The sequence below is a fragment of the Pseudomonas putida genome (assembly GCF_001636055.1).
In the GTDB taxonomy this organism is placed as follows: domain Bacteria; phylum Pseudomonadota; class Gammaproteobacteria; order Pseudomonadales; family Pseudomonadaceae; genus Aquipseudomonas; species Aquipseudomonas machongensis.
This window is the reverse complement of sequence record NZ_CP011789.1, coordinates 1,594,676-1,710,018: the sequence shown is the minus strand read 5'-3', so window position 1 is coordinate 1,710,018 and position 115,343 is coordinate 1,594,676. Positions and strand designations below refer to the sequence as shown.

107 protein-coding genes (2 of these 107 running past the window's edge) are annotated in these 115,343 nt (G+C 63.7%); 49 read left to right on the top strand and 58 right to left on the bottom strand.

What is annotated here, in order from left to right:
* A protein-coding gene (gene purL, locus AB688_RS07845; protein ID WP_054894700.1) for a phosphoribosylformylglycinamidine synthase crosses the window boundary here: on the bottom strand, positions 1-2,761 show its 5' portion. 1,139 nt of this gene lie to the left of the window's left edge; 2,761 of the gene's 3,900 nt are visible here — the first part of the coding sequence; it begins with the start codon at positions 2,759-2,761; its stop codon lies beyond the left edge, outside the window.
* A gap of 260 nt (positions 2,762-3,021) precedes the next feature.
* Here purL and mltF point away from each other — a divergent pair, with 260 nt between their 5' ends.
* Positions 3,022-4,479, top strand: coding sequence for a membrane-bound lytic murein transglycosylase MltF (gene mltF, locus AB688_RS07840; RefSeq protein WP_063543260.1), 1,458 nt, complete (start codon positions 3,022-3,024; stop codon positions 4,477-4,479).
* A 177-nt stretch (positions 4,480-4,656) separates the two neighbouring features.
* Here the strand turns inward: mltF and tadA are convergent, their stop codons facing one another.
* The 5 genes from tadA to AB688_RS07815 all read right to left on the bottom strand — a co-directional run bounded on the left by tadA (position 4,657) and on the right by AB688_RS07815 (position 9,490).
* Complete coding sequence (tadA, locus tag AB688_RS07835) at positions 4,657-5,136, bottom strand: tRNA adenosine(34) deaminase TadA (RefSeq protein ID WP_063543258.1); 480 nt, start codon at positions 5,134-5,136, stop codon at positions 4,657-4,659.
* Entirely contained in the window at positions 5,136-6,518 is a 1,383-nt protein-coding gene (locus AB688_RS07830) for a multicopper oxidase family protein (protein WP_063543256.1), read from the bottom strand. The genes tadA and AB688_RS07830 overlap by 1 nt, the downstream gene beginning before the upstream one ends.
* Positions 6,519-6,656: 138 nt before the next feature.
* Entirely contained in the window at positions 6,657-8,069 is a 1,413-nt protein-coding gene (locus AB688_RS07825) for a heavy metal sensor histidine kinase (RefSeq protein WP_063543254.1), read from the bottom strand.
* Positions 8,066-8,740: a heavy metal response regulator transcription factor gene (locus tag AB688_RS07820; RefSeq protein WP_063543252.1), complete on the bottom strand. Its 675-nt coding sequence runs from the start codon at positions 8,738-8,740 to the stop codon at positions 8,066-8,068. The genes AB688_RS07825 and AB688_RS07820 overlap by 4 nt, the downstream gene beginning before the upstream one ends.
* A gap of 66 nt (positions 8,741-8,806) precedes the next feature.
* The gene (locus AB688_RS07815) at positions 8,807-9,490 is read right to left on the bottom strand and encodes an alpha/beta fold hydrolase (protein WP_231100320.1); all 684 of its coding nucleotides are present in this window, start codon (positions 9,488-9,490) and stop codon (positions 8,807-8,809) included.
* A gap of 487 nt (positions 9,491-9,977) precedes the next feature.
* Here AB688_RS07815 and AB688_RS07810 point away from each other — a divergent pair, with 487 nt between their 5' ends.
* Positions 9,978-10,394 (top strand): hypothetical protein, encoded by a 417-nt coding sequence (locus tag AB688_RS07810; protein WP_063543248.1) that lies wholly within the window; start codon positions 9,978-9,980, stop codon positions 10,392-10,394.
* 91 nt (positions 10,395-10,485) lie between these two features.
* Here AB688_RS07810 and guaA read toward each other — a convergent pair whose 3' ends face one another.
* The 4 genes from guaA to AB688_RS07790 all read right to left on the bottom strand — a co-directional run bounded on the left by guaA (position 10,486) and on the right by AB688_RS07790 (position 15,070).
* A complete protein-coding gene (guaA, locus tag AB688_RS07805; protein WP_063543246.1) occupies positions 10,486-12,063 on the bottom strand; it encodes a glutamine-hydrolyzing GMP synthase in 1,578 nt (525 codons plus the stop codon).
* 78 nt (positions 12,064-12,141) lie between these two features.
* Positions 12,142-13,611: an IMP dehydrogenase gene (gene guaB, locus AB688_RS07800; protein WP_054895167.1), complete on the bottom strand. Its 1,470-nt coding sequence runs from the start codon at positions 13,609-13,611 to the stop codon at positions 12,142-12,144.
* A 101-nt stretch (positions 13,612-13,712) separates the two neighbouring features.
* Entirely contained in the window at positions 13,713-14,264 is a 552-nt protein-coding gene (locus AB688_RS07795; protein ID WP_054895166.1) for a hypothetical protein, read from the bottom strand.
* Between the two features lie 50 nt (positions 14,265-14,314).
* Positions 14,315-15,070 carry a sulfite exporter TauE/SafE family protein gene (locus tag AB688_RS07790; RefSeq protein WP_063543244.1) on the bottom strand — a complete coding sequence of 252 codons (756 nt, stop codon included), beginning with the start codon at positions 15,068-15,070 and terminating at the stop codon, positions 14,315-14,317.
* Between the two features lie 106 nt (positions 15,071-15,176).
* Between AB688_RS07790 and xseA the strand changes: the two genes are divergently transcribed.
* From xseA to leuA, 3 genes are all read left to right on the top strand, one after another.
* Positions 15,177-16,556 carry an exodeoxyribonuclease VII large subunit gene (gene xseA / locus AB688_RS07785; RefSeq protein ID WP_063546655.1) on the top strand — a complete coding sequence of 460 codons (1,380 nt, stop codon included), beginning with the start codon at positions 15,177-15,179 and terminating at the stop codon, positions 16,554-16,556.
* A 3-nt stretch (positions 16,557-16,559) separates the two neighbouring features.
* Positions 16,560-17,387 (top strand): M23 family metallopeptidase, encoded by an 828-nt coding sequence (locus AB688_RS07780; protein WP_063543242.1) that lies wholly within the window; start codon positions 16,560-16,562, stop codon positions 17,385-17,387.
* 386 nt (positions 17,388-17,773) lie between these two features.
* Positions 17,774-19,447: a 2-isopropylmalate synthase gene (leuA, locus tag AB688_RS07775; RefSeq protein ID WP_054895163.1), complete on the top strand. Its 1,674-nt coding sequence runs from the start codon at positions 17,774-17,776 to the stop codon at positions 19,445-19,447.
* A gap of 146 nt (positions 19,448-19,593) precedes the next feature.
* Here leuA and AB688_RS07770 read toward each other — a convergent pair whose 3' ends face one another.
* From AB688_RS07770 to zwf, 3 genes are read right to left on the bottom strand one after another with little or no spacing between them, the layout of a single operon-like run.
* Positions 19,594-20,268, bottom strand: coding sequence for a bifunctional 4-hydroxy-2-oxoglutarate aldolase/2-dehydro-3-deoxy-phosphogluconate aldolase (locus tag AB688_RS07770; RefSeq protein ID WP_054895162.1), 675 nt, complete (start codon positions 20,266-20,268; stop codon positions 19,594-19,596).
* 17 nt (positions 20,269-20,285) lie between these two features.
* Positions 20,286-20,999, bottom strand: a complete 714-nt coding sequence (gene pgl / locus AB688_RS07765) for a 6-phosphogluconolactonase (RefSeq protein WP_063543239.1) — start codon at positions 20,997-20,999, stop codon at positions 20,286-20,288.
* On the bottom strand, positions 20,986-22,455 hold the full coding sequence (gene zwf / locus AB688_RS07760) for a glucose-6-phosphate dehydrogenase (protein WP_054895160.1): 1,470 nt from the start codon (positions 22,453-22,455) through the stop codon (positions 20,986-20,988). The genes pgl and zwf overlap by 14 nt, the downstream gene beginning before the upstream one ends.
* Before the next feature lie 210 nt (positions 22,456-22,665).
* Here zwf and hexR point away from each other — a divergent pair, with 210 nt between their 5' ends.
* Positions 22,666-23,520, top strand: a complete 855-nt coding sequence (hexR, locus tag AB688_RS07755) for a DNA-binding transcriptional regulator HexR (RefSeq protein WP_200604055.1) — start codon at positions 22,666-22,668, stop codon at positions 23,518-23,520.
* 1 nt (position 23,521) lies between these two features.
* Here the strand turns inward: hexR and AB688_RS07750 are convergent, their stop codons facing one another.
* The 11 genes from AB688_RS07750 to edd form a co-directional block, all read right to left on the bottom strand.
* The gene (locus AB688_RS07750) at positions 23,522-24,376 is read right to left on the bottom strand and encodes a D-hexose-6-phosphate mutarotase (protein WP_063543237.1); all 855 of its coding nucleotides are present in this window, start codon (positions 24,374-24,376) and stop codon (positions 23,522-23,524) included.
* Positions 24,377-24,493: 117 nt separating this feature from the next.
* Complete coding sequence (locus tag AB688_RS07745; RefSeq protein WP_054895157.1) at positions 24,494-25,837, bottom strand: carbohydrate porin; 1,344 nt, start codon at positions 25,835-25,837, stop codon at positions 24,494-24,496.
* A 41-nt stretch (positions 25,838-25,878) separates the two neighbouring features.
* The gene (locus AB688_RS07740) at positions 25,879-27,033 is read right to left on the bottom strand and encodes an ABC transporter ATP-binding protein (RefSeq protein ID WP_063543235.1); all 1,155 of its coding nucleotides are present in this window, start codon (positions 27,031-27,033) and stop codon (positions 25,879-25,881) included.
* A gap of 3 nt (positions 27,034-27,036) precedes the next feature.
* Positions 27,037-27,882, bottom strand: coding sequence for a carbohydrate ABC transporter permease (locus AB688_RS07735; protein WP_063543233.1), 846 nt, complete (start codon positions 27,880-27,882; stop codon positions 27,037-27,039).
* A complete protein-coding gene (locus tag AB688_RS07730; RefSeq protein WP_054895154.1) occupies positions 27,872-28,783 on the bottom strand; it encodes a carbohydrate ABC transporter permease in 912 nt (303 codons plus the stop codon). Before AB688_RS07730 ends, AB688_RS07735 begins: the two co-directional genes overlap by 11 nt.
* Before the next feature lie 138 nt (positions 28,784-28,921).
* Positions 28,922-30,208, bottom strand: coding sequence for an ABC transporter substrate-binding protein (locus tag AB688_RS07725; protein WP_063543231.1), 1,287 nt, complete (start codon positions 30,206-30,208; stop codon positions 28,922-28,924).
* A gap of 107 nt (positions 30,209-30,315) precedes the next feature.
* The gene (locus AB688_RS07720) at positions 30,316-31,569 is read right to left on the bottom strand and encodes an AGE family epimerase/isomerase (RefSeq protein ID WP_063543229.1); all 1,254 of its coding nucleotides are present in this window, start codon (positions 31,567-31,569) and stop codon (positions 30,316-30,318) included.
* Positions 31,570-31,766: 197 nt separating this feature from the next.
* Positions 31,767-33,233, bottom strand: coding sequence for an ATP-binding protein (locus tag AB688_RS07715; RefSeq protein ID WP_063543227.1), 1,467 nt, complete (start codon positions 33,231-33,233; stop codon positions 31,767-31,769).
* Positions 33,214-33,912 carry a response regulator gene (locus tag AB688_RS07710; protein WP_232233528.1) on the bottom strand — a complete coding sequence of 233 codons (699 nt, stop codon included), beginning with the start codon at positions 33,910-33,912 and terminating at the stop codon, positions 33,214-33,216. Before AB688_RS07710 ends, AB688_RS07715 begins: the two co-directional genes overlap by 20 nt.
* Before the next feature lie 168 nt (positions 33,913-34,080).
* Positions 34,081-35,040, bottom strand: a complete 960-nt coding sequence (locus AB688_RS07705; protein WP_063543225.1) for a glucokinase — start codon at positions 35,038-35,040, stop codon at positions 34,081-34,083.
* Positions 35,037-36,863 carry a phosphogluconate dehydratase gene (gene edd / locus AB688_RS07700; protein WP_054895148.1) on the bottom strand — a complete coding sequence of 609 codons (1,827 nt, stop codon included), beginning with the start codon at positions 36,861-36,863 and terminating at the stop codon, positions 35,037-35,039. Before edd ends, AB688_RS07705 begins: the two co-directional genes overlap by 4 nt.
* Before the next feature lie 270 nt (positions 36,864-37,133).
* Here edd and gap point away from each other — a divergent pair, with 270 nt between their 5' ends.
* The 7 genes from gap to AB688_RS07665 all read left to right on the top strand — a co-directional run bounded on the left by gap (position 37,134) and on the right by AB688_RS07665 (position 45,217).
* Positions 37,134-38,135 carry a type I glyceraldehyde-3-phosphate dehydrogenase gene (gap, locus tag AB688_RS07695; protein WP_054895147.1) on the top strand — a complete coding sequence of 334 codons (1,002 nt, stop codon included), beginning with the start codon at positions 37,134-37,136 and terminating at the stop codon, positions 38,133-38,135.
* 117 nt (positions 38,136-38,252) lie between these two features.
* Positions 38,253-38,765, top strand: a complete 513-nt coding sequence (locus AB688_RS07690) for an RNA polymerase sigma factor (RefSeq protein ID WP_054895146.1) — start codon at positions 38,253-38,255, stop codon at positions 38,763-38,765.
* A gap of 148 nt (positions 38,766-38,913) precedes the next feature.
* Complete coding sequence (locus AB688_RS07685) at positions 38,914-39,816, top strand: FecR family protein (RefSeq protein WP_231100319.1); 903 nt, start codon at positions 38,914-38,916, stop codon at positions 39,814-39,816.
* A gap of 184 nt (positions 39,817-40,000) precedes the next feature.
* Positions 40,001-42,589: a TonB-dependent receptor gene (locus AB688_RS07680; RefSeq protein WP_063543223.1), complete on the top strand. Its 2,589-nt coding sequence runs from the start codon at positions 40,001-40,003 to the stop codon at positions 42,587-42,589.
* Positions 42,590-42,738: 149 nt separating this feature from the next.
* The gene (locus AB688_RS07675; RefSeq protein ID WP_063543221.1) at positions 42,739-43,344 is read left to right on the top strand and encodes a biliverdin-producing heme oxygenase; all 606 of its coding nucleotides are present in this window, start codon (positions 42,739-42,741) and stop codon (positions 43,342-43,344) included.
* A 52-nt stretch (positions 43,345-43,396) separates the two neighbouring features.
* On the top strand, positions 43,397-43,810 hold the full coding sequence (locus tag AB688_RS07670) for a YbaN family protein (RefSeq protein WP_054895168.1): 414 nt from the start codon (positions 43,397-43,399) through the stop codon (positions 43,808-43,810).
* A 57-nt stretch (positions 43,811-43,867) separates the two neighbouring features.
* On the top strand, positions 43,868-45,217 hold the full coding sequence (locus tag AB688_RS07665) for a CoA transferase (protein WP_063543219.1): 1,350 nt from the start codon (positions 43,868-43,870) through the stop codon (positions 45,215-45,217).
* Between the two features lie 132 nt (positions 45,218-45,349).
* On the opposite strand, the gene arcD (AB688_RS07660) is transcribed toward AB688_RS07665, so the two are convergent.
* Positions 45,350-46,777, bottom strand: a complete 1,428-nt coding sequence (arcD, locus tag AB688_RS07660) for an arginine-ornithine antiporter (RefSeq protein WP_063543217.1) — start codon at positions 46,775-46,777, stop codon at positions 45,350-45,352.
* A 434-nt stretch (positions 46,778-47,211) separates the two neighbouring features.
* On the opposite strand from arcD (AB688_RS07660), the gene arcD (AB688_RS07655) reads away from it, so the two are divergent.
* The 12 genes from arcD (AB688_RS07655) (at position 47,212) to AB688_RS07600 (ending at position 61,526) form a co-directional block, all read left to right on the top strand.
* A complete protein-coding gene (gene arcD, locus AB688_RS07655; RefSeq protein ID WP_054925695.1) occupies positions 47,212-48,639 on the top strand; it encodes an arginine-ornithine antiporter in 1,428 nt (475 codons plus the stop codon).
* Between the two features lie 30 nt (positions 48,640-48,669).
* The gene (arcA, locus tag AB688_RS07650) at positions 48,670-49,923 is read left to right on the top strand and encodes an arginine deiminase (RefSeq protein WP_063543215.1); all 1,254 of its coding nucleotides are present in this window, start codon (positions 48,670-48,672) and stop codon (positions 49,921-49,923) included.
* A 68-nt stretch (positions 49,924-49,991) separates the two neighbouring features.
* On the top strand, positions 49,992-51,002 hold the full coding sequence (locus AB688_RS07645; RefSeq protein ID WP_054895515.1) for an ornithine carbamoyltransferase: 1,011 nt from the start codon (positions 49,992-49,994) through the stop codon (positions 51,000-51,002).
* A 154-nt stretch (positions 51,003-51,156) separates the two neighbouring features.
* Positions 51,157-52,086 (top strand): carbamate kinase, encoded by a 930-nt coding sequence (gene arcC / locus AB688_RS07640; protein ID WP_063543213.1) that lies wholly within the window; start codon positions 51,157-51,159, stop codon positions 52,084-52,086.
* Between the two features lie 56 nt (positions 52,087-52,142).
* Positions 52,143-52,517, top strand: coding sequence for a DUF5064 family protein (locus AB688_RS07635; RefSeq protein ID WP_063543211.1), 375 nt, complete (start codon positions 52,143-52,145; stop codon positions 52,515-52,517).
* A gap of 148 nt (positions 52,518-52,665) precedes the next feature.
* A complete protein-coding gene (locus tag AB688_RS07630; RefSeq protein ID WP_063543209.1) occupies positions 52,666-54,174 on the top strand; it encodes a sigma-54-dependent transcriptional regulator in 1,509 nt (502 codons plus the stop codon).
* A gap of 288 nt (positions 54,175-54,462) precedes the next feature.
* Positions 54,463-54,846 carry a glycine cleavage system protein GcvH gene (gene gcvH / locus AB688_RS07625; RefSeq protein WP_054895511.1) on the top strand — a complete coding sequence of 128 codons (384 nt, stop codon included), beginning with the start codon at positions 54,463-54,465 and terminating at the stop codon, positions 54,844-54,846.
* Positions 54,847-54,857: 11 nt separating this feature from the next.
* Positions 54,858-57,713: an aminomethyl-transferring glycine dehydrogenase gene (gene gcvP / locus AB688_RS07620; protein WP_063543207.1), complete on the top strand. Its 2,856-nt coding sequence runs from the start codon at positions 54,858-54,860 to the stop codon at positions 57,711-57,713.
* 150 nt (positions 57,714-57,863) lie between these two features.
* On the top strand, positions 57,864-59,240 hold the full coding sequence (locus tag AB688_RS07615; protein WP_063543205.1) for an L-serine ammonia-lyase: 1,377 nt from the start codon (positions 57,864-57,866) through the stop codon (positions 59,238-59,240).
* A gap of 26 nt (positions 59,241-59,266) precedes the next feature.
* Entirely contained in the window at positions 59,267-60,388 is a 1,122-nt protein-coding gene (gcvT, locus tag AB688_RS07610) for a glycine cleavage system aminomethyltransferase GcvT (RefSeq protein ID WP_063543203.1), read from the top strand.
* 344 nt (positions 60,389-60,732) lie between these two features.
* Positions 60,733-60,945, top strand: a complete 213-nt coding sequence (locus tag AB688_RS07605; RefSeq protein WP_046854299.1) for a cold-shock protein — start codon at positions 60,733-60,735, stop codon at positions 60,943-60,945.
* 92 nt (positions 60,946-61,037) lie between these two features.
* Positions 61,038-61,526, top strand: a complete 489-nt coding sequence (locus tag AB688_RS07600) for an RDD family protein (RefSeq protein WP_054895507.1) — start codon at positions 61,038-61,040, stop codon at positions 61,524-61,526.
* Between the two features lie 79 nt (positions 61,527-61,605).
* On the opposite strand, the gene lptG is transcribed toward AB688_RS07600, so the two are convergent.
* A complete protein-coding gene (gene lptG, locus AB688_RS07595) occupies positions 61,606-62,667 on the bottom strand; it encodes an LPS export ABC transporter permease LptG (protein WP_054895506.1) in 1,062 nt (353 codons plus the stop codon).
* Complete coding sequence (gene lptF / locus AB688_RS07590) at positions 62,660-63,775, bottom strand: LPS export ABC transporter permease LptF (RefSeq protein WP_063543201.1); 1,116 nt, start codon at positions 63,773-63,775, stop codon at positions 62,660-62,662. The genes lptG and lptF overlap by 8 nt, the downstream gene beginning before the upstream one ends.
* Before the next feature lie 354 nt (positions 63,776-64,129).
* On the opposite strand from lptF, the gene AB688_RS07585 reads away from it, so the two are divergent.
* From AB688_RS07585 to rlmF, 5 genes are all read left to right on the top strand, one after another.
* The gene (locus AB688_RS07585; protein WP_063543199.1) at positions 64,130-65,623 is read left to right on the top strand and encodes a leucyl aminopeptidase; all 1,494 of its coding nucleotides are present in this window, start codon (positions 64,130-64,132) and stop codon (positions 65,621-65,623) included.
* Between the two features lie 46 nt (positions 65,624-65,669).
* Complete coding sequence (locus AB688_RS07580) at positions 65,670-66,098, top strand: DNA polymerase III subunit chi (RefSeq protein WP_054895503.1); 429 nt, start codon at positions 65,670-65,672, stop codon at positions 66,096-66,098.
* A 5-nt stretch (positions 66,099-66,103) separates the two neighbouring features.
* Entirely contained in the window at positions 66,104-66,472 is a 369-nt protein-coding gene (locus AB688_RS07575) for a hypothetical protein (RefSeq protein ID WP_063543197.1), read from the top strand.
* Positions 66,473-66,680: 208 nt separating this feature from the next.
* On the top strand, positions 66,681-69,527 hold the full coding sequence (locus AB688_RS07570; protein ID WP_063543195.1) for a valine--tRNA ligase: 2,847 nt from the start codon (positions 66,681-66,683) through the stop codon (positions 69,525-69,527).
* Positions 69,528-69,697: 170 nt separating this feature from the next.
* Positions 69,698-70,654: a 23S rRNA (adenine(1618)-N(6))-methyltransferase RlmF gene (rlmF, locus tag AB688_RS07565; RefSeq protein ID WP_063543193.1), complete on the top strand. Its 957-nt coding sequence runs from the start codon at positions 69,698-69,700 to the stop codon at positions 70,652-70,654.
* 50 nt (positions 70,655-70,704) lie between these two features.
* On the opposite strand, the gene AB688_RS07560 is transcribed toward rlmF, so the two are convergent.
* Positions 70,705-70,986, bottom strand: coding sequence for an HU family DNA-binding protein (locus AB688_RS07560; protein ID WP_054894359.1), 282 nt, complete (start codon positions 70,984-70,986; stop codon positions 70,705-70,707).
* Between the two features lie 23 nt (positions 70,987-71,009).
* A complete protein-coding gene (locus AB688_RS26730; RefSeq protein WP_155738192.1) occupies positions 71,010-71,291 on the bottom strand; it encodes a hypothetical protein in 282 nt (93 codons plus the stop codon).
* An 85-nt stretch (positions 71,292-71,376) separates the two neighbouring features.
* Here AB688_RS26730 and yejK point away from each other — a divergent pair, with 85 nt between their 5' ends.
* Positions 71,377-72,384 (top strand): nucleoid-associated protein YejK, encoded by a 1,008-nt coding sequence (gene yejK, locus AB688_RS07555; protein ID WP_063543191.1) that lies wholly within the window; start codon positions 71,377-71,379, stop codon positions 72,382-72,384.
* On the opposite strand, the gene AB688_RS07550 is transcribed toward yejK, so the two are convergent.
* Entirely contained in the window at positions 72,365-72,703 is a 339-nt protein-coding gene (locus AB688_RS07550) for a GIY-YIG nuclease family protein (RefSeq protein WP_054894361.1), read from the bottom strand. The genes yejK and AB688_RS07550 overlap by 20 nt on opposite strands.
* A gap of 129 nt (positions 72,704-72,832) precedes the next feature.
* On the opposite strand from AB688_RS07550, the gene AB688_RS07545 reads away from it, so the two are divergent.
* Entirely contained in the window at positions 72,833-73,609 is a 777-nt protein-coding gene (locus AB688_RS07545; RefSeq protein ID WP_063543189.1) for a hypothetical protein, read from the top strand.
* Positions 73,610-73,617: 8 nt separating this feature from the next.
* Here AB688_RS07545 and AB688_RS07540 read toward each other — a convergent pair whose 3' ends face one another.
* The 13 genes from AB688_RS07540 to AB688_RS07480 form a co-directional block, all read right to left on the bottom strand.
* Positions 73,618-74,085, bottom strand: a complete 468-nt coding sequence (locus AB688_RS07540) for a nuclear transport factor 2 family protein (protein ID WP_063543187.1) — start codon at positions 74,083-74,085, stop codon at positions 73,618-73,620.
* Positions 74,086-74,187: 102 nt separating this feature from the next.
* The gene (locus tag AB688_RS07535) at positions 74,188-75,468 is read right to left on the bottom strand and encodes a CynX/NimT family MFS transporter (protein ID WP_063543185.1); all 1,281 of its coding nucleotides are present in this window, start codon (positions 75,466-75,468) and stop codon (positions 74,188-74,190) included.
* A 13-nt stretch (positions 75,469-75,481) separates the two neighbouring features.
* Positions 75,482-76,129 carry a FadR/GntR family transcriptional regulator gene (locus AB688_RS07530; RefSeq protein WP_063543183.1) on the bottom strand — a complete coding sequence of 216 codons (648 nt, stop codon included), beginning with the start codon at positions 76,127-76,129 and terminating at the stop codon, positions 75,482-75,484.
* Positions 76,130-76,249: 120 nt separating this feature from the next.
* Positions 76,250-77,299, bottom strand: coding sequence for a histidinol-phosphate transaminase (hisC, locus tag AB688_RS07525; protein ID WP_063543181.1), 1,050 nt, complete (start codon positions 77,297-77,299; stop codon positions 76,250-76,252).
* A gap of 2 nt (positions 77,300-77,301) precedes the next feature.
* The gene (gene hisD, locus AB688_RS07520) at positions 77,302-78,624 is read right to left on the bottom strand and encodes a histidinol dehydrogenase (RefSeq protein ID WP_054894367.1); all 1,323 of its coding nucleotides are present in this window, start codon (positions 78,622-78,624) and stop codon (positions 77,302-77,304) included.
* 127 nt (positions 78,625-78,751) lie between these two features.
* Positions 78,752-79,387 (bottom strand): ATP phosphoribosyltransferase, encoded by a 636-nt coding sequence (gene hisG / locus AB688_RS07515; protein ID WP_063543179.1) that lies wholly within the window; start codon positions 79,385-79,387, stop codon positions 78,752-78,754.
* Positions 79,388-79,490: 103 nt separating this feature from the next.
* Positions 79,491-80,756 (bottom strand): UDP-N-acetylglucosamine 1-carboxyvinyltransferase, encoded by a 1,266-nt coding sequence (gene murA, locus AB688_RS07510; RefSeq protein ID WP_063543177.1) that lies wholly within the window; start codon positions 80,754-80,756, stop codon positions 79,491-79,493.
* A 24-nt stretch (positions 80,757-80,780) separates the two neighbouring features.
* A complete protein-coding gene (locus tag AB688_RS07505; protein WP_054894370.1) occupies positions 80,781-81,020 on the bottom strand; it encodes a BolA family protein in 240 nt (79 codons plus the stop codon).
* 118 nt (positions 81,021-81,138) lie between these two features.
* Positions 81,139-81,441, bottom strand: a complete 303-nt coding sequence (locus tag AB688_RS07500; protein WP_054894371.1) for an STAS domain-containing protein — start codon at positions 81,439-81,441, stop codon at positions 81,139-81,141.
* Positions 81,438-82,091, bottom strand: a complete 654-nt coding sequence (locus AB688_RS07495; RefSeq protein ID WP_063543175.1) for an MlaC/ttg2D family ABC transporter substrate-binding protein — start codon at positions 82,089-82,091, stop codon at positions 81,438-81,440. The genes AB688_RS07500 and AB688_RS07495 overlap by 4 nt, the downstream gene beginning before the upstream one ends.
* Before the next feature lie 9 nt (positions 82,092-82,100).
* On the bottom strand, positions 82,101-82,586 hold the full coding sequence (gene mlaD, locus AB688_RS07490; RefSeq protein WP_054894373.1) for an outer membrane lipid asymmetry maintenance protein MlaD: 486 nt from the start codon (positions 82,584-82,586) through the stop codon (positions 82,101-82,103).
* Entirely contained in the window at positions 82,586-83,383 is a 798-nt protein-coding gene (gene mlaE, locus AB688_RS07485; protein WP_063543173.1) for a lipid asymmetry maintenance ABC transporter permease subunit MlaE, read from the bottom strand. Before mlaE ends, mlaD begins: the two co-directional genes overlap by 1 nt.
* Positions 83,383-84,192: an ATP-binding cassette domain-containing protein gene (locus tag AB688_RS07480; protein WP_063543171.1), complete on the bottom strand. Its 810-nt coding sequence runs from the start codon at positions 84,190-84,192 to the stop codon at positions 83,383-83,385. Before AB688_RS07480 ends, mlaE begins: the two co-directional genes overlap by 1 nt.
* A 245-nt stretch (positions 84,193-84,437) precedes the next feature.
* On the opposite strand from AB688_RS07480, the gene AB688_RS07475 reads away from it, so the two are divergent.
* The 10 genes from AB688_RS07475 (at position 84,438) to AB688_RS07430 (ending at position 91,436) form a co-directional block, all read left to right on the top strand.
* The gene (locus tag AB688_RS07475; RefSeq protein ID WP_054894376.1) at positions 84,438-85,412 is read left to right on the top strand and encodes a KpsF/GutQ family sugar-phosphate isomerase; all 975 of its coding nucleotides are present in this window, start codon (positions 84,438-84,440) and stop codon (positions 85,410-85,412) included.
* A complete protein-coding gene (locus AB688_RS07470; protein WP_054894377.1) occupies positions 85,413-85,937 on the top strand; it encodes a KdsC family phosphatase in 525 nt (174 codons plus the stop codon).
* 8 nt (positions 85,938-85,945) lie between these two features.
* A complete protein-coding gene (gene lptC / locus AB688_RS07465) occupies positions 85,946-86,518 on the top strand; it encodes an LPS export ABC transporter periplasmic protein LptC (RefSeq protein WP_054894378.1) in 573 nt (190 codons plus the stop codon).
* The gene (gene lptA, locus AB688_RS07460) at positions 86,505-87,029 is read left to right on the top strand and encodes a lipopolysaccharide transport periplasmic protein LptA (protein ID WP_054894379.1); all 525 of its coding nucleotides are present in this window, start codon (positions 86,505-86,507) and stop codon (positions 87,027-87,029) included. Before lptC ends, lptA begins: the two co-directional genes overlap by 14 nt.
* Positions 87,030-87,755, top strand: coding sequence for an LPS export ABC transporter ATP-binding protein (lptB, locus tag AB688_RS07455; protein ID WP_054894380.1), 726 nt, complete (start codon positions 87,030-87,032; stop codon positions 87,753-87,755).
* Positions 87,756-87,928: 173 nt separating this feature from the next.
* On the top strand, positions 87,929-89,422 hold the full coding sequence (locus AB688_RS07450; protein WP_063543169.1) for an RNA polymerase factor sigma-54: 1,494 nt from the start codon (positions 87,929-87,931) through the stop codon (positions 89,420-89,422).
* A 78-nt stretch (positions 89,423-89,500) separates the two neighbouring features.
* Positions 89,501-89,809, top strand: a complete 309-nt coding sequence (hpf, locus tag AB688_RS07445) for a ribosome hibernation-promoting factor, HPF/YfiA family (RefSeq protein ID WP_054894382.1) — start codon at positions 89,501-89,503, stop codon at positions 89,807-89,809.
* Positions 89,810-89,821: 12 nt separating this feature from the next.
* Complete coding sequence (gene ptsN / locus AB688_RS07440; protein WP_054894383.1) at positions 89,822-90,286, top strand: PTS IIA-like nitrogen regulatory protein PtsN; 465 nt, start codon at positions 89,822-89,824, stop codon at positions 90,284-90,286.
* Positions 90,287-90,288: 2 nt separating this feature from the next.
* Positions 90,289-91,143, top strand: coding sequence for an RNase adapter RapZ (gene rapZ, locus AB688_RS07435; protein WP_063543167.1), 855 nt, complete (start codon positions 90,289-90,291; stop codon positions 91,141-91,143).
* 20 nt (positions 91,144-91,163) lie between these two features.
* The gene (locus tag AB688_RS07430) at positions 91,164-91,436 is read left to right on the top strand and encodes an HPr family phosphocarrier protein (RefSeq protein WP_054894385.1); all 273 of its coding nucleotides are present in this window, start codon (positions 91,164-91,166) and stop codon (positions 91,434-91,436) included.
* Positions 91,437-91,465: 29 nt separating this feature from the next.
* Here the strand turns inward: AB688_RS07430 and AB688_RS07425 are convergent, their stop codons facing one another.
* The 6 genes from AB688_RS07425 to pmbA form a co-directional block, all read right to left on the bottom strand.
* Complete coding sequence (locus AB688_RS07425; protein WP_063543165.1) at positions 91,466-92,359, bottom strand: ZIP family metal transporter; 894 nt, start codon at positions 92,357-92,359, stop codon at positions 91,466-91,468.
* Positions 92,360-92,370: 11 nt separating this feature from the next.
* The gene (locus AB688_RS07420) at positions 92,371-92,982 is read right to left on the bottom strand and encodes a superoxide dismutase (protein WP_063543163.1); all 612 of its coding nucleotides are present in this window, start codon (positions 92,980-92,982) and stop codon (positions 92,371-92,373) included.
* A 1-nt stretch (position 92,983) separates the two neighbouring features.
* Positions 92,984-93,445, bottom strand: a complete 462-nt coding sequence (locus AB688_RS07415) for a hypothetical protein (protein ID WP_063543161.1) — start codon at positions 93,443-93,445, stop codon at positions 92,984-92,986.
* Between the two features lie 28 nt (positions 93,446-93,473).
* Complete coding sequence (locus AB688_RS07410) at positions 93,474-94,850, bottom strand: class II fumarate hydratase (RefSeq protein WP_063543159.1); 1,377 nt, start codon at positions 94,848-94,850, stop codon at positions 93,474-93,476.
* Positions 94,843-95,244: a FagA protein gene (locus AB688_RS07405; protein ID WP_081255207.1), complete on the bottom strand. Its 402-nt coding sequence runs from the start codon at positions 95,242-95,244 to the stop codon at positions 94,843-94,845. The genes AB688_RS07410 and AB688_RS07405 overlap by 8 nt, the downstream gene beginning before the upstream one ends.
* 129 nt (positions 95,245-95,373) lie before the next feature.
* The gene (gene pmbA / locus AB688_RS07400; protein ID WP_063543156.1) at positions 95,374-96,720 is read right to left on the bottom strand and encodes a metalloprotease PmbA; all 1,347 of its coding nucleotides are present in this window, start codon (positions 96,718-96,720) and stop codon (positions 95,374-95,376) included.
* Between the two features lie 109 nt (positions 96,721-96,829).
* On the opposite strand from pmbA, the gene yjgA reads away from it, so the two are divergent.
* A complete protein-coding gene (yjgA, locus tag AB688_RS07395) occupies positions 96,830-97,351 on the top strand; it encodes a ribosome biogenesis factor YjgA (RefSeq protein ID WP_063543154.1) in 522 nt (173 codons plus the stop codon).
* A 140-nt stretch (positions 97,352-97,491) separates the two neighbouring features.
* Here yjgA and tldD read toward each other — a convergent pair whose 3' ends face one another.
* From tldD to mreB, 8 genes are all read right to left on the bottom strand, one after another.
* Positions 97,492-98,931, bottom strand: a complete 1,440-nt coding sequence (tldD, locus tag AB688_RS07390) for a metalloprotease TldD (protein WP_054894392.1) — start codon at positions 98,929-98,931, stop codon at positions 97,492-97,494.
* A gap of 2 nt (positions 98,932-98,933) precedes the next feature.
* Positions 98,934-99,785 carry a carbon-nitrogen hydrolase family protein gene (locus tag AB688_RS07385; protein ID WP_063543152.1) on the bottom strand — a complete coding sequence of 284 codons (852 nt, stop codon included), beginning with the start codon at positions 99,783-99,785 and terminating at the stop codon, positions 98,934-98,936.
* An 8-nt stretch (positions 99,786-99,793) separates the two neighbouring features.
* Entirely contained in the window at positions 99,794-103,615 is a 3,822-nt protein-coding gene (locus AB688_RS07380; RefSeq protein ID WP_063543150.1) for a YhdP family protein, read from the bottom strand.
* A 73-nt stretch (positions 103,616-103,688) separates the two neighbouring features.
* Complete coding sequence (rng, locus tag AB688_RS07375; protein ID WP_054894395.1) at positions 103,689-105,146, bottom strand: ribonuclease G; 1,458 nt, start codon at positions 105,144-105,146, stop codon at positions 103,689-103,691.
* Positions 105,147-105,200: 54 nt separating this feature from the next.
* Positions 105,201-105,797, bottom strand: coding sequence for a Maf family protein (locus AB688_RS07370; protein ID WP_063543148.1), 597 nt, complete (start codon positions 105,795-105,797; stop codon positions 105,201-105,203).
* 29 nt (positions 105,798-105,826) lie between these two features.
* Positions 105,827-106,315 carry a rod shape-determining protein MreD gene (gene mreD / locus AB688_RS07365; RefSeq protein WP_054894397.1) on the bottom strand — a complete coding sequence of 163 codons (489 nt, stop codon included), beginning with the start codon at positions 106,313-106,315 and terminating at the stop codon, positions 105,827-105,829.
* Positions 106,315-107,361, bottom strand: a complete 1,047-nt coding sequence (gene mreC / locus AB688_RS07360) for a rod shape-determining protein MreC (RefSeq protein WP_081255206.1) — start codon at positions 107,359-107,361, stop codon at positions 106,315-106,317. Before mreC ends, mreD begins: the two co-directional genes overlap by 1 nt.
* Positions 107,362-107,536: 175 nt before the next feature.
* Positions 107,537-108,574, bottom strand: coding sequence for a rod shape-determining protein MreB (mreB, locus tag AB688_RS07355; protein ID WP_003255163.1), 1,038 nt, complete (start codon positions 108,572-108,574; stop codon positions 107,537-107,539).
* Between the two features lie 202 nt (positions 108,575-108,776).
* On the opposite strand from mreB, the gene gatC reads away from it, so the two are divergent.
* The 6 genes from gatC to AB688_RS07325 all read left to right on the top strand — a co-directional run bounded on the left by gatC (position 108,777) and on the right by AB688_RS07325 (position 113,939).
* Positions 108,777-109,064 (top strand): Asp-tRNA(Asn)/Glu-tRNA(Gln) amidotransferase subunit GatC, encoded by a 288-nt coding sequence (gatC, locus tag AB688_RS07350; RefSeq protein WP_054894398.1) that lies wholly within the window; start codon positions 108,777-108,779, stop codon positions 109,062-109,064.
* Between the two features lie 15 nt (positions 109,065-109,079).
* Entirely contained in the window at positions 109,080-110,531 is a 1,452-nt protein-coding gene (gene gatA / locus AB688_RS07345) for an Asp-tRNA(Asn)/Glu-tRNA(Gln) amidotransferase subunit GatA (RefSeq protein WP_063543147.1), read from the top strand.
* Between the two features lie 11 nt (positions 110,532-110,542).
* On the top strand, positions 110,543-111,988 hold the full coding sequence (gene gatB / locus AB688_RS07340; protein ID WP_054894400.1) for an Asp-tRNA(Asn)/Glu-tRNA(Gln) amidotransferase subunit GatB: 1,446 nt from the start codon (positions 110,543-110,545) through the stop codon (positions 111,986-111,988).
* Positions 111,989-112,075: 87 nt separating this feature from the next.
* A complete protein-coding gene (locus tag AB688_RS07335; protein WP_196759881.1) occupies positions 112,076-112,450 on the top strand; it encodes a septal ring lytic transglycosylase RlpA family protein in 375 nt (124 codons plus the stop codon).
* A 60-nt stretch (positions 112,451-112,510) separates the two neighbouring features.
* A complete protein-coding gene (locus AB688_RS07330) occupies positions 112,511-113,554 on the top strand; it encodes a calcium/sodium antiporter (RefSeq protein WP_063543146.1) in 1,044 nt (347 codons plus the stop codon).
* Positions 113,555-113,564: 10 nt separating this feature from the next.
* Positions 113,565-113,939 carry a carboxymuconolactone decarboxylase family protein gene (locus AB688_RS07325; protein WP_054894403.1) on the top strand — a complete coding sequence of 125 codons (375 nt, stop codon included), beginning with the start codon at positions 113,565-113,567 and terminating at the stop codon, positions 113,937-113,939.
* Between the two features lie 107 nt (positions 113,940-114,046).
* Here the strand turns inward: AB688_RS07325 and AB688_RS07320 are convergent, their stop codons facing one another.
* Positions 114,047-115,343, bottom strand: the 3' portion of a protein-coding gene (locus AB688_RS07320; protein ID WP_063543144.1) for an amino acid permease. The gene runs 65 nt beyond the window's last position; the window shows 1,297 of its 1,362 coding nt (coding positions 66-1,362); its start codon lies off the right edge, out of view — the gene reads right to left on this strand; its stop codon occupies positions 114,047-114,049.

Genomic DNA, 115,343 nt, shown 5'->3' with positions numbered 1-115,343 from the left:
CCGGGACGTCGCCCTTGCTGTCGGTCAGCGGATCGAGTTGCAGGTCGAGGCCGCAATGGCCGGCGAAGGCCATTTCCAGCACGGTGGTGACCAGGCCGCCGTCGGAACGGTCGTGGTAGGCCAGCAGATGACCGTCGGCGTTCAGACCCTGGATCACGGCGAAGAACGCCTTGAGGTCTTCGGCGTCGTCGACGTCCGGCGCCTGGGCTGCGATCTTGCCGTAGGTCTGGGCCAGGATCGAGGCGCCCATGCGGTTCTTGCCGCGGCCCAGGTCGATCAGGATGAGGTCGGTCTCGCCCTTGTCCATGCGCAGTTGCGGGGTCAGGGTCTTGCGGATGTCAGTGACCGGGGCGAAGCCTGTGATGATCAGCGACATCGGCGAGGTGACGCTCTTCTCGACGCCCTCTTCGCTCCACTTGGTCTTCATCGACATCGAGTCTTTGCCGACCGGGATGGTGATGCCCAGCTCGGGGCACAGCTCCATGCCGACAGCCTTGACGGTGTCGTACAGGCGCGCGTCTTCACCTGGGTGGCCGGCAGCGGACATCCAGTTGGCCGACAGCTTGATGTCGGACAGCTTGTCGATGCGCGAGGCGGCCAGGTTGGTGATGGTTTCGCCGATGGCCATGCGCCCGGATGCCGGGGCATCCAGCAGTGCCAGCGGAGTCCGCTCGCCCATGGCCATGGCTTCGCCGGTGTAGACATCGAAACTGGTGGCGGTGACGGCGCAGTCGGCCACCGGTACCTGCCACGGGCCGACCATCTGGTCGCGGGCGACCAGGCCGGTGATGGTGCGGTCACCGATGGTGATCAGGAAGCTCTTGCTGGCCACGGCCGGGTGGCTCAGCACGCGCTGTACGGCGGTGTCCAGGTCCAGCTCGCTCGGGTCGAAATCATCGCCCAGCTCGGCTTCGCGGGTGACCGAGCGGTGCATGCGTGGCGGTTTGCCCAGCAGCACGTCGAGCGGCATGTCGACCGGGGTGTTGTCGAAGTGGCTGTCGGTGACGGTCAGGTGCTGTTCTTCGGTGGCTTCGCCGACCACGGCGAACGGGCAGCGCTCACGCTCGCAGATGGCCTTGAAACGCTCGAAGTCGACAGCGCTGACGGCCAGCACGTAGCGCTCCTGCGATTCGTTGCTCCAGATTTCGTGCGGGGCCATGCCTGGCTCGTCGTTGGGCACGTTGCGCAGCTCGAAGCGACCACCGCGGCCACCGTCGTTGACCAGTTCCGGGAAGGCGTTGGAGATGCCGCCGGCGCCGACGTCGTGGATGAAGGCGATCGGGTTGTCGTCGCCCAGCTGCCAGCAGCGGTCGATGACTTCCTGGCAACGGCGCTCCATTTCCGGGTTTTCGCGCTGGACCGAGGCGAAGTCCAGGTCAGCCGAGCTGGCACCGGTGGCCACCGACGAGGCAGCGCCGCCGCCCAGGCCGATCAGCATGGCCGGGCCGCCGAGCACGATCAGCTTGGCGCCGACGGTGATCTCGCCCTTCTGCACGTGGTCTTCACGGATGTTGCCCATGCCGCCGGCGAGCATGATCGGCTTGTGGTAGCCGCGTACTTCTTCACCGTGCGGGGTGTTGATGCTCTGCTCGAAGGTACGGAAGTAGCCGGTCAGGGCCGGACGACCGAATTCGTTGTTGAACGCGGCGCCGCCCAGCGGGCCTTCGATCATGATGTCGAGGGCGTCGACGATGCGCTCAGGCTTGCCGTAGGCCTGCTCCCATGGCTGTTCGAAGCCCGGGATGCGCAGGTTGGACACGGTGAAGCCGGTCAGGCCGGCCTTGGGCTTGGCGCCACGGCCGGTGGCGCCTTCGTCGCGGATTTCGCCGCCGGAGCCGGTGGAGGCGCCGGAGAACGGAGCGATGGCGGTCGGGTGGTTGTGCGTCTCGACCTTCATCAGGATGTGCACCGGCTCCTGCACCGCACCGTACTGGCGGGTTTCAGGATTCGGGAAGAAGCGGCCGGCGACGTTGCCGACGATCACCGAGGCATTGTCCTTGTAAGCCGACAGCACGCCTTCGTTGTGCATCTGGTAGGTGTTCTTGATCATGCCGAACAGGCTCTTTTCCTGAGCCTGGCCGTCGATGTCCCAACTGGCGTTGAAGATCTTGTGGCGGCAGTGCTCGGAGTTGGCCTGGGCGAACATCATCAGCTCGATGTCGTTCGGGTTGCGCTTGAGCCCCTGGAAAGCGTTGACCAGGTAGTCGATCTCGTCTTCGGCCAGGGCCAGGCCCAGGTCGACGTTGGCCTGGGCCAGGGCGGCGCGGCCACCTGCGAGAATGTCGACCGAGGTCATCGGCTTGGGCTGGGCGTGGCTGAACAGGTCTGCGGCCTGCTCCAGCTGAGTCAGCACGCGCTGGGTCATGCGATCGTGCAGTTCGGCGGACACCTGCGCGACGTCGGCGTCGCTGAGCGAGCCGGCCACGTAGTAGGCGATGCCGCGCTCCAGGCGCTGGATCGACTGCAGGCCGCAGTTATGGGCGATGTCGCTGGCCTTGGAGGCCCAGGGCGAAATGGTGCCCAGGCGCGGCACGACCAGGAACAGGCGGCCGCTCGGCTCCTGTACCGGCACGCTCGGGCCGTACTTGAGCAGACGGCCCAGCACCTGCTGCTGGTCGGCGGTCAGCTCGCCGTCGACGTCGGCGAAGTGGGCGAATTCGGCATACAAACCAGTAACAGCGGGGACTTTCTGGCTCAGTTGCTCGAGTAATTTACCGTGGCGAAAGGCAGAAAGGGCAGGAGCGCCGCGCAGGATCAACATCGTCGGGACAGCCTCAGGAAGGGGTGTGCTTAGAGGCCGTGCATTCTAGCCTAATTCGACGGCTTTCGGCACCCGCCAGAGGGCAATGCTGCCGGGCGGTGGAACCGGACCTGGGGGTCAGAATTCTGCAGGCTGGCCTGAGGGGTTTCCACCTGCGCAATCCTCCCAAGGCAAGCACCCGCAAACACATAACCCGCTACCAGACAAGCTAACGGTTGTCGAGATATGGCGCGGGCGGTCCTTTGCGTATACTGCAACCTATGTTCGCCCACACTGCTTTGCGCCAGCGCTGCGCCAGATGGCTCTTCGCAACCGGACTCTTGCTGATGCTCGGTGCCTGTGTTGAAAAACCCAGCACCCTCGAGCGCGTGAAGGAGGACGGCGTGCTGCGCGTCATAACCCGCAACAGCCCGGCCACCTACTTCCAGGACCGCAACGGCGAAACCGGCTTCGAATACGAGCTGGTCAAACGTTTCGCCGACGATCTGGGCGTCAAGCTGGAGATCGAGACCGCCGACAACCTCGACGACCTGTTCGACCAGTTGGGCAAGCCAACCGGCCCGGTGCTGGCCGCCGCTGGCCTGGTCAGCAGCGAGCAACGCACCACCCAGGCGAAGTTCTCCCACCCGTATCTCGAAGTCACCCCCCAGGTCATCTACCGCAATGGCCGTTCCCGCCCCACCGAACCCAAGGATTTGATCGGCAAGAAGATCATGGTACTCAAGGGCAGCAGCCATGCCGAACAGCTGGCTGAACTGAAAAAGCAGTATCCGACGCTTGAATACGAAGAATCCGACGCTGTGGAGGTGGTCGACCTATTGCGCATGGTCGACGAAGGCCAGATCGACCTGACCCTGGTCGACTCCAACGAACTGGCGATGAACCAGGTGTACTTCTCCAACGTGCGCGTGGCCTTCGACCTGGGCGATGCCCGCGACCAGCGCTGGGCCGTGGCGGCCGGCGAAGACAACAGCCTGCTCAACGAGATCAACGAGTTTCTCGACAAGGCGCAGAAGAACGGCACGCTTCAGCGCCTGAAAGACCGTTATTACGGCCATGTCGACGTGCTTGGCTACGTCGGCGCCTACACCTTCGCCCAGCACCTGCAGCAGCGCCTGCCCAAGTATGAAAAGCACTTCAAGAGCTACGCCAAGGTCGAGCAGGTCGACTGGCGGCTGCTGGCGGCGATCGGTTACCAGGAATCGATGTGGCAGCCCGAGGTGACATCAAAGACCGGCGTACGCGGCCTGATGATGCTGACCCAGCGCACCGCCCAGGCCATGGGCGTGTCCAACCGGCTGGACCCCAGGCAAAGCATCATGGGTGGGGCGAAATACTTCATGCTCATCAAGGAGCAGCTCGACGACAGCATCCAGGAGCCGGACCGCACCTGGTTCGCCCTGGCCGCCTACAACGTCGGCAGCGGCCATCTGGAAGACGCCCGTACCCTCGCCAAGCGCGAAGGCCTGAACCCGAACAAGTGGCTGGACGTGAAGAAGATGCTGCCGCGCCTGTCGCAGAAGCAGTGGTACAGCAAGACCAAGTACGGCTACGCCCGCGGCGGCGAGCCTGTGCACTTCGTGGCCAACATCCGCCGCTACTACGACATCCTCACCTGGGTGACCCAGCCGCAGCTCGAAGGCCAGGTGGCCGAGGGCAACCTGCATGTGCCTGCAGTCAACAAGGACAAGCCGGCGGAACAGTCACCGCCGATGTGACATCCCAGCTCCTTTTGCAGGAGCGCAGGTCCCTGTGGGAGCGGGCTTGCCCGCGAAAGGAACACCGCGATGCATGGCACCGGCTACGCCGGTGATCGCGGGACAAGCCCGCTCCCACAGGGTGGGCTGGCCTTTAGATTTTGAACAAGACAGTTGCTCCTACAGGGATCGCGTCAGCTAGGCTTTCGCCCGGCGCGCCTTGAAGAAATCGCTGAGAATCTGCCCGCACTCCTGCGCCAGCACGCCCCCCTCTACCAACACCCGATGATTCAAGAAGCCCTGGGTGAAGAACTGTCCCTGGCTCTGCACCACCCCCGCCTTGGGCTCCAGCGCCCCATACACCACCCGCTCTATCCGCGAATGGACGATCAGGCCCGCACACATGCTGCAGGGCTCGAGGGTCACGTACAGGGTGCTGCCCGGCAGCCGATAGTTGTTGACGGCCTTGGCTGCATCGCGAATGGCGACCATTTCGGCGTGGGCGCTGGGGTCATTGTCGGTGATCGGTCGGTTGAAACCTCGGCCGATCACCTGCCCCTGCTGCACCAGCACCGCACCTACCGGCACCTCCCCCAGCAAAGCGCCTTCAGCCGCCAGCTCCAGGGCCAACTGCATGAATGCCTGATCGCCGCTGCGATCGATGATCCGCGGACGCATCAGACCACCGCGATCGCGGCCATCAGGCCGGTTTCCATATGGTCGATCACATGGCAGTGGAACATCCAGGTGCCTGGGTTATCCGCTACCAGCGCCACCTGGGCACGCTCGTTTCTGCCCAACAGGTAAGTGTCGGTGAACCAGGGCTCGGTGATCTTGCGGCGATTGGAGGCGATCACCTTGAAACTCATGCCGTGCAGGTGGATAGGGTGCTGGTACTGGGTCATGTTCTTCAACTCGAAGATATAGCTGTTGCCCTTTTTCAGCGTGGCGATCGGCCGATCGGCGCAGGTCTTGTCGGTGATGTCCCAGGCCTGACCGTTGATCTGCCACAGACTCGGTGGCTTGCCGTTGTCGGTGTTCACCGAAACCTGGCCCGCCCATTCGAAATTGAAGTTCAGCTTCTCGGCCTTCTCCAGGTCCGGCTCGGCGATCGGGTTCGGCGGCAGCGCCTTGGGCCAGTCGCTCGGTGCCTCGCTGCTGGCGACCGAACGCAGGGTGCCCAGGCGCACGAAGCCGTCGCGCAGGGAAATCTCCTCGCCGGCCTCGGGAATTCGGATGGCCAGGCAGATGCGCATGCCGGGGCCAAGCCAGTAGTCGTCCTCGAGCGGCCTCGGGGTCACCGGGTTGCCATCGAGCGCATAGATCATCGCCTCGTAGTTGCCCTTGAGGTTGATGCGGTAGGTCCAGGTGTTGTCCAGGTTGAGCAGCCGCACACGCACCACTTGGCCGGCGGGCAACTCGGTGACCGCCTCGGCCTGGCCATTGATGGTGATCAAGCGCCCAGCGGTGCCATTGCGCGCGGCCTCGCGAGGCACGCTGAACGGCATGAACTCGCCCTGCTCGTCCACGTGCCAGGTCTTCAGGCTCAGGGTGCGCTCGTGCAGGAAGCCGGTCGGCTCGCGCTCCTCGACGATCAGCGGCCCGACCAGGCCCCGCCCCAACTCCTCGGAGCTGCTGACATGCGGGTGGTACCAGTAACTGCCGGCATCGGGCACGCGGAACTTGTAGTCGAAGAACTCACCCGGCTTGACCGGCAATTGCGACACGTAGGGTACACCGTCCATTTCCAGTGGCAGGCGGATGCCATGCCAATGGATGGTGGTTTCAACCGGCAGGTGATTGATGAAGCGTACCCGCAACCAGGTGCCCTGGCGCACCCGCAACTCGGTGCCGGGTGCCGAGGGCCCGAAAGCCCAGGCTTCGGTCTTGAAACCGGGAACCAGCTCGACATCCAGAGGCGCCGCGATCAGCTCGTAGTCGTGCCCGGCATTGTCGTCCTCGACCTTGCCCAGCCAGTAGCGAGCCGCGCCTCCGGCGCCCAGGCCAACCACGACGAGGCCGGTCAGGCCCTTGAGCATTTGTCGACGGGTAAAGGACATACGTGCAGGTACCTCGTTTTGCGCAATCAAGCTGCCAGCACCGCTGGCAATGAAGGGCGAATACGATACACCTGCAATTGAGAAAGATTAAGTGAACTGTTGTCGCGCTGCTGAACTAGGCCGACTTCAGCGGGACCTTCAAGGGCTGGGTGGCCTATCGTGGCTGACGCGCGGGAACGCGAGGGTGAAACAAGTCGCCCCCTCGCTGCTTTCGGCCCAGCAGCGTCCCTGGTGCAATTGCATGATCGATCGCACGATCGACAGGCCCAGCCCGCTGGACTGTGACGAATGCTGGCGCGAGGCATCGACCCTGTAGAAACGTTCGAACACGCTTTCCAGGTGCTCAGGGGCGATTGCCTGCCCACGGTTGCGCACCCGGATCAACACCTCATCGCCCTGCTCACCGGCGGTCACTTCGATGACACTGCCAGGCTCGGCAAAGCGCACCGCATTGGCCAACAGGTTGGCCAGCGCCCGGCGCAGCAGCGCGGCGTCGGCCCACACCGAGCCTTCGCCATGCCACGCCAGCCGTACGTCGCGCTCGCAGGCGAGGTCTTCGAAGTAATCGCACAGACGCCCCAACTCCTGGGCTAACTCCAGGCCGGTGCGATCGATAGGGTGATCGGCATGCTCGGCGCGGGCCAGGAACAGCATGTTGTCGATCATCCGCGACAGCCGTTGCAACTCCTCGAAGTGCGAGCCCAGCAGGCGCTGGTAGTAATGCGGCTCACGCACCTGACCGAGGCCGACCTCAGTCTGGCCAAGCAGATTGTTGATGGGTGTGCGCAAGTCATGGGCCATGTCGGCACTGACCTGCTTGAGTTGTTCGAAACCGCGTTCGAGCCGCGCCAGCATGGCATTGAACTGCTCGATCAGGGCATCCAGCTCGGCGGGTGCATCGTCGCGCTGCAGCCGCTGCGACAAGGTGCCGACGCCAATGGTTGCCGTCTGGCGCGCCAACCGGCGCAGTGGCGACATGCCGCGGCGGGCGAGCAGATAGGCCAGGGCTGCCGCCAGCACGGCCATCACCGACGAGAACAGGATGATGTTGTCGCGATACTCGCGCAGGATGCGGGTGCGCTCGGTCAGCAAGCGCCCCGACAGAATTTCCAGTGCCGCACCGCCACCCGGTGGCTCGCTGAGTACTGCGGTATAGATGAAGGGCGTGCCATCGGCAGTGGTGCTGCGCTGCACCGCGTCCAGCCCCAGTGCGTCCCCGGCGGGAAGAGGCGTGACCTGCGGCACCTCGCGGCGCCCTGGGTTGACCTCCAGCAGCGGCGCCCCGGCGACCGGCCGGATGACCAGCAAGGATTCGGTATTGCCCAGCATGTTGGCGAACAGCTGCGGCTTGTCACGCACCAACGCGCGGGCGTCCATGTCACGCAGCAGGGTACGGATCTGCTCGACGCGGGTCAGCAGCGCGCCGTCGTCACGCAGCGCCAGTTGCTGCCCGAGTGCGACATACAGCGCGCCGCCCAGCAGAGCCAAGGCGACGAACGAAAAGGTTGCCAGCAACACCGCCAGGCGCACGGTCAGCGACAGACGCCTCATGCCTCGAGCTCGCAGCGATAGCCGACGCCGTGCACGGTATGGATCAGGCGCACCGCGAAGGGTTCGTCGACTTTCTGCCGCAGGCGCCGCACCGCGACATCCACCACGTTGGTGTCGCTGTCGAAATTCATGTCCCACACTCGTGATGCGAGAAAGGTGCGCGACAGCACCTGCTCGGGATGCTGGAGAAAACACGCCAGCAACTTGAACTCCTTGCTGGTCAGGTCGATGCGCATGCCTGCGCGTTCGCAGCGGTGCTTGCCCAGGTCCAGGCGCAGATCACCCAGGCTGAGGACCTCTTCATCCGGCTGCGCATGGCCGCGGCGCAGGATGATGCGGATGCGCGCCAGCAGTTCGGCGAAGGAGAATGGCTTGACCAGGTATTCGTCGGCGCCCAGCTCAAGGCCACGCAGCCGATCTTCGAGGGTGCCACGGGCGCTGAGGAACAACACGGGGGTACGGGTCTGTGCGCGCAGTTTCTGCATCACGGCCCAGCCATCGAGCCCAGGCAGCATCACGTCGAGCAGGATCAGGTCGTAGGGTGTCTCGCGGGCCATGTGCAGGCCGTCGATACCATTGTCGGCATGATCGACACTGTAGCCGGCCTCGCCCAGGCCACCGGCCAGGTAGTCGGCGGTCTTGGCTTCGTCTTCGATGATGAGGATTTTCACTGACCCGCGTCTCCAACCCGCCTGCCGGCACCGACGCAGTATAGCGTGGTGCCAGGCCGGGCTGGCTCAGTTGCCTGGAACATGCGCGGCTTGCAGGATCAGCTTGGCCACCGCTTGCGGCTGGGAAATCAGCGAGACGTGGCTGGCATCGAGCTCGACGGTGTGGGCGTTCATGCGCTTGGCCATGAAACGCTGCTGCTCGGTGTTGATGGTACGGTCCTGGGTCGAGACCGCGTACCAGGTGGGCTTGTCTTTCCATGCCGCGACGGTGGTCTTGGCGGTCTTGATGCCAACACCGATGGGCTGCTGGACGGCGTAGTAGGTTTCCGCCTCGGCCTTGGGCAGGTCGCCGGCGAAATCGTTGACGAAGGCATTTTCGCTGAGCATGCCGTAACCGTCGGCCGACCACTGCAGGCCTGCCCCCGCCGGTGCTGCCGGGAAGCGCTTGGTCAGCGCCGGATAGTCTTCGCCCGCTTCCGGAGCACGGGCGGCGATGTAGACCAGACCTTTGACCTTATCCGAATCACCGGCCTGGCTGATGACCATGCCGCCGTAGGAGTGACCGACCAGGATCACCGGGCCGTCCTGCTGGGCCAGCGCCCGGTTGACAGCCGCGACGTCGTCGTCGAGCGAGGTGGTCGGGTTCTGGACTGCGGTCACGTGCAGGCCTTTGGCTTGCAGCAACGGAATCACCTTGGCCCAGCTGGAGGCATCGGCGAACAGGCCGTGAACCAGCACGATGTTCTTCACTTCCTGCGGCGCGCTATCGGCGGCCCAGGTGGAGGTGGCGGCGAAGGCCGCGCCGGTGAGTGACAGGGCAAGGACGAGCGAGCGGAGTTTCATGGGCGTTCCTCTGGATGCGTACGGGAGTGAGCTCACTGTACGAAGCCAGGGGAAACCGGGGCATGACCCAGTCATTACAAAAGAATGACGGAGCTGGGCATGCCCGTTCGGGCCTCATCGCGGGACCAGCCCGCTCCCACAGAATGGACTGCCCCCAAGAAGTTGGACACCAATCCAACCTTTGGGGGCAGTTCAGAAGCACCATGATCTTGCGCCTGTGGGAGCGGGCTGGTCCCGCGATAGGGCCCGAACAGGCTAAACAACTCCCACCAGCAGGTGCACGACCCCACTCTATGCCCACGAGGTCATCGCCGCGGATCAAGGGCGCGCAGCCAGCAAATGGGTCGCACTGGTCGGCAATTCGCACGCCAATACTTTCGAGCAGGTGCCGGGGATGAGCGAACTCGGGGGCGTGACGGGCATGCGTGTGGAAGACATTGCCCTCGACCAGCCAGGTGGGATCGGCAATGACCCAGGGCTCACCGTGGTTCAGGATGATCTTTCGGTTCGGCGGGTAAAAAGCGACCTGCGCCTGCAGGTACCTATTCGCCAACCCGAGCCTGCGGGCAGGAACTTCGAGCGGACATTGCGCAACATCGGCAGCTTTACCATCGATAGCCACGACAACGCGTTGCAACTGATCCATCGCAGCAACAGCGGACAATTGCAATACACGCCGATCCTGGAGGAAGGATCCCGTTTCTACATCGACAAGCCTAACTGGCCCTGGATCAGCGGCCGTCGTCTGCGCGACCTGCAGGAACTGCGTACCGCCCTGACCAACAGAGGGCTGCGCTACGTCTGGATCTGATGCGAGGCCGTTACGGTCAGAGGCCTTAAGTACAGAAGCCCGCTATTATGCGGGCTTCTGTGCATTTAACGCGGGTTGTATTCGCGCGGGATCATTCCCACTCGATCGTCGCCGGCGGCTTGCTCGATACGTCGTAAGTCACCCGCGAGATGCCTTCGATCTCGTTGATGATACGACCGCTCACAGTCTCCAGCAGCTCGTACGGCAGGTGCGCCCAGCGTGCGGTCATGAAGTCCACGGTTTCGACGGCGCGCAGCGCGACGACCCAGGCGTAGCGACGGCCATCGCCGACCACGCCGACCGATTTGACCGGCTGGAACACCACGAACGCCTGGCTGGTCTTGTGGTACCAGTCGGCCTTGCGCAGTTCTTCGATGAAGATGTGGTCGGCGCGACGCAGGAGGTCGGCGTACTCTTTCTTCACTTCGCCGAGGATGCGCACGCCCAGGCCCGGGCCCGGGAATGGGTGGCGGTAGACCATGTCGTACGGCAGGCCCAGTTCCAGGCCGATCTTGCGCACTTCGTCCTTGAACAGTTCACGCAGCGGCTCGACCAGCTTGAGGTTCATTTCCTCCGGCAGGCCACCGACGTTGTGGTGCGACTTGATCACGTGGGCCTTGCCGCTCTTGGCGCCAGCCGACTCGATCACGTCCGGGTAGATGGTGCCTTGGGCGAGGAACTGGATGTTCTCGAGCTTGCTGGCTTCGGCATCGAATACGTCGATGAAGGTGCGGCCGATGATCTTGCGCTTCTTCTCCGGATCGGCTTCGCCTTCCAGGTTGCCGAGGAACTGTGCTTCGGCATCGGCACGGATCACCTTGACGCCCATGTTCTCCTTGAACATGGCCATCACCTGGTCGCCTTCGTGCAGACGCAGCAGGCCGTTGTCGACGAATACGCAGGTCAGCTGGTCGCCGATGGCGCGGTGCAGCAGCGCGGCAACCACCGAGCTGTCGACGCCGCCAGACAGGCCCAGCAGGACGTTGGCCGAACCGACTTGCTCACGCACCTGGGCGATGGCGTCTTCGACGATGTTCGATGGGGTCCACAGGGCTTCGCAGCCGCAAATGTCCTGGATGAAGCGCGAGAGGATGCGACCGCCCTGCTTGGTGTGGGTCACTTCCGGGTGGAACTGCACGCCGTAGTAGCCGCGGGCATCGTCGAACATGCCGGCGATCGGGCAGCTCGGGGTGCTGGCCAGCACGTGGAAGTCGCCCGGCATCTGGGTGACCTTGTCGCCGTGGCTCATCCACACGTCCAGGCCCAGCACGCCGTCAGCGTCGATATGATCTTCGATGCCGTCGAGCAGGCGGCTCTTGCCGACCACGTCGACGCGGGCGTAGCCGAACTCGCGCAGCTCGGAACCTTCGACCTTGCCGCCCAGTTGCTCGGCCATGGTCTGCATGCCGTAGCAGATGCCCAGCAGCGGTACGTTCAGGTCGAACACGGCCTGCGGCGCACGCGGGCTGTTGGCTTCGTGGACCGACTCGGGGCCACCGGCCAGGATGATGCCGCGCGGGTTGAAGGCGCGGATCGCTTCATCGTCCATGTCGAACGGGTGCAGTTCGCAGTAGACACCGATCTCGCGCACGCGGCGGGCGATCAGCTGGGTGTACTGGGAACCGAAATCGAGGATCAGGATTCGGTGAGCGTGAATGTCGAGGGCCATGACTCAATCTCGTCAGTGGAAATCGGAAACGACGCGGGGCTGTTCGTGACAGCCCCGCTCTCGGTTGTTGCTGAAGCCTCAGCCTACGCGGTAGTTAGGGGCTTCCTTGGTGATCTGCACGTCGTGCACGTGGGACTCGGCCATGCCGGCACCGGTGATGCGCACGAACTCCGGCTTGGTGCGCATCTCTTCGATGGTCGCGCTGCCGGTGTAGCCCATGGAGGAGCGCAGCCCGCCCATCAGCTGGTGGATGATCGCGGCCAGGGCACCCTTGTAGGGGACGCGGCCTTCGATACCTTCCGGAACCAGCTTCTCGGCACCGGCCGAGGAGTCCTGGAAGTAGCGGTCCGAAGAACCCTGCGCCTGTGCCATGGCACCCAGCGAACCCATGCCGCGGTAAGCCTTGTACGAACGGCCCTGGAACAGCTCGACTTCACCCGGGGCTTCTTCGGTACCGGCGAACATCGAGCCCATCATCACGCACGAGGCGCCGGCAACGATGGCCTTGGACAGGTCACCGGAGAAACGGATACCGCCGTCGGCGATCAGTGGCACACCCGTGCCTTCCAGGGCAGCGGCGACGTTGGCGATGGCGCTGATCTGCGGCACGCCGACACCGGCGACGATACGGGTGGTGCAGATCGAGCCTGGGCCGATGCCGACCTTGACAGCATCGGCGCCGGCCTCGGCCAGGGCCTTGGCGGCGGCACCGGTAGCGATGTTGCCGCCGATCACCTGCACCTGCGGGTAGTTCTCCTTGACCCAGCGAACGCGGTCGATCACGCCTTTGGAGTGACCGTGCGCGGTGTCGACCACCACCACGTCAACACCAGCGGCAACCAGGGCGGCTACGCGCTCGCCGGTGTCCTTGCCGGTGCCGACTGCAGCGCCGACGCGCAGGCGACCCTGGTCGTCCTTGCTGGCCAGTGGGTAGGCCTTGGCTTTTTCGATGTCCTTGACGGTCATCATGCCCTTGAGCGCGAACTTGTCGTCGACGATCAGGACTTTTTCCAGGCGGTGCTTGTGCAGCAGCTCGCGGACTTCGTTCTTGTCGGCGCCTTCACGGACGGTGACCAGACGCTCCTTGGGAGTCATCACGTCGCGTACCTTGGCTTCCAGACGCGTCTCGAAACGCACGTCGCGGGAGGTGACGATACCGACCAGGTCACCGTTTTCCAGCACCGGAACACCCGAGATGTTGTTCAGGCGGGTCAGGTCGAACAGGTCGCGCACGGTGGCGTCGGCATCGATGGTGATCGGATCCTTGACCACGCCAGCCTCGAACTTCTTGACCTTGCGTACTTCGCCGGCCTGCTGTTCGATGGTCATGTTCTTGTGGATGATGCCGATGCCGCCTTCCTGAGCCATGGCGATGGCCAGGCGCGCTTCGGTCACGGTATCCATGGCGGCGGAGACCAGTGGAATGTTCAGCTCGATGCCACGGGTCAAACGGGTCTTGAGACTGACTTCATTGGGCAGTACCTCGGAGTAACCAGGTACAAGGAGGATATCGTCGAAGGTCAGGGCTTCTTGGCTGATACGCAGCATCGCGGGGGCTCCCGGGCGGGAAAAATGGAAGCGCGCCATTATACTCATCCATGGCGCGCCGCTCAATGCAAAAAAGGGGCCTTCGGTCCAGTTCCTGCCGCTCAGGCCACCTTCACCTGCACCACGGCGACCGGCTGATCCAGCCAGTCGGCGAAACTGTCGAGGAACGCCTGGGTAAACCCGGCCTCGCCCCAGTTGTTGAAGATGAACCCCAGGTTGGAAAAGGCACAGGGTTGCAGATAAAGAAAGCCGTTGATGTCGTCCTCGAAGCCGCACAGGGGGCAGGTGAAGTTGTCACTGACTCCGGGCATCCACTCTTCCAGGCTTTCGAACAGCGGCTCGCCGACCTCACGCCGACACTCAGGGCACCCCGCTTCCTCGCGAAAACCGTCGGTGGGGGTATAGATGCAGCGCTTGAGCATCACCTCCAGGCCGTTGACCGGCTCGCCGAAGGGCAGTTTCTCGGGATGCAGCGCCACCTTGCGCGCGCCTTGGGCCAGGGCATGCCCCATGCGGTTGCCGGTGCGCCCGCAGGTGCTCAGTTGCTCCTCGACGATCTTCTCGCGCACCAGCCAGCGCAGGATCGCCCTGGCGCGGGCCTCGTGAACCGGAACGGTGGACTGCTTGGGGACGATGATGCTCTGGGTGTTCATGAACGGGACGGGCCTGAAAACTGCAGTAATCGCGTAATTCTACGCCCTGCTCAGCCGCTCAGGTAGCGACCGATCAGCGCCACCCCGCTGGCCAGCACCAGCCAGGTGACCAGCCGCACGAAGGCTTCGCGGGACAGTTTCAGGCTCAGGCGCCTGCCGACCCAAAGCCCTGCGAACATCACCGGCAGCAGGCAGGCTGCCAGCATCAACAGGCTGGCGTCGGCATAGACCCCGGCGATCAGGAACAGCGACAGGCGCACCAGGGTGCTGCAACTGATCAGCGCGCTCTGGGTGGCGCGTACCTGCTCCTTCACCTCCAGCCGGGCGCTCAGGTAGATCGCATAGAGGAAGCCGCCGCTGCCGAACAGTGCCCCGAACAGCCCGCCAATCGTGCCCATCGGCACCGCCCACAGCCCGGACAGCTTCGCCGGCCGCACCTTCACCGCCAGGCTGTAGATGGCATAGGCGGTAACGAACAAGCCCATCAGCAACAACAGCAGGTCGGATTTCAGGTGCAGCAGGAACACCACGCCCAAAGTACAACCCACTGCCATGCACGGCAGCAAACGCAGCAGTTCGCCGCGAACCACATCGCGGCGCGAGGGCAACAGGTTGCCGAAGGCGGCGACGAAGTCCAGCAGCACCAGCAGGGGGATGATCCGCGACAACGGCATGAAGTGGATCAGTACCGGGCCGGCCACCAAGGCGGTACCGAAGCCGGCGATGCCGAAGACGATGTAGGCGGCGGCGACGGCCAGCAGGATGGGGAGCCATTCCAATGGGGTGGCGGGGAGAAGTTCGAGCATCGTGCCGAGTCCTGAGGTAGTCCTTTGGGGGTGGGCTGGAAATACACTGGAGCTTACAGGATTTGACCTTGATAACCCCCCCACCCTGCCCCTTATCATGCCCGGCATGATCAGAGACCCTTTCGAACGACTCGGCCTGGACCGCGAGGTCCTCACCGTCAGCCAGCTCAACGGCCGCGCCCGTGTGCTGCTCGAAGACGTGTTCCGCAGTGTCTGGGTGGAAGGCGAGATATCCAACCTCGCCCGCCCGGCCTCCGGCCACCTGTACTTCACCCTCAAGGACAGCGGCGCCCAGATCCGCTGCGCATTGTTCCGGCAGAACGCAGTCAGGGTCCGTCAGGCCCTGCGTGACGGCCTGGCGGTCAAGGTGCGCGGCAAGGTCTCGCTGTTCGAGGGGCGCGGTGATTACCAGTTGATCGTCGATACCGTCGAGCCCGCCGGTGACGGCGCCTTGCGCCTGGCCTTCGAAGCCTTGAAGGAAAAGCTCGGCAACGAAGGGCTGTTCAGTGCCGAACGCAAGCAGCCGCTGCCGGCTCACCCGCGACGCATCGGCATCGTCACCTCGCCCACCGGCGCGGTGATCCGCGACATCATCAGTGTATTCCGCCGCCGTGCACCGCAAGTCGAACTCAACCTGATCCCCACGGCGGTACAGGGGCGCGAAGCCATTGGCCAGATCGTGCGAGCCTTGCAGCGAGCCGACAGCCTCGGCTTCGATGCACTGATCCTGGCCCGTGGCGGCGGCTCGCTGGAAGACCTCTGGTGCTTCAACGAAGAAGCCGTCGCACGTGCCATTGCCGCCTGCGTGACACCCGTCGTCAGTGCGGTGGGCCATGAGACCGACGTGTCGATCAGCGACTTCGTGGCCGACGTGCGCGCACCGACGCCTTCGGCGGCCGCCGAACTGCTCGCGCCTGACAACAGCGGCCTGCAGCAGCGTCTCGACAGCCTGCAACGCCGCCTGCTGCTGCGCATGCAGCACCGCCTGAGCCACGATCGCCTGCGCCTGGAGGGCCTGGCCCGTCGCCTGCGTCACCCCGGCGAACGCCTGCGCCAGCAGGCCCAACGCCTGGATGACCTGGACATGCGCTTGCGCCGCGCCTTCATGCTCGACATGAACCAGCGCCAGCAACGCCTGGGCCGCCTCGACACGCGCCTGGCCGCGCAGCATCCCGGCCGCGCCCTCAAGCTGCTCGGACAGCGCCTGGACAGCCTCGCCGAGCGCTTGCCGCGGGCCATGCGCGAAACGCTCAAGGACCGTCGCCAGCGCTTCCAGGCGCAATTGCAGACGCTGCAAGTGGTCAGCCCGCTGGCCACCCTGGCCCGCGGCTACAGCATCCTGCTCGACGAGCGCGGCCAGGCCATCCGCAGCGCCGCCCAGACCCGCAACGGCCAGCGCCTGACCGCACGCCTGAACGAAGGCGAACTGCAGGTCCGGGTCGAAGACAACCACCAGACTCCGGTCACCCTCTCCTTACTGGACTGACACATGCCCCGCCTGCTTGCCCCCCTGCTCGCACTCTGCGCCCTGCTGCTGGCCGCCACGGCCCAGGCCAGCTACATCACCCGCACCCTCAACAAGCCGGTCCCCGGCGGCGTGGCGGTGGTCGACCTCGGCCCCGCCGCCAGTGCACCGAGCGCGCGCTTCGACGGCAAGCCGGTGCTGGTGGTCAAGGAACAGGACACCTGGCTGGCCATCGTCGGTATTCCGCTGACGCAGAAACCCGGCACAGCCACCCTCACCCAAGGCGCACGCACTCTGTCATTCAGCGTGGGCAGCAAGAAATACCCCGAGCAACACATCACCCTGAAGAACAAGCGCCAGGTCAATCCCGAGCCGGATGACCTCAAGCGCATCGACCGCGAGCTGGCCGAACAGGTCAAGGCCTACCGCAGCTTCAGCCCGGGCGTGCCGAGCAACCTGATCCTCGACAAGCCGGTCAACGGCCCACTGTCGAGCAAGTTCGGCGTGCGCCGCTTCTTCAATGGCGAAGAGCGCAACCCCCACGCCGGGCTGGACTTCGCCGTACCCGCCGGCACGCCGATCAAGACCCCGGCCAACGGCAAGGTGATCCTGGTTGGCGACTACTTCTTCAATGGCCGCACGGTGTTCGTCGACCATGGCCAGGGTTTCATCAGCATGTTCTGCCACATGTCCAAGGTCGATGTGCGACCGGGGCAGGTGCTGCGCCGCGGCGACGTGGTCGGCAAGGTCGGCTCCACGGGCCGGGCCACCGGGCCGCACATGCACTGGAACGTCAGCCTGAACGATGCTCGAGTGGACCCGGCGATCTTCATCGGGGCGTTCCAGCCCTGAGATCGGTGACAAGCCCGCTCACACCGGGGATTTCCCGTGGGAGCGGGCTTGTCCCGCGATGGCCGCGCCGCAGTCGCACCACCTTGCGCAGCAGCAAACCTCGGCACAATAAAAAATCAATAAAAACCAAGCTGCAGCCATAAAATCTCACTCAAATGCTTTTTTTAAGCATTCCTCTCAATTTTTTTTGAACACTTGCCATCCCCCACTTCCACTGGTTAGGGTTGAGGGCATGAAAACCTCGATCACCCTCATTCTGCTCCGCCAACACCGCAGCCTTTGCCTGGTCAGTGCACGACTACCTGGGTGAACCGCGTCGCCTCGCCTCTTCATCTCGTTATCGCTTGGCAGGCCCGATCAGGCCGCACATTAAAGGATTGCTCCAAATGTCCATGCTCAAAGATCCGTCGAAGAAATACCGCGCCTTCCCGACCATCGACCTGCCAGACCGTACCTGGCCATCGAAGGCCATCACCCAGGCACCAATCTGGTGCAGCTCCGACCTGCGTGACGGGAACCAGTCGCTGATCGAGCCGATGGACGCCGAGAAGAAGCTGCGTTTCTGGAAAACCCTGGTGCAGGTTGGCGTGAAAGAGATCGAGGCGTCGTTCCCGTCTGCCTCGCAGACTGACTTCGACTTCGTGCGTACCCTGATCGAAGATGGCCACATCCCCGACGACACCACCATCCAGGTACTGACCCAGGCCCGTGAAGACCTGATCGCCCGGACCTTCGAGTCCCTGCGCGGCGCGAAGAAAGCCATCGTGCACCTGTACAACGCCACCTGCCCGGCGTTCCGCCGCATCGTCTTCAACCAGGACAAGCAAGGCGTGAAGGACATCGCGGTGAACGCCGCCAAGCTGTTCGTCAAGTACGCCGCCCAGCAGCCCGAAACGCACTGGACCTTCCAGTACTCGCCAGAAACCTTCAGCGCCACCGAGCTTGAGTTCGCCAAGGAAGTTTGTGACGCGGTGATCGAGGTGTGGAACCCGACCCCTGAGCACAAGATCATCCTCAACCTGCCGGCCACCGTGGAAGTCGCCACGCCAAACGTCTACGCCGACCAGATCGAATGGTTCTGCCGCAACGTCAACCGCCGCGACAGCGTGATCATCAGCCTGCACACCCACAACGACCGTGGCACCGGCATCGCCGCCACCGAGCTGGGCCTGATGGCGGGTGCCGACCGCGCCGAAGGCTGCCTGTTCGGCAACGGTGAGCGTACCGGCAACGTCGACCTGGTCACGCTCGCGCTGAACCTCTACACCCAGGGTATCGACCCGCAACTGGACTTCTCCGACATCGACGGCGTGCGCAAGGTCGTCGAAGAGTGCAACCAGCTGCCGGTGCACCCACGCCATCCGTACGTTGGTGACCTGGTGCATACCGCTTTCTCCGGCTCGCACCAGGACGCCATCCGCAAGGGCTTCGCCAAGCAGCAGGACGGCGAGCTGTGGGAAGTGCCGTACCTGCCGATCGACCCGGCCGACATCGGCCGCAGCTACGAAGCAGTCATCCGCGTCAACAGCCAGTCCGGCAAGGGCGGTATCACCTACCTGCTCGAACAGGAATACGGCATCAGCCTGCCGCGCCGCATGCAGATCGAGTTCAGCCAGGTGGTTCAGGGCGAGACCGACCGTCTCGGCCTGGAAATGACTGCCCAGCAGATCTACAGCCTGTTGCACAAAGAGTATCTGCAGGCCAACGCCCCTTACGCCCTGGTCAGCCATCGTCTGCAGGAAGAGAACGGCAGCAGTGCCGTGGAAGTGGAAGTCGCCGGCGAAGGCGAGACCACCCTGCACTGGCGCGGCAAGGGCAACGGTGCCCTCGAAGCCCTGGTAGCTGGCCTGCCGATCGCGGTCGAGATCATGGACTACAACGAGCACGCCATCGGTGCAGGTACCAATGCCAAGGCCGCAGCCTACATCGAACTGCGTGTGGCCGGCGGTCGTCCGGTGCATGGCGTGGGTATCGATGAGAACATCACCACCGCAAGCTTCAAGGCACTGTTCAGTGCATTGAACCGCTCGCTGAGCCAGCAGGCCGCCAAGGCGGCGTAACCGCACGCGCAGCACACAGAGCCCGCATCGGTTGATGCGGGCTTTTTCATTTCATGGCGGGCCATGATGGAGGCAAAACCTGCACATAAAAAAAGGGGCGCCGACCAAGCGCCCCACAAGCCGTACAGCACACAACGAAATTCGTATCAGTCCAGCAGTGCCATCGCCTCGGCGCTGCAGGCTTCGATCCGCGCCCAGTCACCGTTCTTGATCCAGCTGCTGTCCAGCATCCAAGTCCCGCCCACGCACATCACATTCGGCAACGCCATGTAGTTGCGCGCGTTGGCCGGATTCACCCCGCCGGTGGGGCAGAAGCGGATATCGCCGAACGGGCCGCCGTAGGCCTTGATTGCTGCCACGCCGCCAACGATCTCGGCGGGGAACAGCTTGAAGCGACGATAGCCAAGTGCGTAGCCAGCCATGATTTCCGACGGCGTGCTGATTCCCGGCAGCAATGGAATATCACTCTGCACACCGGCTTCGAGCACCTCGCGGGTAATTCCCGGCGTCACCACGAATTGCGCACCCGCCGCTTCCACGGCCGCGAACATCGCAGGATCGAGCACGGTACCGGCACCGATGCACAGCTCAGGACGCTGCTCACGCAGCACCTGGATGGCCTTGAGGCCGTGCTGCGAACGCAGGGTCACCTCCAGGGTACGGATACCACCGGCTGCCAGGGCGTCGGCCAGCGGCAGGATGTCTTCCTCGCGGGCGATGGTGATCACCGGCAGGATGCGCGCCTTGCCGCAGATCTCATCGATCCGGGCGGCTTTCTCGGCCATCGAGAGCAAAGGTTGTGGGCGTTCAAGCGTGGTCATGACAGTGGATCCTTGGCTCATGGGCACCAGTAGATGTCCAGGGGGTCGTGAAGAAAGGCGCGAATGGGCATTTGCGTGAGGTCGTCGCCAGCCAGAGCGGCGCGCAGGGTAGCGAGTTTGCCTGGCCCCTGCACGGACAGAGCGATGAAAGCAGCGCTCGACAGCAGCGCACGGGTCATCGACAAGCGCTGGTGTGGCACGCTCGGTGCCAGCAATGGCAGGCAGCGGCGCGCGCTCTTCGGATCGAGGCCCTCGGCCAGGTTCGGGCTGGCCGGGAACAGCGATGCGGTGTGGCCATCGTCGCCCATGCCCAACACCAGCACGTCGATCGGCGGCAGGTCGGCAAGCACCTGGTCGGCCTGTTGGGCCGCGGCGTCGAGGTTGTCGGCGCGCTGGTACAGGCCCATGAACCGCGCCTTGGCCGCCTCACCCTTGAGCAAGTGCCGGGCCAGCAGCCCAGCATTGCTGTCGGCATGCTCGACCGGCACCCAGCGCTCGTCGGCCAGCGACACGGTCACCTTCGACCAGTCGAGTTTTTCCAGGGCCAGTTGCTCGAGGAACGGTACCGGGCTACGCCCGCCAGATAGCACCACGCAGGCCTGGCCCTTGCTGGCGATGGCGGCGCGCAGGCGCTCGGCCACGTCACTGGCCAGCGTCGCGGCCAGGCGCTTGGCGTCTGTCAGCGCGTGAACCTTCACGGTCGCCGGCAGTTGCAGTTCAGATATCGCCATACCAGGCTCTCCCATCGCGTGTGATCAGTGCAATCGAGCTCATCGGGCCCCAGGATCCGGCCGCATACGGCTTGGGCGCGTCACCGGCGTTCTTCCAGCCGGCGATCAACTGGTCGCACCAGGTCCAGGCGTACTCGATCTCGTCCTTGCGCACGAACAGGTTCTGGTTGCCACGCATCACTTCGAGCAGCAAACGCTCGTAGGCATCCGGAATCCGCGCGCTGCGCCAGGTGTCGGAAAAATTCAGTTGCAGAGGGCCGCTGCGCAGTTGCATGCCCTTGTCCAGCCCCTGCTCCTTGGTCATCACCCGCAGCGAGATACCTTCGTCGGGCTGCAGACGGATGATCAGCTTGTTGCCGATCTGCAAACGCTGCTCCGGCGCGAAGATGTAGTGCGGCGTCTCCTTGAAGTGGATGACGATCTGCGACAGCTTCTGCGGCATGCGCTTGCCGGTACGCAGATAGAACGGCACGCCCGACCAACGCCAGTTGCGAATGTCGGCGCGCAGGGCGACGAAGGTTTCGGTGTCGCTCTGAGCGTTGGCGTTCTCTTCTTCCAGGTAGCCCGGCACCGGCGTGCCGTCGCTGTAGCCGGCGATGTACTGGCCGCGCACCACACGGGTGCTCAGCCCCTCGCCGGTGATCGGTGCCAGCGCCTTGAGCACCTTGACCTTCTCGTCGCGGATGCTGTCGGCCGACAGATCGCTGGGCGGGTCCATGGCGATCAGGCACAGCAACTGCAGCAAGTGGTTCTGGATCATGTCGCGCAGTTGGCCGGCCTTGTCGAAGTAGCCCCAGCGACCTTCGATACCGACTTTCTCGGCAACGGTGATCTCCACGTGGGAGATGGAATTCTGGTTCCACTGGGTTTCGAACAGGCTGTTGGCAAAGCGCAAGGCGATGAGGTTCTGTACCGTTTCCTTGCCCAGGTAGTGGTCGATGCGATAGACCCGGCTTTCGGGGAAGAAGCGCGCCACGGCGTCATTGACCCGACGCGACGACTCCAGGTCGTGCCCGATGGGTTTTTCCAGCACGACGCGAGTGCGCGATGCCAGGCCGGCCTTGTCGAGGTTTTCGCAGATGGCCCCGTAGACCGCCGCCGCAGTGGCGAAATAGGCGATCAGTGGCTGCCCTTCACCGGCCTGCTCGGCCAGGGCCTGGTAGCCTTCGGGCTGGACGAAGTCCAGGTGCAGGTAGTTCAGGCGGTCGAGAAACCGTTGCAGGGCCTGGGGTTCGATATCGGCCGCCGGCACGAAGCGGCGCAGCTGGGCTTCGATGTTCGCCAGGTGCTGCTCGGGAGTACCGGCTTCGCGGGCCAGGGCCAGCAGCCGGGTATCCGAATGCAGCAGGCCGGCGCGGTCCAGTTCGTAGAGGGCAGGAAACAGCTTGCGCAACGCCAGGTCGCCAAGGGCGCCAAAGAGGGCGAATGTGCAAGGTTCTACACTGATAGCAACCATGATGTTGGTTCTTTTATTAAAGTTGGCCTAGAAATACCGTTTTCGATGACAATTTTCAAGCGCGATGTAGTAAAAATAACAACATCTCGTACAGCGATTACAGACAAGTGGTATGACAATCCCACCATCAGTACGATAGACAACCGTGCAAAAAGCCGACTGTTCCCTCAGCCGGCCGTCTTTCCGACCCAAGGACATCCCATGGACCGTGTGCGAAACCTCCTGGAACAGATCCAGGGACGCCTCGACGAGCTGAACAAGGCCGAACGCAAAGTCGCCGAAGTCATCCTCCTCAACCCGCAGCAAGCCACCCGTTTCAGCATTGCCGCCCTGGCCCAGGCGGCCAAGGTCAGCGAACCGACCGTCAACCGCTTCTGCCGCTCGTTCGGCGTCAGCGGCTACCCCGAACTCAAGCTGCAACTAGCACAGAGCCTGGCCAGTGGCGCCGCCTACGTGAGCCGCGCAGTGGAAGCCGACGACGATCCGGCGGCCTACACCCAGAAGATCTTCGCCAGCGCCATCGCCTCGCTCGACAGCGCCTGCCAGCAGATCGACCCGCAGCAGGTCAGCCGCGCCGTGGACATGATGATCCAGGCCCGGCAGATCCACTTCTTCGGCCTGGGCGCCTCGGCCCCGGTGGCCATGGACGCCCAGCACAAGTTCTTCCGCTTCAACCTGGCGGTGTCGGCGCATCCCGACGTGCTGATGCAGCGCATGCTGGCGTCGGTCGCGCACACCGGTGATCTGTTCGTGATCATTTCCTACACCGGGCGCACCCGCGAACTGGTCGAAGTGGCGAAGCAGGCCAGGGAAAACGGCGCCTCGGTGCTGGGTATCACGGCCGCCGGCTCGCCACTGGCCAAAGCTTGCAGCATGAGCCTGCACCTGCCGTTGCCGGAGGACACCGACATCTACATGCCGATGACCTCGCGCATCATCCAGTTGACGGTGCTCGATGTACTGGCGACCGGCATGACCCTGCGCCGCGGCTCGGATTTCCAGCCACACCTGCGCAAGATCAAGGAAAGCCTCAACGCCAGCCGCTACCCTGCCGAAGACAGCTGACTCAGGCGAGCCGATGCGCCTGCAGCCGCAACTGCGCGCGCTGCCCAGGCGCCAGGCTCAGGCCCTCGCCGCTGCCACTGGCAGCCTCGACGCAGACGAAGCCCTGGCTCTCGCGCCCGCTCACTCCCATCAATGGGCGATTACCCGGGTGCCAGACCACCGTGTCGTCGCTGTCGCTGGTGTCGATGCACAGGTCACGACCCCAGGCCGAGTCATGCAACTGCACTTGCGGTGTACCGGGGTAGACCTTCTGGCACCCCCCGTTGAGCGTGAGCACGCCGTCTTCACGGCAGGCCTGGCGGTTGAGGCGGTCGTAGCCGTCGATATCCTCAAGGCCTGACAAGGCAATCTGCGACACGTCGCTGATGCGCCAGAACGCGAGCAATGCGTGGCTCAGCTGGCAGGGTTCGCTGTCCTGGTGCTCCGTGCACAGGCGCAGTTCCATGCTCGAGCCCAGCCGGGCGTGCAAGTCGACCTGCCAGTCGCACAGGTCCAGGCGCCACTTGAGCGTGACGCCCTCCTCGTCCTCGCGGCTGTCGAGCAGCTTCCAGTCCAGCAAACGCCCCCAGCCGTGGGCCGGCCACAGGTCCTCGCTGGGATGACGGCCATACCAGGGCCAGCACACCGGCACGCCGCCACGGATCGCACCGACCTGTGGCCATTGCTCGGCGCACCACAACCAGGGTTTCTCGCCGCTCGGCTGAAAGTGCAGCAACTGTGCGCCCTGGCGGCTGAACACCGCCTGGCAGCGCGGGTGATCGATGATCAGGACATCGCGCTGCTGGTAACGCTCCCACTCGAAAACCGGCCGGGGCCGCTGCGAAGTGAAAAAGCGATGGAGCGGATGTTCAGACATGTTCAGAAAGCTCTTGTTGTTTGAGATAGCGCTGTCTTTACCCAAGCCCGAGATCCACTGCAGAACAGTGGATCTCGGGGGGTGGGGATGGATGGCGTAAATTTACAACAATTTTTCTCAGAATGACGACTGAATCTTCAAGCCTGCGACCAACGCGTTGTCGACATCGTCCACACCGCCCGGGCTCTTGATGTACTGCAGGTTCGGCCGCACGGTCAGCCAGTTGGTGACGTGGAAGCCGTAGTACAGCTCGGCGTTGTACTCGGTGCGCTGCAGCGGTACGAAGCCAGGGTTGTCGTAGTCATTGATACCGCTCTGGGCGTTGAGCAGTTCGGCGCGCTTCTTCACGTCGTCATTGACGTGAATGCGGGCGATGCCGAAGCCGATATCATCCTTGGGCCGTGCATCGAAAGCGCCCTTGTAGACCATCCCCACCTGCTGGTAGTTGTCGACCACGTTGGTCGCCTTGTCGTGCACGGTGAAGTTGGCGAACAGGCTCAGGCCGCGGTTGGCATCGCCGTTGTGCGCGGTGACCTGCTGCTGGGCCACGACCCACCAGCCATGTTTGCTCGAGTGCGACTTGAAGGCTTGGCCAGTCAACGCCTGCGGGTTGCCGTTGATGTCGTCGTAGACGTCGTCGGCCTTGGCGGTGCTGTAGTAATAGCCCAGGCGGTATTCGCCCGGCAGGCCGTTGACCTTCGGCGACCAGACCATCTCCACCGGCAGGATGGCGCCCTTGGTCCCGCTGCCACTGAGCTTGAAGCCGTTGCCGGTCTCGAGGTTGGACGGATTCTGCTCGTAGGCACCGACCTGGACGAAGAACTCCGGCGTGATGTTGTACTTCACCCGCAGCGCCCACTGGCTGACCGGCCAGTTGTACCAGATGCCACCCACCCAGTTACCCACCTGCGAACCGCAGAACGCCAGGTTCTGGAAGTCGCAAGGGAAGCTGTTGAAGTCCTCGCCTTCCCCGAAGCGGCCGACCTTCACGTCCAGCGCGCCGTCGAAGTACTTCTGCTTGACCCACATCTGCGTCAGGCGCCAGGTCTGGCCGCGGCCCCAGACTTCCTGCACCGAGCTGAACTGCCCGGCGCGCGGGTCGCTGATGCGGTCGTTGGACAGGTTGCGACCGCTACGCTCGGTGATCGCCAGCTTGAACTCCGCATCGTGCCAGCCGAGGATCTTCTGCAGGTCCAGGTGCGCGCCGAGGGCGAACTGGTCGCTGTAGCGCGCGGTCTTGTCGTTGTTGTAGCCACCGTGCAGGTTACCGGCCACTTCACCGACGTAGTCGAGGGTGAAGTCATAGCCTTTTTCCAACAGCTCGGTGCGAGCCCCACCCCAGTCGCCAGTCATCCATTTCGACTCGCTGGAGAAAGCCTCGGCAGCATGCGCGCCATTGCTGCCAACGAGGGCGAGCAGGGTCAGCGAGCCTAGTGCCTTGATACGCTTGCGATGGTCCATCCCTTGTTTCCTCTTTTCTTGTTATCGATGGTTTGCTTGCTTCAACGTCCCTTGATACGTGTCACGTTGTCCTTGGCTGGAGCGTCCGCTGCAGGCAGGTCCAGGCGTTCGCCGCTGCTCGCGTCGAACAGCAGGACCCGCGCCGGATCGAACTGCAGGTTGAGGCTGTCACCGACATTGCAGGCGACGTCCGGCGCCAACCGGCAGCAGACCTTGGTCTGGTTGAGGGTGACGAACACCAGCAGGTCCGGCCCGGTAGGTTCCAGGACCTGCACTTCTGCACGCACCGCGGGCAAGCCGTTGCCTTCGGCGCTCCCGAGTGCGATCTGTTCGGGGCGCACGCCGAGGATCACTTCACGGCCGTCCAGCGCTTCGCTGGCAGCGCCCAGGGGCAGTTCGCAGCGGGCCTGGCCGCTGTCGAGCAGGGCGAACAAGCGCCCGTCCTGCTTGCTGATGCGCACCGGGATGAAGTTCATCGGTGGCGAACCGATGAAGCTGGCGACGAACAGGTTGGCCGGGTCGTTGTAGATCTGCTGGGGCGTACCGAACTGCTGGATGATGCCGTCCTTCATCACCGCGACCTTGTCACCCAGGGTCATGGCCTCGATCTGGTCGTGGGTTACGTACACCGTGGTGGTTTTCAGACGCTGGTGCATCAATTTCATTTCGGTGCGCATCTCGACCCGCAGCTTGGCGTCGAGGTTCGACAACGGCTCGTCGAACAGGTAGATCTTCGGCCTGCGCGCCAGCGCCCGGCCCATGGCCACGCGCTGTTGCTGGCCACCGGAGAGCTGGCCAGGCTTGCGATTGAGCAGGTGCTCGATCTGCAGCAGCTTGGCTACCCGCGCGACTTCTTCGTCGATCGCCGACTGCGGCATCTTGCGGATCTTCAGGCCGAACTCGATGTTCTCGCGCACGCTCATGGTCGGGTACAGCGCGTAGGACTGGAACACCATGGCGATGTCACGGTCCTTCGGGCTCATGCCGGAGACGTCCTGGTCATCGATCAGGATCGCCCCACCGGTGATGTTCTCGAGGCCGGCGATGCAGTTCATCAAGGTGGACTTGCCGCAGCCGGAAGGGCCGACCAGGATCAGGAACTCGCCATCCTTGATGGCCAGCTGGATATCCTTGAGGGTGTCCGGCAGGCCGGTGCCGTAGGTCTTGTTTACATTGCGAAGTTCGAGCGTTGCCATGACTTACCCCTTGACTGCGCCGGCGGTCAGCCCACGCACGAAATACTTGCCTGCGACCACATAGACCAGCAGGGTTGGCAGTGCGGCGATCATTGCCGCGGCCATGTCGACGTTGTATTCCTTGGCACCGGTGCTGGTGTTGACCAGGTTGTTCAGGGCCACGGTGATCGGTTGCGAATCGCCGCTGGAGAACACCACGCCGAACAGGAAGTCGTTCCAGATCTGGGTGAACTGCCAGATCAGACAGACCATGATGATCGGCGTCGACATCGGCAGGATGATGCGGCGAAAGATGGTGAAGAACCCGGCACCATCCAGGCGTGCAGCCTTGACCAGTGCCTCGGGAATGCTCACGTAGTAGTTGCGGAAGAACAGCGTGGTGAAGGCCAGACCATAGACCACGTGCACCAGCACCAGCCCCGAGGTGGTGCTGGCAAGTCCCAGCTTGCCGAGAGTGAACGAAGCCGGCAGCAGCACGGTCTGGAAGGGCAGGAAGCAGCCGAACAGCAGCAGACCGAAGAACAGTTGCGAGCCACGGAAGCGCCACATCGACAGCACGTAGCCGTTCAGCGCGCCGATGGCCGTGGAGATCAGCACCGCCGGGACGGTGATCAGGATCGAGTTCCAGAAGTAGCCGCTGACCGTGGCCCAGGCCTTGACCCAGCCAATCGTGGTGAACAGCTCGGGCCAGCTCAACAGGTTGCCGGTGCTGATGTCTTCCGGGGTCTTGAAGCTGGTCAGCAGCATCACTACCAGCGGCACCAGGTAGAGCAGCACGGCGAGCAGCAGCACCGCGTGGATGGCGATGCGGCCCAGGCTGAGGGCCGGTTTGTCGAGGTTAGTGGTCATTGCGTTTGGTCCTCAGCTCGGAATAAAGGTAAGGCACGAGGATCGCGAGGATCGCGCCGAGCATCAGGATCGCGCTGGCAGAACCCATGCCCATCTGCCCGCGGCTGAAGGTGAACGAATACATGAACATCGCTGGCAGGTCCGAGGAATAGCCAGGGCCGCCGGCGGTCATCGCGGCCACCAGGTCGAAGCTCTTGATGGCGATGTGCGAGAGGATCATCAGCGAGCTGAAGAACACCGGGCGCAGGCTTGGCAGCACCACGGTCCAGTAGATGCGCGGCATGCTCGCGCCGTCGATTTGCGCAGCACGGATGATCGACTGGTCGACACCGCGCAGCCCGGCAAGGAACATCGCCATGATGAAGCCCGAGGCCTGCCACACGGCGGCGATCACCAGGCAGTAGACGACCCGGTCCGGATCGATCAGCCAGTCGAGACGAAAACCCTCCCAGCCCCAGTCGCGCAGCAGCTTGTCCAGGCCCATGCCGGGGTTGAGCAGCCACTTCCAGGCGGTACCGGTCACGATCATCGACAGTGCCATGGGGTACAGGTAGATGGTGCGGATCACCCCTTCGCGGCGGATGCGCTGGTCGAGGAACACCGCCAGCAGCACGCCGATCACCAGGGTGATGCCGATGAACATCCCGCCAAAGACCAGCAGGTTCTTGCTCGCCACCCACCAGCGATCGTTGTCGAACAGCCGCGCGTACTGGGCCAGGCCCGCCCATTTGTAGGTGGGCAGGAAGGTCGAGGTGGTGAACGACAGGACGAAGGTCCAGAGGATATAGCCGTAGAAGCCCACCAGCACGATGAACATGCTCGGCGCCAGTACCAGTTTCGGTAGCCAGCGCTGGAGCGCGTCCAGGGGTGAGGCCCGCAGTTGGGCGGTGGTCGTAGTCATGATTTCAGATACCGGAACGAGGGCGGTGCTGCGCACCGCATCGCGGGACAAGCCCGCTCCCACAAAGACCTGGCCCACCCACAGGTTCGGCGCATGGCGCCAAACCTGTGGGAGCGGGCTTGTCCCGCGATTGGGCCGTTATTGGGCAGCCTTGACCGCTGCGTTGAGCTTCTTCGCCGCATCGGCCGGATCGGCCTTCGGATCGTTGATGTAGTTGGTCACCACATCGAAGAACGCCCCCTGCACGGCGAGCGTGGTCGCCATGTTGTGCGCCATGCTCGGTTGCAGTCCACCCGACTTGGCGTCGGCCAGGAAGTCCTTGGCAGCGGTCTGGGCGCAACTGTCGAAGCCATACTTGCTCATGTCGGCCAGCATGTCGTTGCGCACCGGGATCGAGCCCTTGTTGATGCTGAAGGTCTTCTGGAAGTCTTCACCCAGCACACGCTTGGCGATGTCCTGCTGACCTGCAGTGGTGCCTTCGTTCTTCTGCTTGAACACCGCCAGCGAGTCGATGTTGTACAAGAAGCCCTTTTCGGTGCCGGGGAAGGGTACGCACTGGTAGTCCTTGCCCGCGGTCTTCTTGGCCAGGGTCCACTCGCTCTTGGCCCAGTCGCCCATGATCTGCATGCCGGCCTTGCCGTTGATGACCTTCGCGGCCTCAAGGTTCCAGTCCTGGCCCTTGCCGTCAGGGTCCATGTAGGTGGCGACCTTCTTCAGCTCGGTCAGCGCCTTGACCATCTCCGGGCCGGTCAGGGCTTTTTCGTCGAGGTCGACCAGGGCCTTCTTGTAGCCCTCCACCCCCATCACCGCGAGCACCACGTTCTCGAACACGGTGCTGTCCTGCCATGGCTGGCCACCGTGGGCCAGGGGAATGAAGCCTGCGGCCTTGAGCTTGTCGGCTGCGGCGTAGAATTCGTCGAGGGTGGTCGGCGCCTTGTCGATGCCGGCCTTCTTGAACACCTCGGGGTTGATCCACAGCCAGTTGATGCGGTGGATGTTCACCGGCACGGCGACGTAGTCACCTTCGTACTTGACGGTGTCGGCGACTTTCTTGTCGAGCAGGCTGTCCCACTTCTCCTGCTTGGCGACGTCCTTGAGCACATCGCTGTCGAGCAGGCCGGTGGCGGCCCAGTCCTGGATATCGGGGCCCTTGATCTGGGCGACGCCTGGCGGGTTGCCGGCGACGGCGCGGCTCTTGAGCACGGTCATCGCGGTGGAACCACCGCCACCGGCCACAGCGCCGTCCTTCCAGGTGAAGCCGTCTTTCTCGACCTGGGCCTTGAGGACGTCGACGGCAGCTTTCTCGCCGCCGGAGGTCCACCAGTGCACCACCTCGACGCTGCCTTTGGATTCGGCGGCGAAGGCGCTGAGGGGCATGAGCGAGGCGAGGGAAATAGCGGCGGCGAGGCGCAGAGTGGAATTCATCGGTATACCTTTCTTGTTGTTATGCGGTGCAAGTCGTTCGCTTGCGTTGCATGGAGTCTAATGAGCGCGCAGACCAGGGCAGGTAACGAAGCGATGCGCGAATGTCATCACTTGGTTACATTGCCCAGGGCCAGCGCAGTGGCCAGGCTGGGTGCCAACGGCAGGCGCGGCAGGAGCACCGCCTGGTAGGCGTGGTAAAGATCGGGCTTGCCGCCCCAGATGCTTGCGCCAGGGCGGTTCTGCGGGTCCAGCTCATGGTGCCAGCTGCCGTGGACGCGATCGATGAAATGGCTGTCGATGAAGTCCCAGAAACGCCGGTACCACTGCTCGTATTCACCTTCCCCGGTACGACGCAACAACGCTGCAGCCGTCGCACAGGCTTCGGCGTGGGTCCAGTGCAAACGCGCCCGCACTACTGGCCGGTTCTGCCAATCGAGGGTGTAGACGATGCCCGGCGCACCATCGGCGTGCCAGGCGTGACGACAGGCATTGGCGAACAGCCCGCGCGCATGGTCCAGCAGCCACTGCGGGGCGGGCAGGCCGGCACGCTGGCGCGCGGCCTCCAGGTGCAGAACCAGGCGTGCCCACTCGAAGGCATGACCGGGTGTGGTGCCGTAGGGGCGAAAGCCGTCGGTGGGGTTGTCGTGGTTGTAGTCGTGCAGTGCCTGCCACTGCACGTCGAAATGCTCGATGACACCGAAGCCGTTAGCCGCGGCATGGGTATGGATGATCCGCTCGACGATGCGCAGGGCGCGGTCGAGCCAGTGCGTGTGGCCGGTGACATCGGCCAGGGCGAGGAAGGCCTCGGTCGCGTGCATGTTGCTATTGGCGCCACGGTAGGCTTCCGGCTGCGTCCAGTCATGGGCGAAGGACTCGCGCAGGGCGCCCTCTTCCTCGCTCCAGAAACGCGTCTCGATGACCGCGACGGCCGCCCCGAGCAATTGCTCGGCGCCAGGTGCGCCGGCGACCACCGCGGAACTGGCGGCCAAGGCGACGAAGGCATGCAGGTAGGCGGTCTTGCCGGTATCGCCCTCGCCATCGGCGCGGGCGAACCAGCCATCATCCCGCGCATCGCGCAGCGGCCCTGCGAGCAGTGCCGCGACACCGTGCTCCACCAGCGGCAGGCAGCCAGGGATGCCCTGCACATGCGCCATGGCGAAGCAATGGGTCATGCGCGCAGTGTGCAGGGTTTCGGCGATTGCGCCGTCGGGCAGTCGGCCCTGGGCATCGAGGCTGCCAAAACCGCCAGGCAGGCGCGAGGCCTTGGCGAAGGTCACCAGGCGCTGGCCCTCGGCGACCAGCCAGGCGTTGTGAACCGGGGAGTCGAGCCAACTGCAGAAAGGGAAATCGACGCTGTCCATCACCTGCTCAATCCTTGCCAGGGACAGGCCGGGTGCCTGTCGTCAGCGAATTCTAGCCAGCCGTCCCGGCGGGCATGTCACGAAGGCCTGTGTGAATGTCACCGTCCCGTGACAATTTCAGTGGCCTCATCGCGGGACAAGCCCGCTCCTACAGGTACCTGTGGGAGCGGGCTTGTCCCGCGATAGGGCCGGCCCTATCAATCGATATTCCGGGGCAGGAACAAGGTCACTCTTAACCCACCCTCACGCAGGTTCAACAAACTCACCTCCCCGCCATGGCTGTGGGCGATGTTACGCGCAATTCCCAGCCCCAGCCCATACCCCTGCTGCTGCCCCGCCAGGCGGAAATGCGGCTCGAACACCTGCTCCAGACGCTGCTCCGGCACGCCGGGGCCCTGGTCGTCGACCTGCAGCACGAAGGCCTCGGCGTTGTCGATGATGCGCAGGTGCGCACGCTCGCCGTACTTGATGGCGTTGTCGATCAGGTTGCCGATGCAGCGCCGCAAGGCCAGTGGCTTGCCCGGATAAGGCGCCAGCACACGTCCTTCGACCGTGATTCGACCATCACGCAGGTAGGGTTCGGCGAGGATTTCCAGCACCTGGTTGAGGTCGATCGGTTCGATGTTCTCGTGGATGTCGGTATCTTTCACGCACTGCAAAGCGCCCTTGACCAGCAGCTCCAGCTCGTCGAGATCGCGGCTGAACTTGGCTTGCAGGTGCTCGTCTTCGAGCAGTTCCACCCGCAGGCGCAGGCGGGTGATCGGCGTGCGCAGGTCGTGGGAGATGGCGCTGAACAGCTGCGAGCGTTCGGTCAGGTAGCGGCTGATACGCTCACGCATGGCATTGAACGCGCGCCCTACCTCGACCACCTCGCTGCCGCCACCTTCGGCCACCGGCGGCACGTCCGCCCCCAGTGACATCTCCCGCGCTGCCCGCGCCAGGCGCTTGAGCGGCCAGCTCTGCCAGTGCACCAGCAAGCCGATGAACAACAGCAGCAACAGGGTGGTCAGGGCGATGAAGCCGATCTGCTGGCGCGGCAGACGCTCGGGTTCAAGACCGGTATAGGGCTCGGGCAACAGCGAGGCGATGTACAGCCACTCGCCTTCGTCCAGGCGGATCTGGGTGACCAGCACCGGCGGATTGAGCGGTTCGAGGGTCAACGCGTAGTGGGCCCAGGAGCGCGGCAGCTCGTCGAGCTTCAGGCCGCTGTTGAAGATGCGCAGGTCGTCGGGGCTGACGAACTCGACGGAGATTTCCATCTGCTGACCCAGGCGTTCGTGCAGCACCTGCTGGAACACCTCGATCACCGCTTGCTTGCGCGGGGTGATGGGCAGCACCGGCATGTCCAGCGGCTTTTCGTTGAGCGAGACGAAAAAGCGCGTACCGCCCATGCTGCGCAGCTGATCGAGCACCATCGGCCGGTAGGCCACCGGCAGGGAGCGGAAGTAGCTGACGCTGGCGCTCATCGAGTGCGCAAGGCTGCTGGCGCTGGCGCGCAGGCCCTGCAACTGGCTGGCCCGCAGCTGGGCGACCCAGATCACGCTCGACAGCCCCTGGGCGATCAGCACCACCAGCAAGGTGAGCAGCAGCATGCGCCCGAGCAACGAGCGCGGCAGCAGGCGCCAGCGGCGCTCGGCAGCCTGCTCAGCCGGCACAGCTGACATTCGCGGCAAGCAGGTAGCCGCTGCCGCGCACGGTGCGGATCAGCCGGGGCGGCTTGTCGGTGTCACGCAGGCGCTGGCGCAGGCGGCTCACCGCCATGTCGACGATGCGGTCCAGCGGCATCGGCTCACGCCCGCGGGTGGCATTGCCAATGGTGTCGCGGTCGAGGATCTGCTGGGGATGGTCGAGAAACAGCTTGAGCAGGGCGAAGTCGGCACCGGAGAGAATCACTTCTTCGCCATCGCGGTGGAACAGACGATGGCTGACCGTATCCAGGCGCCAGTCTTCGAAGGTAAGCACCGCGCTGGCAGGGGTGGCTGTGGTGAAGTCGCAGCGACGCAGCAGGGCCTTGATTCGCGCCTGGAGTTCGCGCGGGCTGAAGGGTTTGCCCAGGTAATCGTCGGCGCCCAGTTCCAGGCCGATGACACGGTCGGCTTCATCGGAGCTGGCGGTGAGCATGATGATCGGCACCCGCGACTGGCGCGGGTGCTGGCGCACCCAGCGGCACAGGCTGAAGCCGTCCTCGTCGGGCAGCATCACGTCGAGGATCACCAGGTCGTAGTTGCCGGCATCCAGCGCGCGGCGAAAGCCCTGGCCGTCGGGTTCGGCATGGACCTGGAGGCCGGAGCGGCTGAGGTAGGTCTGCAGCAACTCGCGAATGTCCTGATCGTCGTCGACCATCAGGATGGTTTTACCGGCAGTGCTCACAATGAATTCCCTTTGGTCGTTACAGGTCTTGATGCCTGTTGTGGCGACATTCTATCGGTGTCGAGGCCATTCGCGGGCAAGCCCGCTCCCACAGCGCCTTGTGGAAACGGGCTTGTCCGCGAATGGCAGCACAACCGACCTTCAGTGGTCCAGCATCTGCTGCAAGGCCACACCGGCTCCGAGCAACCCGGAAAACTCCGCCGTCACAAGCCACACCGGCACACCCGGGAAGTAGCCGCTCATGCAGCCCTTGTCGGCAAAGCTTGCCGCGAACCCGCTGCGCAGGAACAGCTCGGCGAAGCGCGGCACCACGCCGCCAACAATATAGACCCCACCGCGCGCGCCCAGGGTCAGCACATTGTTACCCGCTACACGCCCGAGAAAGCGTGAAAACTGTTCGATCACCGCCAGGGCCTGCGGTTCGCCGCCCAGCGCAGCATCGGTGATCTGGGCAGGGGTCTTGTGACGGGGTGTAGCGCCGTCCAGCGCACAGATCGCCTGGTACAGCCGCACCAGCCCACCACCACTGAGCACGGTCTCGGCGCTGACATGGCCGATCTGGCTGTGGATCTGCTGGTGGATCGCCGCCTCACGGGCATTGCCCACCGGCAGGTCGACATGCCCGCCCTCGCCCGGCAGCGCCATCCAGTGCTGCTCACCGAGGCTGAGCAAGGTGCCGACGCCAAGGCCGGTACCCGCACCGATGACCAGCGCCGGGCGCGCGGCGTACGCCTGACCGGGGCACACCTCGACGAACTCGCCAGGCTTGAGGCGGGTCATGCCCAGCGCCATGGCGGAAAAGTCGTTGATCAGCGACAGGCGCTCGACCTGCAGCACCTTGCAGAAGGCCGAGCGGCTCAGGCGCCAGTGATTGTTGGTGAAGCGAAATTCGTCACCATCGACAGGGCCGGCCACCGACAGGCACACGTCCGAGACGTCGCCACGTTCGAGGCCCTGGTCCTTGAGGTAGGCCTCGATAGCCTGCTCGGGGCTGGAATAGTCCGCCGTCGCCAGCACCTGCACCGCGTGCAGGTCATTGTCACGCCACAGGGCAAAGCGGGCGTTGGTACCGCCGATGTCACCGACCAGCGAGGCCTTCATTTGAAACGCTCCAGGGCAGAGGTAAAGGCGCTGGCGCCCTGCTCTGCCGGGCTGAACGCGACGCGCATGAAGCCGAACAGCTCGCGCCCGCACCCCAGGTCATTACCCTGGGGTGCATCAGGCTGATCGCGACTGGCCAGTTCCTCGGCCGACACCATCAGTTGCAGCGTGCCTTCGACACCGTCGACGCGCACGATATCACCATCGCGCACCCGTGCCAGCGGGCCACCGTCATAGGCTTCGGGGCACACGTGGATCGCCGCCGGGATCTTGCCCGAAGCACCGGACATGCGTCCGTCGGTGACCAGCGCGACCTTGTAGCCGCGGTCCTGCAGCACACCGAGGAACGGCGTGAGCTTGTGCAGCTCGGGCATGCCGTTGCAGCGTGGGCCCTGGAAGCGCACCACGGCGACGAAATCGCGCTCCAATTCGCCAGCCTTGAAGGCATCGGCCAGCGACTGCTGATCGTGGAACACTCGCGCCGGAGCCTCGACCACCTGGTGTTCCGGCGCCACGGCAGAGACTTTCATCACCCCGCGCCCCAGGTTGCCTTCCATCACCCGCAACCCGCCCTCGGCCGAGAATGGCCGGGCGACCGGGCGCAGGATGCTTTCGTCCAGGCTGTGCTGCGGCCCCTCGCGCCACACCAGCTTGCCGTCGTCGAGGAACGGTTCTTGGGTGTAGCGACGCAGACCATGGCCGGCCACGGTATTGACGTCCTCGTGCAGCAGCCCGGCGTCGAGCAGTTCGCGGATCAGGAAGCTCATGCCGCCTGCGGCCTGGAAGTGGTTGATGTCGGCCTTGCCGTTGGGATAGACGTGAGACAGCGTCGGCACCACCTCGGAGAGGTCGGCCATGTCCTGCCAGGTCAGCTGGATCCCGGCAGCCTGGGCAATCGCCGGGATATGCAGGGTGTGGTTGGTCGAGCCGCCGGTGGCGTGCAGAGCGACGATGGAATTGACCAGCGCCTTCTCGTCGACGATCTCGCCCAACGGCATGAAGCTGCCGCTGGCCTTGGTCATGCGCGTGACCTGCTGCGCCGCCTCGGCGGTCAGCGCATCGCGCAATGGAGTGTAGGGGTTGACGAACGAGGCGCCCGGCAGGTGCAGGCCCATGACTTCCATCACCAGCTGGTTGGTGTTGGCTGTCCCATAGAAGGTGCAGGTGCCGGGGCTGTGGTAGGACTTCATCTCCGACTCCAGCAACTCCTCGCGGCTGGCCTTGCCCTCGGCGTAGCGCTGGCGCACGTCGGCCTTTTCCTTGTTGGAGATGCCCGAAGGCATCGGCCCGCCAGGCACGAAGATGGTCGGCAGGTGGCCGAAACGCAACGCACCCATCATCAGGCCGGGCACGATCTTGTCGCAGATGCCCAGCATCAGCGCGGCATCGAACATGTTGTGCGACAGGGCGATGGCCGTGGACATGGCGATCACTTCGCGGCTGGCGATCGCCAGCTCCATGCCAGGTTCACCCTGGGTCACGCCATCGCACATGGCCGGTACGCCACCGGCGAACTGGCCGACCGAGCCGATATCGCGCAGCGCCTGTTTGATCTGTTCGGGGAAGTGCTGGTACGGCTGGTGCGCCGAGAGCATGTCGTTGTAGGCAGAGACGATGGCCACGTTGGCAGCGTTCATCATCCGCAGGCTGTGCTTGTCCTGGCTGCCGCAACCGGCCACGCCGTGGGCGAAGTTGGCGCACTGCAGGCTGGCGCGCATCGGGCCGTCGCTGGCCGCGCCGCGAATGAGCTCAAGGTAGCGTTCACGGGTGGCACGGCTGCGTTCGGTCAGCCTTGCGGTGACCTCAAGGATGCGCGGATGCATGTACTGGACTCCAGGCTATGTGTAAGGGCGACCTGAACCGGCATTTCCACTCCAAACGATTGCGACCTAGGCTCAAGGCAGGGGCCGGAAAGGTCGTTGGCGTGGAAGGCTCGATCACTCGTTGTAGGTTTACCAAAATATTGCCACTAAAAATGCTTGTTTTCTATCTTGGAGTGAATAATCTTGTAATTCCAATAACAAAACCGTTTCAGTGAAGCCTCATCCCATTTTGTGCCACAGGCTTCACCCGAACTGCCAGAGGTAATGCCAATGACCCTTCGCATCGCGATCAACGGATTCGGCCGCATCGGACGCAACGTCCTGCGCGCACTCTATACCCAAGGCTACCGCCAGGACCTGCAGGTCGTCGCCATCAACGACCTGGGCGACAGCGCGATGAATGCCCACCTGCTCAAGTACGACAGCGTACATGGCACCTTCGATGCCACCGTCGAGGCCGATCATGAAAGCCTGACGGTCAACGGCGATCGCATCGCCGTCAGCGCCATCCGCAACCCCGCCGAACTGCCCTGGAAAGCCGAAGCCATCGATGTGGTGTTCGAATGCACCGGGCTGTTCACCGACCGCGCCAAGGCCGCGGCCCACATCACGGCTGGCGCCGGCAAGGTGATCATCTCGGCGCCGGCCAAGGGCGCCGATGCTACCGTGGTGTATGGCGTCAACCACGACGTGCTGCGCGCCTCGCACCAAGTCATCTCCAACGCCTCGTGCACCACCAACTGCCTGGCGCCGATCGCCCAGGTGCTGCAGCGTGAGTTCGGCATCGAGCAGGGGCTGATGACCACCATCCACGCCTACACCAACGACCAGGTGCTGACCGACGTCTACCACAGCGACCCCTACCGGGCCCGCTCGGCCACTCAATCGATGATCCCGAGCAAGACTGGCGCCGCCGAAGCCGTGGGCCTGGTGCTGCCGGAACTGGCCGGCAAGCTCACCGGCATGGCGGTACGGGTGCCGGTGATCAACGTGTCGCTGGTCGACCTGACCGTCAACCTCAAGCGCGAAGCCAGTGCCGACGAGGTCAACCGCTTGTTCCTCGAAGCCAGCCGCCATTCCCGCGTGCTCGGCTACAACAGCCTGCCGCTGGTGTCATGCGACTTCAACCACAACCCGCTGTCGTCGATCTTCGACGCCAACCACACCCGCGCCAACGGCCGCATGCTCAAGGTGCTGGCCTGGTACGACAACGAGTGGGGCTTCTCCAACCGCATGCTGGACAACTGCCTGGCGCTGTTCCGGGCACAATGAAAAAGTCCTTGGGGCTGCCTGGCGGCCCCACCTTTACCCCTTCATGACATTTCTCTGCTTGACCTGATGCACGGATGATAAGCATTATCATTCACCCCTCATCGGCCAGGTTTCCCCGTGAGTCAGTCCCGGTTCAACTCAGTCTTCCTCACCCAACGCCTCACCCTGCTGCGCACCTTGCAGCGCATGGTCGGCAACCCCAGCACGGCGGAAGACCTGCTGCAGGAAACCTACCTGCGGGTTACCCGTGCGCTGGGCGAGCGCCCTATCGAACACCTCGAACCCTTCGTGTTCCAGACCGCCCGCAACCTTGCCCTCGACCACTTGCGCGCGCGCCGCGTGCAGTCACGCACACTGGTCGACGACGTGCCCGAGCAAGTGCTGCACAATGTCGCCGCGCCGCTGGGCAACAGCGAGGATGCGGTGCATGCCGAGCAACTGCTCAAGCGCCTGAGCGTCAGCCTCGGCCAGCTCACCGCACGCCAGCAGCGCATCTTCATCCTCAGCCGCCTGCACGGTGCCAGCTACCTGGAAATCGCCGAGCAGTTGCAAGTCTCGGCCAGCACCGTACAGAAAGAACTGAAGCTGATCATGGCGATCTGCATGGGTGTAGCCGACCGCCTCAAGTGAGCGACCGCTCGCCACCTGGGCAGGTGCTGGCTCTTGCCATGCCTGTCCACAGCGCCGATCATCTGCAAAAAACGCCATGCAAGGATCCCCCGTGAGCAACCCTGCCCCTCGCCCATCGCCCGCCGAGCCAGATGCCCGCGCCCGTGCCATGGACGAAGCGCAGGACTGGTTGATCCGCCTGCAATGCCCCACCGAGCAGGACACCCAGGACTTCGAAGCCTGGCTGGGCGCTGCCGAGCAGAACGCCGAAGCCTATGTCGAAGCCGAGGCGCTGTGGAATGGCGCCGCCCTGCGCCATCTGGCGGGCGATCTGCACCAACAGCGCCGCACCTCGCTGCGCGGACGCCTGCGCCGCCACTGGAAACCCCTGGCCACCGCAGCCGTGCTGCTGGTCGGGCTGTTCACCTTCGGCAACCTGCCGGTGCGCCTGCAGGCCGATCACCTGACCGTGGTCGGCGAACGCCAGCGCCTGCAACTGGACGATGGCGCCAAGGTGCTGCTCAACACCAACTCGGCCTTTGCCAGCGACCAGCGCGACGGGCGCCAGGTTGCACGGCTGTTGCAGGGCGAGGCCTATTTCGAAGTGCCCGGCGGCAACCAGCCACCGCTTGAAGTCCAGGCCGGCCCCTTGCGTGCGCAGGTGCGCGACACCAACTTCGCCGTACGCTACCTCGATGGCCAGGCGCAGGTACGTGTGCAGCGCGGCGACGTCGACCTGCAGGCCGCCAGCGACCAGCGCATCCGCCTGAGCGCCGGAGACAGCATCAGCGTCGGGCCAGACGGTTTCGGTCAGCGCCAGCGCGCCGACCTGCACAAGGAACTGGCCTGGATCGATGGCCGCCTGGTGTTCGAGAACTGCCCGTTGAGCCAAGTACTCGCCGAACTGCGCCGCTACTACCCGGGCTGGATCATCAACCGCAACGACCATCTGGAACAGGTGGCCGTTACCGGCAACTACCGCCTGGACCAGCCTCTGGAGACCCTGCGAGCCCTGGCCCATATCACCTCGGCGCAGTTGCACGAATACCCGGCGGTGGTGATTCTCAACTGAGTGACGCCGCTCCCAAAGGGGGTGGGCAGGCCTGTGATTTTTGAGCAAGACAGTTGCTCCCACCAATTATTTTTACGCGACTCCCATCCCAAGCCCGTCTCGTTATAGCCAATGCAATTGATTCTTGTTCGAAAACAAGAACTGCACTCACCTATAACAGTTCGCGCGACAGGGAGCGCTTCCGATGTCCTCAGGTCCAACCCGCCCATCCCCCTCTTCCCGACGCATGGGACAACTGTCCCTGCTGACCCTGGCCCTGCTGGCCAGCGGCGCCTGCAGCCTGCCGGCGCTGGCCGCAGAGCCGGCCCAGGCCGCCAGCCCGCGGATGGGCGACTATCGCTTCGCCATCGCCCAGCAGCCACTGGTATCGGCGATCAACGCGTTCAGTGAAGTCACCGGCTGGCAGGTCGGCTTCTCCGCCGATCTGGCCGAGGGCGTGGCTTCGCCGGGCGTGCAAGGGGCACTGGCGCCGGAAGCGGCACTGCAGAAACTGCTGCACGGCACAGGCCTGGGCTTTCGCAAGATCGGCAACGGCAACGTCGTGCTCGAGCGCCAGACCGCAGGCAACGCCATTGCCCTGCAACAGCTGACCGTCAGCGCCACCCGCAGCGCCCAGGACGTGAGTCAGGTACCGAGCACCGTCAGTGTGCAGACCCGCGAGCAACTGGACCGCCAGAACGTCAACGACATCAAGCAACTGGTGCGCTACGAGCCGGGTGTCTCGGTTGGCGGTGTCGGCCAGCGCAGCGGCCTGAACGGCTACAACATCCGTGGCATCGACGGAGAGCGAATCCTCACCCAGGTCGATGGCGTATCGATCCCCGACAGCTTCTTCTACGGCCCCTACGCCCAGACCCAGCGCAACTACGTCGACCCCGAAATCGTCAAGCGCGTCGAGATCCTGCGTGGTCCGGCCTCGGTGCTGTACGGCAGCAACGCCATCGGCGGCGCGGTGAGCTACTACACCCTCGACCCGGACGACATCATCAAGCCTGGCAAGGACGTGGGCGCGCGCCTGAAGACCGGCTACAGCTCGGCCGACGAAAGCTGGCTGACCTCCGCCACCGTCGCTGGCCGCCAGGGCGACTTCGACGGCCTGCTGCACCTGAGCCAGCGCAACGGCCACGAGACCGAATCCTACGGTGGCCACGGCGGCACCGGCCTTGGCCGCACCGAAGCCAACCCGGAAGACGTGCGCACCACCAACGTACTGGCCAAGCTGGGCTGGAACTACGCCGACGACGCGCGCCTGGGCTTCACCTACGAGCACTACAAGGACGACCGCGACCAGAACATCCTCAGCGCGGTGGGCGGCCCGTTCATCCCTGGCTTCGGCGCCATGAACTCCTATCGCATGCGCCAGGGCAACGACACCGTCACCCGCGAGCGCTTCGGCATCAACCACGAATTCGGCCTCGACAGCCTGGTCGCAGACCACGTGAAGTGGAGCCTCAACTACCAGATCGCCAAGACCGACCAGCGCACCGACGAACTCTATTTCGCCTCCGGTCGCCAGGTGTTCCGTGATCGCCAGACCACCTACAAGGATCGCCAATGGGTGTTCGATGGTCAGTTCGACAAGGCCTTCAGCATCGGTGAGACCGATCACCTGCTCACCTACGGCACCACCCTCAAGCACGAGAAGGTCACCGGCTCGCGCAGCGGCACCGGCACCTGCCTGAACATCGGTGGCACCTGCCGCGCCATCGGCCAGAACAGCGTGAGCGATAGCCAGGCGCTGGTCAGCGACTTCCCGGATCCGACCATCAACACCTACAGCCTGTTCGCCCAGGACGAGATCCGCTGGAACAACTGGACCTTCCTGCCGGGTGCGCGTTACGACTACACCCGCATGGAACCGAAGATGACCGCAGAATTCCTGCGCGGCATCCAGGGCACCGGCGCAGCGCCGTCCAGCGTCGACGACGGCGACAAGAAATGGCACCGCGTCTCGCCCAAGTTCGGCGTCACCTATGCCTTCAACGACAACTACACCTGGTACGGCCAGTACGCCGAGGGTTTCCGTACCCCGACCGCAAAGGCCATGTACGGCCGCTTCGACAACCCGACCCTGGGCTACAGCGTCGAACCCAACCCCAACCTCGAGCCTGAAAAGAGCAAGAGCTACGAGACGGGCGTGCGCGGCAACTTCGAGGCCGGCAACTTCGACGTGGCGGTGTTCTACAACAAGTACCGCGACTTCATCAACGAAGACGCCGTGCAGTCGGCCAACCTGGGCTCGACCTTCCAGGCCAACAACATCAAGCACGCGACCATCAAGGGCGCCGAGTTCAAGGGCCGCCTGAACCTCGATCACTTCGGCGCGCCGCAAGGCCTCTATACCCAAGGCTCGCTGGCCTATGCCCATGGCCGCAACGACGACAATGGCCAGCCGCTGAACAGCGTCAATCCGCTAACCGCGGTGATGGGCCTGGGCTACGAGCAGCAGAACTACGGCGGCCTGCTCAGTTGGACACTGGTCAAGCGCAAGACCCGCGTCGACGACAGCACCTTCTTCGCCCCGGATGGCGCCAGCTCGCAGTTCCGCACGCCGGGCTACGGGGTGCTCGACCTGACCGGGTTCTACAAGGTGACCGAGGATGTGACCGTCAACGCAGGTCTCTACAACCTCACCGACAAGAAATACTGGCAGTGGGATGACGTGCGCGGCTACGACGGCCTTGGCGAGGCGGCGGTGACCCAGCCGGCCAACCTCGACCGCCTGACCATGCCGGGACGCAACTTCGCCATCAATGTGGTCTGGGATATCTGATCCCGGCACCCGCGGGGGCGGCCTTGTGCCGCTCCCGCAACCCCCTCCCGAACACAAATGCCTCCCACTCCCAGGTGAGGTTTTTTTACTGTCCTGCGTCTTCTCTTTCGTCTTGTACCTAGACAGCCCCATTTCCCAAGGATGCCCCCATGACCCGCCACACCTCCGAGCGCGCCGCCCTGCGCTCGCAACGCCTGAACCAGGTCACCCACGCACCGCACACCGAGCTGGACGCTCTGGTCAAGTCGCACGCGCCGTTCGACAGCCGCGAGAGCTTCGCCCGCTTCGTCGTCGCCCAGTACCTGTTCCAGTCCGAACTGCAGGCGCTGTACACCGACCCGGCACTGATCGCCATCGTCCCTGACCTGGCCGAGCGTTGCCGGGCCGAACAGGCGCGCCTGGACCTGGCCGACCTGAACACCGAAGTACCGGCCCCGGTCGCAGGCGCCCTGGTCAAACCAAGCCTGGGCGAAGCCCTGGGCTGGATCTTCGTCTCCGAAGGCTCCAAACTGGGCGCTGCGTTCCTGATCAAGCGTGCCGTGGCCCTGGACCTGTCCGACAGCTTTGGCGCCCGTCACCTGGGCGAGCCCGCCGGTGGTCGTGCAGAGGGCTGGAAACAGTTCACCCGCATCCTCGACAGCCTGGAACTGTCGGCCGAAGAGGACGCTGCCGCCGAGCGTGGCGCAGTCGCGGCCTTCGAGCGCTTCACCGAGCTGCTCAAGCACGCCTACGCCACGGATGCGGCGCTGGCCTGAGACGCACCTGCCGGCCACCATTCGGGTGGCCGGACCGCTTTGCAGTGAGACCATGACCCGACTTGCCCGCTCCCGACTGTCCCGCCTGCTGTATGCGATCCTGGCTTATGTCAGCCTCGGGATAGGTCTGGTCGCCATCGTCATTCCCGGCCTGCCCACCACCGAGTTCATCCTCCTGGCCGCCTGGGCAGCGACCCGCAGCTCACCGCGCCTGTCCGCCTGGCTGGAGAACCACCGTCTGTTCGGACCAATCCTGTGGAACTGGCGCAACGGCAAGGTGATCCAGCGCCGCGCCAAGGTCAGCGCGACCATCAGCATGCTGCTGTGCGCAGGGCTGATGCTCACCATGCTCGAGCACCACTGGCCAGTGTTCCTTGCCATCGCCGGCATGACCCTGGGCAACCTGTGGATCTGGTCGCGCCCCGAACAACCCACCGCACCACTGCCCGCCCAACTGCAACGCTGAGCATTTGCATCTCCGCGCGGGATGTACTGCAATGGGATCCACCAAGGAGGATCCTGCATGCCCCAGTTGCTCGACACCATCGTCCGTGAACTTGACCTCGACCACGCCGCCCTGCGCTGGCACGGCGTTGGTGGGCTGCCCTCGACGTTTGCCGTCACCGACCTGGCCGCCGCGAGCATGGCCGCTGCCGGGCTGGCACTGGCCAGCCTGCTACAGCGCCAGACCAACAACTGCCCGTTGGTCAGCGTCGATCGGCGCCTGGCCTCGTTCTGGTTTGCCACCAGCCTGCGCCCACATGGCTGGCAGACCCCTCCCCTGTGGGACGCCGTCGCCGGTGACTATCCCACCCGCGATGGCTGGATTCGCCTGCACACCAACGCCCCCCATCATCGTCAGGCCGCACTCGGCGTGCTGGGCGCCCCCGCCGATCGCCAGGCGGTCGCGGCGCAGGTCCTGCGCTGGGACGGTGAGGCGCTGGAAAGCGCCGTGGTCGAAGCCGGAGGCTGTGCGGCGAAGATGCGCAGTTGGGCCCAATGGTGCGAACACCCGCAGGGGCAGGCCGTGAACAAGGAGCCCTTGGTGCTGCGTGAGCAATTCGACGCGGCAGCGCCATTGGCCTGGCAAGGCTGTGAAACACGTCCGCTGGCCGGTATCAAGGTGCTGGATCTGACGCGCATCCTCGCCGGCCCCACCGCCAGCCGCTTGCTGGCCGGCTTCGGCGCCGAAGTGCTGCGCATCGACCCATTCGGTTGGGATGAGCCGGCGGTGGTCGCCGAAGTCACCCTGGGCAAGCGCTGTGCGCGCCTGGATCTGCGTGCGACGCCTGACCGCGAGGTGTTCGAACGGCTGCTGGGGGAGGCCGACATTCTCCTGCATGGCTATCGCGCCGATGCACTGGAGCATCTGGGTTTTGGCGCGCAGCACAGGCGCCAGCTCAACCCAGGCCTGATCGATGTAAGCCTCAACGCCTACGGCTGGAGCGGCCCCTGGCAAGCACGCCGCGGCTTCGACAGCCTGGTGCAGATGAGCAGCGGCATCGCCCGCGAAGGCATGCGCTGGCAACAAACGGACAGACCTGTGCCTTTGCCGGTGCAGGCGCTGGACCATGCAACCGGGTACCTGATGGCAGCCGAGGCGATCCGCGGGCTGGAACAGCGCCTGGCTCGTGGCGCCGGTTACCGGGCACGGCTGTCCTTGGCTCGCACCGCCAAGCTGTTGGTGGAGCATGGAACGATGGCGGATGACTTGCCCCTGGCCGCAGAAACGCCCGAGGATCTCGACCCGCATCTGGAGCAGACACCCTGGGGGCCCGCGCAAAGGATCAAGGGGCCGTTGAAGGTGGGGCAGGCGTCGATGCACTGGGCACGTGGGGCTTGCGAGCTGGGTTCGGCTCAAGCGCGTTGGTGACGATTTATGGCCTCATCGCGGGACCAGCCCGCTCCCACAAATGGGGCTGACCCATCGAGTTTGTGAGCATGCGCGGGAGCGGTGCGCCGCTGCGACTTGTCCCGCGATGAGGCCGCAACAACCGCCACCCACTTACAAACTCAGCGCCCCCGAGTACAGCGCATAAGCCGCTACCCCTGCGCCCACCAGTACCGCCGCGAATATCAGCTTCTCCCAATGGCTGAACAATGCCTGCCCCTGCTCGTGCCTGGCCCGGGCGAACAGGATCACTCCCGGGGCATAGAGCAGGGCCGACAGCAACAGGTACTTGAGCCCCCCGGCATACAGCAGCCACACCGCATACAACAGCGCCAGCAGCGCCACGGCCAGATCCTTGCGCCGCAGCCCCGCCTGCCCGGCATAGCTCTCGCCCCGCCAGGCCAGCAGCACGGCATAGGCCGCCGACCAGAAGTACGGCACCAGGATCATCGACGACGCCAGGTAGATCAGGCTGGTATAGGTGCCAGCCGAGAACAGGGTGATCAGCAGGAACCCCTGGATCATGCTGTTGGTCAGCCACAGTGCATTGGCCGGTACATGATTGGCATTTTCCCTGGCCAGAAAACGCGGCATGGTCTTGTCGCGAGCGGTGGCGAAGAGAATCTCGGCACACAGCAACGCCCATGACAGCAGCGCCCCAAGCAACGAAACCGCCAACCCGATACTGATCAGCATCGCCCCCCAGGGCCCGACGATATGTTCCAGCACCGACGCCAGCGACGGGTTCTGCAACCCCGCCAGTTCAGGCTGGGTCATCACCCCCAGCGACAGCACGTTGACCAGCACCAGTAGCGCCAGCACCCCGAGAAAGCCGATCACCGTGGCCTTGCCGACATCCGAACGGTGTAGCGCACGCCCGGAATAGACACTGGCGCCCTCGATGCCGATGAACACGAACACCGTCACCAGCATCATGTTGCGCACCTGCTCCAGGACGCTGCCGAACTTCGGGTTGCCCAGCCCCCAGATATCGCGGGTGAAGATATCCGCGCGGAAGGCGAAGGCCGCGATGACGATGAAGATCAGCAGCGGTACGACCTTGGCCACCGTGGTGACCTGGTTGATGAAGGTCGCTTCCTTGATGCCACGCAGTACCAGGAAATGCACCGCCCACAGCAACAGCGAAGCGCAGCCGATGGCTATCGGCGTATTGCCCTCACCGAATACGGGAAAGTAGAAACCCAGGGTGCTGAACAGCAGGACGAAGTAGCCGACGTTGCCCAGCCAGGCACTGATCCAGTAACCCCAGGCCGACGAGAAGCCCATGTAGTCGCCAAAGCCGGCCTTGGCATAGGCGTAGACGCCCGAATCCAGGTCGGGCTTGCGGTTGGCCAGGGTCTGGAACACGAAGGCCAGCGCCAGCATGCCGACCGCAGTGATGCTCCAGCCGATCAGGACCGCGCCAACATCGGCACGGGCGGCCGTGTTCTGCGGCAATGAAAAGATCCCGCCGCCGATCATCGAACCGACCACCAGGGCGATCAGCGCCCCCAGGCGAAGCTTATGTCCCGGTTCGCCCATCTGCAGCTCCCTCACGCCTGTCGCCTGTCTGAAATATAACGGCCACTACATATAAATGTTACAGCTTGTTTATTAATCAACGCCATTAAAGCTATAGCACTCATAACGCATTTGTCTATATGCCGACGGCCGCCAATATTCACATTGTCGAGCAACTCGCAAATTCGCGACGCCCTGTCGAATGACACGTGAAAAATTTGCGAAACCGCTAGAAACGACTAGCTTTCAGATTTCGCAAGCCAAACAGAGCGTTTGCTCTAGAAGTACATGGAGGTGCCAGCGCACAAGGCTTGCAGCAAAGCCGTCGGCACTCTCCAGGAGACCCGAGCAAGAATTTTCTCACGCTGTTGCGCCATGAACTGATCCACATCAGCGAATGACTACAGCGCCGGATTTATTCTGTCGTCAACTTTCTCCTGGCATGGAGTTGTTAAATGTCTGATTCTCCCGGAAAACTTAAACTCGGCGCATTAGTTGCACTTGTCGTGGGCTCGATGATTGGTGGCGGGATCTTCTCCCTGCCGCAAAACATGGCCGCCAGCGCAGGCGTCGGTGCCGTGCTGATCGGCTGGGCCATCACCGCCGTCGGCATGCTCACCCTGGCCTTCGTGTTCCAGACCCTGGCCAACCGCAAACCCGACCTCGATGGTGGCGTATACGCCTATGCCAAGGCCGGCTTTGGCGACTACATGGGCTTCTCGTCAGCCTGGGGCTACTGGATCAGTGCCTGGCTGGGCAACGTCGGCTACTTCGTCCTGCTGTTCAGCACCCTGGGGTACTTCTTCCCGGTCTTCGGTGAAGGCAATACCCCGGCGGCAGTGATCGGCGCATCGCTGCTGCTGTGGGGTGTGCACTTCCTGGTCCTGCGCGGCATCAAGGAGGCGGCGTTCATCAACCTGGTCACCACCGTGGCCAAAGTCGTGCCACTGGCGCTGTTCGCGCTGATCTGCCTGTTCGCCTTCAAGCTCGATGTGTTCACCGCCGACATCTGGGGCCTGGGCTCGCCCGACCTCGGCAGCGTGATGGATCAGGTGCGCAACATGATGCTCGTCACCGTGTGGGTGTTCATCGGCATCGAGGGCGCAAGCATCTTCTCCTCGCGGGCGGAAAAACGCTCCGACGTGGGCAAGGCCACGGTCATCGGTTTCATCACCGTGCTGCTGTTCCTGGTGCTGGTCAACGTGCTGTCGATGGGCGTGATGACCCAGCCGGAGCTGGCCAAGCTGCAGAACCCTTCGATGGCCGCGGTGCTGGAGCATGTGGTCGGTCACTGGGGTGCGGTGCTGATCAGCGTCGGCCTGATCATCTCGCTGCTGGGGGCACTGCTGTCATGGGTGCTGCTGTGCGCGGAGATCATGTTCGCCGCCGCCAAGGACCACACCATGCCCGAGTTCCTGCGCCGCGAGAACGCCAACCAGGTGCCGGCCAACGCCCTGTGGCTGACCAATGCCATGGTGCAGATCTTCCTGGTCATCACCCTGTTCTCCAACAGCACCTACCTGTCGCTGATCTACCTCGCCACCTCGATGATCCTGGTGCCCTACCTGTGGTCGGCGGCCTACGCAGTACTGCTGGCGGTGCGCAGCGAAACCTACGAACAGGCCCTCGCCGAACGCAAGAAGGACCTGATCATCGGCGGTATCGCCCTGTTGTACGCGATCTGGCTGCTGTATGCCGGAGGCGTGAAGTACCTGCTGCTGTCGGCCCTGCTCTACGCCCCTGGCGCGATCCTGTTCGCCAAGGCCAAGCGCGAGGTCGGCCAACCGATTTTCACCAACGTGGAAAAACTGATCTTCGCCGCTGTGATCGTCGGCGCGCTGGTGGCGGCCTACGGGCTGTACGACGGCTTCCTGACCCTTTGACCACGTCTTTGTATGATTGGAGGAATCATCATGTCCACGGAAAAACAGAAATACGGCGTGCACTCCGAAGCCGGCAAGCTACGCAAGGTGATGGTCTGCGCCCCGGGACTGGCGCACAAGCGACTGACCCCCAGCAACTGCGATGAACTGCTCTTCGACGACGTGATCTGGGTCGACCAGGCCAAGCGTGACCATTTCGACTTCGTCACCAAGATGCGCGAGCGCGGCGTCGATGTGCTGGAAATGCACAACCTGCTGACCGACATCGTGCAGAACAAGGAGGCCCTGGCGTGGATTCTCGATCGCAAGATCACCCCCAATACCGTCGGCGTTGGCCTGACCAATGAAGTGCGCAGCTGGCTCGAAGGCCTCGATCCGCGCCACCTGGCCGAGTTCCTGATCGGCGGCGTGGCCGGCCAGGACCTGCCGCAGAGCGAAGGCGCCGATGTGGTGAAGATGTACAACGACTACCTCGGCCACTCCAGCTTCATCCTGCCGCCCCTGCCCAACACCCAGTTCACCCGCGACACCACCTGCTGGATCTACGGCGGCGTCACGCTGAACCCGATGTACTGGCCGGCACGACGCCAGGAAACCTTGCTGACCACTGCCGTGTACAAGTTCCACAAGGAATTCACCGGCGCCGACTTCAAGGTCTGGTACGGCGACCCTGACAAGGAGCACGGCAGCGCCACCCTGGAAGGCGGCGACGTCATGCCGATCGCCAAGGGCATCGTGCTCATCGGCATGGGCGAGCGCACCTCGCGCCAGGCCATCGGCCAACTGGCGCAGAACCTTTTCGCCAAGGGCGCAGTGGAAAAGGTCATCGTCGCCGGCCTGCCCAAGTCCCGTGCCGCGATGCACCTGGACACCGTGTTCAGCTTCTGCGACCGCGACCTGGTCACGGTCTTCCCGGAAGTGGTGCGCGAGATCGTGCCGTTCATCATCCGTCCCGACGAAAGCAAGCCCTACGGCATGGATGTGCGCCGTGAAAACAAGTCGTTCATCGAGGTGGTCGGCGAGCAGCTCGGGGTGAAGCTGCGCGTGGTCGAGACCGGCGGCAACAGCTTCGCCGCCGAACGCGAGCAATGGGATGACGGCAACAACGTGGTGGCCCTGGAGCCAGGCGTGGTCATCGGCTACGACCGCAACACCTACACCAACACATTGCTGCGCAAGGCCGGGATCGAGGTCATCACCATCAGCGCCGGTGAACTGGGCCGAGGCCGCGGCGGCGGCCACTGCATGACCTGCCCGATCGTGCGCGACCCTATCGACTACTAACGCCCTCTATCCGACCCACGCTTACGAGGCGTGGGCCGGGCACTCACCGCATTCAAGGAGATACTGTCATGGCGTTCAACATCCACAACCGCAACCTGCTCAGCCTCGAGCACCACACCACCCGTGAGCTGCGCTACCTGCTGGACCTCTCCCGCGATCTCAAGCGCGCCAAGTACACCGGCACCGAGCAGCAGCACCTGAAGGGCAACAACATTGCGCTGATCTTCGAGAAGACCTCGACCCGCACCCGCTGCGCCTTCGAAGTCGCCGCCTACGACCAGGGCGCCAACGTCACCTACATCGACCCCAACTCCTCGCAGATCGGCCACAAGGAGAGCATGAAGGACACCGCCCGCGTGCTCGGGCGCATGTACGACGCCATCGAGTACCGCGGCTTCAAGCAGGAGATCGTCGAAGAACTGGCCAAGTTCGCCGGCGTGCCGGTGTTCAACGGCCTGACCGACGAATACCACCCAACCCAGATGATCGCCGACGTGCTGACCATGCGCGAACACAGCGACAAGCCGCTGCACGACATCAGCTACGCCTACCTGGGCGATGCGCGCAACAACATGGGCAACTCGCTGTTGCTGATCGGCGCCAAGCTCGGCATGGACGTGCGTATCGCCGCGCCCAAGGCGCTGTGGCCGCATGACGATCTGGTGCAGCGCTGCAAGCAGTACGCCGAGGAAAGCGGCGCGCGCATCACCCTGACCGAAGACCCGAAGGCGGCGGTCAAGGGCGTCGATTTCGTCCATACCGACGTCTGGGTGTCGATGGGAGAACCTGTGGATGCCTGGGGCGAGCGCATCGAACAACTGCTGCCCTATCAGGTGAACAAGGAACTGATGAAAGCCACCGGTAACCCGCGCAGCAAGTTCATGCACTGCCTGCCGGCGTTCCACAACTCCGAGACCAAGGTCGGCAAGCAGATCGCCGAGAAATACCCGCACCTGGCCAACGGCATCGAAGTGACCGATGACGTGTTCGAGTCACCAGCGTGCATCGCCTTCGAGCAAGCGGAGAACCGCATGCACACGATCAAGGCGATCCTGGTATCGACCCTGGCTGATCTCTGACGGCACCCCCTGCAGGGGCGGGCTTTTGTGGGAGCGGGTTTACCCGCGAACACCGGCATAGCCGGTGCCATGCACCGCGTCGCTGGCTTCGCGGGTAAACCCGCTCCCACAGGCCTTGCCCGACCCTTGAACATTTTCTGAAGGACATTTCCCCATGCGTATCGTTGTTGCACTGGGCGGCAACGCCCTCCTGCGCCGCGGCGAGCCAATGACCGCCGACAACCAGCGCACCAATATCCGCACTGCCACCGAGCAGATCGCCAAGATCCACCCCGGCAACGAACTGGTCATCGCCCACGGCAATGGCCCGCAGGTCGGCTTGCTGTCGCTCCAGGGCCAGGCCTACAAGCCCGACGAAGCCTACCCGCTGGACGTGCTCGGTGCCGAGACCGAAGGCATGATCGGGTACATGATCGAACAGGAGCTGGGCAACCTGCTCGACTTCGAGGTGCCCTTCGCCACCCTGCTGACACAAGTCGAGGTCGACGCCAACGACCCGGCCTTCAAGGATCCGACCAAGTTCATCGGCCCGGTCTACGCCAAGGACGAGGCCGAGCGCCTGGCCAGGGAGAAAGGCTGGGTGGTCAAGGCCGACGGCGACAAGTACCGCCGCGTGGTCGCCAGCCCCAAACCCAAGCGCATCTTCGAGATCCGCCCGATCAAGTGGCTGCTGGAAAAAAGCAGCATCGTCATCTGCGCCGGCGGCGGCGGCATCCCCACGATGTACGACGAAAACCGCAAGCTCAAAGGCATCGAGGCGGTGATCGACAAGGACCTGTGCTCGGCGCTGCTGGCCGAGCAACTGGACGCCGACCTGCTGATCATCGCCACCGATGTCGATGCTGCCTACATCGATTTCGGCAAGCCGACGCAAAAAGCCATTGCCCAGGCGCATCCTGACGAGCTGGAAAAACTCGGCTTCGCAGCGGGCTCGATGGGGCCGAAGGTGCAGGCCGCCTGCGATTTCGCCCGCAACACGGGCAAGGTCGCGGTGATCAGCTCGCTGGAAAACATCGAAGAGATCGTCAAGGGCACTGCCGGTACGCGGGTGTCGACCGCCAAGCCAGGTATCAGCTACCGTTGAGTGCAGTTGGCCGGTGCACGGCGCCGGCCATTTTCAACCTTCCGGAGGACGCCATCATGGCCCAGTACCATCCTGGTCATGTTCATATCGAGCGCACGGCGCTGAACAAGAATGACCACAGCTACGACCTCAACATCGAGTACGAAGCCACCCAGGATCCCACGGAAGGCCGCGGTATCCAGTTCCGCATGCATGGCAGCATCGAAGGCAAGTCTGTCGACGAGAAGTTTTTCCTGGCCAAGGACCAGGTACTGCCGAGCTTCCTCATGCAGTTGAGCCGCAAGGCCCAGTCGTACCTGCCGGCGCCGAAGAAATTCGAAAACCTGGGCTCGCCGCACAAGCTCTACGACCATATGTTCGAGGACATCCGCCAGAAGCTGGATGTGAAGTCCGGGGATCCGATCAAGCCTGAACACCTGGGTAATACCTGATACTGCCATCGCCGGGCAGGCCCGCTCGCACAGGCACGCTGGAATACCTGTGCAAGCGGCGGTTCGGCGCCCCGACTTGTCCCGTGATTGGGCCTTCCCCCTCGCCAATGGCATACTGGCGCCCTTTCCCCCTACGCCCGTTGCCCCCATGCGCATCCACGTCAGCTTTATCGACCGCGTTGGCATCACCCAGGAAGTCCTGGCCCTGCTCGGTGCCCGCAACCTCAACCTCGATGCCGTGGAAATGGTGCCACCGAACGTCTACATCGACGCTCCCACGCTCAGCCCAGCCGTACTCGAAGAGTTGCACGATGCGCTGTTCGAGGTGCGCGGCGTGCAGTCGGTGGAAGTGGTCGATATCCTCCCCGGCCAGCGCCGACACCTGCAACTCGACGCCCTGCTCGCGGCCATGAGCGACCCGGTGCTGGCGGTGGACAGCGCTGGCAAGGTGCTGCTGGCCAACCCGGCGCTGATCGCCCTGTGCGGACGCGAATCGGCCGGTCGCTCGGTGGGCGAGCTGTTTGGTGACAGCGACCTGCTCCAGGCTCTGCTGGACAACAACTTCCACCTGCCGATGCGCGAGATGCAGCTCAATGGCCAGAGCCTGCTACTGGATGCGACGCCGATCACCAACGCCGGTGGCTTGCTCACCCTGTATCCGCCCAATCGCATGGGCGAACGTCTCTCGGCGCTGCACCATGATCACGCCGAAGGCTTCGATGCCCTGCTCGGCGACTCCCCGGCGATCCGCACCCTCAAGGCCCGCGCCCTGCGCGTCGCCACACTCGATGCGCCCTTGCTGGTGCACGGCGAGACCGGCACCGGCAAGGAGCTGGTAGCCCGCGCCTGCCACACCATCAGCAGTCGTCACGCAGCACCTTTCCTCGCATTGAACTGCGCCGCGCTACCCGAAAGCCTGGCCGAGAGCGAACTGTTCGGCTATGCCCCGGGCGCCTTCACCGGCGCACAACGTGGCGGCAAGCCAGGGCTGATGGAGCTGGCCAACCAGGGCACGGTATTTCTCGACGAGATCGGCGAGATGTCGCCCTACCTGCAGGCCAAGCTACTGCGCTTTCTCAGCGACGGCAGCTTTCGCCGGGTCGGTGGCGACCGTGAGGTGAAGGTGGACGTGCGTATCATCAGCGCGACCCACCGCGATCTCGAACGCATGGTCGCCGAAGGCACCTTCCGCGAAGACCTGTTCTACCGCCTGAACGTGCTCAACCTGCAGGTCCCGCCGCTGCGCGAACGCGGCCAGGACATCCTGTCGCTGGCGCACTTCTTCATGCAGCAGGCCTGCACGCAGATCCAGCGCCCTCCGTGCCGCCTGACCCCAGCCACCCATCCGGCACTGCTGGCCAACCCCTGGCCAGGCAACGTGCGCCAGTTGCAGAACGTGATCTTCCGCGCGGCGGCAATCTGCGAGAGCAACCTGGTAGATATCGGTGACCTGGATATCGCCGGTACCTCGGTAGCACGTGGCCAGGATGGCGAGGTGAGCAGCCTGGAGCAGGCCGTGGGCGACTTCGAGCGCGAGCTGCTGCAGCGCCTGTATGCGAGCTACCCTTCGACTCGGCAGCTGGCGGGAAGGCTGCAGACGTCGCATACCGCGATTGCGCAGCGGCTGCGCAAATACGGGATTCCAGCCAAGGTTTGACTGACACAAGGTACACCTGCACCCAAACGTATCGAAATCATTACATCGTAATGATTTCGATACAGGCAGACTTGAGTGCAGTTATCCAAGGGTTTGATCCCTCGACGCTTTCGTTTACACCCTACGCTGTATCGATTTCATTACACAGTAGGATTGGTCCGTCTGTAAAAATCAGTTAAATAGCTGATTTATAAGAAATTTATTCTCATGGCCGCATTATTGCTTAGGGAAATCCACCCAAGAGCGCGGACCCACCGCGCCCAACGCCCTGCTTCCCGAGGATTTCCCATGAGCGAGTTGCGTTTCACCGAAGATCACGAATGGCTGCGCGTCGAAGCTGACGGCAGCGTCACCGTAGGTATCACCGCCTATGCCCAGAACGCCCTTGGCGATGTGGTCTTCGTGCAACTGCCGGACCTGCAGCAGTATGAAAAAGGCGCCGAAGCCTCAACCGTCGAGTCGGTCAAGGCTGCCAGCGGCGTGTACATGCCGCTGACCGGTGAAGTGGTCGCGGTCAACGAAGGTCTCAACGACAACCCCGAGCAGGTCAACGAAGACCCGCTGGGCGAAGGCTGGTTCTTCCGCTTCGTTCCTGCAGACATGAGCGAGGTGACCGCCCTGCTCGACCAGGATGCCTACGACCGCCTGCTCAAAGCCAACGACGACGCCTGAGGACCACGACCATGACCATCAACCTCGGCACCGCCAACGAATTCATCGCCCGTCACATCGGCCCACGCAGCGCCGACGAACAGGCCATGCTGACCACCCTGGGCTTCGACTCTCTCGACGCCATGACCGCCGCCGTCATTCCCGACAGCATCAAGGGCACCAGCGTGCTCGGTGACGCCGACGGCCAGAGCGAGGCCGATGCCCTCGCCGCCCTCAAGGCGATCGCCGGCAAGAACCAGCTGTTCAAGAGCTTCATCGGCCAGGGCTACTACAACACCCACACGCCAGCGCCGATCCTGCGCAACCTTCTGGAAAACCCGGCGTGGTACACCGCCTACACCCCTTACCAGCCGGAAATCTCCCAGGGTCGCCTGGAAGCGCTGCTGAACTTCCAGACCCTGATCAGCGACCTCACCGGCCTGCCGATCGCCAACGCCTCGCTGCTCGACGAAGCCACCGCCGCTGCCGAGGCCATGACCTTCTGCAAACGCCTGTCGAAGAACAAGGGCAGCCATGCCTTCTTCGCCTCCGTGCATTGCCACCCGCAAACCCTTGACGTGCTGCGTACCCGTGCCGAGCCGCTGGGCATCGAGGTCGTGGTCGGTGACGAGCGTGAACTGGGCGATGTCAGCGCCTTCTTCGGCGCCCTGCTGCAATACCCGGCAAGCAACGGTGATGTGTTCGACTACCGCGAGCTGGTGCAGCGCCTGCACGGCGCCGGTGCCCTGGTGGCCGTGGCCGCCGACCTGCTGGCCCTGACCTTGCTGACTCCTCCGGGCGAATTCGACGCCGACGTGGCCATCGGCAGTGCCCAGCGCTTCGGCGTACCGCTGGGCTTCGGCGGCCCGCACGCGGCCTACTTCGCCACCCGCGATGCCTTCAAACGTGACATGCCGGGCCGCCTGGTCGGCGTTTCGATCGACCGTTTCGGCAAGACCGCACTGCGCCTGGCCATGCAAACCCGCGAGCAACACATCCGCCGCGAAAAGGCCACCAGCAACATCTGCACCGCACAGGTCCTGCTGGCCAACATCGCCAGTATGTACGCCGTCTACCACGGCCCGGCCGGCCTCAAGCGCATCGCTGAACGTACCCACGCCCTCACCGCGATTCTCGCTGCGGGTCTGGCCAAGCTCGGCGCCAAGGTCGTTACCGGTGAATTCTTCGACACCCTGACCCTGGCCACCGGTGCCGCCACCGCCAACCTGCACGAGCAAGCGCGCGCCAAGGGCTTGAACCTGCGCCAGGTCGACACCGCCCACCTGGGGCTGTCGCTGGACGAAACCAGCACCCAGGCAGATGTCGAGGCGCTCTGGGCATTGTTCGCCAATGGCCAGGCGCTGCCGGACTTCGCTACCCTCGCCGCCAACCACAGCCCGCGCCTGCCAGCTGCACTGATGCGCCAATCGGCGATCCTCGAGCACCCGGTGTTCAACCGCTACCACAGCGAAACCGAACTGATGCGCTACCTGCGCCGCCTGGCCGACAAGGACTTGGCGCTGGATCGCAGCATGATCCCGTTGGGCTCGTGCACCATGAAGCTCAATGCTGCCAGCGAAATGATTCCGGTCACCTGGGCCGAGTTCGGCAACCTGCACCCCTTCGCCCCGGCCGCCCAGAGCCAGGGCTACCTGCAGATGACCACCGAGCTTGAAGCCATGCTCTGCGCCGCCACCGGCTACGATGCCGTGTCGCTGCAGCCCAACGCCGGTTCCCAGGGCGAGTACGCAGGCCTGCTGGCGATCCGCGCCTACCACCGCAGCCGCGGCGAAAGCCACCGCGACATCTGCCTGATCCCGTCGTCGGCACACGGTACCAACCCGGCCACCGCACACATGGCCGGCATGCGCGTGGTGGTCACCGCCTGCGACGCCCGGGGCAACGTCGATATCGACGACCTGCGCGCCAAGGCACTCGAACACCGCGAGCGCCTGGCCGCGATCATGATCACCTACCCCTCGACCCACGGTGTGTTCGAGGAGGCGATCGGCGAGATCTGCGCGATCATTCACGACAACGGCGGCCAGGTGTACATCGATGGCGCCAACATGAACGCCATGGTCGGCCTGTGCGCTCCGGGCAAGTTCGGTGGCGACGTGTCGCACCTCAACCTGCACAAGACCTTCTGCATCCCCCACGGCGGTGGCGGCCCGGGCGTCGGCCCGATCGGCGTCAAGTCGCACCTGGCGCCGTTCCTGCCCGGCCATGCCGCGCTGGAAAACACTGCCGGTGCGGTCTGCGCTGCACCGTTCGGCAGCGCCAGCATCCTGCCGATCACCTGGATGTACATTCGCATGATGGGTGGCGCAGGCCTCAAGCGTGCGTCGCAGATGGCGATCCTCAACGCCAACTACATCGCCCGTCGCCTGGAAGAGCACTATCCTGTGCTGTACACCGGTGGCAACGGCCTGGTCGCCCACGAATGCATCCTCGACCTGCGTCCGCTCAAGGACACCAGCGGCATCAGCGTCGATGACGTGGCCAAGCGTTTGATCGACTTCGGCTTCCATGCTCCGACCATGTCGTTCCCGGTGGCGGGCACGCTGATGATCGAACCGACCGAAAGCGAGTCCAAGGAAGAACTGGACCGTTTCTGCGATGCGATGATCCAGATCCGCGAAGAGATTCGCGCCGTGGAGAACGGCAGCCTGGACAAGGACGACAACCCGCTCAAGAACGCCCCGCACACCGCGGCGGAACTGGTCGGCGAATGGTCCCACGGCTACAGCCGCGAGCAGGCGGTTTATCCGCTGCCGAGCCTGGTCGAGAGCAAGTACTGGCCACCGGTCGGCCGGGTCGACAACGTGTATGGCGACCGCAACCTGGTCTGCGCCTGCCCGTCGATCGAGAGCTATCAGGACGTCTGATAGACCTCGGCCCGCCCTCTGATAGAGGTGTGTTCCTCTGTGGGAGCGGGCTTGCCCGCGAATGCGATGTTGGCCACGCCGACGCATTCGCGGGCAAGCCCGCTCCCACAGGGTTCAGCATCTGCCCAACCCACCTGGCAGGAGGTCATCATGTCTTTGAGCGTCTTCGACCTGTTCAAGATCGGCATCGGCCCCTCCAGTTCGCACACGGTCGGCCCGATGCGCGCCGCCGCGCGCTTCGCCGAGGGCCTGCGGCGCGATGGCCTGCTGGCCAGCACGGCCAGCGTCAAGGCCGAGCTCTACGGCTCGCTCGGTGCGACCGGCAAGGGTCACGGCAGCGACAAGGCTGTGCTCCTGGGGCTCGAGGGGGAACACCCCGACACCGTCGACACCGAATCCATCCCCGAACGCCTGCAGGCAATCCGCGCCAGCGGTCACCTGCACCTGCTTGGCGAACACAGGATCGATTTCGTCGAGAAACAGCACCTGGCTATGATCCGCAAGCCACTGGACTACCACCCCAATGGCATGATCTTCCGTGCCTTCGATGCTGCCGGGCTGCAGATCCGCAGCCGCGAGTACTACTCGGTGGGCGGCGGCTTCGTCGTCGACCAGGACGCAGCCGGCCAGGACCGCATCGTCGAAGACAACACCGCCCTGCCTTACCCCTTCACGACGGCCAGGCAACTGCTCGGCCATTGCGTCGAGCAGCACCTGTCGTTCAGCCAGGTGATGCTCGCCAACGAAGCGGCCTGGCGCCCCGAACAGGAAACCCGAGCCGGCCTGCTGCGCATCTGGCAGGTCATGCAGGATTGCGTCGAAGCGGGCTGTCGCCACGAGGGCATCCTGCCGGGCGGCCTCAAGGTCAAGCGCCGCGCCCCTGCCTTGCACCGCCAGCTCAGCCGACACCCGGAAGCCAGCCTGCGCGATGCGCTGTCGGTACTCGATTGGGTCAACCTCTACGCCCTGGCGGTCAACGAGGAAAACGCCTATGGCGGACGCGTCGTCACCGCACCGACCAACGGCGCGGCGGGTATCGTCCCGGCGGTGCTGCACTACTACATGCGTTTCGTTCCCGGCGCCAGCGAAGACGGCGTGGTGCGTTTTCTGCTCACCGCGGCCGCCATCGGCATCCTCTACAAGGAGAACGCCTCGATTTCCGGCGCCGAGGTTGGCTGCCAGGGCGAAGTGGGGGTGGCCTGCTCGATGGCGGCGGGCGCCCTCTGCGAAGTCATGGGCGGTACCTCGCAACAGGTGGAGAACGCCGCCGAGATCGGCATGGAACACAACCTGGGCCTGACCTGCGACCCGATCGGTGGGCTGGTCCAGGTGCCCGGCATCGAGCGCAACGCCATGGGCTCGGTCAAGGCGATCAACGCCGTGCGCATGGCCCTGCGCGGCGACGGGCAGCACTTCGTCTCGCTCGACAAGGTCATCCGCACCATGCGCCAGACCGGCGCCGACATGAAAAGCAAGTACAAGGAGACCGCCCGCGGCGGTCTGGCCGTCAACATCATCGAATGTTGACCCGAACAAAAACCAAGGAGTTACCGATGTCCGATACGTTGCTCAAGACCCCGCTGCACGCCCTTCACCTGGAGCTGGGCGCGCGCATGGTGCCGTTCGCAGGCTTCGACATGCCCGTGCAGTATCCGTTGGGGGTGCTCAAGGAACACCTGCATACCCGCGAGCAGGCCGGTCTGTTCGATGTGTCGCACATGGGCCAGATCGTGCTGCGTGGCAGCGACGCGGCCAAGGCTTTGGAAAGCCTGGTGCCAGTAGACATCATCGACCTGCCGGTGGGCATGCAGCGCTACGCCATGTTCACCAATGAGCAAGGAGGCATCCTCGACGACCTGATGGTGGCCAACCTGGGCGACGATACACTGTTCCTGGTGGTCAATGCCGCCTGTAAGGATCAGGACCTGGCTCACCTGCAAAAGCACATCGGCCAGCGCTGCGAGATCCAGCCTTTGTTCGAGGAGCGCGCCCTGCTCGCCTTGCAGGGCCCGGCTGCGGTCAAGGTGCTGGAGCGCCTGGCGCCGGAAGTGGCCGGCATGACCTTCATGCAGTTCCGCCCGTTGCAGTTGCTGGGTGAGGACTGCTTCGTCAGCCGCTCGGGCTACACCGGCGAGGACGGCTACGAAATCTCGGTACCGGCCACTGCTGCCGAAGCCCTGGCTCGACGCCTGCTGGCCGAGCCTGAGGTGCAGCCGATCGGCCTGGGCGCACGCGACTCGCTGCGCCTGGAAGCCGGCCTGTGCCTGTACGGCCACGACATGGACACCGAGACTACGCCGATCGAGGCCAGCCTGTTGTGGGCGATCTCCAAGGTTCGTCGCGCCGACGGAGCACGGGCCGGTGGTTTCCCGGGCGCCACCCGCGTATTTGCCCAACAGCAGCAGGGCGTGAGCCGCAAACGTGTGGGCCTGCTGCCACAGGAGCGCACGCCGGTTCGTGAGGGCGCCGAGATTGTCGATGCGCACGGCACGCCGGTCGGCAAGGTGTGCAGCGGTGGTTTCGGCCCGACCCTGGGTACACCCGTGGCAATGGGGTATGTCGATAACGAACATGCCGCGCTGGAAACGCCGTTGTTTGCGGTCGTGCGCGGCAAACAAGTTGCCCTGAAAGTCAGCAAAATGCCTTTCGTGGCGCAACGTTACTACCGAGGTTGAAAGCAATCTCACAACAGCGCGCTTATTCGATTACGAACCTGCGCAATAACTTTTGAACATGGCGCCAGGCCAGGCGCCATGCCGTTTCCGACAATTTTGTCGGTAATCGGCAAAAGCCTTGATCCCTGCGCCGTGCGGGGCTTGTTTTTGTCGCTGGAGTTGGCGTAGAGTCTTCTCACTGTGTTTGCATGGGTCGCAACAGTTCGTGACCTGGGCCAGTAGCCGCAATTTGCTACAACCCGTTCGACGTCTCTTACTTTCCTGCAACCCAGCCCAGTACTCTTTCGCCGTGTGATGCGAAAGAAACTGAAATCACTATCTAAAGATTCATAGGAAATAAGAAAATGGCTGAGCGTCAGAACGGTACCGTCAAGTGGTTCAATGACGAGAAAGGTTACGGCTTCATCACCCCAGAGAGCGGTCCGGATCTGTTCGTTCACTTCCGCGCCATCCAAGGCAACGGCTTCAAGAGCCTGAAAGAAGGCCAGAAAGTCACCTTCGTTGCAGTGCAGGGCCAGAAAGGCATGCAGGCTGACGAAGTACAAGCAGAAGGCTGATTTCTGTGAAAAAGCCCCTGCGTTGACGCGCAGGGGCTTTTTTGTGCCTGCAATTTCATAGAATGAGGACTTTCCACCCGGAGCCCTCCTGCATGTCCAAGCGTTCTCTCACCCCCCAGGGCGATTTCCCGCCCGCAGGCCTGGGGCGCCGTCTGGCGGCAATGTTCTATGATTTCCTCCTGTGCACCGCCCTGCTGATCGTCACGGCAGGTGTCTACAAGTTAGTGCAGATGTCGATCATCGGCGAAGCCCGCATGCGTGAGCTGACCGACGCCGGCGCGCTCGATGGCGATCCGCTGTTGTCCACCGTCCTGTTGTTTGCCCTGTTCGGCTTCTTCGCCAAGTTCTGGACCCACGGCGGCCAGACCCTGGGCATGCAGGTGTGGGGCGTGCGTGTACAGAATGCCGACGGCAGCGCGATCAGTTTGTGGCAGGCGCTGTTGCGCTTCGTGGTGTCTATTGCTTCGTGGTTGTGCCTGGGGCTGGGGTTCATCTGGTCGTTGATCGACAAGCGCAAGCGCAGCTGGCATGACATCTACTCGGAAACCCAGTTGGTGCGGATTCCGAAGCAGAAGAAATGATCCTGGGCTGCGATAAAGCCAACTTCGAGCCACAAAAAAGCCGACCCTGGGGTCGGCTTTCTCATTCACGCCTGGCTCATCACCCTGCCCGACGCAACAACCACACACCGGCCAGTGCGCAGATCCCGGCTGGAATCACCACCGCCAACAGCGGCGGGAAACCGAACACCTGGCTCGACGGCCCCAGCAGGTCCTGGGCGATGCGGAACACGAAGCCCACCAGCACGCCGGTAAACACGCGCTGACCCAGGGTCACCGAGCGCAGCGGACCGAAGATGAAGGAAATCGCCATCAGTACCAGTGCAGCGGTCACCGCGGGTTGCAGGATCTTGGTCCAGAACGCCAGCCAGTAACGGGCGTTGTTCAAACCCTGGTCGGCCAGGTAGTGGATGTATTCCCACAACCCGGTGATCGACAACGACTCGGGAGGCAGCACCACGGTATTGAGCAATTCCGGCGTCACCGACACGTCCCAGATTTCTTCCGGTGCCTGCACCACTTCGGTGTGGTCGCCACGGAAGAACGTGGTGCTGACGTCGTGCAGCACCCAGCGCTGATCCTGGTACAGCGCGCGGCGGGCGAAGCTGGAAGCGACGATCTTGCGTTGTTCGTCGAAACGGTAGCGGGTCACACCGAGCAGCAAGCCGTTGGGCTGTACCGAGTTGATGTGCACGAACTCTTCGCCCTGGCGGTGCCACATGCCGCGCTTGGAGCTTTGCGCCTCACCACCGCCCTGCGCCAGCGAGCGCTCGGCCTGGGCCTTGTTCTCGGTGACCGGTGCAACGTATTCGCCAATCAGCAGACCGACCAGCATCAGCACCAGCATCGGCTTCATCACTGCCCAGACGATGCGACCGATGGACACGCCCGCAGCACGCATGATGGTCAGCTCGCTGCTGCTGGCCAGGCTGCCCAGGCCGATCAGGCAGCCGATCAGCGCAGCCATCGGCAGCATGTCATACAGCCGACGCGGCGCGGTGAGCAGCACGTAGCTGCCGGCGTCGAGCAGGGTATAGGTATCGCTCAAATCGCCCATCTCGTCGATGAAGGCGAACAGCGAGGCCAGGCCGAGGATGATCCCCAGCACGGCCAGGATGGCCAGCAGTACGCTCTGGCCGATATAGCGGTCGATCTTAACCATGGGCCACCCCCGCACGGCGCGCGGCCATCTTCAGGCGCAGCGGCTCCCAGTACATCAGCGCCAGGCCGATGAGCAGGAACAACGCGTGCACCCACCAGATGCCCAGGGAGATCGGCAACTTGCCCTTCTCGAGGGCGCCGCGAACGGAAATCAGCATCGTCAGGTAGGCCATGTACAGGAGGATCGCCGGCAGCAACTTGAGGAAGCGGCCCTGGCGCGGGTTGACCTTGGCCAGCGGCACGGCCAGCAGGGTCACGATGAATACCAGCAGCGGCAGCGACAGGCGCCATTGCAGTTCGGCGCGCTCACGCAGGCCGTCATGCCCGAACAGGTCGGTGGTCGGGATGGCTTCACGCTCGGTGACTTCCTCGCTGACCTCAGGCTTGGGCAGCAGCACACCGTAGGTGTCGTACTTGATCGCCCGATAGTCGGCCTGGCCGGGGTTGCCGTCGTAACGGTAACCGTTTTCCAGGATCAGGTAGCGGTTGCCATCAGGCTGCACCTCCTGATGGCCTTTTTCCGCCACCAGCACCGACGGTGCGCGGTCCTTGGTCTTGTCCTGGTTGAAGCGCTTCTCGGAAATGAACACCCCGCCCAGGTTGACGCGGTCGTCGGACATCCGCTCGGTGTAGGTGACACGCGTGCCGTCACGCAGGGTCTGGAAACGACCCGGCACGAGCGTATCGAACTCGGTCAGGGCATCCTGCTGGGCGATGATCTTCTGCACCTGGGCCACACCTTGGGGGGCCAGGCTCAAGCTCAGCCAGGCAACCACCAGCGCAACCAGCGCAGCCGGCGCCAGCGTCAGCGTCAGCAGACGCTGCTGACTCATGCCGGTGGCCGAGAGCACGGTCATCTCGCTTTCGAGATACAGCCGCCCGTAGGCCAGCAGGATGCCGAGGAACAGGCCCAGCGGCAGGATCAGTTGCAGGAAGCCCGGCAGGCGGAAGCCCATGATCAGGAACAGCACGCCCGGGTCGAGCGCACCCTGGGCCGCCTGGGCCAGGTATTTGATGAAGCGCCCGCTCATGATGATCACCAACAGCACTGCGCTGACGGCGCTCAAGGTCACCAGGACCTCGCGGGACAGATAACGAAAGACGATCAAACCAGACACTCCTGGGTTGTCAGGGGCGGATTGCCAGACAATGACTGAGTAAAGCCAAGACCTATGCCGGTTCGCCTCAAGCGAACCTCCATCTAAAAGTGCGCGCATTATCCTGTGATTGGGCGCGCCTGTCACTTGGCGGCGCATGACAGCGGACGTCATGACCGTAAAAGTGCGACAAAGCCCCGCCATTGAAGCAGGCGCTGCCCTGCAAAAGCATAGACCGGGGTTGTCAGCAAGGCGGCGGCAGGCTCAAACTGGCCGCTTTTCAACTGGCACGCAAGCACGCGGCCAGGCCTGTCGCACTGACCCTGCGGCAGTGGCCAACAACAGAGATCATTCGGGGAACCTGACATGGAACTGGTTGTAAAGACCGTAGCCGCAGCATCCGTGAAAACCGCCACCCTGGTCGTGCCGGTCGGCGAAGGCCGCAAGCTTGGCACCGTGGCCAAGGCCGTTGATCAGGCGACCGATGGCGCCATCAGCGCCATCCTCAAGCGCGGCGACCTGGCCGGCAAGCCGGGCCAGACCCTGCTGCTGCAGAGCCTGCCGGGCCTCAAGGCCGAGCGCGTACTGCTGGTTGGCAGCGGCAAGGATGAAGCCCTGGGCGATCGTGCCTGGCGCAAGCTGATCGCCAGCGTTGCCGGGGTGCTGCGCAACCTGGCAGGCGGTGACGCCGTGCTGGCGCTGGACGACATCGCAGTAGCCAACCGCGACGGTCATTACGGCAAATATCGCCTGCTGGCCGAAACCCTGCTCGACGGCAGCTACGTGTTCGACCGTTTCAAGAGCCAGAAGGCCGAACCGCGTGCCCTGAAGAAAGTCACCCTGCTCGCCGACAAGGCCGGCCAGGCTGACGTCGAGCGTGCGGTCAAGCATGCCACCGCCATCACCACCGGCATGAGCCTGACCCGCGACCTGGGCAACCTGCCGCCGAACATCTGTCACCCGAGCTTCCTCGCCGAGCAGGCCAAGGAACTGGGCAAGGCGCACAAGGGCCTCAAGGTCGAAGTACTCGACGAGAAGAAGATCAAGGACCTGGGCATGGGCGCGTTCTACGCCGTAGGCCAGGGCAGCGACCAGCCGCCACGCCTGATCGTCATGCAATACCAAGGCGCCAAGAAGACCGACAAGCCGTTCGTGCTGGTCGGCAAGGGCATCACCTTCGATACCGGCGGCATCAGCCTCAAACCCGGTGCCGGCATGGATGAAATGAAGTACGACATGGGCGGCGCTGCCAGCGTGTTCGGCACCCTGCGTGCGGTGCTCGAGCTGCAGTTGCCGATCAACCTGGTGTGCCTGCTGGCGTGCGCCGAGAACATGCCCAGCGGCGGCGCAACCCGCCCGGGCGACATCGTCACCACCATGAGCGGGCAGACCGTCGAGATCCTCAACACCGACGCCGAAGGCCGCCTGGTGCTGTGCGACACGCTGACCTATGCCGAGCGCTTCAAACCGCAGGCGGTGATCGACATCGCCACCCTCACCGGCGCCTGCATCGTCGCCCTGGGCAGCCACACGTCGGGCCTGATGGGCAACAGCGACGATCTGGTCGGCCAGTTGCTCGACGCTGGCAAGCGTGCCGACGACCGCGCCTGGCAACTGCCGCTGTTCGACGAGTACCAGGAACAACTGGACAGCCCGTTCGCCGACATCGCCAACATCGGCGGCCCTAAAGCCGGCACCATCACCGCGGGCTGCTTCCTGTCGCGCTTCACCAAGAACTACAGCTGGGCGCACCTGGACATCGCCGGTACCGCATGGGTCAGCGGTGGCAAGGACAAGGGTGCCACCGGCCGCCCTGTTCCGCTGCTGACCCAGTACCTGCTGGATCGCGCGGGCGTCTGACACACCAGTGCCGGCGCCCGAGTGGCGCCGGCCGGGCTGAACGAACATGAGCAAAGTCGATTTCTACATCCTGCCCACCGACTCGCTGTCGGCGCGGCTGGATTTCGCCTGCAAGCTGTGCGAAAAGGCCTGGCGCCTCGGCCACCGGGTCTACCTGCATTGCCAGGACGACGAACAGCGAAACGCCCTGGATGAACGCCTGTGGCATTTCAAGGGCGAGGCTTTCGTGCCCCATGACTTGGCCGAGCAACACGCCGATGCCAGGGTCGCATTGGGCCTGGGCGACACTGCTGGCGAGCACCGCGACCTGCTGATCAACCTGGGCGGTGATGTGCCAGGGTTCGTCGGCCAGTTCGAGCGGGTCGCCGAGATCGTTGTCGAAGAGGCCTCCATTCGCCAGTTGGCCCGCGAGCGATTCCGTTTCTACCGCGAACAGGGCTATGCTCTGCAAGACCACCGCTTACAGCGACTTTGACGACGATGGACAAACCCTCCTCACTGACACAATCCGCCCACCTGCTCGACGATCTCGAGTCGATCCGCCAGTTGCTTGGCGACGCCGACCTGCAGCCGCCGCTGCTGACCGAAACGGTCGAGCAGATTCCCCTGCTGCTCGATGAGCCGGCCGGCAACGCGACAACCACCGTCGAACCTGCCCAGGCCAGCGCACCGGAAGAAGATGCCCAGACTCGCCGCCAGGACACCCTGCTGCACCTGGACACCGAACTGCGCGCTGCGGCGCAATCGATCATGCAGGATGTGATCAACGACTTCGTTCCGCACATCGAGACCGAGGTCAAGCGTCGCCTCGAAGCGCGGATGGAGCGGTTGATCAAGCGTTCCGAGTAACACTCGCCTTTTGCGGCGTCCTTTTCGCGGGCAAGCCCGCTCCCACAGGCACACCACAGCCTCGAGAACTGTGGTGTGCCTGTGGGAGCGGGCTTGCCCGCGAAAAGCACACCATCGTCGTGCAATATAACGATCCCATGTCCCCTGCGCCCTGCCCGTTGTATACTCTTCGGCTTTTCCGTATTTATGCCTAAGGGTCCCGCCGCGCATGGATAAGACCTACCAGCCGCACGCCATCGAAACTTCCTGGTACAACACCTGGGAGTCCGAGAACTATTTCGCCCCGCAAGGTGCAGGCGAGTCCTACACCATCATGATCCCACCGCCGAACGTGACCGGCAGCCTGCACATGGGTCATGGGTTCAACAACGCGATCATGGACGCCCTGATCCGCTTCCGCCGCATGCAGGGGCGCGACACCCTGTGGCAGCCGGGCACCGACCATGCCGGCATCGCCACGCAGATGCTGGTGGAGCGCCAGCTCGAGGCGAAAGGCCAGAACCGCCACGACCTGGGCCGCGAAAAGTTCCTGGAGAAGGTCTGGGAGTGGAAGGAACAGTCCGGTGGCAACATCAGCCGCCAGATCCGTCGCCTGGGTTCGTCGGTCGACTGGAGCCGCGAACGCTTCACCATGGATGACGGCCTGTCCGAAGCCGTCAAGGAAGCCTTCGTGCGCCTGCATGAGGACGGCCTGATCTACCGCGGCAAGCGTCTGGTCAACTGGGACACCAAGCTGCACACCGCGATTTCCGACCTCGAAGTGGAAAACCACGACGAGAAAGGCCACCTGTGGAACCTGCGCTACCCGTTGGCCGATGGCGCCACCACGGCCGAAGGCAAGGACCACCTGGTCGTTGCCACCACCCGTCCGGAAACCCTGCTCGGTGACGTCGCCGTTGCCGTCAACCCGACCGACGAGCGCTACCAGGCGCTGATCGGCAAGTTCGTCGAGCTGCCGCTGGTCGGACGCCGCATCCCGATCATCGCCGACGACTACTGCGATCCCGAGTTCGGTACCGGCTGCGTGAAAATCACCCCGGCCCACGACTTCAACGACTATGAAGTCGGCAAGCGCCACAACCTGCCGCTGCTGAACATCTTCGACAAGAACGCCACCGTGCTCGCCGCGGTCCAGGCCTTCAACCTCGATGGCAGCGTCAACGAAAACCTCGACACCTCGCTGCCTGCGCAGTACGCCGGCCTCGACCGCTTCGTGGCGCGCAAGCAAATGGTTGCCGACCTGGACGCGCAGGGGCTGCTGGTCAGCGTCGATGACCACGCCCTGAAAGTGCCGAAAGGCGACCGCTCGGGTACCGTCATCGAGCCGTGGCTGACCGACCAGTGGTACGTCTCCACCAAGCCGCTGGCCGAGCCAGCCATCGCCGCCGTGGAAGACGGTCGCATCCAGTTCGTGCCGAAACAGTACGAGAACATGTACTTCTCCTGGATGCGCGACATCCAGGACTGGTGCATCAGCCGCCAGCTGTGGTGGGGCCACCGCATCCCGGCGTGGTACGACGAGGCCGGCCAGGTCTATGTCGGCCGCAACGAGGAAGAAGTGCGGACCAAGCACGGCCTGGGCAGCGATGTGGTCCTGCGCCAGGACGACGACGTGCTCGACACCTGGTTCAGCTCGGGCCTGTGGACTTTCTCCACGCTCGGCTGGCCGGAACAGACCGAGTTCCTGAAGAAATTCCACTCCACCGACGTACTGGTCACGGGCTTCGACATCATCTTCTTCTGGGTCGCCCGGATGATCATGCTGACCATGCACCTGATCAAGAACGAGGATGGCACCCCGCAGGTCCCGTTCAAGACCGTGTACGTGCATGGCCTGGTGCGCGATGGCCAAGGCCAGAAGATGTCCAAGTCCAAGGGCAACGTGCTCGACCCGCTGGACATCGTCGACGGCATCACGCTCGAAGCGCTGCTGGAAAAACGTACCAGCGGCCTGATGCAGCCCAAGCTCGCCGAGAAGATCGCCAAGCAGACCAAGGCCGAATTCCCCGAGGGTATCGCCAGCTACGGCACCGATGCCCTGCGCTTCACCTTCTGCTCGCTGGCTTCCACCGGCCGTGACATCAAGTTCGACATGGGCCGCGTCGAAGGCTACCGCAACTTCTGCAACAAGATCTGGAACGCTGCCCGCTACGTGCTGGACAAGGGCGAGGACTGCGGCCAGAACGGCGAGGCCTACGAGTTGTCGCTGGCCGATCGCTGGATCATCTCGCAACTGCAACGCACCGAAGCGGAAGTGACTCGCCAACTCGAGCAGTTCCGCTTCGACCTGGCCAGCCAGGCGCTGTACGAGTTCGTCTGGAACCAGTACTGCGACTGGTACCTGGAGCTGTCCAAGCCGGTACTGTGGGATGAAAATGCGCCCATCGAGCGCGCCCGCGGTACTCGCCGTACCCTGGTCCGCGTGCTGGAAGTGGTACTGCGCCTGGCGCATCCGTTCATGCCGTTCATCACCGAGGAGATCTGGCAGCGCATCGCGCCGCTGGCGGGCGTTCAGGGCAAGACCATCATGCTGCAGCCTTGGCCGGTGGCCAATGAGAGCCGCATCGATGCCGGCGCCGAAGGCGACATCGAATGGCTCAAGGAGCTGATGGTCGGCCTGCGCAACATCCGCGCCGAGATGAACATCGGTCCGGGCAAGCCCCTGCCGCTGTTCCTGAAGAACGCCAATGCCGACGACCAGCGTCGCCTGCAGGAAAACGAAGCGCTGCTCAAGAAGCTGGCCAAGGTCGAGACCTTCACGGTACTCGGCGAGCAGGACGAAGCGCCGCTGTCGGCCACCGCACTGGTAGGCGATCTGCAGGTACTGGTACCGATGGCCGGCCTGATCGACAAGGACGCTGAGCTTGCACGCCTGAACAAGGAAATCCAGCGCCTGCAGGGTGAGGTCCAGCGTGTCGACGGCAAGCTGTCCAACGCCGCCTTCGTCGACAAGGCACCGCCTGCGGTGATCGAGAAGGAACGTGCCAAACTGGCCGAGTCCGAACAGGCCCTGGCCAACTTCACCGAGCAGCATGCGCGGATTGCAGCGCTGTAACCTGACATTGCTGAACTGACCGGCGAGGGCTTCGCCCTCGTTCGCGGCCAAGGCCGCTCCCACAGGAATGGGCTGTCTTCAAAGAGCCCCACTATCCTGTGGGAGCGGCCTTGGCCGCGAATGGGCCGCCGTGCGGCCTTTGGCCAGTGCAAGCGACACCGGACACGAGCATGACCCAGAACAAACCCACCCTGCATCCGCGCAATCGCCACCAGGGCCGCTACGACTTCCCCAGCCTGATCAAGGCCCATCCTGACCTGGCCCGGTTCACCATCACCAACCCCCACGGCAAACCGAGCATCGACTTCGCCAACCCCGAGGCCGTGCGCGTGTTCAACCGTGCCTTGCTAAAGGCCCAGTACGGCATCCAGCACTGGGACATCCCCGCGGACTACCTGTGCCCGCCGATCCCAGGACGCGCCGACTACATCCACGTGCTCGCCGACCTGCTGGCCGAAGACAACGGCGGGCAGGTCCCACGCGGCGCCCAGGTGCGCGCGCTGGACGTCGGCGTCGGCGCCAACTGCATCTACCCGCTGCTCGGCCATAGCGACTACCGCTGGCGCTTTCTCGGCTCGGATATCGACGCCACGGCGCTGGCCTCGGCCAAGGCGATCGTCCAGGCCAATGGCCTGAACAAGGCCATCACCCTGCGCCAGCAGGCCAACCGCAAGCACATCCTCAGCGGTCTGCTGCAGGACGACGAGCGCTTCGACCTGACCCTGTGCAACCCGCCCTTCCACGGCTCGCGCGAGGAGGCCACCCGTGGCAGCCAGCGCAAATGGAAGAATCTGGGCAAGCAGGATCCCACCCGCAAGTTGCCAGTGCTGAACTTCGGCGGGCAGAACAACGAGCTGTGGTGCGAGGGGGGCGAGATCCGCTTCGTCACCCAACTGGTGAACGAAAGTGCGCAGTATGGCGAGCGGGTGCTGTGGTTCACCAGCCTGGTGTCCAAGGTCAGCAATCTGCCGGGGATCGAAGCGGCGCTCAAGAAAGCGGGCGTGAAAGCCCAGCGCGTCGTAGAGATGGGCCAGGGCCAGAAACAGAGCCGCATGGTGGCCTGGAGCTTCCAGGACGACGCCATGCGCAGCGCCTGGCATGCCGCGCGAGGCAAGGCGCAGGCGTGAAAAAACCGCGCCCGGACAAGCCGGGCGCGGTTTCAATGAAGCATCGACAATTACTTGTTGATGGCGTCGTTCAGGACCTTGGCTGGTACGAACTTGACGACTTTCTTGGCAGCGATTTCGATGGCAGCGCCAGTCGAAGGGTTACGGCCAGTGCGGGCAGGACGCTCGGAGACTTTCAGCTTGCCGATGCCTGGCAGGGTGATTTCAGCGCCGTTTTCCAGTTGGTCAGCGACGATCTGGCCCAGTTGCTCCAGAGCGTTGCGCGCGGTGGTTTTCGGTGCGTCGATGGCTTCGGCGATGTCGGCAATCAGTTGGTCTTTGGTCAATGCCATGGTGGTGTTCCTTCCCTATCAAATCAGAGGTATGCAGCGTGCTTCATCGTTATCGGGCCTGCACGGAAGGTCCGGCGAGCCTCGCCAATCGCGTATGTAGATACGAAAATCAGCGTTTGGTTCGACACGACGCAAGCGAGCTGCCAGCAATGCGCCACCCCAAGGGGCGCAAGACGGCGCAAAGCTAACACAGGAACCAGGAAATATCCGCTGTCGACCGTGATTTTATTGAGGTTTTTCGGGGGTTTGCCCGAAAAGCGCAGATTTTTGAACAAAAAACGAACAACTGGCATTTCCGCCAACATCTGGCCACTGCATCACCCCTGCCCTGCGGTAAACTGAGCCACTTTGCAGCGCGGTATCGCACCGCCCATCCTTTCAGAGAATTCCATGCCAATCCGTCATTGCATCGTTCACCTGATCGACAAGAAGCCCGACGGCAGCCCCGCCGTGCTCCATGCGCGAGACACCGAACTGGCGGCGTCGGACGCCATCGAGAACCTCCTGGCCGACCTCAACGACAGCTATAACGCCAAACAGGGCAAGGCCTGGGGCTTCTTCCACGGAGAATCCGGCGCCTACCCGCTCAGTGGCTGGCTCAAGCAGTACCAAGAAGAGGAAAAGGACTTCACCACCTTCAGCCGCATCGCAGTCGAGCACCTGCAGAAGCTGATGGAAGAGTCGAACCTGTCCACAGGCGGTCATGTGCTGTTCGCCCATTATCAGCAAGGCATGACCGAGTATCTGGTCATCGCCCTGCTGCACCACAGCGAAGGTGTGGCGGTGAACGCCGAACTCGACGTCACCCCGTCACGCCACCTGGACTTGGGGCAACTGCACCTGGCCGCGCGAATCAACCTGTCCGAGTGGAAGAACAATCAGCACTCGAAGCAGTACATTTCCTTCATCAAGGGCAAGAACGGCAAGAAGGTGTCGGACTACTTCCGCGATTTCATCGGCTGTCAGGAAGGTGTCGACGGCCCTGGTGAAACCCGAACCCTGCTCAAGGCGTTCAGCGACTTCGTCGAGAGCGAGGATCTGCCCGAGGAAGCAGCGCGCGAGAAGACCCAGACCCTGGTTGACTATGCCACCAGCCAGACCAAGCAGGGCGAGCCGATCACCCTGGAGGAACTGTCGAGCCTGATCGACGAAGACCGCCCCAAGGCGTTCTTCGACCACATCCGCAACAAGGACTATGGCCTGTCGCCGGAAATTCCTGCGGACAAACGCACCCTGAACCAGTTCCGCCGTTTCACTGGACGTGCCGAGGGTCTGTCGATCAGCTTCGAGGCCCACCTGCTGGGCTCGAAGATCGAGTATGACGAAGAAGCCGGAACCCTGGTGATCAAGGGCCTTCCGACACAACTGATCGATCAGCTCAAGCGCCGCAAGGACTGAGTTCGACCGTCGCCCCACCCTGCGCGAAGGAGGCGACCAGCGCCTCCTTCGCCGATTTGCGCAGCTTTTTCACCAGCCGCTCCTGGCGCAGGGCTTCGCCTTTGTCCGGCCACTGCTCGACATAGACCAACGCCTGCGCCGGGCTGGTCTTGAAATAACGCGCGCCCTGCCCTTTCTGATGCTTCTGGAAGCGTCGCTGCGGATCGTCACTGATGCCGCAATACAGCGAGCCATTGGCCGCCCGCACGAGGTACACGTACCAGGGCTTGGCCTCCCGTTCGGGAATATCTTCACTCGCCACAGGGATCCTGAGTGTCATTAGTTTGGAGAGCCCATCCATATCCAGGGCTCTACCATGTTGAAAAAATGTTCCCGGCTACTAGCCACAGCTGCGCTGCTAACGCCATTCCTGGCCCAGGCGTCCCTCGGCGAGCGAACCGCTGCGCAGATGCAGGAAAACTATGATGCTGCACCGGTTGACTGTGGGGGTTCGGCCATTCCGGCCCACGGTTGTTCGGGCGTACTGATCCGCGCGACCAAACCATCCCCCAAGTATCACACCTGGCATCATAGCCCGAACAACAAGGAAAAAGGCGGCGTCTCGTTCTCCTACCTGCGCACCGACCTGCCAATCACAAGCCTGGCTGCCGATGCCCGCAGCGGCTTTACCCTGTACCCGCGCATGCAGCGCCCGGCAGGGTCGATCAGCTATCAGGTGCTGTGCGCCTGGCCAACCGATGGCGATACCTGGACGCGCGAACAACAAGGGTGTGGCAACAACAGCCAAACCACCTCGACCGAGCGCCTGTGCCATGAGCAAGGCATCACGACCGCTCACGCCTGGATCGACGAGTTCCGCCGCTCCGGGGACTACAAGCGCCAATGCGCATTCGATGTGCGTGACACCCGCAAGAGCGAGCGCGCCGACGCCTTCTACCAGAGCCTGACGGCACAGCGAATGTTCGCCTCCGAACTACCATTCCCTTGGAATGAAGTCATCGTTCAAGCCTGGGAAGAGGACCAATCCCACAGACTGCCGATCCAGTCGTTCTTCCACATCGAAGGCATGTGGGGGGCGCTCGAGCAAGCACAGGCGGACCAGAAGGACTGGTACGAGACCTACGGCGCCTACATCCCGATCATCCGCATCCGCATGCCGCAAGAGGCCCATGACAAGGCCACCTTCAGCTATCACAGTAACGAACAGGCGGTTCCCACGTCCTGAAAAAGCGATCAGCGCGCCTGGAATGCCCGCAGGCCTTTGGTGGCCTGCTGGCGGACCTTGTTTCTTACCAGAGGGCTCCACCCCAGTAACAAGCCGGGCGTACCCAGGGCTTGGCGCGACCAACGCCACAGGTCGAAACTGTCGTCATGCTGACAGATCAAGCCGTCACGGAACACGAAACGAGCCTGGATATCATTGACCACGGTACGGCCGGTCTGGCTGAACAGGTAGGTGGCGACCCAATGGGCACTGCCACCCCGCGCATCCGCGCGCACGCTGTCGAAGGTCAGGGAGAAGTCCTTGGCGCGGGTGGTCAGCATCCGCCACATGTCACCCACGTCCTGGCCGCGCAAGGTACCGAATGCCGGATCGCTGAAAACGATGTCATCGCTGTAGCAGGCCACCATGGCCTCGGCGTCCAGGCGCTGGAAGGCCTGATAAAAACGGGTGATCAGGGCGCTGTTGGCGTCGCTCATGGGGCAGGTCCGTCCAGGGAATCGAGAGCTGCACGATAATCCGCGCCACGCCTTCGCGCCATGGTCATTTGCGCCATGAATGCATCCAGCGTCGCACCGGTTTCACACCCGCTCGCTGACGACCTGCACATGCAGCGCCCGCCCGGCCCCCAGACCGAAGACGATCGCCCCCAGCCCCAGCACCGCGAAGATCCAACCGACCGCTGCCCAGCCACCGGTGAAGTCATGTACCAGTCCGACCGCGAACGGGCCCATCGAAGCTAGCGTGTAACCGACGCCCTGGGCCATGCTCGACAAGTTCGCCGCCACGTGCGAATCCTTCGAACGCAGCACGATCAGGGTCAAGGCCAGGGCGAAAGTACCGCCTTGCCCCAGCCCCAGCAGCACCGCCCAGCCCCACAGCCCCGAGATTGGCGCATACAGGCATCCGAACAAGCCGCCGAGGGTGACCAGCATCACCACCACGATCGCCAGCCGCTGATCCTTGCCGCGGGTCGCCAGCCAGGGCGCACTGAGCGAGCTGATCAACTGCACCAGCACCGACCCCGAAAGCACCAGACCGGCTTGCGTGGGGCTCAGGCCACGACCGATGAGAATCGACGGCAGCCAGCCGAACACGATGTAGGCCAGCGAGGACTGCAGCCCCATGTACAGCGTCACTTGCCAGGCCAGCCGATCGCGCCACAGCCCCCGCACCCGATAGGCCACCTGGTGCGCGCCATGCCCTTGGCGCGCCTGGGGCGCCCACACCAGCATCGCCAGCAGCGCGGGCAACAGCCAGAAGCCCAGCCCCATGGCCCAACTGTCGCCGAAGTACTGGCTCAAGGGCACGGTGCTGCCCGCGGCCATCGCTGCGCCGAGGCACAGGGCCATCGTGTAGACGCCAGTCAGGGTGCCGGCATGAGCGGGGAAATCACGCTTGACGATGCCCGGTAGCAGCACGCCGATGATGCCGATGCTGGCACCAGCGATCAGGCTGCCGACGAATACCCCGGTCGCACCGAGTGCACTGCGCAGCAGGATCCCCAACGCCAGGGTCAGGAGGATGCCCAGAATCACCCGCTCGCTGCCAAAACGACGCGCCAGGATCGGCGCCAGCGGCGCGAACAGGCCCAGGCACAGGACTGGCAAGGTCGTCAGTAAACCTGCCGCGGAAGCATTGAGCCCCAGCCCCTCGGACACCTGGCCCAGCACCGGCGCCATGCTCGACAGCGCCGGGCGCAGGTTCAACGCGACCAGTACCAACCCCAGCAACAGCAACCAAGGTCGGCGCAGCACCACGGGCTGCTGCTGGACCTGTTCGTCGTCAGCCTCGGCATCGATCAGCAGCTCATCGAGTTCAGGGTCGTGCTTGGAGTGGTTGTACGTCAGTTGTTCAGGCATGGGGCACTCGGGCTCAGGATTCGATGAGGGCCCGGCTCAGGCGCTTGGCCGCGTCCGGGTCGCGTTGTTCGATGGCGTCGAGGATCTGCACATGCAGGTCGAACACGCGTTGACTGCGGGGAAGCGCACTCATGTTGTGCTGCACCGCTGCAGCGACGACGCTGGAAAAGTAGCGATACAACTCGCTCAGTGCGGGGTTGTGCGCAGCGTCCACCAGGCGCTGGTGGAACACCAGGTCACAGGCCACATAGGTGTCCAGATCGCCGTGGAAGTGCCCACAGCTGCGCTCCAGGGCCACGCGCAAGTCGCGCAGATCATCGTCGGTGCGCCGCAGGGCGGCGAGGCCGATGGCCTCGGCTTCGAGGATGCAACGGGTCTCGCGGGCCTGCTCGACCGTGCAGCGCGAGATGGCCTGCACGGCCTGCAAAGGGTCTTGGGCGGTGCGCAGATAGCTGCCGTCGCCCTGGCGCACTTCTACCAGACCACTGAAGGCCAGCACACGCATGGCCTCACGCACGGTATTGCGGCTGATGCCCAGTTCCAGGGCCAGTTCCGGCTCGGTGGGCAGGCGCTGCCCTACAGCCCAGGCGCCCTGGGCAATGCGCTCGCGCAATTGGTCCACGGCTTGCTCCACCAGGGAGCGCTTGATCAACAGGGACATACTAACGTCCAGTCATCGGATGAATTTACAAGCGGCAAAATTAGCGCTGAAAAGCATCGCGGGGCAAGTCGGAGCGGCGATACAGCGATCCGACTTGCCCCGCGACAGGAACGACGCGAACTACCCGTTCAACGCATCGATCAACGCCTGGTTCATCTCCGGCGTGCCTACGGTAATCCTCAGGAACTGCGCGATCCGTGCCTGCTTGAAGTGCCGCACGATCACCCCCTGCTCACGCAGGCGCGCCGCCAGTTCAGCCGCATCCTGTTGCGGGTGCCGGGCGAAGATGAAGTTGGCCGCCGATGGCAGTACCTCGAAGCCCCGCGCCGTCAACTGCTCGACCAGGGCCTCACGGCTGTCGATGACCTTGCGGCAGGTCTCGTCGAAGTAAGCGCGATCTTCGAACGCTGCCGCCGCCCCGATGATCGCCATGCGATCGAGCGGATAGGAGTTGAAGCTGTTCTTGATCCGCTCCAGTGCCTCGATCAGGTCCGGATGCCCCACTGCCAGCCCCACCCGCAGACCCGCCAGCGAGCGCGACTTGGACAGGGTCTGGGTCACCAGCAAATTGTCGTAGCGGTCCACCAGTGCGATGGCGGTTTCGCCGCCAAAGTCGATGTAGGCTTCGTCCACGACCACCACCGAGTCGCGATTGGCCTGGAGCAATCGCTCGATGGCCTCGAGCGGCAGCAGGCAGCCAGTCGGTGCGTTAGGGTTGGGGAAGATGATCCCGGCATTGGGCTTGTTGTAGTCCTCGATGCGGATCTGGAACTGCTCGTCCAGCGCCACCTGCTCGAAGTCGATACCGTACAAGCCGCAGTACACCGGATAGAAGCTGTAGCTGATATCCGGGAACAGCAGCGGCGCGCCGTGCTGGAACAGGCCGTGGAAGATGTGCGCCAGCACTTCGTCCGAACCGTTGCCGACGAAGACCTGCTGCGGGGTGACCTTGTAGTAATCAGCCACAGCCTGCTTGAGCCGGTCGCTGTTCGGATCCGGGTACAGGCGCAGGTTGTCGCTCAGCTCGCCACGCATGGCCTCCAACGCCTTGGGCGAAGGCCCATAGGGGTTTTCGTTGGTATTGAGCTTGACCAGGCGAGCCAGCTTGGGCTGCTCACCCGGCACGTAAGGCACCAGGTCCTTGACGAAGGGGCTCCAGAATCGACTCATGTTCAGTTCCCCTTCTCGTTGAGGATGCGGTATTCGGCGCTACGGGCGTGGGCGGTCAGCGACTCGCCACGGGCCAGTACGGATGCAGTGTGACCGAGCTCGGATGCGCCCTGCTCGGAGCAGAAGATGATCGACGAACGCTTCTGGAAGTCGTACACCCCCAGCGGCGAGGAGAACCGTGCGGTGCCGGATGTGGGCAACACGTGGTTGGGGCCTGCACAGTAGTCACCCAGGGCCTCGCTGGTGTGGCGGCCCATGAAGATCGCGCCGGCATGGCGGATCTGCGGCAACCAGGCCTGCGGGTCGGCGACCGACAATTCGAGGTGTTCCGGGGCGATGCGGTTGGCGACCTCGATGGCCTGCTGCATGTCACGCACCTGGATCAGGGCGCCTCGACCGTTGATCGACTTCTCGATGATCTCGGCGCGTTCCATGGTGGGCAGCAGCTTGTCGATGCTGGCCGCCACGCGGTCAAGGAAGGCCGCATCAGGGCTGACCAGGATCGCCTGCGCATCTTCGTCGTGCTCGGCCTGGGAGAACAGGTCCATGGCGATCCAGTCCGGGTCGGTCTGGCCATCACATACCACGAGGATTTCCGAGGGTCCGGCGATCATGTCGATGCCGACTTGACCGAACACATGGCGTTTGGCAGTGGCTACGTAGATATTGCCGGGACCGACGATCTTGTCGACCTGTGGCACGCTCTCGGTGCCGTAGGCCAACGCCGCGACTGCCTGGGCGCCACCGACGGTAAACACGCGATCGACGCCGGCGATGCAGGCCGCAGCCAGCACCAGCTCGTTGATCTCTCCACGCGGGGTCGGCACCACCATGACCACCTCACCGACACCGGCGACCTTGGCGGGGATGGCATTCATCAGTACCGATGACGGGTACGACGCCTTGCCGCCAGGCACGTACAGCCCTGCGCGATCGAGCGGGGTGACTTTCTGGCCGAGCACGGTGCCATCAGCTTCGGTGTACTGCCAGGAATCCTGCTTCTGTCGTTCGTGGTAGCTGCGCACGCGGTTGGCGGCAGTTTCCAGCGCCTCGCGCTGGGCTGCGGAGATCCGAGTCAGGGCCAGTTCCAGGCGCTCGCGACCCAGGATCAGGTCATCGATGGACTTGGCATCAACGCCATCGAAACGCTGGGTGAACTCCACCAGCGCCGCATCGCCACGCTCGCGCACGGCTTTGATGATGTCGAGCACCCGCTGGTTGACCGCGTCATCGGACACGCTTTCCCAGCTCAGCAGATGATCCAGATGTCGCGCGAAATCCGGATCAGCAGCGTTGAGACGGGCAATTGCAGTGGACACGGTCATGACGAGGGCCTCGTTTTATTGGCGAATGCTCAGGCGCCCTAGGCTACCAGTCCATCCGCGCGGGCACCCGAGAAAAGTGGCTATGACGCGGATAGACGGGCGCGACAGCGAAGGTCGCGCGCAGAAGTCAGCCGCGGTGTCGCGATTCGACAGCCTTGCGCAGGGTGTCGATGAGATTCTGGATACGGGCGTGCTGCATCTTCATGGAGGCCTTGTTCACCACCAGGCGCGAACTGATCGTGGCGATCAGCTCCTGTGGCTCAAGGCCATTGGCGCGCAGGGTGTTGCCGGTGTCCACCACGTCGATGATCTTGTCGGCGAGGTTGATCAGCGGGGCCAGCTCCATGGAGCCATAGAGCTTGATGATGTCGACCTGGCGGCCTTGTTCGGCGTAATAGCGCTTGGCTACGTTGACGAACTTGGTGGCCACACGCAGACGCCCCTTGGGCTCGGGTGCACCAACGACGCCAGCGGTCATCAGCTTGCACTTGGCGATCTGCAGGTCGAGCGGCTCGTACAGGCCCTGGCCGCCGTATTCCATCAACACGTCCTTGCCGGCCACACCCAGGTCGGCGGCACCATGCTCGACGTAGGTCGGCACGTCGGTGGCACGCACGATGAGCAGGCGCACGTCGTCCTGCGTGGTGGGGATGATCAGCTTGCGGCTCTTGTCCGGGTTCTCGGTCGGCACGATACCGGCCTCGGCCAGCAGCGGCAGGGTATCGTCGAGAATACGGCCTTTGGAAAGCGCGATGGTCAACATTGCAACGTCGGTCCTTAAGCGGCTACAGCCGGCCAGGTCATCGACCTGGCCGTGTTCGATTCGGCTGGCACGTCCGTGTGCCGATCACAGGCAGATAGCGCGACTAGCCCGGTACGCGACGGATCTTCGCGCCCAGCATCTGCAGTTTTTCCTCGATGCACTCGTAACCACGGTCGATGTGGTAGATGCGGTCGATCAGGGTATCACCTTCGGCGACCAGCGCAGACAGTACCAGGCTCGCCGAAGCGCGCAGGTCGGTAGCCATCACGGGCGCACCCTTGAGCGCCTTGACCCCGGTGACGATGGCGGTATTGCCCTCGACCTGGATCTGCGCGCCCATGCGGTGCATCTCGTACACGTGCATGAAGCGGTTTTCGAAGATCGTCTCGATCACGGCGCCCGTGCCTTCGGCAATGGCGTTGAGGGAGATGAACTGTGCCTGCATGTCGGTCGGGAATGCCGGATACGGCGCGGTACGCAGGTTGACGGCCTTGGGCCGCTTGCCGTGCATGTCCAGCTCGATCCAGTCTTCACCGGTCGCGATGTCGGCGCCAGCTTCCTTGAGCTTCTCGAGGACGGCTTCGAGGATGGTCGGATCGGTGTCCTTGACCTTGACGCGGCCGCCGGTAACAGCAGCAGCGACGAGGTAGGTACCGGTCTCGATACGGTCGGGCATCACACGGTAGCTGGCCGAGTGCAGGCGCTCGACACCATCGATGGTGATGGTGTCGGTACCAGCGCCCTGGATCTTCGCACCCATGGCGATCAGGAAGTTGGCCAGGTCGACCACTTCAGGCTCGCGCGCGGCGTTCTGCAGCACGCTGCGGCCCTTGGCGAGCGCAGCAGCCATCATGATGTTCTCGGTACCGGTCACGCTGACCGTGTCGAAGAAGAAGTGCGCGCCACGCAGGCCGCCTTCAGGGGCCTTGGCCTTGATGTAACCGCCTTCGACTTCGATCTTCGCGCCCATGGCTTCAAGGCCACGGATGTGCAGGTCGACCGGACGCGAACCGATAGCGCAGCCACCTGGCAAGGCGACTTCGGCCTCGCCGAAGCGGGCGACCATCGGGCCGAGTACCAGGATCGAGGCGCGCATGGTCTTGACCAGCTCGTAGGGCGCAACCAACGTCTTGATGGTGCGTGGGTCGATCTCCACCGCCAGCTTCTCGTCGATCACAGGCTCGATGCCCATGCGCCCGAACAGCTCGATCATGGTGGTGATGTCGTGCAGGTGTGGCAGGTTGCCGACGGTGACCGGGCCATCGGCCAGGAGCGTGGCCGACAGAATCGGCAGGGCGGCGTTCTTCGCGCCGGAAATGCGGATCTCGCCGTCGAGGCGCGCGCCGCCAGTAATAATCAGTTTGTCCATTTCAATCTCGCCGCCAACGTTGGCTCAGGTGCGCTCAGCCCAGGCTGCGCTGCTGAAAAATTTCATCGTTACCGCATGGATGCTGCCGTTGGCGATCCACGGATTCAGGTGAGCATAGATCGCCTGCTGACGCTTGACCGGGCTCTGGCCGGCCAGCTCGTCGCTGATCACGTTCAACTGGAAGTTGCAGCCTTCGCCTTCAACTTCGACCCGGGTTCCCGGCAGTTTTTCTTCAAGGAAGCTCTTAACTTCTAAGGCCTGCATGCTCAACCTCAATCGGCGCCCAGTGCGCGCGGGTCGGCCATGATACAAAAAAGCCCCTCGCCTGCGAAGCCCATACGAGGACGCGCTGACCGAGGGGCCTTCCCTTGATGACGGGCCATCAGCCCGCCAGCACTTCATCGAGGTCGTAGACCTCGGCGATTTCACGCATGTCTGCAGGCATGCCGCGCACTTCCCAGGCCTTGCCAGCAGCCTGGGCATCCCGCATGAACGCCAGCAACAATGACAACCCCACGCTGCTGGACTTGCTCACGGCCGAGCAGTCGAGCACCAGCCGCTGCTCGCGGCTGGCGGCGATCAACGCCTTGCCCTGCTTGCGCAGGGCCGGCCCGCTGCGATAGTCCAGCACACCGGCCAGGCGCAAGACACCCGGCTCGGTCATCGTCATGTCGGCTTCACTCATTTGACCGTCTTCTCGGGAGAGCTGTCGGCAGCTTCCTTGGCCTTGGCCACTTCGCCAGCCCAGCCGTCGATGGTCTTGTCGAGGTTGTTGCCATTACGGTTCATCGCGTCGGCGAACTGGTCGCGGAACAGCTTGCCGATATTGATGCCATTGACGATGACATTACGCACCTTCCACTCACCACCGATGTTTTCCAGGGTGTACTGGACCGGGTATACCGCGCCATTGTTGCCAGACACTTTCATGCCCACCGAAGCACGCTGGCCATCATCCGGCTTGGCTGGATCGACGGTGATGCCCTGGTTGTCGTATTCAAGCAGTGCGTTGCCGTAGAACTGGAACAGGCTGCGGCGGAAATTCTCCTGGAAGCGCTGCATCTGCTCGGGCGTGGCCTTGCGCGAGTACTTGACGGTCATGATGCTCCGGGAGATGCCGTCAGCGTCGACCACCGGGCCAAGGATGCGATTGAGCGCATCATAGAAAGCGGTCGGGTTGGACTTGTACTGCGCCTTGTTCGCCTTGAGGTCGGACAGCAGTTCAGTGGTGGTGCCCTGAACCACGTCGCGCGGAGACTGGCCCGGCGCCGCCAGGGCCATCAGGGGGAAGGCCGCCAGCAGGACCAGCAGGCCACGTCGCAGGATCGAAATCATGGAAACTCCTCAATTAGCTGGTTGGGCTTCTTTCGGTTCCTTGCCAACGGAGTTGAGCAGGAACTTGCCAATCAGATCTTCCAGCACCAGGGCCGACTGGGTGTCGTGGATGGTGCTGCCATCCTTGAGCACCTGCTCTTCACCGCCCACGCTGATGCCGATGTACTTCTCGCCGAGCAACCCGGCGGTCAGGATCGAAGCAGTGGAATCGGTCGGCAGATTGTCGACCGACTTGTCCAGCTGCAAGGTGACCCGACCGGTATAGGAATCGCGATCCAGATCGATGGCCGTGACCTTGCCGATGGTCACACCGGCCATGGTCACTTTAGCTCTGACAGTCAAACCGGCGATATTGTCGAAGTACGCATAAACTTTATAGGTGTCGCTGGTCGGACTGGCCGACAGGCCGCTGACACGCAGGGCCAGCAGCAGCAGCGCCAGGATCCCGGCCAGGAGGAACAGGCCGACACCGATTTCCAGGGTGCGGTTTTGCATCAGAAATCTCCAAACATCAAGGCGGTCAGAATAAAGTCCAGACCCAGGACTGCCAACGAGGCATAGACCACGGTCCTGGTGGTGGCACGGCTGATCCCCTCTGAAGTGGGTTCGCAGTCATACCCCTGGAATACGGCGATCCAGGTGACGACGAAGGCAAACACCAGGCTTTTGATCAGCCCGTTGATCACGTCATCGCTGAAAGAAACACTGTTCTGCATGTTGGCCCAGAACGAGCCCTCATAGACCCCCAGCCAGTCCACGGCCACCCACGATCCACCCCAGATGCCGACCACGCTGAAGATCAGCGCCAGCAGCGGCAGCGAGATGAAGCCGGCCCAGAGGCGCGGGGCGACGATGTACTTGAGCGGGTCGACACCGATCATCTCCAGACTGGAGAGCTGCTCGGTGGACTTCATGTTGCCGATCTCGGCCGTCAGCGCCGAACCCGCACGCCCGGCGAACAGCAGCGCCGTGACGACCGGTCCCAGCTCGCGCAGCAGCGTCAAGGCGACCATCTGGCCGACGGCCTGCTCGGAGCCGTATTTGGTGAGGATGCTATAGCCCTGCAGGGCCAGCACCATGCCGATGAACATGCCGGATACCACGATGATCGCCAGCGACAGCACACCCACCGAATAGAGCTGCTTGGTCAACAGCTGGAAGCCGCCACCGATGCCGCCACGTCCGGCCAGGGCATGGAAGAGGAACAGGCACGAGCGCCCGAGCACGGCCAGCACGTCGATGGCGGCGCGCCCGAACAGGCGAATGCGTTCGAGTATGGATTTTCTGCGCATCAACGCGTCCCCAGCAGATCGGCGCGGTAGTCTGGCGCAGGAAAGTGGAATGGCACCGGACCGTCCGGATCGCCCTTCATGAACTGGCGGATACGCGGGTTGTCCGACCCCATCAGTTCGTCCGGCGTGCCCTGCCCCAGCACCTGGCCATCACCGACCACATAGATGTAGTCGGCAATGCTCGCGGTCTCGGCCAGGTCGTGCGAGACGACGATACTGGTGATGCCCAGGGCGTCGTTGAGCAGGCGGATCAGGCGCACCAGAACGCCCATGGCGATAGGGTCCTGGCCGACGAAAGGCTCGTCGTACATGAGAATCTGCGGATCCAGCGCAATCGCCCGGGCCAGCGCCACACGGCGCTTCATGCCGCCTGACAGCTCGTCCGGCATCAGGTCGATGGCACCGCGCAGGCCCACGGCCTGCAATTTCATCAGGACGATGTCGCGAATCATCTCTTCGGACAACTGGGTGTGCACGCGCAGCGGGAAGGCCACGTTCTCGAAGACATCCAGGTCGGTGAACAGCGCACCACTCTGAAACAGCACCCCCATCTGCTTGCGGGCATCGAAGAGGTCGCTGCGCGACAGGGCCGGCAGGTTCTGCCCGCCTACCCAGACTTCGCCACTGGAGGGGCGCAGCTGCGCGCCCATCAGGCGCAGCAGGGTTGTCTTGCCGCACCCGGAAGGCCCCATGATGCCAGTGACCTTGCCGCGGGGGATACGGATGTCGACATTGCTGAAAATGCTGCGCGAACCGCGTTTGAAGGTGACGCCCTTCAACTCGACCGCGTAGGCGCTATCCGAACTCATCTAGACTCCTTGCAATGCAGCCTCGTCTACATGGACGCCTGCCTTCATCATGAAGGCACACGCATCCCTGGCGGGCCGAATAGCGGCGAACTATAGCACCGCGCAAAGTTGTCCCCAAGGCCATTTCCCCGAGTCGTTCAGGCACCGTACAGCAATTTTGCAACTGCCTACGACAACTCGAAGGTGAGCGTTTCAAACATTGCCGCTATAATCGGCGCCTTTTCATCAGGCATTGCTTTTTCGACATGAGCCAATCCAGCGAGCTGATCCAATCCGCCCAGCGCACCCTGCGCCTGGAACTCGAGGCCGTAGAAGGCCTGCGGGCCCGTATCGACGACAATTTCGTCAAGGCCTGCGAGCTGATCCTGGCCAGCAAGGGGCGGGTTGTCGTGGTCGGCATGGGCAAGTCCGGCCATATCGGCAACAAGATCGCCGCCACCCTCGCCAGCACCGGCACCCCGTCGTTCTTCGTGCACCCGGCCGAAGCCAGCCACGGCGACATGGGCATGATCACCCGCGACGATGTCATCCTCGCCCTGTCCAACTCCGGCAGCACCGCAGAGATCGTCACGCTGCTGCCGCTGATCAAGCGCCTGGGCATCCAGATGATCAGCCTGACCGGCAAGCCCGACTCACCACTGGCACAGGCTGCAGAAGTCAACCTCGACGCCAGCGTCGCCCAGGAAGCCTGCCCGCTGAACCTGGCACCCACCTCGTCCACCACCGCCGCCCTGGTCCTGGGCGATGCCCTGGCCATCGCCCTGCTCGAGGCTCGCGGCTTCACCGCCGAGGATTTCGCGTTCTCCCATCCGGGTGGCGCCCTGGGCCGTCGCCTGCTGTTGAAAGTCGAGAACGTCATGCACGCGGGCGACGAACTGCCCCAGGTGCAGCGCGGCACACTGCTCAAGGACGCCTTGCTGGAAATGTCGCGCAAGGGCCTGGGCATGACCGTGGTCATGGAGCATGACGGCCGCCTGGCCGGCGTCTTCACCGACGGCGACCTGCGTCGTAGCCTGGATCGCAACATCGACGTGCACAAGACGCTCATCGACGAAGTCATGACCGTTCACGGCAAGACCGCCCGCGCCGAAATGCTCGCCGCCGAAGCCTTGAAGATCATGGAAGACCACAAGATCAGCGCACTGGTAGTGGTCGATCACCAGGATCGTCCGACCGGCGCCCTGAACATGCACGACCTGCTGCGCGCCGGAGTGATGTAAATGACCCAGGACCTGATGCAACGCGCCCAAGCCATCAAGCTGGCCGTCTTCGACGTGGACGGCGTGCTGACCGACGGCCGCCTGTACTTCCTCGAGGACGGCAGCGAATTCAAGACCTTCAACACCCTCGATGGCCACGGCATCAAGATGCTCATGGCCTCGGGCGTAACCACCGCGATCATCAGTGGACGCAAGACCCCCGTGGTCGAGCGCAGGGCAAAGAACCTGGGCATTCCACACCTGTTCCAGGGCCGCGAAGACAAGCTGGTGGTGCTGGACGGCCTGCTCGCCGAGCTGGGCCTGAGCTACGAGCAGGTCGCCTACCTGGGCGACGACCTTCCCGACCTCCCGGTAATCCGCCGGGTGGGCCTGGGCATGGCCGTGGCCAATGCCGCGACCTTCGTCCGCGAGCACGCCCACGGCGTCACCCAGGCACGCGGCGGCGAAGGCGCAGCCCGCGAGTTCTGTGAATTGATCATGCAGGCCCAGGGTACCCTGGACGCTGCCAACGCCCATTACCTGTAGGCCACGCCATGCTCAGCAAGAAACTTCGAAATGCCGTGCTGCTGGCAGCCATCGCTGCGCTGCTGGTGGCGGTCGGCTATTGGAACATCAGCCCCGAGAGCTTCCTCGACAAGCCCACGGCCCAGGTCGACGAAAGCGCCATCGACTACTATGCGATCAACGCCCACAGCGTACAGTACCTGCCCGACGGCAGGCTGCAATACGAAATGACCGCGGACAAGGTCGAGCACCTGAAGGCCAGCGAAGTCACCCTGGTGACCACGCCAGACATGCACATCTACCGTGGGACAGCGTTCCCATGGCATGTGCAGAGCGTGCGCGCCGAGGTCAACCCGGACGGTACCGAGGTCGAACTGATCGACAACGTGCGGATCGCCCGCACCGACGAAAAACAACGCGACACCCTGATCACCAGTAGCCGCATGACGGTGTTCCCGCAGAAGCAATATGCGCAGACCGCCCAAGCCGTTAGAATCGACGGCGCCGGTGGCACGACTACGGGTGTAGGAATGAAAGCATATTTGGAAGACGGCAGGATGGACCTGCTGTCCAACGTAAGAGGACAGTATGAGGCTCGTTAAAACCCTCCCCCTTTTGCTCAGCCTGAGCGCAGCACTGGGAAGCGCGAGCGCCTTGGCCCTGCCGAACGACCGTGACCAGCCAATCCGCATCCAGGCGGACAACGCCCATCTGGACGACAAACAGGGCGTTGCCACCTACACCGGCGATGTGATCATCACCCAGGGCTCGATGATGATCAAAGGCAACACCGTGACCATGACTCGCGCCGCCTCCGGCGACATCGACGTCGTGACCTCGGTGGGCAACCTGGCCTACTTCGAGCAGCAGCAGAGCGCTGCAAAACCCGACAAGATGAAGGGCTGGGCCGTCACCATCCAGTACCAGGCGCAGAAGGATATCGTCATCCTCACCGACCGCGCCAAGGTCGAGAACGAAGGCAACACCACCGAAGGCGAGAAGATCGTCTACAACACCAAGACCCAGGTGGCGACCGCTGGCCGTGGTGGTAACGTGACCGCACCTCGTCAGCGTATCGACATGGTGATCCAACCGAAGAAAAAGGCCGAGTAAATGGCAACCCTCAAAGCCCAGCACCTGGCCAAGAGCTACAAGGGCCGCCAGGTCGTCCGTGACGTCAGCCTGTCGATCGACAGCGGCCAGATCGTCGGCCTGCTCGGCCCCAACGGCGCCGGCAAGACCACCTGCTTCTACATGATCGTAGGGCTGGTCCAGGCCGACCAGGGCCGCGTGCTCATCGACAGCAACGATGTCAGCCACCAGCCCATGCATGGCCGGGCCCAGGCAGGCATCGGCTATCTGCCGCAGGAAGCGTCGATCTTCCGCAAGCTGTCGGTCGCCGACAACATCATGGCCATCCTCGAGACACGCAAGGACCTGGACCGCGATGGACGGCGCAAGGAGCTGGAAAGCCTGCTGCAGGAGTTTCATATCAGCCACATCCGCGACAACCTCGGCATGAGCCTGTCCGGTGGCGAACGCCGTCGCGTCGAAATTGCCCGCGCCCTGGCGACTGCGCCGAAATTCATCCTGCTGGACGAACCCTTCGCCGGCGTCGACCCGATTTCCGTGGGTGATATCAAACAGATCATCCACCATCTGAAGGCCAAGGGCATCGGCGTACTGATCACCGACCACAACGTGCGCGAAACGCTCGACATCTGCGAGACCGCCTATATCGTCAACGATGGTCAACTGATCGCCGAAGGCGACGCCGAGACCATCCTGGCCAACCAGTTGGTCAAGGAAGTCTACCTGGGCCACGAGTTCCGACTCTGACGCCCGGGAGCTGCCTGGAGCATTGGAAATGCCTGGTGAAACGGGCTTAAGTGTTACAGTGCTCTAGGCAAACGCTACAATTTCAGGCATATAACTTGCTTAAGATTTGGCGCTTCGGCGCCCTGTAGTGGATGGCGCATGCGCGCCGGCGAACAAGGTATTAAGCCCCAGCCATGAAACCATCGCTCGTCCTAAAAATGGGCCAGCAACTGACGATGACCCCGCAGTTGCAACAGGCCATCCGTCTGCTCCAGCTCTCCACCCTGGACCTCCAGCAGGAAATCCAGGAAGCGCTGGAATCCAATCCGATGCTCGAACGTCAGGAAGACGGCGACGACTTCGACAACAGCGATCCGATGGCGGAAAACGGCGAAAGCAAACCTGCCGCCGAAGCCCAGGACAACAGCTTCCAGGAAACCACCGTCAGCACGGAAAACCTCGAAGAAGGCGAGTGGAACGAGCGCATCCCCAACGAACTGCCGGTCGACACGGCCTGGGAAGACATCTACCAGACCAGCGCCAGCAGCCTGCCCAGCAACGATGACGACGAGTGGGACTTCACCACCCGCACCTCTGCCGGCGAAAGCCTGCAGAGCCACCTGCTGTGGCAGCTCAACCTGGCACCGATGTCCGACACCGACCGCCTGATCGCGGTCACCCTCATCGACAGCATCAACGACCAGGGCTACCTGGAAGACAGCCTCGAGGAAATCTGCGCCGGATTCGATCCCGAGCTGGACATCGAGCTGGATGAAGTCGAAGCGGTGCTGCACCGCATCCAGCAATTCGAGCCGGCCGGCGTCGGCGCCCGCAACCTGGGCGAATGCCTGCTGCTGCAACTGCGCCAGCTGCCGGCGAGCGTGCCGTGGATGGCCGAAGCCCAGCGCTTGGTCACCGACTACATCGACCTGCTCGGCAGCCGCGACTACAGCCAGCTGATGCGTCGCATGAAGCTCAAGGAAGACGAGCTGCGCCAGGTCATCGAGCTGGTGCAAAGCCTCAATCCGCGCCCGGGTTCGCAGATCGAATCCAGCGAGCCGGAGTACGTGATCCCGGACGTCATCGTACGCAAGGACAGCGACCGCTGGCTGGTCGAACTGAACCAGGAAGCGGTGCCTCGCCTGCGAGTCAATCCGCAGTATGCAGGCTTCGTCCGCCGCGCCGACACCAGCGCCGACAACACCTTCATGCGCAACCAGCTGCAGGAAGCGCGCTGGTTCATCAAGAGCCTGCAAAGCCGCAACGAGACGCTGATGAAAGTGGCCACGCAAATCGTCGAACATCAGCGCGGCTTCCTCGATCATGGCGACGAAGCCATGAAACCGCTGGTGCTGCACGACATCGCCGAAGCGGTAGGCATGCACGAATCGACCATTTCGCGGGTCACCACACAGAAGTACATGCACACCCCCCGTGGCATCTACGAATTGAAATACTTTTTCTCGAGCCACGTGAGCACCGCCGAAGGCGGCGAATGCTCGTCTACGGCGATCCGCGCGATCATCAAGAAACTGGTGGCCGCGGAAAATCAGAAAAAGCCATTGAGTGACAGCAAGATCGCTGGTTTACTGGAGGCACAAGGCATCCAGGTAGCCCGCCGCACCGTCGCCAAGTACCGCGAATCGCTGGGGATTGCCCCGTCGAGCGAGCGCAAGCGATTGATGTAGCGCCGGGATGTGCCACAGCGTTTCAGTGGCAGGTGCAATACCTGCCTCTTTATGCACGGGCAACAAAGGAGAAGCTGTATGCAAGTCAACATCAGTGGCCAGCATGTAGAAGTCACCCAACCACTGCGCGAATACGTGCTCGAGAAGCTCGCCCGCGTGGAAGGACATTTCGACAAGATCACCAATGCAACGGTGATCATGAAAGTCGAAAAGCTGCAGCAGAAGGTTGAAGCGACACTCCAGATTCCCGGCGGCGAAGTGGTCGCCAACGCTGAACACCAAGACATGTATGCCGCGATCGACGCACTGGCTGACAAGCTCGACCGCCAACTGAAAAAACACAAGGAAAAACAGCAAAGCCTGCTGCAAGGTGCAGCTGCCCGCTGATCCCCCTCATCCATGATCCGACTTGAAACCATCCTGACCCCCGGCCGTTCCCTCGTGAACGTGCCGGGCGGCAGCAAGAAGCGCGCCCTGGAAAAGGTCGCCAACCTGATTGCCGAGCAAGTACCTGAGCTTGCGATGCAAGACGTCTTCGAAAAGCTCATCGCTCGCGAAAAACTGGGCTCCACCGGTTTCGGTAATGGCATCGCCATTCCACACTGCCGCCTGGAAGGTTGTACTGCCCCCGTCAGCGCCCTGCTGCATCTGGACGCTCCCATCGACTACGACGCCATCGACGGCGCCCCTGTAGACCTGCTGTTCGTGCTGCTGGTCCCGGAAGCGGCCACCGATGCCCACCTCGAACTGCTGCGCCAGATCGCCAGCATGCTCGATCGCAAGGAAGTCCGTGATCGCCTGCGTGCCGCCGACAGCAGCGAAGCCCTCTACCAGGTAGTCCTGGACGCACAGAACGAGCACTGAACATGCGCCTGATCATCGTCAGCGGCCGGTCCGGCTCCGGCAAGAGCACCGCGCTCGATGTGCTGGAAGACAACGGCTACTACTGCATCGACAACCTGCCCGCCGGGTTGCTGCCGCAGTTGGCGGAAAACGCGCTGATCAATACCGAACTGATGCAACCCAAGGTCGCCGTGTCCATCGATGCGCGCAACCTGCCAAGCCATCTGTCGCGCTTCCCCGAATTGCTCGAGGACGCTCGCGCGCGTCACATCCAGTGTGACGTGCTGTACCTGGACGCCGACGAGGACACGCTGCTCAAGCGGTTCTCCGAAACCCGCCGTCGCCACCCGCTGACCAACGCGGACCGTTCGCTCGCCGAAGCGATCCGCGTCGAAAGCGAACTGCTCGGCCCCATCGCCGACCTCGCCGACCTCAAGATCGATACCACCAGCCTTAATCTTTACCAGCTGCGTGACTCGATCAAGCTGCGCCTGCTCAACCAGCCTGAACCCGGCACCGCTTTTCTCGTCGAATCCTTCGGTTTCAAACGCGGCATGCCGGTGGACGCCGATCTGGTGTTCGACGTGCGCTGCCTGCCAAACCCTTACTGGAAACCCGAGTTGCGCGAGCACTCTGGCCTTGAAGCGCCAGTGATCGAGTACCTGGCAGCACAACCGGACGTCGAGGAAATGTTCCAGGACATCTCCAGCTACCTGTTGAAGTGGCTACCGCGCTTTGCCGCCAGCAACCGCGCCTACGTCACCATCGCCATCGGCTGCACCGGCGGACACCACCGCTCTGTCTATATCACCGAGCGCCTCGGACAACTGCTGCAGCAAACCCTGAAAAACGTCCAGGTCCGTCACCGCGACCTCTAACCCACAGGATCCACCCCACGATGCCCGCCCGCGAAATCACCATCATCAACAAGCTGGGCCTGCACGCCCGGGCGGCAGCCAAGTTCGTCGGCGTGGCCGGGAAGTTCCCCTGCCAGGTTCGGGTCGGGCGAGCCCCCGACAAGCTGGTGGACGGCAAGAGCATCATGGCAGTGATGATGCTGGCCGCGGGCAAAGGCACCCAAGTGCACCTGCATACCGAAGGCGAGCAGGACAACGACGCACTGGATGCACTGGTGGCGCTGATCAACAATTATTTCGACGAAGGCGAGTAAGCTCCCGCCCCGTCCCTTGCCTGACAGCCTCAGGACATCGCAGTGTCCATCACCATCATCAGGCAGAAGCCGATGCATAACCCCAGGCTTGCCAGGCGATGATTGCCATTGCTGCGTGACTCGGGAATGATTTCCTGGGTCACCACCAGCAACATCGCTCCTGCCGCACACGCAAGCCCAAGCGGTAGCAGCAGCTCGGCAACATTCACCAGCCAGGCACAGATCACCGCCGCCACCGGCTCCACCAGCCCGGATGCAGCACCGATCAGGAAGGCCTTGAACCGCGACATCCCAGCCCCCGCCAACACCAACGCGATCACCAGCCCCTCCGGCACGTCCTGCAAGGCAATGCCCATGGCCAGGCTGTCGGCGTCTGGCATGCCGCCGCCAGCGGAAACACCAATAGCCATGCCTTCCGGGATGTTGTGCGCGATGATCGCGGCCACGAACAGCCAGATCCGCGCAGCGATCACCGGCTGATTGCCTTGCCCGACCATGGACTCCGGCGAAACCCCGGAGATTCTCAAGTCGACCAGGAACAGGCACAGCGCCCCGAACAACAACCCGGCACTGACCAGGCCACCGGCGCCCCAAGGGCTGAAGCCAATGGACTGAGCCGCATCAAGGCCCGGGATGATCAGAGAGAACGCGGTGGCTGCCAACATCACCCCAGCACCGAAGCCAAGCAAGGTGTCAGCTACCGCCACAGGCATGTTGCGGATCACCAGCACCGGTACCGCGCCCAGCGCCGTGCCCAGTGCGCACAATGCACCGCCTTCAAGCGCACGTAACATGCGCGGCTCCAGGTCCAACCAGGCGATGCCCCGCGCCACCAACAGCGCGGTTCCGACAAGCAACAGCAAAGTCCCAAGCGCCAGTCGGAACAGGCGCACACTGCTGACAGACATCACCTCGGAGCGCATGACAGATCGACTCACTTCAGGGCTTCAAGGTAGCGACGCTCAACTTCCGTCCAATCGACGACGTTGTAGAAGGCACCGATGTATTCCGGACGACGGTTCTGGTACTTCAGGTAGTAAGCGTGCTCCCACACGTCCAACCCCAGGATCGGTGTGTTGCCGTGCATCAGCGGACTGTCCTGGTTGCCGCTGCTCTCCACCACCAGCGTCTTGGCCGGGGTCACGCTGAGCCAGGCCCAACCACTGCCGAAACGGGTCAGCGCGGCCTTGGTGAACGCCTCCTTGAACGCCTCGAAGCCGCCGAGCTGCGTATCGATGGCCTGGGCGACCTGCCCCTGGGGTTGACCACCGCCCTTGGGTGACATCACGGTCCAGAACAACGCATGGTTGGCGTGGCCGCCGCCCTGATTGATCACCGCTCCTTGCAGCTTTTCGGGCAACTGCTTGACCGCGCCGACCAGCTTGTCGATCGGCCATTCGGCCCACTCGGTCCCTTCGATGGCGGCGTTGAGGTTGTTCACATAGGTCTGGTGGTGCTTGCTGTGGTGAATCTCCATGGTCTGGGTATCGATGTGCGGCTCCAGCGCATCGTAGGCGTAAGGCAGTGCAGGCAAGGTGTGGGGCATGTCAGTGAATTCCGTATGCAGGTGAACGGTGGGTGGCATCCGGCCGGGCAGCCAGTTCGCTCGCTTCAGGCACATGGCGATTGAGCAAGCGCTCGGTGCGTGGGTACTGGCCGTATTCGGCGATAAAGCTCAACAGCTCGGTGTAGGTACGCCCGCTGTGGCGCAACGCGGCATCACGCAGGACCTGGGGCAGGCGCGGCTCCTGACTGGCCTGTAGCAGCCGCTGATGGGCCGCACACAGGTAATCGGCGCTTTCGTGGGGCTGATTCAGGCGCAGGTGCAGGTCAGCCAGGTTGTGGTGGGCGATGACAAAGGCCGCCACCGCCTCGTCAACGTCATGCCAGCGCTCGAACAGCACCTGCGCCAGGGCCAGGGCTTGCAGGTAGTGCTCCCGGGCGTCTACCAGTTCGCCTTGGTCGAACAGGCGATTAGCGGTTTCCGTAGTGCGTTTCCAATGCTGCATGACGTGTCTCCTGGGCGAGGACCGTGGATCAGATACCGCCAGCGGTGAGTTTTTCCGGATCCAGCAGGGCCTCGAGCTGATCACGCGACAAGTCGGTATGCTCCAGCGCCACCTCCACGATCGGGCGACCTTGCTTGTAGGCGGTCTTGGCAATCTCGGCGGCCTTGAGGTAGCCGATGATCGGGTTCAGTGCCGTGACCAGGATCGGATTGCGCGACAGCGCCTCCTTGAGCTTCGGCTCATTGACCTTGAAGCTGGCGATCGCCTTATCTGCCAGCAGGCGACTGGCATTGGCCATCAGCTCGATGCTCTCCAGCAAGTTGCGGGCGATCACCGGCAGCATGACATTGAGTTCGAAATTACCCGACTGGCCGGCGACGGCGATGGTCGCGTCGTTGCCGATAACCTGCGCGGCAACCATCGCAGTGGCCTCGGGAATCACCGGGTTGACCTTGCCCGGCATGATCGAAGAGCCCGGTTGCAGCCCCTCGAGCTCGATTTCGCCAAGCCCGGCCAGGGGGCCTGAGTTCATCCAGCGCAGGTCGTTGGCGATCTTCATCAGCGCGACAGCGGTGGTCTTGAGCTGGCCGGACAACGCCACGGCCGTGTCCTGGGAGCCGATCAGGGCGAACAGGTTTTCCCCAGGGGTGAACGGGATACGGGTCAGGTCGCTCAGTTCACGGGCAAAGCCCACGGCGAATTGCGGGTGGGCATTGATCCCGGTGCCGACCGCTGTGCCGCCCTGGGCCAGCGCCTGCAGGGCGGGCAAGGTGGCTTCCAGATGCGCTTGGGCACCCTTGATCTGTGCCGCCCAGCCCCCCAGGACCTGACTCATGCGGACCGGCATGGCATCCATCAGGTGGGTGCGGCCGGTCTTGACGTAACGGTGAACCTCGACAGCCTTGGCCTCGATCACCTGAACCAGATGCCCCAGCGCCGGCAGCAGTTGCTCGTGCAGGGCCAGCGCCGCGCTGACATGAATGGTGGTCGGAATGATGTCGTTGCTGCTCTGACCGCAATTGACATGGTCGTTGGCGTTGATCTCGTCACCCAGCACACGACTGGCCAGGGTTGCGATGACCTCGTTGGCGTTCATGTTGGAGCTGGTGCCGGAGCCGGTCTGGAACACGTCCACCGGGAAATGCTGGATGAAGTCCTCGGCCAGCAGTTGCTCGACCGCCTTGACGATGGCACCGCCCTGCTCCGCGCTCAGTTGCTCCAGCGCGATGTTGGCCTTGGCTGCTGCGGCCTTGGCCAACAGCAGTGCCCGAATGAACTGCAGCGGCATGCGCTGGCCGCTGACCGGGAAGTTGTCGACCGCGCGCTGGGTCTGGGCACCATATAGCGCCTGGGCAGGCACCTGCAGTTCGCCCATGCTGTCACGCTCGATACGGGTATTACTCATCATCGGATCCTTGCATCAGTTCATCGAGGGAAATCGAAGGCAGCAACACGCAACTGGCCAGTTGCATCGCATAGGGCTGCCAGCGCTCGTTCTGCTCGCAACGGTCGAGGTTGCGCAGGTCAAGCAGCGGGCGCCAGGCCTGATCAAGGCACTGGCAGCGCCAATGCCAGGGCAACATGCGGTCGCAGGCGGTATCCAGCAGCAGACGGAAGGAGGTCAACGCCACGGTCCAGGGCGAGGTCTCGGTGCAACAGACCAGATAGCGCCCCTCGGCCAGATAGTGTTCGATCAGCCGCGGTTCGTCCGGCTCGAGGGCACAGCGGATGCGCCGACTCAACCAGCGCCAGTTTTCCAGGTAGGGCAATTCGTGGAGGACGGTTTTCATGAACATCATCGCCGGGGTTGCTGGATAATGATATTCATTATTAATTGATAATTAGAATCACTTCAAGGGCGGAGCCACAAACAAAAAACCCGGCGCGATGGCCGGGTTTGTCGTCAAGCGTGGGTCAGCGGTGCGCCGTCAGCTACCGGCGACGGTCATTCGTTCGATCAGCACTGAACCGCTGTGAATATTGCTGCGCGTTTCAATATCGCTGCCAATCGCCACAATCTGCTGGAACATGTCTTTCATATTGCCGGCGATGGTCACTTCCTGGACCGGGAACTGGATTTCACCGTTCTCCACCCAGAAACCCGCAGCGCCACGGGAGTAGTCGCCAGTTACCATGTTCAGGCCATGCCCCATCAGTTCGGTCACCAGCAAGCCGCGCCCCATGCGACGGATCAGTGCAGCCTGGTCTTCGACGCCATGGGTGACGAACAGGTTATGCACCCCGCCTGCGTTGGCGGTGCTGGGCAGTTTGAGCTTGCGACCGGCATAGGTACCCAGGATGTAGGACACCAGTTCGCCCTTGTCGATGAACGGTTTGGCATAAGTGGCCAGGCCATCGCCGTCGAACGCGGCACTGCCCAGCGCACGTGGAATGTGCGGACGCTCGTCGATGGTCAGCCAGGTCGGGAACAGACGCTGGCCCAGGGTGCCTTCAAGGAACGACGACTTGCGGTAAAGGTTGCCACCAGAGATCGCCGACAGGAAGCTGCCGAACAACCCGCCAGCCAGTTCCGCAGCGAACAGCACCGGCACCTCGCAGGTCGGCACTGGACGTGCGCCCAGACGGCTGGCGGCACGCTGGGCAGCGCGCTGGCCAATACTGCGCGGGTCGGCCAGCAATTGGCCTTGGCGATTGACGTCATACCAGTAGTCGCGCTGCATCTGCCCTTCGCCTTCGGCGATCATCACACAGCTCAGGCTGTGGCGCGTCGAGGCGTAGCCACCGATGAAGCCGTGACTGTTGCCATACACCCGCACGCCCTGGTGCGTGTTGAGGGTGGTGCCGTCGGCATTGAGAATACGCTTGTCGGCATCGAAGGCGGCCGCCTCGCACTCCAGGGCCATCTCGATGGCACGCTCGGGCTCGATGTCCCAATCGTGGTAGAGGTCGAGGTCGGGCATTTCACGCGCCATCAGTGCCGCGTCGGCCAAGCCCGAGCACTCATCCTCGGAGGTGTGCTTGGCAATGGCCAATGCAGCAGCCACTGTTTCGCGAATGGCCTCCGGACCGCTCGCCGAAGTACTGGCCGAGCCCTTGCGCTGGCCCACGTAGAGGGTGATGCCAAAGCCCTGGTCGCGGTTGAACTCGACTGTTTCGACCTCGCGCTGGCGCACGCTGGTGGACAGGCCCTGCTCCAGCGAAACCGCCACCTCGCAGGCGCTGGCGCCCTGGCGGCGCGCTTCGGCAACGATCGCCTCGACCTGCTCCTGCAACGCTGGCAGGTCCTTAGGACCTACGCTCTGGACTGCACTCATGGTTTTCTCCACTCAAATTCTGCGTTCGGCGAGGGCCATTCTTCGACCGGGCCGGACAAAGCGGCCCCCGACTGGTTATCATGGCGGCGATTTCCTGCGGACTGCCACCATGGTTGATTCATACGACGACGCCTTCGACGGCGAAAAAAGCAAGACCCAGATCAAGCGCGAGCTGCATGCGCTGGTCGAACTCGGCGAGCGCCTCACCACGCTCAAGCCCGATATCCTCGCGCGCCTGCCACTCACCGACGAGTTGCGCAAAGCACTGGAGGAAGCGTCCAAACACACCGCCCACGGTGCCCGCAAACGCCACATGTCGTTCGTCGGCAAGCTGATGCGCGTACAGGACCTGGAGGCCATCCATGCGCTGCTCGAGCAGATAGACAGCTCCACGCGCCAGTACAACGAACGTTTCCACGGCCTCGAGCGCTGGCGCGACCGGTTGATCGACGGCAACGACGAAGACCTCGAGCGCTTCGTCCAGGAGTTCCCCGATACCGATCGCCAGCAACTGCGCTCGCTGATCCGCCATGCCCAGCACGAAAAGGCGCGGAACAAGCCGCCTGCCGCTGCGCGCAAGGTGTTCAAGTACATTCGTGACCTCGACGAGCTGCAACGCGGCCTGCGCTGAGCACCGCCACCGACCGCTTGTAGGCGCGGTATCGCGTCGCGAAAGGGCTGCACGGCAGCCCCGTCTGTGTCGCCGAGATCTCGAGGCCGCCTGGCGGCCTTTGCGCGACACAAGGCCACTCCTGCAGGCAGGGCTTGTCATCAAGCCCCGGTACCGCCCACGGTGATAGCGTCCAGCTTCAGGGTCGGCTGGCCAACACCAACCGGCACCGACTGCCCATCCTTGCCACAGGTACCGACTCCGCTGTCCAGGGCCAGGTCGTTACCGACCATCGACACCCGGCTCATCGCCTCCGGCCCATTGCCGATCAGGGTCGCACCCTTGACCGGCGCGGTGATCTTGCCGTCTTCGATCAGGTACGCCTCGCTGGTGGAGAACACGAACTTGCCACTGGTAATGTCCACCTGGCCGCCGCCGAGATTGGCACAGTAGATGCCCTTCTTCACCGAGGCGATGATCTCCTGCGGGTCACTCTCGCCGGCACGCATGTAGGTGTTGGTCATGCGCGGCATCGGCAGGTGCGCATAGGATTCGCGTCGACCATTGCCGGTCACCGCCATACCCATCAGGCGGGCATTGAGCTTGTCCTGCATGTAGCCCTTGAGGATGCCGTTCTCGATCAGCGTGGTGCATTCGGTCGGCGTGCCTTCGTCATCGACGCTCAGCGAACCGCGACGGCCTTCCAGCGTGCCGTCATCGACGATGGTGCACAGCTTCGACGCCACCGCCTCACCGATCCGCCCGCTGTAGGCCGAGCTGCCTTTGCGGTTGAAGTCACCTTCCAGACCGTGGCCGACTGCTTCATGCAGCAGTACGCCCGACCAACCGGGACCGAGCACCACCGGCAGCGTGCCGGCCGGTGCAGGTTGCGCCTCGAGGTTGACCAGCGCTTGGCGCAGCGCCTCGCGGGCATAGCCCATCACCCGCTCTTCGGTGAAGTAGCGGTAGTCGGTACGCCCGCCCCCGCCCTGGCCGCCCCGCTCGCGGCGACCGTTGTGTTCGACGATGACGCTGACGTTGAAACGCACCAGCGGCCGCACATCCGCGGCCAGGCTGCCATCGGCCGCCGCCACCAGGATCCGCTCCCACACGCCCGCCATGCTCACGCTGACCTGCTGGATACGCGGGTCGAGGGCACGGGTGGCAGCATCGACGCGCTTGAGCAGTTCGACTTTCTCGGCGCGGCTCAGGACATCGAGCGGGTTGCCCGGTGCGTACAGGGCGGTCACGTCCTGGCTGCGGAAGGCCTGCACCTTGCCGTTCTGGCCGGCGCGGGAGATCGAGCGGGCGGCGCGCGCCGCTGACGTCAGGGCTTCAAGGTTGATTGCGTTGCTGTAGGCGAAGCCGGTCTTCTCGCCAGACAATGCACGCACGCCGACACCCTGGTCGAGGTTGAAGCTGCCTTCCTTGACGATACCGTCTTCCAGTGCCCAGGTTTCCGAGATCTGCCCCTGGAAATACAGGTCGGCAGCGTCGATGCCGGGCCCTGCCAACTCACCCAGCACAGCCTGCAGGCTGTCCAGGGTCAGTCCGCCCGGGGCCAGGAGCTGCTCGCTGACGGTGGATAACATCTGGCTCATAGTCACTCCGAGGTGTGCGCAGGCCGCAAGGCGTCCTGCGAGAAAAAGCGCCGGTGCGAAACGACCGGCATGCGCGCCCGTATGGACGCTTGTTCTTCAGCGTCGCGCTCGGCGAGCAATATCGCTTCGCCATGCGCATGTTCGGCGACGATCCGCCCCCAAGGGTCGACGATCGCCGCATGGCCATGGGTTTCCCGCGGGCCTGGATGGATACCGCCCTGCGCGGCGGCCAGCATGTAGCACTGGGTTTCGATGGCGCGGGCACGGATCAACACTTCCCAATGTGCCGCGCCGGTCACCGCAGTGAACGCCGACGGCGCGCTGATCAGCTCGGCCCCGGCAGCGCGCAGGGCGCTGTAGAGCTCGGGAAAGCGCAAGTCGTAGCACACCGACAAGCCCAGGCGTCCAACCGGCGTATCGGCCACCACCACCTGCGCGCCATGGGCGTAATCGTCCGATTCACGGTAGCGCCCGCGGTTGTCGGCCACGTCCACATCGAACAGGTGCAGCTTGTCGTAACGCGCGGCGATCTCGCCGTCCTCATCGACCAGCAGCGAGCAGGCATGGGCCTTGGCCTCGGGTTCATCGACCGGCGGCAACGGCAAGGTGCCGGCAACAATCCATAACCTGAGGTCGCGTGCGGCACGTTTCAACCATGGCAGGATCGGGCCTTCGCCAAGCGCCTCGGCGCGACCGATCGCCGCCGCATCGCGCCGCCCCATGGCCGCGAAATTCTCCGGCAGCACCGCCAGCCGTGCACCGCTGTCAGCGGCCTGCTCCAGCAGCACGTGAGCGCGCTGCAGGTTGGCCAGTACGCCGTCCTGGCTGACCATCTGGATCACTGCTGACTTCATGACCACTCCTAGCGCGATTTATCGAAAGGTTTCACAAAGGTGATTTTAGGCTCTTTGACCGGACCTTCGACCCGATAGTGCACGCTGGCGAAGCGCGCGACCCGATCGCCGATCAGCCGATCGACAAGGAACAACGCGCCGCCGACCGCAGGTGCCCCGACGATCAGCGCCGCCAACGGCAGGTTGTTGGTGACCGGCAGGGTCACCTGCAGGTTGGCATCGATACGGTCGCGCACAAAGTCGAGGGTGCCATCGAGCTCGAAATTGCTGGAGGGGCCGGTGACAGCGATCGGTTCACGGGTGACATAAACGCCCTCGCTGGCCACCAGCAGGCCCTTGACCCGATCATAGGCCAGCCCCTCGCCGAACAGGTCGGAGAAGTCCAGGCGCAGACGACGACCAATGGAGTTGAAGTTGAGCAGGCCGAACACCCGCAACGCCTGGGCGCTCCCCTCGACCTCGACGAACTGGCCGGTGCGCAGCGAGGCATCGAGGCTGCCGGAGAATCGCTTGAGGTTGACCCAGGCCGGCGAACCCGGCCAACGACCATCGACATCCATGCGGAAATCGCGGCTGGTGACCGTGGGCGCGAAGCCCCAGGCCTTGAGCACGTCACCCAGGTCCTTGCCGTCCAGGCGCCCCTTGTACCAACTGTTGGTGCTGCCGGGAACACCTTCCCAGCCGCCGCTGCCGTCGATGTGCAGGCCCTTGAGATTGAGGTCGATGTCGTCCAGCGACACACCACGGGCATTCGGCCGCAGCTTGACCGAGGCGCTGCCGAACAGGTCGTCACCGCGATACAACTTGTCGATGCTCAGGTCCAGGACCGGCGCCTTGCGCGGGTCGAAGGCGGCCAGCGGATCAGGCGAATCTTCGGCCTGGGCTTCCTGCGGATCGGCCGGCGGCAGGCGCAAGGTCTGCAGTTTCACCACCATGGGCGCGGCCTTGGCATCCGGGATCCGCGCATTGCCGATCACTTCCTTGCTGTCCAGGCGCAGGTCCCAGGCGCTGGCAACACGAGCCAGACGCACCACTGCCTGGTTGAGGTCGGTGCCGAATGCCTTCAACTGGCCAATGCTCACATCCACGCTCTGCAGGCCCTGTCGTGCACTGCCACCTGGGTCTTGACCTGCATATTTGTCCAACTGCTGCTGCCAGGGCTCGAGGTCCAGCGATTCGAGGCGCCCACGCACCCGCAGGCCCTGGCCGCCCGGCACGCTCGCATCGCCACCGCCGAGCACCAACTCGCCGCGTCCCTGGGCCAGCTTGTCGAGCGAAGCTGCGTAGGCCAACCGCGCCACATCGGCGTAGCTTGCGTCAAAGCGCCGCTCGGCACCTTGCAGGTTCATGCTGAAGCTACTGTCGCGTGACTCGCCCGCCGTCTTGCCGAAGGGCGCTGGCAGGTCGATGGTCAGCCCCTTGAGCGACGAGTTGACGCTCAGGCGATTGTCGCGGCTCCCCAGGCTGACCTGAAGTTGGTAGGGGATATCGCCCGAGGCCGGGAGTGCCTGCTTGAACTGCAGCCAGTCGGTCAACGACTTTAGCGGCACCTGGCCGGTGGCGTTGATCCGGGTCTGAATCTGGCCACCCTGCCCTTCGGCGAGAATCTGCGCAGTCACCGGCCTGTCGAAGGCCTGGAGGCTGATGCCCTTGCCGCTCAAGCCCTTGTCGAGGTCGAAGGTGAAGTCACCCTTCAAGCGGCTCAGATCGAGTGCCGGGGGCTCCACCTTGAGGCGGGCATCCGAAGTCGAGAAATCCACCAGCACCTTGGGACGCAGACCGTGCTCCAGCGGGATGTCCAACTTGACCTTGCCCTGCAGCGGGCCCTCGCCTTCCCAGCCGGCGAAGATCTCGCCAGTGCCGATCGGTGCCTCTTTCAGAATCTTCAGGCCGTCGCCCAGGCTGCCGTCGAACTCGCCGTCCAGGTACAGGCGGCTATGCTGGTCGCCCTCGACATGGGGGATGTTGACGCTGACATCACTGACCCGGGTGTCGAGCAGCAGACCCTTGCTGGCCTGGATGCGCACACCGGTATCCTCGATGTACACATTGCCGTCCACCTGCTGCACCTGCGGCCAGCCCGGCTGGAAATCGAGCGCTGCGTCATGCACCTTGAAGAACAGGCTGATACTGCGCGAATGCGCCGGGGCGTTGTGGTTCAGCGATCCCTGGTACTGGAAATAGCCCTCGTCGACCGCACCCTTGACGATGGCACTGCGAAGCCACTCATCCAGCGCCGGGCTGAGCACTTCCGGCAGGTACTTGGCCGTGTAGCGGCCATCGCCCTCTGTGAGGCCGACACGCAGGTCCATATAATCGGCCTGCTCTTCGTGGAACCTGAAACGAATGAGAAAATCGGCGGCGATCTTGCCCTCATCGCCCAGCACCTTGATGTAGGGCGCGATGAGGGTGAAGCCGTCCTTGTCGAGCGCCCAGGTCAGGCGGGCATTGGCTTTCTGGTAGTGCCAGGGTTTGCCGAAGATGGGGTACAGATGCAGCATGAAGGCATCGGTATCCAGGCGTAGTTCGCCGTGCCCGAGATCGCCGCTGATGCTGCCGCTGACATTGCCCGCTGCGGGCGCTCCGTGATACGCATCGAAGCCGATCTTGTCGAGATTGGCGGCGAACTGCAGGCGCTGGTCACCTTCGGCATGGGGACGGATGTCGAGCTGGACGTTACGCAGCGTGCCGGTCACGTTCAGGGCATCGACCACAGTCATCAGGTTGTCCGGCAGCGGTGCCAGGCCATCGATCAGCGGGGTCAGCGGCGTCAGGTCGAGACGATCGGCCTGGACATGCCACACATCCTCAGCAGCCTCCTGCCCAGGACGCTGGCGCGCTTGCAAATGTGTCTCCCAGCGGGTTTCACCGATACTCGCAGCCAACGAATCGACCACGACCTCGTAGCCTTCCTTGCCCCGGCGCACCCAACTGGAGAGCGCCAGGTTGTCGAGAGTCACGGTCTTGCGCCCGGCATAGGCGCCGCGCAGCTGCGGCGCGTTCAGGCGGGCGACGGCGCGCTGCAAATGGCCTTTGTTCCAGTCGATCCAGAATTCGCCCCCCGCACGCAGGGTCTTGGCTCGCCACTGCCCGAGCAGGCTTGGCGGTACCCAGCGCGCCCAATCGCTCTGCGGCAGGCTGACATAGGCCTCCAGGCGTCCATCGCGCCAGGCGTCGGGGGTGGCGCGGCTGCGCAGGTTCAACGCCAGGGGCTGACCGTCGGGCAGGGTCGCGCGCATCTCCAGGCGCTGGCGCGACGGACCGGCTTGCAGACCAAGGCTGACATAGGTGAGCGTGACCGAATCACGGCGCCACGGCTGGAAAGTAACCTGGCTGTCGAACACATCGACCCTGCCCAGTTGCTGGAGGCGTTGCAGCAATTGGGCAGGGTCGAGGGGCGCATCGTCTTTCTTCGGCAGGCCTTCAAGGGTCCAGGCACCTTGCTGGTCTTCATGCAGGATCAGTTGCAGGCCGCCGAGCTGGACATGCGCCAGCCGTACTTCGCGAGCCTTCAAGCTGGCCCACAGGTCGGGCACCAGCTTGACGTCATCCAGGCGCAAGGCTGCAGAGCCTTCGCCCAATTGCAGGTCGCGCAGCCTGAGCACCGGGGCCAGGCCACTCCATCGCCCTTCGAGCGCCCCCACATGCACAGGCAAGCCCAAGGCTTGCTGGGCCTTGTCTTCGAGGTCGGCCCGGTATTCGGCCACCAACGGCACCAGTTGCCGACCGAGGCTGACATACAGTGCCACCAGCACCGCGAGCAAGGCGCACAGCCCCAGCCCCCAACGGGTCAACGCGCCTAGAACGCGGGTCAGACGTTCCATGGCCATTGCCCTCCGAGTCGTCCATTAACTATGGCCGCAAGCGGTGTTTTCGCCTTTGGGCGAACGGTTTCAGAACGCGTCAGAGCAGCACCACATCATATTGTTCCTGGGAATACATGGACTCGACCTGGAAGCGAATGGTTCGCCCGATGAAGGCCTCCAGTTCGGCGACGTTACCTGACTCTTCGTCCAGCAGCCGATCGACTACCTTCTGGTTGGCCAGCACGCGGTAGCCTTCTGCCTGGTAAGCCCGCGCCTCACGAAGAATTTCGCGGAAGATTTCGTAACAAATAGTCTCTGGCGTCTTCAGCTTGCCGCGCCCCTGGCAGGCCAGGCAGGGCTCGCACAGCACCTGCTCTAGGCTTTCACGGGTACGCTTGCGGGTCATCTGTACCAGGCCCAACTCGGTAATGCCGATGATATTGGTCTTGGCATGGTCGCGCTCGAGCTGCTTTTCCAGCGTGCGCAGGACCTGGCGGCGGTGCTCTTCGTCCTCCATGTCGATGAAGTCGATGATGATGATGCCGCCGATGTTGCGCAGGCGCAGCTGTCGCGCAATGGCGGTGGCCGCTTCGAGATTGGTCTTGAAAATGGTCTCTTCGAGGTTGCGATGGCCGACGAAGGCGCCGGTATTGACGTCGATGGTCGTCATCGCCTCGGCAGGATCGACCACCAGGTAGCCCCCGGACTTGAGCGGCACCTTGCGCTCCAGGGCGCGCTGGATCTCGTCCTCGACCCCATAGAGGTCGAAGATCGGCCGCTCGCCGGGATAATGCTCGAGGCGGTCGGCGATTTCGGGCATCAGCTCACCGACGAATTGCGTGGTCTTCTGGAAGGTTTCCCGCGAGTCGATGCGGATCTTCTCGATCTTCGGATTGACCAGGTCGCGCAAGGTGCGCAACGCCAGGCCGAGGTCTTCGTAGATCACTGTCGGCGCACCGCAGGCCTGGATCTGGCTGCCGATCTGCTCCCACAGGCGACGCAGGTAGCGGATGTCCTGGAGAATGTCTTCAGCACGCGCGCCCTCGGCGGCGGTGCGCAGGATGAAGCCACCGGCGTCCTTGATGTTCTCTTGCGCCATCGAGTCGCTGACCACCTGTTTAAGACGGTCACGCTCGGCTTCGTCCTCGATTTTCAGCGAAATGCCGACATGGCTGCTGCGCGGCATGTACACCAGGTAGCGCGACGGGATCGACAACTGGGTGGTCAGGCGCGCGCCCTTGGTGCCGATGGGGTCCTTCGTCACCTGCACCACCAGGGCCTGGCCTTCGTGGACCAGTGCGGTGATGGTCTCGACCGCCGAGCCTTCACGCTGGGAGATCTCCGAGGCGTGGATGAACGCCGCACGCTCCAGACCGATATCGATGAAGGCGGCCTGCATGCCGGGCAGCACACGCACCACCTTGCCCTTGTAGATATTGCCGACGATGCCACGGCGCTGGGTGCGCTCGACATGCACCTCCTGCAGCACTCCGTTCTCCACCACTGCCACGCGTGACTCCATCGGCGTGATGTTGATCAGGATCTCTTCACTCATGGCAGGCTCTCGTCAAAGGTCTTCGGTAATGATGGATCGCTGTCGGGCGGCTGGCTAGCGCTGGACGGTATCCTCATGCTGCCAGCAGGGAATGCCGAACTGCTCCAGCAACTCGGCGGTTTCGCTCAGGGGCAGGCCGACCACGGCCGAATAACTGCCTTCGATGGCGCTGACGAACACCGCACCCAGGCCCTGGATCGCATAGCCACCGGCCTTGTCCAAGGGTTCACCACTGTCCCAGTAGCGACATGCTTCATCGAAAGAGATGGTACGGAAACGAACCTTGGTCGCCACGCACAGGCTCAGGGAGCGCTTGCCGTCGGTCACGGCCACGGCAGTGAGCACCTGGTGCTCGCGCTTGGACAGGTCGCCCAGCATCGCCAGGGCGTGCTCGCGGTTTTCCGGCTTGCCGAGGATCTGGCCGTCGAGCACCACGGCGGTATCGGCGCCGAGCACCACGCCCGGGACATCGAGCAGGTTGAAACCGGCCACCGCCTTGGCTTGCGCCAGGCGCTCGACGTAAGCCTGGGCGGCTTCGCCAACCTGCGGGGTTTCGTCGATGGGGGCGCTGACCACGGTGAATGGCACGCCAATCTGCGCCAGCAGCTCACGTCGACGTGGGGAGCCGGAGGCCAGGTGCAGTCGAGTCATGGGGACATCTCCGTGTCAGTGGCGACGCGTCAGTGGATATGCAGGCGTCGGCGCATGCCGCGCAGGGCAAAGCTGATCCAGGGCCAGAGCAAGGCGCTGATCACCGCCGACCACACCAGTGCAAGCGTCGGCAGGCGATTGCCGGTCAGGGCGCTGAGCCACAGCTGGATCAACTGGGCGATGCCGAACACCACCAGGATCACCAGGCTCTGCTGCCACATGGGGAACATGCGCAGGCGTTGTTGCAGGGACAGCACCAGGAAGGTGATCAAGGTGAGGATCAACGCGTTCTGCCCCAGCAGGGTGCCGTAGAGCACGTCCTCGGCCAGGCCGAGCACGAAGGCGGTGGTCATGCCGACCTTGCTGGGTACGGCCAGGGTCCAGAACGCCAGCAACAGGGCCAGCCACATGGGGCGGAACACCTCCATGAACTGCGGCATCGGCGTGACGCTGAGCAGCAGGCCGATGACGAAGGTCAGCCAGATGGCCCAGCCGTTTCTGCTACGGGTACTGGCCATCATTCTCTCCGGGGCTGTGCAGGCGACGCGGGTGCGGCTGGCGGGTGTGAGGTGGACGAGCCGTGGGCTGGCGCGATGGCGGCAGGTGCTGGCGCATGGGCCGGTGCGCCGCTCGCGGGCGCAGTTGCCGGTGCTGGCACGGCTGCCGGCTTGGCACCCGCACCGTCCTGACGGTCGGCCTCTTCCTGGGCGATCGCTGCATCAGTGGCACGCTGCTCAGGCGTACGTCGATCGCTGAACACCAGCAACATGTACCGGCTGCGATTGAGGGCGGCGGTAGGAATGGCGCGAACGATGGCGAACGGCTGACCGGAGTCGTGAATTACCTCGTTGACCGTGGCCACCGGATAACCGGCCGGGAAACGCTGCCCCATGCCGGAGCTCACCAGCAGATCGCCTTCCTTGATGTCGGCGGTATCGGCCACGTGACGCAGTTCCAGGCGCTCCGGGTTGCCGGTGCCGCTGGCAATGGCGCGCAGGCCGTTGCGGTTGACCTGCACGGGAATGCTGTGGGTGGTGTCGGTCAGCAGCAGCACGCGCGAGGTGTAGGGCATCAGCTCGACCACCTGGCCCATCAGGCCACGGGCATCGAGCACCGGCTGGCCGAGGAACACACCGTCGCGCTCGCCCTTGTTGATCAGGATGCGATGAGTGAAGGGATTGGGATCTACGCCGATCAACTCGGCGACTTCGACCTTTTCGTTGACCAGTGCCGAAGAATTGAGCAATTCGCGCAGGCGCACGTTCTGCTCGGTGAGCGCGGCCAGCTTCTGCAGGCGCCCCTGCAACAGCAGGGCTTCGGTCTTGAGCTTCTCGTTTTCGGCGATCAGCTCGGTGCGGCTGCCGAACTGCCCGGCCACGCCCTGCCACAGACGCTGCGGCAAGTCGGTGACCCAATAGGATTCCATCAGCACCAGCCCCATCTGGCTGCGTACCGGCTTGAGCACGTCAAAGCGCGAGTCGACCACCATCAGCGCGACCGACATCACCACCAGCACGAGCAGACGAACGCCCAGCGAAGGGCCCTTGGAGAAAAGCGGTTTAATGGGCCGTTCCTCGTGGACGACGATTCAAGCGGTCATTGCACGAGGTCAATGCAACCACCAGCCTGCGGATTGACGGAAACGACGCCCGACGGACGTCAACAGCGCATACAGGTAGCACTGTGCGTGCCACCTGTAAACCAGGCGATCTTCAGCGACGGCTGGACAGCGCCAGGACTCACTCGCTGGAGAGCAGGTCCATGGCGTGCTTGTCCATCATCTCCAGCGCACGACCACCGCCACGGGCGACGCAGGTCAGCGGGTCTTCGGCAACGATCACCGGCAGGCCGGTTTCCTGGGCCAGCAGCTTGTCGAGGTCACGCAGCAGCGCGCCACCGCCGGTCAGCACCAGGCCACGCTCGGCGATGTCGGACGCCAGCTCCGGCGGCGACTGTTCCAGGGCACTCTTGACCGCCTGGACGATGGTCGCCAGCGATTCCTGCAGCGCCTCGAGCACTTCGTTGGAATTCAGGGTGAAGGCACGGGGTACGCCCTCGGCCAGGTTGCGGCCGCGCACGTCGACCTCGCGGACTTCGCCACCCGGGTAGGCGGTACCGATTTCCTGCTTGATGCGCTCGGCGGTGGATTCACCGATCAGGCTGCCGTAGTTACGGCGCACGTAGGTGACGATGGCTTCGTCGAAACGGTCGCCACCCACACGTACGGACTCGGCGTAGACCACGCCGTTGAGCGAGATCAGGGCGATTTCGGTGGTACCGCCACCGATGTCGACGACCATCGAACCGCGGGCTTCCTCGACCGGCAGGCCGGCACCGATGGCGGCAGCCATGGGCTCTTCGATCAGGAACACTTCACGGGCACCGGCGCCCAGCGCCGATTCACGGATGGCACGCCGCTCGACCTGGGTCGACTTGCACGGTACGCAGATCAGCACGCGCGGGCTGGGCTGCAGGAAGCTGTTTTCGTGCACTTTGTTGATGAAGTACTGCAGCATCTTCTCGCAGACGCTGAAGTCGGCGATCACGCCATCCTTCATCGGACGAATGGCAGCGATGTTGCCGGGAGTGCGGCCGAGCATGCGCTTGGCTTCGGTACCGACGGCCACGACGCTTTTCTGGTTGCCGTGGGTACGGATGGCAACAACCGAGGGCTCATTCAGGACGATACCGCGCTCACGCACGTAAATAAGGGTGTTGGCAGTACCCAGGTCGATGGACAGATCGCTGGAAAACATGCCACGCAGTTTCTTGAACATGGGAAAGTGACCCTGGGGAAAGCGTGGGTAAAAAAGTGCGGCAAACTCTAACAATGGCAGGGATTTTGGGCAAGGAGCCAATATGTTAAATTGGCAGTTTTTCCGAGCACGCCAGCCGATGATCGCGGCCGTATGACCGCCAGAATCCCGGCATGTTCCTCATTACGGAAGCATTCTGTTTCTGTTTTTCCTGGAGATCCCCATGGCGCTTCAACGCTGTGACGTGGAAAAAATCGCCCATCTGGCCCGTCTGGGCCTCAATGAAGGCGAACTGCCACGCATTACCGATGCCTTGAACAGTATTCTCGGGCTGGTCGACCAGATGCAAGCCGTCGACACCACCGGCATCGAGCCCCTCGCCCACCCGCTCGAAGCCACCCAGCGCCTGCGTCCCGACCAGGTGACCGAAAGCAACCAGCGCGATCGCTACCAGGCGGTGGCACCCTCGACCGAGAACGGTCTGTACCTGGTTCCGAAAGTCATCGAGTAAGGGATAGAGCCTGCCATGCATCAACTCACTCTGGCCGAGATCGCCCGCGGACTCGCCGACAAGTCGTTTTCCTCCGAAGAGCTGACCGGCGCGTTGCTGTCGCGCATCAAGCAGCTCGACCCACAGATCAACAGCTTCACCAGCGTCACCGAATCGCAGGCGCTGGAACAGGCCCGCGCCGCCGACGCCCGTCGCGCCAATGGCGAAACCGGCGCACTGCTGGGCGCACCGATTGCCCACAAGGACCTGTTCTGCACCCAGGGTGTACGCACCAGCTGCGGCTCGAAGATGCTCGACAGCTTCACCGCCCCCTATGACGCCACCGTGGTCGCCAAGCTCGCCGAAGCCGGCATGGTCACTCTCGGCAAGACCAACATGGACGAATTCGCCATGGGTTCGGCCAACGAATCCAGCCACTACGGCGCGGTGAAGAACCCGTGGAACCTCGAGCACGTGCCAGGCGGCTCGTCGGGTGGCTCCGCCGCAGCCGTGGCCGCGCGCCTGCTGCCGGTCGCCACCGGCACCGACACCGGCGGCTCGATCCGCCAGCCAGCCGCACTGACCAACCTCACCGGCCTCAAGCCCACCTACGGCCGCGTCTCGCGCTGGGGCATGATCGCCTACGCCTCGAGCCTCGATCAGGGCGGCCCGATGGCCCGCACCGCCGAAGACTGCGCCCTGCTGCTGCAAGGCATGGCCGGTTTCGACGCCAAGGATTCGACCAGCGTCGACGAATCGGTGCCCGACTACAGCGCCAACCTCAACGCCTCGCTGCAGGGCCTGCGCATCGGCCTGCCGAAGGAGTACTTCGGCGCCGGGCTCGATCCGCGCATCGCCGAACTGGTCCAGGCCAGCGTCAAGGAACTGGAGAAGCTCGGCGCGGTGGTCAAGGAAATCAGCCTGCCGAACATGCAGCACGCCATCCCGGCGTACTATGTGATCGCCCCGGCCGAAGCCTCCTCCAACCTCTCGCGCTTCGACGGCGTGCGCTTCGGCTACCGCTGCGAAGACCCGAAAGACCTCACCGACCTGTACAAGCGCTCGCGTGGCGAAGGCTTCGGCGTTGAAGTACAGCGCCGGATCATGGTCGGCACCTACGCCCTGTCGGCCGGCTACTACGACGCCTACTACGTCAAGGCCCAGCAGATCCGCCGCCTGATCAAGAACGACTTCATGGCCGCCTTCGAACAGGTCGACGTCATCCTCGGCCCGACCACGCCGAACCCGGCCTGGAAACTCGGCTCGAAGAACGCCGACCCGGTCGCCGCCTACCTCGAGGACGTCTACACCATCACCGCCAACCTCGCGGGCCTGCCCGGCCTGTCGATGCCGGCCGGCTTCGTCGATGGCCTGCCGGTGGGCGTGCAACTGCTGGCCCCGTACTTCCAGGAAGGCCGCCTGCTCAACGTCGCGCACCGCTACCAGCAAGTCACCGACTGGCACACCCGCGCCCCCAACGGCTTCTGAGGAATTCACACATGCAATGGGAAGTTGTGATCGGGCTGGAGATTCATACCCAGCTCGCCACCCAGTCGAAGATCTTCTCCGGCAGCGCCACCACCTTCGGCTCCGAGCCGAACACCCAGGCCAGCCTGGTCGACCTGGGCATGCCCGGCGTACTGCCGGTGCTGAACCAGGAGGCCGTACGCATGGCCTGCATGTTCGGCCTGGCCATCGATGCCGAGATCGGGCCGCGCAACGTGTTCGCGCGCAAGAACTACTTCTACCCCGACCTGCCCAAGGGCTACCAGATCAGCCAGATGGACCTGCCGATCGTTGGCAAGGGCCACCTGGACATCGCCCTGGAAGACGGCACCCTCAAGCGCATCGGCGTCACCCGCGCACACCTTGAGGAAGATGCCGGCAAGAGCCTGCACGAAGATTTCAACGGCGCCACCGGGATCGACCTGAACCGCGCTGGCACACCGCTGCTGGAAATCGTTTCCGAGCCGGACATGCGCAGCGCAAAAGAGGCCGTGGCCTACGTCAAGGCCATCCACGCCCTGGTGCGCTACCTGGGCATCTGCGACGGCAACATGGCCGAAGGCTCGCTGCGTTGCGACTGCAACGTCTCGGTTCGCCCGAAAGGCCAGGTCGAGTTCGGTACCCGCTGCGAGATCAAGAACGTCAACTCGTTCCGCTTCATCGAACGGGCGATCAACAGCGAGATCCAGCGCCAGATCGACCTGATCGAGGACGGCGGCAAGGTGGTCCAGGAAACTCGCCTGTACGACCCGAACAAGGACGAGACCCGTTCCATGCGCAGCAAGGAGGAAGCCAACGACTACCGTTACTTCCCCGATCCGGACCTGCTGCCGGTGGTCATCGAGCCAAGCTTCCTCGAGACCGTCCGCGCCTCGCTGCCCGAGCTGCCAACGCAGAAGGTCGAGCGCTTCCAGAGCCAGTACGGCCTGTCAGCCTACGACGCCAACGTGCTCGCTAGCAGCCGCGAACAAGCCGACTACTTCGAGCAGGTGGCCAGCATCGGCGGCGACGCCAAGCTGGCGGCCAACTGGGTCATGGTCGAGCTGGGCAGCCTGCTGAACAAGCTGGGTGTCGAAATCGACCAGTCGCCGGTCAGTGCCGAGCTGCTCGGCGGCATGCTGCAGCGTATTCGCGACAACACCATCAGCGGCAAGATTGCCAAGACCGTGTTCGAGGCCATGGCTGCCGGTGAAGGCGATGCCGACAGCATCATCGAGAGCAAGGGCCTCAAGCAGGTGACCGACACCGGCGCGATCGACAAGATGCTCGATGAAGTGCTGGCCGCCAACGCCGAGCAGGTCGAACAGTACCGCGCCGCCGATGAAGCCAAGCGCGGCAAGATGTTCGGTTTCTTCGTCGGCCAGGCGATGAAGGCTTCCAAAGGCAAGGCCAACCCGGGGCAGGTGAACCAATTGCTCAAGGCCAAGCTCGAAGGGTGACCTGAACGCCCTCGTTCGCGGGCAAGTCGGAGCGGCGGTTCGGCGCTCCGACTTGCCCGCGAATGGAAGCACCGGAGAGCACCTGCCTTGCTGAAAAAAAACCTCGCCGCCCTGGCTCTTTTCTCTGCCTTGGCCGGCTGTGCCAGCCATGACATCGACCCACGCGGCTACGACGAAACCGGCACCGCCTCCTATTACGGTTCCCGCCACCACGGCAAACGCACTGCCAGCGGCGAAGCCTTCAACCAGCACGGCCTCACCGCCGCCCATCGCACCCTGCCGTTCGGCAGCCAGGTACTGGTGACCAACCTGTCCAACCAGCGCAGCGTGGTGGTGCGTATCAACGACCGCGGCCCCCACACCCGTGGCCGACTGATCGACCTGTCACGTGCTGCCGCAGAAAAAATCGGCATGCTCCGTAGCGGAACGGCGCGAGTCCGGGTACAAGGTCTGAGCGACTGACCTGACTGGAGCCCTGCCATTTTCGACCTCGCCACCCTCCCCACCTTCAGCCTCCTGCAACTGGGCCTGGGCCTGGTGCTGTTGGTCATCGGCGCCGAACTGCTGGTACGCGCCGCCCTGCGCCTGGCCACGCGCCTGCACGTGCGGCCGCTGATCATCGGCCTGAGCCTGGTGGCCTTCGGCAGTACCGCGCCACAACTGACAGTGAGCCTGCAGGCGGCCTACCAGGGCGCGCCGGACGTGGCGGTGGGCAGTGTGATCGGCAGCAATATCTTCAATGTGCTGGTGATCCTCGGGCTTGCTGCACTGATCATCCCGCTGCGCGTTTCGCGGCAACTGGTACGCCTGGACATCCCGTTGATGATCGCGGCCAGTGCAGTGGTCTACCTGCTGGCGGCCAACGGCGAACTGGGCAGGCTCGAGGGCGCGCTGTTGCTGCTGGGCCTGCTGGGCTACCTGGGCATGCTCTGGCATCAGTCACGCCACTATTCCCGCACCTATCCTGCGCCCGACACCGCTCGCCGCAGCCCGGGCCGTTTCTGGAGTACCGTGGTGCTGCAGACCCTGTTCGGGCTGGTGCTGCTCAGCCTCGGCGGGCACTTGCTGCTGGAGGCGGCGGTCGAGGTCGCCACCGACCTGGGCCTGTCCGAGCGGATCATCGGCCTGACCGTGGTCGCCGTCTGCACTTCGCTACCGGAACTGGCCGCCGCGCTGATCGCCGCCCTGCGGGGCGAGCGCGAGATCGCCGTGGGTACGGTGATCGGCAGCAACCTGTTCAACCTCCTGGCAGTGCTGGGGCTTACCGCCTTGACCACGCCCGAACCGCTGACCATCTCACCCAACGCCCTGGCGTTCGACCTGCCGGTGATGCTCGGGGTCGCCGTCCTTAGCCTGCCCGTGTTTTATTCCGGCTACCGGATCACCCGCGCCGAAGGGCTGGTGTTCCTCGCGCTCTACCTGGCTTACGGCCTGCACGTGGTGGCCTTCACCACCGGCATGCCACTGGCCGGGCGCCTGGAGCGCCTGATGCTGTTCTACGTCATGCCGGTGCTGGCGGTGGTACTGCTATACACCACGCTTCGCGCCTGGCGCCGCCAACACTGAGGAAAACGCAATGACCGACAACAAGAACGCCGGTGAGCAGGTTCGGCGCCAGGTGATGGGGGACGCTTTCGTGGATCGCGCCCTGGGCAATGCCACCGAATTCACCCAGCCCCTGCAGGACTTCGTCAACGAGCATGCCTGGGGCAGCGTCTGGTCCCGCGAGGGGCTGCCATTGAAGACTCGCAGCCTGATCACCCTGGCGGCGCTGACCGCACTGAAGTGCCCGCAGGAGCTCAAGGGTCATGTTCGCGGGGCACTGAACAATGGCTGCACGGTGGAGGAGATTCGCGAAGCGCTGCTGCATTGCGCAGTGTACGCAGGGGTGCCGGCGGCGATCGATGCGTTCCGCGCGGCACAGGAAGTGATCGACAGTTACCAGGCCTGAGGTCGCACCGGCCTCTTCGTGGGTAAACCCGCTCCCACAGGCACGCCGCTGTGCGGACTCTGGGGGAGCGGGTTTACCCGCGAAAAAAGCGACGCATCAGCGCAGATTCATCCCTTGGCCTGACGCGCCTTCTTCACCCGGAACGCCACCCACAGCGCTGCGATCCACAGCGGAATCAGCATCACCGAGATGCGCACTGGCGGGGTGAGGTACATCACCACCAGGATCAACGCTATGAACGCCAGGCACAGGTAGTTGGTCAGCGGATGCCCCCAACTGCGGTAGAACGGCGTGATGCCCGCGGCCAGCTTGGCCTTGCGGAACTTGAGGTGGGTGATGCTGATGCTCGCCCAGTTGATCACCAGCGCCGATACCGCCAGGGCCATCAGCAAACCGAACGCCTCGCCCGGCATCAGGTAGTTGATCACCACGCACAAACCCGTCGCCAGCGCCGAAACGCCCAGTGCCACCAACGGCACACCGCTGCGGCTGACCTTGAGCAACTGGCGCGGTGCATCGCCCTGGCTGGCCAGGCCGAACAGCATGCGGCTGTTGGCGTAGACGCAGCTGTTGTAGACCGACAGCGCGGCGGTCAGCACCACAACGTTGAGCACGGTAGCGACCACGTCGCTGTCCAGCTCATGGAAGATCATCACGAACGGGCTGCCGCCCTGCACCACCTTCTGCCACGGGTACAGCGCCAGCAGCACGGCAAGCGCGCCGATATAGAAGATCAGGATGCGGTAGACCACCTGGTTGGTGGCCTTGGGGATGCTCTGGCGCGGATTGTCCGCCTCGGCAGCGGTGATACCCACCAACTCCAGGCCGCCAAAGGAGAACATGATCACCGCCAGCGCCATGATCAGCCCGGTGATGCCATTGGGGAAGAAGCCACCGTACTGCCACAGGTTGGCCACGCTGGCATCCGGGCCACCATGACCGCTGCCCAGCAGCCAGGCGCCGAAGCCGATCATGCTGACGATTGCCACTACCTTGACCAGGGCGAACCAGAATTCCATCTCACCGTAGACCTTCACCTGGGTCAGGTTGATGGCGTTGATCACCACGAAGAAGATCGCCGCCGTGGCCCAGGTCGGAAACTCCGGCCACCAGTACTGCACGTAGATACCCACGGCCGTCAGTTCGGCCATGCCAACCAATACGTAGACGACCCAGTAGTTCCAGCCCGAGACGAAGCCAGCGAACTCGCTCCAGTATTGATGGGCGAAGTGGCTGAAGCTGCCGGCAACCGGCTCCTCGACCACCATTTCACCCAGCTGGCGCATGATCAGGAAAGCCATCAGGCCAGCGATCGCATAGCCCAGCAGTACCGAAGGGCCGGCCAACTGGATGGTCTGGGCGATCCCCAGGAACAGACCGGTGCCGATGGCACCGCCCAGCGCA

Coding starts and splice junctions, on each gene's coding strand:
- AB688_RS07430 (WP_054894385.1), top strand. CDS start 91,164: ATGCCCGCCCGCGAAATCACCATCATCAACAAGCTGGGCCTGCACGCC.
- AB688_RS07535 (WP_063543185.1), bottom strand. CDS start 75,468: ATGCCTGAACAACTGACGTACAACCACTCCAAGCACGACCCTGAACTC.
- gap (WP_054895147.1), top strand. CDS start 37,134: ATGACCCTTCGCATCGCGATCAACGGATTCGGCCGCATCGGACGCAAC.
- AB688_RS07420 (WP_063543163.1), bottom strand. CDS start 92,982: ATGCCCCACACCTTGCCTGCACTGCCTTACGCCTACGATGCGCTGGAG.
- arcC (WP_063543213.1), top strand. CDS start 51,157: ATGCGTATCGTTGTTGCACTGGGCGGCAACGCCCTCCTGCGCCGCGGC.
- rng (WP_054894395.1), bottom strand. CDS start 105,146: ATGAGTGAAGAGATCCTGATCAACATCACGCCGATGGAGTCACGCGTG.
- AB688_RS07685 (WP_231100319.1), top strand. CDS start 38,914: ATGGACGAAGCGCAGGACTGGTTGATCCGCCTGCAATGCCCCACCGAG.
- tldD (WP_054894392.1), bottom strand. CDS start 98,931: ATGAGCCAGATGTTATCCACCGTCAGCGAGCAGCTCCTGGCCCCGGGC.
- rapZ (WP_063543167.1), top strand. CDS start 90,289: ATGCGCCTGATCATCGTCAGCGGCCGGTCCGGCTCCGGCAAGAGCACC.
- AB688_RS07670 (WP_054895168.1), top strand. CDS start 43,397: ATGACCCGACTTGCCCGCTCCCGACTGTCCCGCCTGCTGTATGCGATC.
- AB688_RS07505 (WP_054894370.1), bottom strand. CDS start 81,020: ATGCAGGCCTTAGAAGTTAAGAGCTTCCTTGAAGAAAAACTGCCGGGA.
- hpf (WP_054894382.1), top strand. CDS start 89,501: ATGCAAGTCAACATCAGTGGCCAGCATGTAGAAGTCACCCAACCACTG.
- AB688_RS07410 (WP_063543159.1), bottom strand. CDS start 94,850: ATGAGTAATACCCGTATCGAGCGTGACAGCATGGGCGAACTGCAGGTG.
- gcvT (WP_063543203.1), top strand. CDS start 59,267: ATGTCCGATACGTTGCTCAAGACCCCGCTGCACGCCCTTCACCTGGAG.
- AB688_RS07585 (WP_063543199.1), top strand. CDS start 64,130: ATGGAACTGGTTGTAAAGACCGTAGCCGCAGCATCCGTGAAAACCGCC.
- arcD (WP_054925695.1), top strand. CDS start 47,212: ATGTCTGATTCTCCCGGAAAACTTAAACTCGGCGCATTAGTTGCACTT.
- gatC (WP_054894398.1), top strand. CDS start 108,777: ATGGCGCTTCAACGCTGTGACGTGGAAAAAATCGCCCATCTGGCCCGT.
- AB688_RS07705 (WP_063543225.1), bottom strand. CDS start 35,040: ATGAAGGCCTCGCTGGTCGGTGACATCGGCGGTACCAACGCCCGCTTT.
- AB688_RS07575 (WP_063543197.1), top strand. CDS start 66,104: ATGGACAAACCCTCCTCACTGACACAATCCGCCCACCTGCTCGACGAT.
- AB688_RS07570 (WP_063543195.1), top strand. CDS start 66,681: ATGGATAAGACCTACCAGCCGCACGCCATCGAAACTTCCTGGTACAAC.
- AB688_RS07550 (WP_054894361.1), bottom strand. CDS start 72,703: ATGACACTCAGGATCCCTGTGGCGAGTGAAGATATTCCCGAACGGGAG.
- arcA (WP_063543215.1), top strand. CDS start 48,670: ATGTCCACGGAAAAACAGAAATACGGCGTGCACTCCGAAGCCGGCAAG.
- AB688_RS07795 (WP_054895166.1), bottom strand. CDS start 14,264: ATGAACACCCAGAGCATCATCGTCCCCAAGCAGTCCACCGTTCCGGTT.
- AB688_RS07450 (WP_063543169.1), top strand. CDS start 87,929: ATGAAACCATCGCTCGTCCTAAAAATGGGCCAGCAACTGACGATGACC.
- murA (WP_063543177.1), bottom strand. CDS start 80,756: ATGGACAAACTGATTATTACTGGCGGCGCGCGCCTCGACGGCGAGATC.
- ptsN (WP_054894383.1), top strand. CDS start 89,822: ATGATCCGACTTGAAACCATCCTGACCCCCGGCCGTTCCCTCGTGAAC.
- AB688_RS07545 (WP_063543189.1), top strand. CDS start 72,833: ATGCAGGAAAACTATGATGCTGCACCGGTTGACTGTGGGGGTTCGGCC.
- yejK (WP_063543191.1), top strand. CDS start 71,377: ATGCCAATCCGTCATTGCATCGTTCACCTGATCGACAAGAAGCCCGAC.
- AB688_RS07735 (WP_063543233.1), bottom strand. CDS start 27,882: ATGACCACTAACCTCGACAAACCGGCCCTCAGCCTGGGCCGCATCGCC.
- guaB (WP_054895167.1), bottom strand. CDS start 13,611: ATGCTGCGTATCAGCCAAGAAGCCCTGACCTTCGACGATATCCTCCTT.
- gcvH (WP_054895511.1), top strand. CDS start 54,463: ATGAGCGAGTTGCGTTTCACCGAAGATCACGAATGGCTGCGCGTCGAA.
- AB688_RS07635 (WP_063543211.1), top strand. CDS start 52,143: ATGGCCCAGTACCATCCTGGTCATGTTCATATCGAGCGCACGGCGCTG.
- gatB (WP_054894400.1), top strand. CDS start 110,543: ATGCAATGGGAAGTTGTGATCGGGCTGGAGATTCATACCCAGCTCGCC.
- AB688_RS07405 (WP_081255207.1), bottom strand. CDS start 95,244: ATGATGTTCATGAAAACCGTCCTCCACGAATTGCCCTACCTGGAAAAC.
- AB688_RS26730 (WP_155738192.1), bottom strand. CDS start 71,291: ATGTTGGCGGAAATGCCAGTTGTTCGTTTTTTGTTCAAAAATCTGCGC.
- AB688_RS07470 (WP_054894377.1), top strand. CDS start 85,413: ATGACCCAGGACCTGATGCAACGCGCCCAAGCCATCAAGCTGGCCGTC.
- edd (WP_054895148.1), bottom strand. CDS start 36,863: ATGCATCCGCGCATCCTTGAGGTCACCGCAAGGCTGACCGAACGCAGC.
- AB688_RS07600 (WP_054895507.1), top strand. CDS start 61,038: ATGTCCAAGCGTTCTCTCACCCCCCAGGGCGATTTCCCGCCCGCAGGC.
- tadA (WP_063543258.1), bottom strand. CDS start 5,136: ATGCGTCCGCGGATCATCGATCGCAGCGGCGATCAGGCATTCATGCAG.
- lptC (WP_054894378.1), top strand. CDS start 85,946: ATGCTCAGCAAGAAACTTCGAAATGCCGTGCTGCTGGCAGCCATCGCT.
- lptB (WP_054894380.1), top strand. CDS start 87,030: ATGGCAACCCTCAAAGCCCAGCACCTGGCCAAGAGCTACAAGGGCCGC.
- AB688_RS07740 (WP_063543235.1), bottom strand. CDS start 27,033: ATGGCAACGCTCGAACTTCGCAATGTAAACAAGACCTACGGCACCGGC.
- AB688_RS07675 (WP_063543221.1), top strand. CDS start 42,739: ATGACCCGCCACACCTCCGAGCGCGCCGCCCTGCGCTCGCAACGCCTG.
- AB688_RS07750 (WP_063543237.1), bottom strand. CDS start 24,376: ATGTCTGAACATCCGCTCCATCGCTTTTTCACTTCGCAGCGGCCCCGG.
- AB688_RS07415 (WP_063543161.1), bottom strand. CDS start 93,445: ATGCAGCATTGGAAACGCACTACGGAAACCGCTAATCGCCTGTTCGAC.
- AB688_RS07385 (WP_063543152.1), bottom strand. CDS start 99,785: ATGAAGTCAGCAGTGATCCAGATGGTCAGCCAGGACGGCGTACTGGCC.
- AB688_RS07745 (WP_054895157.1), bottom strand. CDS start 25,837: ATGGACCATCGCAAGCGTATCAAGGCACTAGGCTCGCTGACCCTGCTC.
- AB688_RS07615 (WP_063543205.1), top strand. CDS start 57,864: ATGTCTTTGAGCGTCTTCGACCTGTTCAAGATCGGCATCGGCCCCTCC.
- hisG (WP_063543179.1), bottom strand. CDS start 79,387: ATGTTGACCATCGCGCTTTCCAAAGGCCGTATTCTCGACGATACCCTG.
- arcD (WP_063543217.1), bottom strand. CDS start 46,777: ATGGGCGAACCGGGACATAAGCTTCGCCTGGGGGCGCTGATCGCCCTG.
- AB688_RS07790 (WP_063543244.1), bottom strand. CDS start 15,070: ATGCTCGAACTTCTCCCCGCCACCCCATTGGAATGGCTCCCCATCCTG.
- lptA (WP_054894379.1), top strand. CDS start 86,505: ATGAGGCTCGTTAAAACCCTCCCCCTTTTGCTCAGCCTGAGCGCAGCA.
- AB688_RS07665 (WP_063543219.1), top strand. CDS start 43,868: ATGCCCCAGTTGCTCGACACCATCGTCCGTGAACTTGACCTCGACCAC.
- AB688_RS07710 (WP_232233528.1), bottom strand. CDS start 33,912: ATGGTCGACGACGATCAGGACATTCGCGAGTTGCTGCAGACCTACCTC.
- AB688_RS07810 (WP_063543248.1), top strand. CDS start 9,978: ATGAGCGAACTCGGGGGCGTGACGGGCATGCGTGTGGAAGACATTGCC.
- mlaD (WP_054894373.1), bottom strand. CDS start 82,586: ATGCAAAACCGCACCCTGGAAATCGGTGTCGGCCTGTTCCTCCTGGCC.
- AB688_RS07830 (WP_063543256.1), bottom strand. CDS start 6,518: ATGTCCTTTACCCGTCGACAAATGCTCAAGGGCCTGACCGGCCTCGTC.
- AB688_RS07730 (WP_054895154.1), bottom strand. CDS start 28,783: ATGACTACGACCACCGCCCAACTGCGGGCCTCACCCCTGGACGCGCTC.
- AB688_RS07475 (WP_054894376.1), top strand. CDS start 84,438: ATGAGCCAATCCAGCGAGCTGATCCAATCCGCCCAGCGCACCCTGCGC.
- gcvP (WP_063543207.1), top strand. CDS start 54,858: ATGACCATCAACCTCGGCACCGCCAACGAATTCATCGCCCGTCACATC.
- AB688_RS07645 (WP_054895515.1), top strand. CDS start 49,992: ATGGCGTTCAACATCCACAACCGCAACCTGCTCAGCCTCGAGCACCAC.
- AB688_RS07725 (WP_063543231.1), bottom strand. CDS start 30,208: ATGAATTCCACTCTGCGCCTCGCCGCCGCTATTTCCCTCGCCTCGCTC.
- mreB (WP_003255163.1), bottom strand. CDS start 108,574: ATGTTCAAGAAACTGCGTGGCATGTTTTCCAGCGATCTGTCCATCGAC.
- zwf (WP_054895160.1), bottom strand. CDS start 22,455: ATGGTTGCTATCAGTGTAGAACCTTGCACATTCGCCCTCTTTGGCGCC.
- rlmF (WP_063543193.1), top strand. CDS start 69,698: ATGACCCAGAACAAACCCACCCTGCATCCGCGCAATCGCCACCAGGGC.
- AB688_RS07580 (WP_054895503.1), top strand. CDS start 65,670: ATGAGCAAAGTCGATTTCTACATCCTGCCCACCGACTCGCTGTCGGCG.
- lptG (WP_054895506.1), bottom strand. CDS start 62,667: ATGGTTAAGATCGACCGCTATATCGGCCAGAGCGTACTGCTGGCCATC.
- gatA (WP_063543147.1), top strand. CDS start 109,080: ATGCATCAACTCACTCTGGCCGAGATCGCCCGCGGACTCGCCGACAAG.
- mltF (WP_063543260.1), top strand. CDS start 3,022: ATGTTCGCCCACACTGCTTTGCGCCAGCGCTGCGCCAGATGGCTCTTC.
- guaA (WP_063543246.1), bottom strand. CDS start 12,063: ATGGCCCTCGACATTCACGCTCACCGAATCCTGATCCTCGATTTCGGT.
- AB688_RS07480 (WP_063543171.1), bottom strand. CDS start 84,192: ATGAGTTCGGATAGCGCCTACGCGGTCGAGTTGAAGGGCGTCACCTTC.
- hisC (WP_063543181.1), bottom strand. CDS start 77,299: ATGAGTCGATTCTGGAGCCCCTTCGTCAAGGACCTGGTGCCTTACGTG.
- AB688_RS07680 (WP_063543223.1), top strand. CDS start 40,001: ATGTCCTCAGGTCCAACCCGCCCATCCCCCTCTTCCCGACGCATGGGA.
- pgl (WP_063543239.1), bottom strand. CDS start 20,999: ATGGCGATATCTGAACTGCAACTGCCGGCGACCGTGAAGGTTCACGCG.
- AB688_RS07780 (WP_063543242.1), top strand. CDS start 16,560: ATGCCCCGCCTGCTTGCCCCCCTGCTCGCACTCTGCGCCCTGCTGCTG.
- AB688_RS07380 (WP_063543150.1), bottom strand. CDS start 103,615: ATGGCCATGGAACGTCTGACCCGCGTTCTAGGCGCGTTGACCCGTTGG.
- AB688_RS07605 (WP_046854299.1), top strand. CDS start 60,733: ATGGCTGAGCGTCAGAACGGTACCGTCAAGTGGTTCAATGACGAGAAA.
- AB688_RS07630 (WP_063543209.1), top strand. CDS start 52,666: ATGCGCATCCACGTCAGCTTTATCGACCGCGTTGGCATCACCCAGGAA.
- AB688_RS07825 (WP_063543254.1), bottom strand. CDS start 8,069: ATGAGGCGTCTGTCGCTGACCGTGCGCCTGGCGGTGTTGCTGGCAACC.
- AB688_RS07770 (WP_054895162.1), bottom strand. CDS start 20,268: ATGACCACGCTTGAACGCCCACAACCTTTGCTCTCGATGGCCGAGAAA.
- pmbA (WP_063543156.1), bottom strand. CDS start 96,720: ATGAGTGCAGTCCAGAGCGTAGGTCCTAAGGACCTGCCAGCGTTGCAG.
- AB688_RS07370 (WP_063543148.1), bottom strand. CDS start 105,797: ATGACTCGACTGCACCTGGCCTCCGGCTCCCCACGTCGACGTGAGCTG.
- AB688_RS07325 (WP_054894403.1), top strand. CDS start 113,565: ATGACCGACAACAAGAACGCCGGTGAGCAGGTTCGGCGCCAGGTGATG.
- yjgA (WP_063543154.1), top strand. CDS start 96,830: ATGGTTGATTCATACGACGACGCCTTCGACGGCGAAAAAAGCAAGACC.
- AB688_RS07425 (WP_063543165.1), bottom strand. CDS start 92,359: ATGCGCTCCGAGGTGATGTCTGTCAGCAGTGTGCGCCTGTTCCGACTG.
- AB688_RS07560 (WP_054894359.1), bottom strand. CDS start 70,986: ATGGCATTGACCAAAGACCAACTGATTGCCGACATCGCCGAAGCCATC.
- AB688_RS07540 (WP_063543187.1), bottom strand. CDS start 74,085: ATGAGCGACGCCAACAGCGCCCTGATCACCCGTTTTTATCAGGCCTTC.
- xseA (WP_063546655.1), top strand. CDS start 15,177: ATGATCAGAGACCCTTTCGAACGACTCGGCCTGGACCGCGAGGTCCTC.
- AB688_RS07720 (WP_063543229.1), bottom strand. CDS start 31,569: ATGGACAGCGTCGATTTCCCTTTCTGCAGTTGGCTCGACTCCCCGGTT.
- leuA (WP_054895163.1), top strand. CDS start 17,774: ATGTCCATGCTCAAAGATCCGTCGAAGAAATACCGCGCCTTCCCGACC.
- hisD (WP_054894367.1), bottom strand. CDS start 78,624: ATGACCGTGTCCACTGCAATTGCCCGTCTCAACGCTGCTGATCCGGAT.
- mreD (WP_054894397.1), bottom strand. CDS start 106,315: ATGGCCAGTACCCGTAGCAGAAACGGCTGGGCCATCTGGCTGACCTTC.
- mlaE (WP_063543173.1), bottom strand. CDS start 83,383: ATGCGCAGAAAATCCATACTCGAACGCATTCGCCTGTTCGGGCGCGCC.
- AB688_RS07715 (WP_063543227.1), bottom strand. CDS start 33,233: ATGTCAGCTGTGCCGGCTGAGCAGGCTGCCGAGCGCCGCTGGCGCCTG.
- AB688_RS07530 (WP_063543183.1), bottom strand. CDS start 76,129: ATGTCCCTGTTGATCAAGCGCTCCCTGGTGGAGCAAGCCGTGGACCAA.
- AB688_RS07495 (WP_063543175.1), bottom strand. CDS start 82,091: ATGATTTCGATCCTGCGACGTGGCCTGCTGGTCCTGCTGGCGGCCTTC.
- AB688_RS07500 (WP_054894371.1), bottom strand. CDS start 81,441: ATGAGTGAAGCCGACATGACGATGACCGAGCCGGGTGTCTTGCGCCTG.